Annotated in this window: 93 protein-coding genes, 3 tRNA genes, 1 other RNA gene and 1 pseudogene (1 of these 98 only partly in view); 57 read left to right on the forward strand and 41 right to left on the reverse strand. The window is 59.5% G+C overall.

Annotated features, from left to right (window positions below):
* The 5 genes from M6G53_RS06625 to M6G53_RS06645 all read left to right on the forward strand — a co-directional run.
* Positions 1–185: the final stretch of a PTS sugar transporter subunit IIA gene (locus M6G53_RS06625; RefSeq protein ID WP_253329951.1), read on the forward strand. Its footprint begins 259 nt before the window's first position; only the last 185 of its 444 coding nucleotides appear in the window; its start codon lies beyond the left edge, outside the window; the stop codon is at positions 183–185.
* A gap of 101 nt (positions 186–286) precedes the next feature.
* On the forward strand, positions 287–568 hold the full coding sequence (locus M6G53_RS06630) for a PTS sugar transporter subunit IIB (protein ID WP_025303676.1): 282 nt from the start codon (positions 287–289) through the stop codon (positions 566–568).
* Between the two features lie 23 nt (positions 569–591).
* A complete protein-coding gene (locus M6G53_RS06635; protein ID WP_253330094.1) occupies positions 592–1971 on the forward strand; it encodes a PTS ascorbate transporter subunit IIC in 1380 nt (459 codons plus the stop codon).
* 13 nt (positions 1972–1984) lie between these two features.
* Positions 1985–2836 carry a transketolase gene (locus tag M6G53_RS06640; RefSeq protein WP_253329952.1) on the forward strand — a complete coding sequence of 284 codons (852 nt, stop codon included), beginning with the start codon at positions 1985–1987 and terminating at the stop codon, positions 2834–2836.
* Positions 2829–3788, forward strand: a complete 960-nt coding sequence (locus tag M6G53_RS06645; RefSeq protein ID WP_253329954.1) for a transketolase family protein — start codon at positions 2829–2831, stop codon at positions 3786–3788. Before M6G53_RS06640 ends, M6G53_RS06645 begins: the two co-directional genes overlap by 8 nt.
* Positions 3789–3852: 64 nt before the next feature.
* On the opposite strand, the gene pta is transcribed toward M6G53_RS06645, so the two are convergent.
* On the reverse strand, positions 3853–6012 hold the full coding sequence (pta, locus tag M6G53_RS06650) for a phosphate acetyltransferase (RefSeq protein WP_253329956.1): 2160 nt from the start codon (positions 6010–6012) through the stop codon (positions 3853–3855).
* 74 nt (positions 6013–6086) lie between these two features.
* On the reverse strand, positions 6087–7289 hold the full coding sequence (gene ackA, locus M6G53_RS06655; protein WP_253329958.1) for an acetate kinase: 1203 nt from the start codon (positions 7287–7289) through the stop codon (positions 6087–6089).
* Between the two features lie 359 nt (positions 7290–7648).
* Between ackA and yfbV the strand changes: the two genes are divergently transcribed.
* The 4 genes from yfbV to M6G53_RS06675 all read left to right on the forward strand — a co-directional run bounded on the left by yfbV (position 7649) and on the right by M6G53_RS06675 (position 11345).
* Positions 7649–8104 (forward strand): terminus macrodomain insulation protein YfbV, encoded by a 456-nt coding sequence (gene yfbV, locus M6G53_RS06660; RefSeq protein ID WP_004936061.1) that lies wholly within the window; start codon positions 7649–7651, stop codon positions 8102–8104.
* 142 nt (positions 8105–8246) lie between these two features.
* The gene (locus M6G53_RS06665) at positions 8247–8741 is read left to right on the forward strand and encodes a YfbU family protein (RefSeq protein WP_016926898.1); all 495 of its coding nucleotides are present in this window, start codon (positions 8247–8249) and stop codon (positions 8739–8741) included.
* 17 nt (positions 8742–8758) lie between these two features.
* Entirely contained in the window at positions 8759–9415 is a 657-nt protein-coding gene (locus M6G53_RS06670; RefSeq protein WP_253329960.1) for a sugar phosphatase, read from the forward strand.
* Positions 9416–9494: 79 nt separating this feature from the next.
* Positions 9495–11345, forward strand: coding sequence for an SLC13 family permease (locus tag M6G53_RS06675; RefSeq protein ID WP_301286146.1), 1851 nt, complete (start codon positions 9495–9497; stop codon positions 11343–11345).
* Positions 11346–11372: 27 nt separating this feature from the next.
* Here M6G53_RS06675 and yfbR read toward each other — a convergent pair whose 3' ends face one another.
* Both yfbR and M6G53_RS06685 read right to left on the reverse strand, forming a co-directional pair.
* On the reverse strand, positions 11373–11972 hold the full coding sequence (yfbR, locus tag M6G53_RS06680; protein WP_253329964.1) for a 5'-deoxynucleotidase: 600 nt from the start codon (positions 11970–11972) through the stop codon (positions 11373–11375).
* Between the two features lie 106 nt (positions 11973–12078).
* Positions 12079–13293 (reverse strand): pyridoxal phosphate-dependent aminotransferase, encoded by a 1215-nt coding sequence (locus tag M6G53_RS06685; protein WP_253329966.1) that lies wholly within the window; start codon positions 13291–13293, stop codon positions 12079–12081.
* An 857-nt stretch (positions 13294–14150) separates the two neighbouring features.
* Between M6G53_RS06685 and lrhA the strand changes: the two genes are divergently transcribed.
* From lrhA to nuoN, 14 genes are all read left to right on the forward strand, one after another.
* Positions 14151–15095: a transcriptional regulator LrhA gene (lrhA, locus tag M6G53_RS06690; RefSeq protein ID WP_253329968.1), complete on the forward strand. Its 945-nt coding sequence runs from the start codon at positions 14151–14153 to the stop codon at positions 15093–15095.
* Positions 15096–15804: 709 nt separating this feature from the next.
* Complete coding sequence (nuoA, locus tag M6G53_RS06695) at positions 15805–16242, forward strand: NADH-quinone oxidoreductase subunit NuoA (RefSeq protein WP_253329970.1); 438 nt, start codon at positions 15805–15807, stop codon at positions 16240–16242.
* 15 nt (positions 16243–16257) lie between these two features.
* Entirely contained in the window at positions 16258–16932 is a 675-nt protein-coding gene (locus M6G53_RS06700; protein ID WP_004936039.1) for a NuoB/complex I 20 kDa subunit family protein, read from the forward strand.
* Positions 16933–17028: 96 nt separating this feature from the next.
* Positions 17029–18825: an NADH-quinone oxidoreductase subunit C/D gene (gene nuoC, locus M6G53_RS06705; RefSeq protein WP_004936036.1), complete on the forward strand. Its 1797-nt coding sequence runs from the start codon at positions 17029–17031 to the stop codon at positions 18823–18825.
* Positions 18826–18827: 2 nt separating this feature from the next.
* On the forward strand, positions 18828–19379 hold the full coding sequence (gene nuoE / locus M6G53_RS06710; RefSeq protein ID WP_141967590.1) for an NADH-quinone oxidoreductase subunit NuoE: 552 nt from the start codon (positions 18828–18830) through the stop codon (positions 19377–19379).
* Positions 19376–20722 carry an NADH-quinone oxidoreductase subunit NuoF gene (gene nuoF / locus M6G53_RS06715; RefSeq protein WP_004936030.1) on the forward strand — a complete coding sequence of 449 codons (1347 nt, stop codon included), beginning with the start codon at positions 19376–19378 and terminating at the stop codon, positions 20720–20722. Before nuoE ends, nuoF begins: the two co-directional genes overlap by 4 nt.
* Positions 20723–20798: 76 nt before the next feature.
* Positions 20799–23537 carry an NADH-quinone oxidoreductase subunit NuoG gene (gene nuoG / locus M6G53_RS06720; RefSeq protein WP_253329972.1) on the forward strand — a complete coding sequence of 913 codons (2739 nt, stop codon included), beginning with the start codon at positions 20799–20801 and terminating at the stop codon, positions 23535–23537.
* Positions 23534–24511 (forward strand): NADH-quinone oxidoreductase subunit NuoH, encoded by a 978-nt coding sequence (gene nuoH / locus M6G53_RS06725; RefSeq protein ID WP_253329974.1) that lies wholly within the window; start codon positions 23534–23536, stop codon positions 24509–24511. The genes nuoG and nuoH overlap by 4 nt, the downstream gene beginning before the upstream one ends.
* Before the next feature lie 14 nt (positions 24512–24525).
* Complete coding sequence (gene nuoI / locus M6G53_RS06730; RefSeq protein ID WP_025160170.1) at positions 24526–25068, forward strand: NADH-quinone oxidoreductase subunit NuoI; 543 nt, start codon at positions 24526–24528, stop codon at positions 25066–25068.
* Positions 25069–25081: 13 nt separating this feature from the next.
* Positions 25082–25639, forward strand: a complete 558-nt coding sequence (gene nuoJ / locus M6G53_RS06735; protein WP_253329975.1) for an NADH-quinone oxidoreductase subunit J — start codon at positions 25082–25084, stop codon at positions 25637–25639.
* Positions 25636–25938 (forward strand): NADH-quinone oxidoreductase subunit NuoK, encoded by a 303-nt coding sequence (gene nuoK / locus M6G53_RS06740; protein WP_004936014.1) that lies wholly within the window; start codon positions 25636–25638, stop codon positions 25936–25938. The genes nuoJ and nuoK overlap by 4 nt, the downstream gene beginning before the upstream one ends.
* A complete protein-coding gene (nuoL, locus tag M6G53_RS06745) occupies positions 25935–27782 on the forward strand; it encodes an NADH-quinone oxidoreductase subunit L (protein ID WP_253329976.1) in 1848 nt (615 codons plus the stop codon). The genes nuoK and nuoL overlap by 4 nt, the downstream gene beginning before the upstream one ends.
* A 95-nt stretch (positions 27783–27877) precedes the next feature.
* Positions 27878–29407, forward strand: a complete 1530-nt coding sequence (gene nuoM, locus M6G53_RS06750; protein WP_025160171.1) for an NADH-quinone oxidoreductase subunit M — start codon at positions 27878–27880, stop codon at positions 29405–29407.
* Between the two features lie 6 nt (positions 29408–29413).
* Complete coding sequence (gene nuoN / locus M6G53_RS06755) at positions 29414–30871, forward strand: NADH-quinone oxidoreductase subunit NuoN (RefSeq protein WP_033635324.1); 1458 nt, start codon at positions 29414–29416, stop codon at positions 30869–30871.
* Positions 30872–30930: 59 nt separating this feature from the next.
* Here nuoN and M6G53_RS06760 read toward each other — a convergent pair whose 3' ends face one another.
* Positions 30931–31806: a LysR family transcriptional regulator gene (locus M6G53_RS06760; protein WP_253329977.1), complete on the reverse strand. Its 876-nt coding sequence runs from the start codon at positions 31804–31806 to the stop codon at positions 30931–30933.
* A gap of 272 nt (positions 31807–32078) precedes the next feature.
* Here M6G53_RS06760 and M6G53_RS06765 point away from each other — a divergent pair, with 272 nt between their 5' ends.
* Both M6G53_RS06765 and M6G53_RS06770 read left to right on the forward strand, forming a co-directional pair.
* Entirely contained in the window at positions 32079–33314 is a 1236-nt protein-coding gene (locus tag M6G53_RS06765) for an MFS transporter (RefSeq protein ID WP_253329978.1), read from the forward strand.
* A gap of 130 nt (positions 33315–33444) precedes the next feature.
* A complete protein-coding gene (locus M6G53_RS06770) occupies positions 33445–33954 on the forward strand; it encodes a DUF1097 domain-containing protein (RefSeq protein ID WP_033635316.1) in 510 nt (169 codons plus the stop codon).
* Here the strand turns inward: M6G53_RS06770 and M6G53_RS06775 are convergent.
* Positions 33934–34917 carry a LacI family DNA-binding transcriptional regulator gene (locus tag M6G53_RS06775; RefSeq protein ID WP_253329979.1) on the reverse strand — a complete coding sequence of 328 codons (984 nt, stop codon included), beginning with the start codon at positions 34915–34917 and terminating at the stop codon, positions 33934–33936. The genes M6G53_RS06770 and M6G53_RS06775 overlap by 21 nt on opposite strands.
* A 268-nt stretch (positions 34918–35185) precedes the next feature.
* On the opposite strand from M6G53_RS06775, the gene idnO reads away from it, so the two are divergent.
* The 8 genes from idnO to menE all read left to right on the forward strand — a co-directional run bounded on the left by idnO (position 35186) and on the right by menE (position 43445).
* Positions 35186–35950 (forward strand): gluconate 5-dehydrogenase, encoded by a 765-nt coding sequence (gene idnO / locus M6G53_RS06780; RefSeq protein ID WP_253329980.1) that lies wholly within the window; start codon positions 35186–35188, stop codon positions 35948–35950.
* Positions 35951–35972: 22 nt separating this feature from the next.
* On the forward strand, positions 35973–37004 hold the full coding sequence (idnD, locus tag M6G53_RS06785; protein WP_253329981.1) for an L-idonate 5-dehydrogenase: 1032 nt from the start codon (positions 35973–35975) through the stop codon (positions 37002–37004).
* 81 nt (positions 37005–37085) lie between these two features.
* A complete protein-coding gene (gene elaB / locus M6G53_RS06790) occupies positions 37086–37397 on the forward strand; it encodes a stress response protein ElaB (protein ID WP_253329983.1) in 312 nt (103 codons plus the stop codon).
* 379 nt (positions 37398–37776) lie between these two features.
* Entirely contained in the window at positions 37777–39453 is a 1677-nt protein-coding gene (gene menD, locus M6G53_RS06795; protein ID WP_253329985.1) for a 2-succinyl-5-enolpyruvyl-6-hydroxy-3-cyclohexene-1-carboxylic-acid synthase, read from the forward strand.
* Positions 39450–40220 (forward strand): 2-succinyl-6-hydroxy-2,4-cyclohexadiene-1-carboxylate synthase, encoded by a 771-nt coding sequence (menH, locus tag M6G53_RS06800; RefSeq protein ID WP_253329993.1) that lies wholly within the window; start codon positions 39450–39452, stop codon positions 40218–40220. Before menD ends, menH begins: the two co-directional genes overlap by 4 nt.
* A gap of 11 nt (positions 40221–40231) precedes the next feature.
* Entirely contained in the window at positions 40232–41089 is an 858-nt protein-coding gene (menB, locus tag M6G53_RS06805) for a 1,4-dihydroxy-2-naphthoyl-CoA synthase (RefSeq protein ID WP_033635308.1), read from the forward strand.
* Positions 41089–42072, forward strand: a complete 984-nt coding sequence (menC, locus tag M6G53_RS06810) for an o-succinylbenzoate synthase (RefSeq protein WP_253329995.1) — start codon at positions 41089–41091, stop codon at positions 42070–42072. Before menB ends, menC begins: the two co-directional genes overlap by 1 nt.
* Positions 42060–43445, forward strand: coding sequence for an o-succinylbenzoate--CoA ligase (menE, locus tag M6G53_RS06815; RefSeq protein WP_253329997.1), 1386 nt, complete (start codon positions 42060–42062; stop codon positions 43443–43445). The genes menC and menE overlap by 13 nt, the downstream gene beginning before the upstream one ends.
* A 46-nt stretch (positions 43446–43491) precedes the next feature.
* Here menE and katA read toward each other — a convergent pair whose 3' ends face one another.
* Complete coding sequence (gene katA / locus M6G53_RS06820) at positions 43492–44928, reverse strand: catalase KatA (protein WP_060420075.1); 1437 nt, start codon at positions 44926–44928, stop codon at positions 43492–43494.
* Between the two features lie 338 nt (positions 44929–45266).
* Here katA and M6G53_RS06825 point away from each other — a divergent pair, with 338 nt between their 5' ends.
* The 3 genes from M6G53_RS06825 to M6G53_RS06835 all read left to right on the forward strand — a co-directional run bounded on the left by M6G53_RS06825 (position 45267) and on the right by M6G53_RS06835 (position 49175).
* The gene (locus M6G53_RS06825; protein ID WP_253330096.1) at positions 45267–45806 is read left to right on the forward strand and encodes a YfaZ family outer membrane protein; all 540 of its coding nucleotides are present in this window, start codon (positions 45267–45269) and stop codon (positions 45804–45806) included.
* Positions 45807–46002: 196 nt separating this feature from the next.
* Positions 46003–48171, forward strand: a complete 2169-nt coding sequence (locus M6G53_RS06830) for a TonB-dependent receptor (protein ID WP_436286517.1) — start codon at positions 46003–46005, stop codon at positions 48169–48171.
* A gap of 8 nt (positions 48172–48179) precedes the next feature.
* A complete protein-coding gene (locus M6G53_RS06835) occupies positions 48180–49175 on the forward strand; it encodes an ABC transporter substrate-binding protein (protein ID WP_253329999.1) in 996 nt (331 codons plus the stop codon).
* Between the two features lie 33 nt (positions 49176–49208).
* Here M6G53_RS06835 and tyrP read toward each other — a convergent pair whose 3' ends face one another.
* Positions 49209–50417 carry a tyrosine transporter TyrP gene (gene tyrP / locus M6G53_RS06840; RefSeq protein ID WP_253330001.1) on the reverse strand — a complete coding sequence of 403 codons (1209 nt, stop codon included), beginning with the start codon at positions 50415–50417 and terminating at the stop codon, positions 49209–49211.
* A 245-nt stretch (positions 50418–50662) separates the two neighbouring features.
* Here tyrP and M6G53_RS06845 point away from each other — a divergent pair, with 245 nt between their 5' ends.
* On the forward strand, positions 50663–51859 hold the full coding sequence (locus M6G53_RS06845; protein ID WP_253330003.1) for a nicotinamide mononucleotide deamidase-related protein YfaY: 1197 nt from the start codon (positions 50663–50665) through the stop codon (positions 51857–51859).
* 3 nt (positions 51860–51862) lie between these two features.
* Here the strand turns inward: M6G53_RS06845 and M6G53_RS06850 are convergent, their stop codons facing one another.
* A complete protein-coding gene (locus M6G53_RS06850) occupies positions 51863–53074 on the reverse strand; it encodes an FAD-dependent oxidoreductase (protein WP_253330005.1) in 1212 nt (403 codons plus the stop codon).
* Between the two features lie 119 nt (positions 53075–53193).
* On the opposite strand from M6G53_RS06850, the gene M6G53_RS06855 reads away from it, so the two are divergent.
* Entirely contained in the window at positions 53194–54015 is an 822-nt protein-coding gene (locus M6G53_RS06855; RefSeq protein WP_253330008.1) for an AraC family transcriptional regulator, read from the forward strand.
* A gap of 231 nt (positions 54016–54246) precedes the next feature.
* Positions 54247–54399 carry a Hok/Gef family protein gene (locus tag M6G53_RS25500; RefSeq protein ID WP_033635303.1) on the forward strand — a complete coding sequence of 51 codons (153 nt, stop codon included), beginning with the start codon at positions 54247–54249 and terminating at the stop codon, positions 54397–54399.
* A 59-nt stretch (positions 54400–54458) separates the two neighbouring features.
* On the opposite strand, the gene yfaE is transcribed toward M6G53_RS25500, so the two are convergent.
* The 4 genes from yfaE to ubiG all read right to left on the reverse strand — a co-directional run bounded on the left by yfaE (position 54459) and on the right by ubiG (position 59373).
* Positions 54459–54719 (reverse strand): class I ribonucleotide reductase maintenance protein YfaE, encoded by a 261-nt coding sequence (gene yfaE / locus M6G53_RS06865; protein ID WP_033653779.1) that lies wholly within the window; start codon positions 54717–54719, stop codon positions 54459–54461.
* 3 nt (positions 54720–54722) lie between these two features.
* The gene (nrdB, locus tag M6G53_RS06870) at positions 54723–55853 is read right to left on the reverse strand and encodes a class Ia ribonucleoside-diphosphate reductase subunit beta (protein ID WP_019453694.1); all 1131 of its coding nucleotides are present in this window, start codon (positions 55851–55853) and stop codon (positions 54723–54725) included.
* A 67-nt stretch (positions 55854–55920) separates the two neighbouring features.
* Entirely contained in the window at positions 55921–58209 is a 2289-nt protein-coding gene (gene nrdA / locus M6G53_RS06875; RefSeq protein ID WP_253330010.1) for a class 1a ribonucleoside-diphosphate reductase subunit alpha, read from the reverse strand.
* Between the two features lie 438 nt (positions 58210–58647).
* Positions 58648–59373: a bifunctional 2-polyprenyl-6-hydroxyphenol methylase/3-demethylubiquinol 3-O-methyltransferase UbiG gene (gene ubiG, locus M6G53_RS06880; protein WP_253330014.1), complete on the reverse strand. Its 726-nt coding sequence runs from the start codon at positions 59371–59373 to the stop codon at positions 58648–58650.
* Between the two features lie 212 nt (positions 59374–59585).
* On the opposite strand from ubiG, the gene gyrA reads away from it, so the two are divergent.
* Both gyrA and rcsC read left to right on the forward strand, forming a co-directional pair.
* Positions 59586–62228, forward strand: a complete 2643-nt coding sequence (gene gyrA, locus M6G53_RS06885) for a DNA topoisomerase (ATP-hydrolyzing) subunit A (protein WP_004935906.1) — start codon at positions 59586–59588, stop codon at positions 62226–62228.
* A 167-nt stretch (positions 62229–62395) separates the two neighbouring features.
* A complete protein-coding gene (gene rcsC, locus M6G53_RS06890) occupies positions 62396–65260 on the forward strand; it encodes a two-component system sensor histidine kinase RcsC (protein ID WP_253330015.1) in 2865 nt (954 codons plus the stop codon).
* Between the two features lie 61 nt (positions 65261–65321).
* On the opposite strand, the gene rcsB is transcribed toward rcsC, so the two are convergent.
* The 4 genes from rcsB to M6G53_RS06910 are packed head-to-tail and all read right to left on the reverse strand — an operon-like array spanning position 65322 to position 70305.
* Positions 65322–65972 carry a response regulator transcription factor RcsB gene (gene rcsB / locus M6G53_RS06895; protein ID WP_019453689.1) on the reverse strand — a complete coding sequence of 217 codons (651 nt, stop codon included), beginning with the start codon at positions 65970–65972 and terminating at the stop codon, positions 65322–65324.
* On the reverse strand, positions 65965–68667 hold the full coding sequence (gene rcsD, locus M6G53_RS06900; RefSeq protein ID WP_253330017.1) for a phosphotransferase RcsD: 2703 nt from the start codon (positions 68665–68667) through the stop codon (positions 65965–65967). Before rcsD ends, rcsB begins: the two co-directional genes overlap by 8 nt.
* Positions 68668–68688: 21 nt before the next feature.
* Positions 68689–69843 carry an MFS transporter gene (locus tag M6G53_RS06905; RefSeq protein WP_253330019.1) on the reverse strand — a complete coding sequence of 385 codons (1155 nt, stop codon included), beginning with the start codon at positions 69841–69843 and terminating at the stop codon, positions 68689–68691.
* A gap of 54 nt (positions 69844–69897) precedes the next feature.
* A complete protein-coding gene (locus M6G53_RS06910; RefSeq protein WP_253330021.1) occupies positions 69898–70305 on the reverse strand; it encodes a DUF4186 domain-containing protein in 408 nt (135 codons plus the stop codon).
* Positions 70306–70998: 693 nt separating this feature from the next.
* Here M6G53_RS06910 and ompC point away from each other — a divergent pair.
* Both ompC and M6G53_RS06920 read left to right on the forward strand, forming a co-directional pair.
* Positions 70999–72129 carry a porin OmpC gene (gene ompC / locus M6G53_RS06915; protein WP_253330024.1) on the forward strand — a complete coding sequence of 377 codons (1131 nt, stop codon included), beginning with the start codon at positions 70999–71001 and terminating at the stop codon, positions 72127–72129.
* Between the two features lie 149 nt (positions 72130–72278).
* On the forward strand, positions 72279–72695 hold the full coding sequence (locus tag M6G53_RS06920) for a VOC family protein (protein WP_253330026.1): 417 nt from the start codon (positions 72279–72281) through the stop codon (positions 72693–72695).
* On the opposite strand, the gene M6G53_RS06925 is transcribed toward M6G53_RS06920, so the two are convergent.
* Entirely contained in the window at positions 72689–73267 is a 579-nt protein-coding gene (locus M6G53_RS06925; protein WP_253330100.1) for a TetR/AcrR family transcriptional regulator, read from the reverse strand. The two genes, M6G53_RS06920 and M6G53_RS06925, sit on opposite strands and share 7 nt — an antisense overlap.
* Before the next feature lie 107 nt (positions 73268–73374).
* Between M6G53_RS06925 and M6G53_RS06930 the strand changes: the two genes are divergently transcribed.
* Positions 73375–73842, forward strand: a complete 468-nt coding sequence (locus M6G53_RS06930; RefSeq protein ID WP_253330028.1) for a nuclear transport factor 2 family protein — start codon at positions 73375–73377, stop codon at positions 73840–73842.
* Between the two features lie 6 nt (positions 73843–73848).
* Here the strand turns inward: M6G53_RS06930 and M6G53_RS06935 are convergent, their stop codons facing one another.
* Positions 73849–74751 (reverse strand): LysR family transcriptional regulator, encoded by a 903-nt coding sequence (locus tag M6G53_RS06935; RefSeq protein ID WP_253330030.1) that lies wholly within the window; start codon positions 74749–74751, stop codon positions 73849–73851.
* An 82-nt stretch (positions 74752–74833) separates the two neighbouring features.
* On the opposite strand from M6G53_RS06935, the gene blaSPR reads away from it, so the two are divergent.
* From blaSPR to M6G53_RS06955, 4 genes are all read left to right on the forward strand, one after another.
* The gene (gene blaSPR, locus M6G53_RS06940; RefSeq protein ID WP_253330032.1) at positions 74834–75733 is read left to right on the forward strand and encodes an SPR family subclass B3 metallo-beta-lactamase; all 900 of its coding nucleotides are present in this window, start codon (positions 74834–74836) and stop codon (positions 75731–75733) included.
* 102 nt (positions 75734–75835) lie between these two features.
* Positions 75836–76165 (forward strand): osmotically-inducible lipoprotein OsmE, encoded by a 330-nt coding sequence (gene osmE / locus M6G53_RS06945; RefSeq protein WP_253330034.1) that lies wholly within the window; start codon positions 75836–75838, stop codon positions 76163–76165.
* A 156-nt stretch (positions 76166–76321) separates the two neighbouring features.
* Positions 76322–76409, forward strand: a tRNA-Ser gene (locus tag M6G53_RS06950).
* Positions 76410–76415: 6 nt separating this feature from the next.
* A tRNA-Thr gene (locus M6G53_RS06955) sits at positions 76416–76491 on the forward strand.
* Positions 76492–76715: 224 nt separating this feature from the next.
* Here M6G53_RS06955 and M6G53_RS06960 read toward each other — a convergent pair.
* On the reverse strand, positions 76716–76958 hold the full coding sequence (locus M6G53_RS06960; RefSeq protein WP_047730213.1) for a DinI family protein: 243 nt from the start codon (positions 76956–76958) through the stop codon (positions 76716–76718).
* 859 nt (positions 76959–77817) lie between these two features.
* Between M6G53_RS06960 and M6G53_RS06965 the strand changes: the two genes are divergently transcribed.
* Positions 77818–78471 (forward strand): XRE family transcriptional regulator, encoded by a 654-nt coding sequence (locus tag M6G53_RS06965; protein ID WP_253330036.1) that lies wholly within the window; start codon positions 77818–77820, stop codon positions 78469–78471.
* Positions 78472–78960 carry an ATP synthase subunit B family protein gene (locus M6G53_RS06970; protein ID WP_253330038.1) on the forward strand — a complete coding sequence of 163 codons (489 nt, stop codon included), beginning with the start codon at positions 78472–78474 and terminating at the stop codon, positions 78958–78960.
* On the opposite strand, the gene M6G53_RS06975 is transcribed toward M6G53_RS06970, so the two are convergent.
* The 7 genes and pseudogenes from M6G53_RS06975 to M6G53_RS07005 form a co-directional block, all read right to left on the reverse strand.
* Positions 78953–79684: a metallophosphoesterase family protein gene (locus tag M6G53_RS06975; protein WP_253330040.1), complete on the reverse strand. Its 732-nt coding sequence runs from the start codon at positions 79682–79684 to the stop codon at positions 78953–78955. The two genes, M6G53_RS06970 and M6G53_RS06975, sit on opposite strands and share 8 nt — an antisense overlap.
* Positions 79685–79700: 16 nt before the next feature.
* A complete protein-coding gene (locus M6G53_RS06980) occupies positions 79701–80363 on the reverse strand; it encodes a VUT family protein (protein WP_253330042.1) in 663 nt (220 codons plus the stop codon).
* Between the two features lie 334 nt (positions 80364–80697).
* Positions 80698–80900: pseudogene (locus tag M6G53_RS06985) on the reverse strand (LuxR C-terminal-related transcriptional regulator); the annotation flags it as partial.
* 167 nt (positions 80901–81067) lie between these two features.
* Positions 81068–81197, reverse strand: a non-coding RNA gene (locus M6G53_RS06990) — RtT sRNA.
* A gap of 34 nt (positions 81198–81231) precedes the next feature.
* Positions 81232–81308: transfer RNA gene (locus M6G53_RS06995), tRNA-Pro, on the reverse strand.
* 78 nt (positions 81309–81386) lie between these two features.
* Positions 81387–83174, reverse strand: a complete 1788-nt coding sequence (gene yejM / locus M6G53_RS07000; protein ID WP_253330044.1) for an LPS biosynthesis-modulating metalloenzyme YejM — start codon at positions 83172–83174, stop codon at positions 81387–81389.
* Positions 83175–83183: 9 nt separating this feature from the next.
* A complete protein-coding gene (locus M6G53_RS07005; protein ID WP_004935782.1) occupies positions 83184–83411 on the reverse strand; it encodes a YejL family protein in 228 nt (75 codons plus the stop codon).
* Positions 83412–83622: 211 nt separating this feature from the next.
* Between M6G53_RS07005 and yejK the strand changes: the two genes are divergently transcribed.
* On the forward strand, positions 83623–84630 hold the full coding sequence (yejK, locus tag M6G53_RS07010) for a nucleoid-associated protein YejK (RefSeq protein WP_253330046.1): 1008 nt from the start codon (positions 83623–83625) through the stop codon (positions 84628–84630).
* Between the two features lie 84 nt (positions 84631–84714).
* Here yejK and rplY read toward each other — a convergent pair whose 3' ends face one another.
* Both rplY and radD read right to left on the reverse strand, forming a co-directional pair.
* Positions 84715–84999, reverse strand: coding sequence for a 50S ribosomal protein L25 (gene rplY, locus M6G53_RS07015; protein ID WP_019453645.1), 285 nt, complete (start codon positions 84997–84999; stop codon positions 84715–84717).
* Between the two features lie 162 nt (positions 85000–85161).
* Positions 85162–86919: a DNA repair helicase RadD gene (gene radD, locus M6G53_RS07020; RefSeq protein WP_253330048.1), complete on the reverse strand. Its 1758-nt coding sequence runs from the start codon at positions 86917–86919 to the stop codon at positions 85162–85164.
* A 318-nt stretch (positions 86920–87237) separates the two neighbouring features.
* Here radD and rsuA point away from each other — a divergent pair, with 318 nt between their 5' ends.
* The 3 genes from rsuA (at position 87238) to M6G53_RS07035 (ending at position 90129) form a co-directional block, all read left to right on the forward strand.
* Positions 87238–87951, forward strand: coding sequence for a 16S rRNA pseudouridine(516) synthase RsuA (gene rsuA / locus M6G53_RS07025; protein ID WP_253330050.1), 714 nt, complete (start codon positions 87238–87240; stop codon positions 87949–87951).
* A gap of 41 nt (positions 87952–87992) precedes the next feature.
* Positions 87993–89189 carry a Bcr/CflA family multidrug efflux MFS transporter gene (locus tag M6G53_RS07030; RefSeq protein WP_366519485.1) on the forward strand — a complete coding sequence of 399 codons (1197 nt, stop codon included), beginning with the start codon at positions 87993–87995 and terminating at the stop codon, positions 89187–89189.
* Positions 89190–89784: 595 nt separating this feature from the next.
* Positions 89785–90129 (forward strand): YejG family protein, encoded by a 345-nt coding sequence (locus M6G53_RS07035; RefSeq protein ID WP_253330051.1) that lies wholly within the window; start codon positions 89785–89787, stop codon positions 90127–90129.
* Positions 90130–90137: 8 nt separating this feature from the next.
* Here the strand turns inward: M6G53_RS07035 and yejF are convergent, their stop codons facing one another.
* From yejF to M6G53_RS07075, 8 genes are all read right to left on the reverse strand, one after another.
* Positions 90138–91748 carry a microcin C ABC transporter ATP-binding protein YejF gene (gene yejF / locus M6G53_RS07040; protein WP_253330053.1) on the reverse strand — a complete coding sequence of 537 codons (1611 nt, stop codon included), beginning with the start codon at positions 91746–91748 and terminating at the stop codon, positions 90138–90140.
* 1 nt (position 91749) lies between these two features.
* Positions 91750–92775: an ABC transporter permease gene (locus M6G53_RS07045; RefSeq protein ID WP_253330055.1), complete on the reverse strand. Its 1026-nt coding sequence runs from the start codon at positions 92773–92775 to the stop codon at positions 91750–91752.
* The gene (locus M6G53_RS07050) at positions 92772–93866 is read right to left on the reverse strand and encodes a microcin C ABC transporter permease YejB (RefSeq protein ID WP_253330057.1); all 1095 of its coding nucleotides are present in this window, start codon (positions 93864–93866) and stop codon (positions 92772–92774) included. Before M6G53_RS07050 ends, M6G53_RS07045 begins: the two co-directional genes overlap by 4 nt.
* Before the next feature lie 9 nt (positions 93867–93875).
* Positions 93876–95687 carry an extracellular solute-binding protein gene (locus M6G53_RS07055; protein WP_253330059.1) on the reverse strand — a complete coding sequence of 604 codons (1812 nt, stop codon included), beginning with the start codon at positions 95685–95687 and terminating at the stop codon, positions 93876–93878.
* A gap of 93 nt (positions 95688–95780) precedes the next feature.
* A complete protein-coding gene (locus M6G53_RS07060) occupies positions 95781–97364 on the reverse strand; it encodes a cyclic di-GMP phosphodiesterase (protein WP_253330060.1) in 1584 nt (527 codons plus the stop codon).
* A gap of 412 nt (positions 97365–97776) precedes the next feature.
* Positions 97777–98352: a bifunctional murein DD-endopeptidase/murein LD-carboxypeptidase gene (gene mepS / locus M6G53_RS07065; RefSeq protein ID WP_253330067.1), complete on the reverse strand. Its 576-nt coding sequence runs from the start codon at positions 98350–98352 to the stop codon at positions 97777–97779.
* Between the two features lie 409 nt (positions 98353–98761).
* On the reverse strand, positions 98762–99472 hold the full coding sequence (locus M6G53_RS07070; protein WP_253330077.1) for a phosphatase PAP2 family protein: 711 nt from the start codon (positions 99470–99472) through the stop codon (positions 98762–98764).
* Positions 99473–99551: 79 nt separating this feature from the next.
* Positions 99552–100526, reverse strand: a complete 975-nt coding sequence (locus tag M6G53_RS07075) for a CobW family GTP-binding protein (protein WP_253330079.1) — start codon at positions 100524–100526, stop codon at positions 99552–99554.
* Positions 100527–100844: 318 nt separating this feature from the next.
* Between M6G53_RS07075 and M6G53_RS07080 the strand changes: the two genes are divergently transcribed.
* On the forward strand, positions 100845–101153 hold the full coding sequence (locus M6G53_RS07080) for a YmdA family protein (protein ID WP_253330080.1): 309 nt from the start codon (positions 100845–100847) through the stop codon (positions 101151–101153).
* A 62-nt stretch (positions 101154–101215) separates the two neighbouring features.
* Here M6G53_RS07080 and M6G53_RS07085 read toward each other — a convergent pair whose 3' ends face one another.
* Positions 101216–102688: a mannitol dehydrogenase family protein gene (locus M6G53_RS07085; protein ID WP_253330081.1), complete on the reverse strand. Its 1473-nt coding sequence runs from the start codon at positions 102686–102688 to the stop codon at positions 101216–101218.
* A gap of 293 nt (positions 102689–102981) precedes the next feature.
* Between M6G53_RS07085 and uxuA the strand changes: the two genes are divergently transcribed.
* Complete coding sequence (uxuA, locus tag M6G53_RS07090) at positions 102982–104172, forward strand: mannonate dehydratase (RefSeq protein ID WP_253330082.1); 1191 nt, start codon at positions 102982–102984, stop codon at positions 104170–104172.
* A gap of 43 nt (positions 104173–104215) precedes the next feature.
* On the opposite strand, the gene yeiP is transcribed toward uxuA, so the two are convergent.
* Both yeiP and mtr read right to left on the reverse strand, forming a co-directional pair.
* Complete coding sequence (gene yeiP, locus M6G53_RS07095) at positions 104216–104788, reverse strand: elongation factor P-like protein YeiP (RefSeq protein WP_004935725.1); 573 nt, start codon at positions 104786–104788, stop codon at positions 104216–104218.
* Between the two features lie 126 nt (positions 104789–104914).
* Complete coding sequence (gene mtr / locus M6G53_RS07100; RefSeq protein ID WP_253330083.1) at positions 104915–106159, reverse strand: tryptophan permease; 1245 nt, start codon at positions 106157–106159, stop codon at positions 104915–104917.
* A 264-nt stretch (positions 106160–106423) separates the two neighbouring features.
* Here mtr and M6G53_RS07105 point away from each other — a divergent pair, with 264 nt between their 5' ends.
* A complete protein-coding gene (locus M6G53_RS07105) occupies positions 106424–106678 on the forward strand; it encodes a YkgJ family cysteine cluster protein (protein ID WP_253330085.1) in 255 nt (84 codons plus the stop codon).
* On the opposite strand, the gene M6G53_RS07110 is transcribed toward M6G53_RS07105, so the two are convergent.
* Positions 106675–107850 carry a sugar efflux transporter gene (locus tag M6G53_RS07110; protein ID WP_253330087.1) on the reverse strand — a complete coding sequence of 392 codons (1176 nt, stop codon included), beginning with the start codon at positions 107848–107850 and terminating at the stop codon, positions 106675–106677. The two genes, M6G53_RS07105 and M6G53_RS07110, sit on opposite strands and share 4 nt — an antisense overlap.
* Positions 107851–108110: the final 260 nt, after the last annotated feature.

Below are 108110 nucleotides of genomic sequence, written 5' to 3' on the forward strand. Positions count from 1 at the left end.
TGAATTTTCACTCCGCGGATAACGATCCGGTACAGGTGGTGGTGATGCTTTCGGCACCCGACGGCGACAGCCACATCGAATTGATTTCGCAACTGGCTGAATTATTTTCAGACCATCAGGCCATGGAGGCGTTATTTCACGCCAAAGATAAACGGCAAATCGAGGATATTATCGCCCGCTACTAACGCTTAATCACCAGGAACACTATTAACACTATTAATGCAAACAACGCCGGGAATATGACCGGCGGCGCTACCCTACACGCTAAATTCAACAGGTGGATATTATGAAAATCATGGCGATTTGCGGTTCCGGTCTCGGCAGCAGTTTTATGGTGGAAATGAACATTAAAAAGGTGCTGAAAAAGATGGGCGTGGAGGCCGAGGTCGAACACTCCGATCTGTCGTCCGCCACCCCCGGCGCCGCCGACGTGTTCGTGATGGCGAAAGACATCGCCGACAGCGCCAGCGTACCGGCCGAGCAGCTGGTGGTGATCAGCAACATCATCGACATTAATGAGCTGGAAGCCAAGCTGCGCGCTTACTTCGAAGCCCACTCAATCATCTGAATAAAACGATTGGCGAGGTGGATATGTTTATCCAGGAAACGCTTAAGTTTGTGGTGGATATATTAAAGGTGCCTTCGGTACTGGTCGGCCTTATTGCGCTGATCGGTTTGCTGGCGCAAAAAAAATCGTTTTCCGACGTGGTGAAAGGCACGGTAAAAACCATTCTCGGCTTTATCGTGTTGGGCGGCGGCGCCACGGTATTGGTCGGATCGCTCAATCCGCTGGGCGGCATGTTCGAACACGCGTTCAATATTCAGGGCATCATTCCGAATAATGAAGCCATTGTCTCCATCGCGCTGGAGAAATACGGCGCCTCCACCGCGCTGATCATGGCGTTCGGCATGGTGGCGAATATCGTGGTGGCACGTTTCACCCGGCTGAAATACATCTTCCTGACCGGCCACCACACCTTCTACATGGCCTGCATGATCGGCATCATCCTGACGGTGGCGGGCTTCGAGGGGGTGCAGCTGGTGTTTACCGGCGCGCTGACCCTGGGGCTGGTGATGGCGTTCTTCCCGGCGATCGCCCAGCGCTATATGCGCCGCATCACCGGCAATGACGATATCGCCTTCGGCCACTTCGGCACCCTGGGCTACGTGCTGTCCGGCTGGATCGGCTCGAAGGTGGGCAAAAGTTCGCGCTCGACCGAGGAGATGAACCTGCCGAAAAACCTCAGCTTCCTGCGCGACAGCTCCATTTCGATCTCGATGACCATGATCGTCATCTACCTGATCCTGGCGATCTGCGCCGGGCGGGCCTATGTGGAAAGCGAGCTCAGCGGCGGCCAGAACTACCTGGTGTATTCGATCATTCAGGCCATCACCTTCGCCGCCGGGGTGTTCATCATCCTGCAGGGCGTGCGTTTGATTCTGGCGGAAATCGTGCCGGCATTCACCGGCTTCTCGGAAAAGCTGGTGCCGAATGCGCGGCCGGCGCTGGATTGCCCGGTGGTCTATCCCTATGCCCCCAACGCGGTGCTGATCGGCTTCCTGTTCAGCTTCCTTGGCGGATTGGCCGGGCTGTTCCTGCTGGGGCAGCTGAAGATGGTGCTGATCCTGCCCGGCGTGGTGCCGCACTTCTTCACCGGCGCTACCGCCGGGGTGTTCGGCAACGCCACCGGCGGGCGGCGCGGCGCGATGCTGGGCGCTTTCGCCAACGGGTTGCTGATCACCTTCCTGCCGGTATTGCTGCTACCGGTGCTGGGGGCGCTTGGCTTTGCCAACACCACTTTCTCCGACGCCGACTTCGGCGTGGTCGGCATCCTGCTGGGCAATATGGCGCGCTTTATGTCGAAAGAGATGATCATGCTGGCGATCGTCGCCGTGTTTGCGCTGTTGGTGGCGCATAACTTCCTGGGAAAACGCAAAGGCGCGCCGGCCGCTGACCGCGTCGAGAAATAACGAGGGCAGACTGATGAACGACACAACGAGCAAGACGGAAATTGAAGAGCTGCATACCCTGGCGCGGGCGATCCGCCTGGAAACGCTGAAAGCGCTGACCGGGCTGGGTTTTGGCCACTACGGCGGCTGCATGTCGGTGGTGGAGACGCTGGCGGTGCTGTACGGCAGCGTGATGCGCCTGGATCCGGCGGATCCGGACTGGCCGGAGCGCGATGACTTTGTGCTGTCGAAAGGCCATGCCGGCCCGGCGCTGTACAGCACGCTGGCGATCAAGGGTTACTTCCCGCTGGCGGAGCTGAAGACCCTCAACCAGAACGGCACGCGTCTGCCGAGCCACCCGGACCGGCTGCGCACGCGCGGCGTGGACGCCACCACCGGTTCGCTGGGGCAGGGCGTGTCGATCGCCGCCGGCATGGCGTTATCCCATCGGCTGGCAGGGCGCCGCAATCGGGTGTTCAGCATCCTCGGTGATGGGGAACTGAACGAAGGGCAGTGCTGGGAGGCGTTCCAGTTTATCGCCCACCACAATCTGAACAACCTGACGCTGTTCATCGATTACAACAAGCAACAGCTGGACGGCGCGCTGGACGAGGTGATCCAACCCTTCGATCTGGCCGCCAAGTTCCGTGCCTTCGGCTTTGAGGTGCAGACCATCAAGGGCGACGACATCGCGGCGCTGCTGGCGGCGGTGGCGCCGGCGCGCGGCGGCGAACAGCGGCCGCTGGCGATCGTGCTCGACAGCATTAAGGGGCAGGGCGTGGCCTATCTGGAAAACCTGTCGAACTCGCACCACCTGCGCCTGACGCCGGACGTCCAGCAGGAGATCGAAAAAGCCATCGCCGAACTGGAGGCCGCCCATGTTTAACGTAGTGACGCAGTTGGAAAACGACGCCGTCGAAATGCGCAAAGTCTACGCTGGCGCGGTGCGTCGGCAGATTGAGGCGGGCGCGCCGATCATCGCGCTGGAGGCGGATCTGATGAGCTCGATGGCGATGGACGGCGTGCACAAGGATCATCCGCAGCACGTGATCAACTGCGGCATCATGGAGGCCAACGTGATCGGCGTCGCCGCCGGGCTGTCGCTCACCGGTCGGGTGCCGTTCGTGCACACCTTTACCGCCTTCGCCAGCCGCCGCTGTTTCGATCAGCTGTTCATGTCGCTGGATTACCAGCGCAACAACGTCAAGGTGATCGCCTCTGACGCCGGGGTGAGCGCCTGCCACAACGGCGGCACCCATATGTCGTTCGAGGACATGGGCATCGTGCGCGGGCTGGCGCATTCGGTGGTGCTGGAGGTGACCGACGCCACCATGTTCGCCGACATTCTGCGCCAGCTTATGGAGTTGCGCGGCTTCTACTGGGTGCGCACCATTCGCAAGCAGGCGACGCGCATCTATCAGGAGGGCTCGCGCTTTACCATCGGCAAGGGCAATCTGCTGCGCGACGGCGACGACATCACGCTGATCGCCAACGGCATCATGGTGGCGGAGGCGCTGAAGGCGGCGCAGATGCTGGCGCAGCAGGGCGTCAGCGCGGCGGTGATCGATATGTTCACCCTCAAGCCTATCGACCGTGAACTGATCAACACCTACGCGGCCAAGACCGGGCGCATCGTCACCTGTGAAAACCACAGCATTCATAACGGGCTGGGATCGGCGGTGGCGGAGGTGCTGGCGGAAGAGTGCCCGACGCCGATGCGGCGCGTGGGGGTGAAGGAGCGTTACGGCCAGGTGGGCACCCAGGCATTTTTACAGCAGGAGTACGGCCTGACCGCCGAGCATATTCTGGAGGCCGCCGGGCAGTTGTTGGCGCGTTAGAGGAAGTAAAAAGAAAAACGCCGGTCAATGACCGGCGTTTTTTTATCACCTAACCCGAAGGGTATCAGGCCTTGGCGGCGGCAGCGTCAGCCTGGGAAGACTGGATCGCCGTCAGCGCAACGGTGTAGACGATATCGTCAACCAGTGCGCCGCGCGACAGGTCGTTGACCGGCTTGCGCATGCCTTGCAGCATCGGCCCGATGGAGACCAGGTCAGCGGAACGCTGTACCGCTTTGTAGGTGGTGTTGCCGGTGTTCAGATCCGGGAAGATGAACACGGTCGCCTGGCCGGCTACCGGTGAGTTCGGCGCCTTGGACTTGGCAACGTCGGCCATGATGGCGGCGTCGTACTGCAGCGGGCCGTCGATGATCAGGTCCGGACGTTTTTCCTGCGCCAGGCGGGTTGCTTCGCGCACTTTCTCGACGTCGCTGCCCGCACCGGAGTTGCCGGTGGAGTAGGAGATCATCGCTACGCGCGGCTCAATGCCGAAGGCCGCGGCGGAATCCGCAGACTGGATCGCGATTTCAGACAGCTGCTCGGCGGTCGGATCCGGGTTGATCGCGCAGTCGCCGTAGACCAGTACCTGGTCAGGCAGCAGCATGAAGAACACGGAGGACACCAGCGAGCTGCCCGGTGCGGTTTTGATCAGCTGCAACGGCGGACGGATGGTGTTGGCGGTGGTGTGAACCGCGCCGGAGACCAGACCGTCGACTTCGCCTTGTTCCAGCATCAGGGTGCCGAGCACCACGTTGTCTTCCAGCTGCTCGCGCGCGACCACTTCGGTCATGCCCTTGCTCTTGCGCAGCTCAACCAGACGCGGCACGTAGTTTTCACGCACGGCGACCGGATCGACGATGTCGATGCCTTTGCCCAGCTCAACGCCTTGCGCTGCCGCGACGCGCTGGATCTCGTCCGGGTTGCCGAGCAGCACGCATTCCGCGATGCCGCGTTCGGCGCAGATGGCCGCCGCTTTCACGGTGCGCGGCTCGTCGCCTTCCGGCAGCACGATGCGTTTGCCGGCTTTACGCGCCAGCTCGGTCAGCTCGTAACGGAACGCCGGTGGAGACAGGCGGCGCGAACGCTCGGAGGTGGCGGTCAGCGAATCGATCCACTCGGCGTTGATGTGGCTGGCCACGTAGTTCTGCACTTTCTCGATGCGCTGGTGGTCGTCCGCCGGCACTTCGAGGTTGAAGCTCTGCAGGCTCAGCGAGGTCTGCCAGGTGTTGGTGTCGACCATAAACACCGGCAGGCCGGTCTGGAAGGCGCGTTCGCACAGCTTCTTGATCGGCTCGTCGATGGCGTAGCCGCCGGTCAGCAAAATGGCGCCGATTTCCACGCCGTTCATCGCCGCCAGGCAGGCGGAGACCAGCACGTCAGGACGGTCTGCGGAGGTCACCAGCAGAGAGCCTGGGCGGAAGTGTTCCAGCATGTGCGGGATGCTGCGCGCACAGAAGGTCACGGACTTCACGCGGCGGGTCATGATGTCGCCTTCGTTGACCACGCGGGCCTTCAGGTGGCGAGCCATGTCGATGGCGCGGGTGGCGATCAGATCGAAGCTCCACGGCACGCAGCCCAGAACCGGCAGCGGGCTGTTGGCGAACAGCTGCGCAGGATCGACGTGGGCGATGCTGGCTTTGGTGGAGTCGTCGAAGATTTCGGACAGGTCAGGACGGGTGCGGCCCTGATCGTCGACCGGTGCGTTCAGCTTGTTGATGATCACGCCGGTGATGTTTTTGTTCTTGCTGCCGCCGAAGCTGGTGCGCGCCAGTTCGATGCGCTCTTTCAGCTGAGCCGGGGAGTCGTTGCCCAGCGCCAGCACGAAGACGATCTCGGCGTTCAGGGTTTTGGCGATCTCGTAGTTCAGCGCGCTGGCGAACTGGTGCTTGCGGGTCGGCACCAGGCCTTCGATCAGCACCACTTCCGCGTCTTTGGTGTTCTCGTGGTAGCGCGCCACGATCTCTTCCATCAGCACGTCTTGCTGGTTGGAGCTCAGCAGGCCCTCAACGTAGTCCATGCGCAGCGGTTCGGCCGCCGGGATGGTGGAGTTGCTGCGGATGATGGTGGTGGTCTGGTCGAGTGCGTTGTCGCCGGTGCGCGGTTGAGCGATAGGTTTGAACACGCTCAGACGAACGCCTTTTCGCTCCATGGAGCGGATGACACCCAGGCTGACGCTGGTCAGGCCGACGCTGGTGCCGGTGGGGATCAACATAATAGTACGTGACACAGAATAGTCCTCTTCACGATTAACATGAGGCTAAAACAACACCGTCAGCCTGAGCTGACGGTGTTTTGCGAGCATTACGCGGTCAGGCGGGATGCGTCCTGCGCGATGACCAACTCTTCGTTGGTCGGGATCACCAGCGCCAGGCGGCTGCCGTCTTTGGTGATGGCGCCGGATTTGCCGAAGCGAGCGGCCATATTGCGGTCGTGGTCGATTTCGAAGCCCAGCAGGCCCAGTTTGTTCAGGGTCAGCTCACGCACCATGCCGGCGTTCTCGCCGATGCCGCCGGTGAAGATCACCGCGTCCAGACGGCCTTCCATCAGGGCGCTGTATGCACCGACGTATTTGGCCAGGCGGTGGCAGAACACGTCCATGGCGCGTTTGGCGTCGGCTTTGCTGTCGTAGTTGTCTTCAACGTAACGGCAGTCGCTGGTGACTTCGGTCAGGCCCAGCAGGCCGGATTCTTTGGTCAGCATCTTGTTGATCTGGTCAACGCTCATGCCCAGAGAATCGTGCAGGTGGAAGATGATGGCCGGATCGATGTCACCGCTGCGGGTGCCCATCACCAGGCCTTCCAGCGGGGTCAGACCCATGGAGGTGTCAACGCACTGGCCGTTGCGCACTGCGGTAACGGAACCGCCGTTGCCCAGGTGGCAGGTGATCACGTTCACTTCTTCCACCGGCTTGTTCAGCATCTTCGCGGCTTCCTGAGTCACGTAGAAGTGGCTGGTGCCGTGCGCGCCGTAGCGGCGAACGCCGTGGTCGCGGTACAGGCTGTACGGCAGGGCGTACAGGTAAGATTCTTCCGGCATGGTCTGGTGGAACGCGGTGTCGAATACGGCAACGTTCTTGTCAGCCAGGTGAGGGAAGGATTTCAGCGCTTCCGCGATGCCGATCAGGTGAGCCGGGTTGTGCAGTGGTGCAAACGGCACGGAATCTTTGATACCCTGCAGAACGTCGTCGTTGATCACGGCGGAAGCGGTAAACTTCTCGCCGCCGTGCACGATGCGGTGGCCGATAGCGGTCAGCTGCGCGGAAAGCTCTGGTTTTTGTGCCAGAATAGTATTAACAATGTAGTTCAGCGCTTCGCTGTGTGCCGCGCCGGCCCCCAGGGCAGCTTCGTGTTTGGCGCCGTCCATTTTCCACTTGATGCGAGCTTCAGGCAGGTGGAAACACTCGGCCAAACCGGAGAGGAATTCGTCGCCGTTAACGGCATCGATGATGGCGAATTTCAGAGAAGAACTGCCGCAGTTAAGAACCAGTACTAGCTTACTCGACATGGAAGTACCTACTTAAATAGTCGTGTTGTTAAAAGAAAATCGAAAACACGTGGTGAATTAATCGTCAATCAGACAACAAGCGTAGCGCATAGTGCCGATGACATTTATGATTAACATCATGTGAAGTGCACAAATCACAGGATGATGGAAAAACCGATGATTTCTCTGCGGTTTAAATAATCTTGATTTTTATAGGGCTAAAAGTTGACAAAAATTACGTCATCTTCTACCGGCCACAAGGCCGGCTTAGGATACCGATAGCCCAGCGCAAACACAAAATAAATTTAAAGCTTCAAATTTTTTAGTATTGTGTGCTGACAGCACGCTTTTAGTCTCATTACGTGAAGTTGAGGTACGCGATGACGAGCAAACCGTCCGGTTCCGTAAGCTGGTTTCAGGTCTTCCAGCGCGGGCAGCATTATATGAAAACCTGGCCGTCAGACAAACGTCTGGCACCGGTCTTTCCGGAGAACCGCGTTGCGCGTGCCACCCGTTTCGCTATCCGCTTCATGCCGCCGTTGGCGATTTTCACGCTGACCTGGCAGATCGCGCTTGGCGGCCAGCTCGGCCCGGCGATCGCCACCGCGCTGTTCGCCTGCAGCCTGCCGATGCAGGGGCTGTGGTGGCTGGGGCGCCGTTCGGTCACGCCGCTGCCGCCGACGCTGCTGCAATGGTTCCATGAGGTGCGCAACAAGCTGACGGAGGCCGGGCAGGCGGTGGCGCCGCTCGAAGGCACGCCGACCTATCAGACGTTGGCCGATTTGCTCAAGCGCGCTTTCAAGCAGCTGGACAAAACCTTCCTCGACGATCTGTAACTGAAAAAAGGCCGCGTTGTGCGGCCTTTCTCGTCTAAACGCCAATAACCCCGGTTTAAATCAAAGAACGGTCGAGTTGTGATTTCCTGCGTTCTTGCGCTGTGCGATGCTCCCGCCATCACACAGAAATGAGGAAATCCTGATGGAAATGACCAACGCCCAGCGGCTGATCCTGTCGAACCAGTACAAGATGATGACCCTGCTCGATCCGGACAACGGCGACCGCTATCGCCGGTTGCAAACCATTGTCGAACGCGGCTTCGGTTTGCAAATGCGCGAACTGGATCGCGACTTCGGCGAACTGAGCGAAGAGGTGTGCCGCACCATCATCAACGTGATGGAGATGCACCATGCGCTGCAGGTTTCCTGGGGCAACCTGAAAGAGAAGCAGGATCTGGACGAGCGCCGCCTGGCGTTTCTCGGCTTCGATGCCGCCACCGAGGCGCGCTACCTGAGCTACGTGCGTTTCCTGGTCAGCACCGAGGGGCGCTATACTCACTTCGATTCCGGCAGCCACGGTTTCAACGCCCAGACCAAAATGTGGGAAAAATACCAGCGTATGCTGGCGATCTGGCTGGCCTGCCCACGTCAGTATCACCTGAGCGCCGTTGAGATAGCGCAAATCATCAATGCTTGATTAAAAAGAGGTTTTCTGTGGAGTGTAAGGGTTTTCTGTTCGATCTTGATGGCACCCTGGTGGATTCATTGCCGGCGGTAGAGCGCGCCTGGACGCACTGGGCCGAGCGCCGCGGCGTCAACCCGCACGCGGTGCTGGACTTCATTCACGGTAAACAGGCCATTACTTCTCTGCGCCACTTTATGCCGGGCGAAAGCGAGGCGGAAATTCAGCGCGAGTTCCAGCTGCTGGAGCAGGTGGAAGCGCAGGATACCGACGGCGTTCGCGCGCTGCCGGGCGCGATTGCGCTGCTGGAGCGCCTGAACGCGCTCGGCATCCCTTGGGCGATCGTCACCTCCGGTTCGGTGCCGGTGGCCGGCGCGCGCCGCCTGGCCGGCGGTTTGCCGCAGCCGGCGGTGTTCATCACCGCCGAGCAGGTTAAACACGGTAAGCCGCAGCCCGACGCCTATCTGCTGGGCGCCGAGCGCCTGGGGCTTGCGCCGCACGAGTGCGTGGTGGTTGAAGACGCGCCGGCCGGCATTCTCTCCGGCCTGGCGGCGGGCTGCCAGGTGATTGCGGTCAACGCGCCGGCGGAGGCGCCGAAGCTGGAGCAGGTCGACCTGCGGCTGGATTCGCTGGCGCAGATCGCCGTCGATAAAACGGCGCAGGGCGCGATCGTTCGCCGGCTGGCCTGAGCGGCATTATCTTCACCCTAATTGATTAGACCCCGCTTCGGCGGGGTTTTTTTATGCTATTTTTTAGACCCTTGGACATTTGCCGGATGAGACCGTTTTGAACAGCGAATTACTGTGGGTGCTGAGTTTACTGCTGATTGCCATCGTGCTGTTTACCACCAACAAGCTGCGCATGGACGTGGTGGCGCTGTTGGTGATCATCGCCTTCGTGCTGAGCGGCACGCTCAGCCTGCAGGAGGCGACGGTCGGTTTCAGCGATCCCAACGTGATTCTGATCGCCGCGCTGTTCGTGATCGGCGAAGGGCTGGTGCGCACCGGCGTGGCCTATCAGGTGGGGGACTGGCTGGTGAAAGTGGCCGGCAGCAGCGAAACCAAAATGTTGATGCTGCTGATGGTGACGGTCGCCGGGCTGGGTGCGTTCATGAGCTCGACCGGCGTGGTGGCGATCTTTATCCCGGTAGTGCTCAGCGTGACGGCCAGAATGAAGATCGCGCCGGGGCGGCTGATGATGCCGCTCAGCTTCGCAGGGCTTATCAGCGGCATGATGACGCTGGTGGCCACGCCGCCCAACATGGTGGTCAACAGCGAGCTGGTGCGCGAAGGCATCCAGGGGTTCGGCTTCTTCAGCGTGACGCCCATTGGCCTGGCGGTGCTGGCACTGGGCGTCGGTTATATGCTGATTGCCCGGCGTTGGCTGGGCAGCGGTGACACGGGCAAAGCCGGCGATGACTGGCAGCGCCGCACCTTCCGCGATCTGATCCGCGACTACAAGCTGACCGGCCGCGCGCGGCGGCTGGCTGTCCGCAGCGCTTCGCCGCTGATCGGACGTTCGCTGGATGAACTGCACCTTCGTGCGCGCTATGGCGCCAACGTGGTGGGCATCGAGCGCTGGAAACGCTTCCGGCGGGTGATGGTCAGCGCCTCCGGCAGCACCGAGTTGCGCGAGGGGGACGTCCTGTTGATCGACATGTCGGACAGCCAGGTCGATCTGCGTGAATTCTGCGGCGAGCAGCGGCTGGAGCCGATGGTGCTGCGCGGCGACTACTTCTCTGAACAGTCGCGCAACGTCGGCATGGCGGAAGTGTCGCTGATCCCGGACTCGGCGCTGCTGGGCAAAAGCCTGCGCGAAGCGGCGTTCCGCAGCCGCTACGATCTCAACGTGGTGGGCATTCGCCGCCACGGCGAGACGCTGGGCGGCAAGCTGGTGGACGAGCCGCTGGAGCTGGGCGACATTTTGCTGGTGATCGGCGACTGGAAGGCGATCCGCCAGCTGCAGGCCAAAACCCACGACTTTATCGTGCTCAACCTGCCGGCCGAGGTGGACGAAGTGGCGCCGGCGATCACGCAGGCGCCGCACGCGCTGTTTTGCCTGGCGTTGATGGTGGCGATGATGCTGACCGACGAAATCCCTAACCCGATCGCTGCGCTGATCGCTTGCCTGCTGATGGGCAAGTTCCGCTGTATCGACATGGAGAGCGCCTACAAATCGATCCATTGGCCGAGCATCATTTTGATCGTCGGGATGATGCCGTTCGCGCAGGCGTTGCAAAAGACCGGCGGGGTGGATCTGATCGTCAGCGGGCTGATGGACGTCGCCGGCGGCGCGGGGCCGCGGGTGATGCTGCTGTGCCTGTTCGTCTTGTGCGCCAGCATCGGGCTGTTTATTTCCAATACCGCGACGGCGGTGCTGATGGCACCGATCGCCATCGCCGCCGCGCGCGAAATGGGCGTCTCGCCATACCCGTTTGCGATGATTATCGCCATCGCCGCGTCCGCCGCCTTTATGACGCCGGTCTCTTCACCGGTCAATACGCTGGTGCTGGGGCCGGGCAATTACAAATTCAGCGATTTCGTGCGTCTCGGCGTGCCGTTCACCCTGTTGGTGATGGCGGTCAGCGTGATTGTGGTGCCGTGGCTCTACGGTTTTTAACGGCGCAGCGAGGCCGCGCCGGCGGGGTTACAGCGAACTGTCGAGGCTGATTTCGTCCAGCGACAGGCTGAAGCTGGGAATGAACACCTCCATAAAGTAGTTCATTTCCGGGCTGCGGCGCTGTTCCAGGGTTTTATCCAGCCGCGCCTTGGCCAGGGTGAATTCGTTGTTGCCGGCAGACAGCTCTTCCAGGCATTTCAGGTAGGCGCACAGCGCGTCCGCCTGCTTCACCACCAGCTTTTCATCTTCGCTGTAGTAGTGCTCATCGAGAATGGTGCGAAAATCGTTGCGCAGCTCTGCCGGGATCATATCCAGCAGCTTTTGCTGGGCGATCTTTTCGATCTTCTTGTACTCGTGGGCGATCTGCGGGTTGTAGTATTTGATCGGCGTCGGCATGTCGCCGGTGATCACTTCGCTGGCGTCGTGGTACATCGCCAGCAGCGCAACGCGATCGGCGTTGAGGTTGCCGTTGAATTTGCGGTTCTTGATCACCGCCAATGCGTGGGCGACAAAGGCCACCTGCAAACTGTGTTCGGAGACGTTCTCGGTACGCACGTTGCGCATCAGCGGCCAGCGGTTGATCAGTTTCAGGCGGGACAGATGGGCGAAGAAATGGCTCTGGCTCATGGTGCTCTCTTTAACGGCAAGTGAGGGCCCCATTGTGAAGCAGTGACGGCGAATTTTGCAACCGAACTGTGAGGGAGGGCGCAGCAAGGCGCTGCGCCCCGGGCGATTACTGGTGGTAGCCTTCCAGGAAACGGCCCAGCTTGCCGACCGCCATTTCCAGTTCGTCTACGCGCGGCAGCGTGACGATACGCACGTGATCCGGGTACGGCCAGTTGAATGCGCTGCCCTGCACCAGCAGCACTTTTTCCTGCAGCAGCAGATCCAGCACCAGCTTCTGATCGTCGTAAATGTTGAAGCGCTTGGCGTCGATGCGCGGGAACATGTACAGCGCGCCCTGCGGCTTCACGCAGGAGACGCCCGGGATGTCGTTGAGCAGCTCCCAGGTGCGGTTGCGCTGTTCATACAGGCGGCCGCCGGGCTGAATGAACTCGCTGATGCTCTGGTAACCGCCCAGCGCGGTCTGAATGGCGTGCTGCATCGGCACGTTGGCGCACAGGCGCATCGAAGCCAGCATCTCCAGCCCTTCGATATAGCCTTTGGCGTGCTTCTTCGGCCCGTTCAGCACCATCCAGCCCTGGCGGAAGCCCGCCACGCGGTAGGTCTTCGACAGGCCGTTGAAGGTCACGGTCAGCAGATCCGGCGCCAGCGCGGCGATCGAATGGTGCTCGGCGTCGTCATACAGGATCTTGTCGTAGATCTCGTCGGCGAAGATGATCAGGTTGTGTTGACGGGCGATCTCGACGATCTGTTCCAGCAGCGCTTTGCTGTAAACCGCGCCGGTCGGGTTGTTCGGGTTGATGATCACGATGCCGCGGGTGCGCGGGGTGATTTTGCTGATGATGTCGTCCAAATCCGGGAACCAGCCGGCCTGCTCATCGCACAGGTAGTGTACGGCCTTGCCGCCGGACAGCGACACCGCGGCGGTCCACAGCGGGTAGTCCGGCGCCGGCACCAGCATTTCGTCGCCGCTGTTGAGCAGCGCCTGCATGGATTGGACGATCAGCTCCGAGACGCCGTTGCCAATGTAGATATCCTCAACGGTCACGTCACGCATGTTGCGCGCCTGGTAGTGCTGCATGATCGCTTTACGCGCCGAGAAGAGGCCTTTGGAATCGGAGTAGCCTTGCGCCGTGGGCAGATTGCGGATCACGTCGACCAGGATTTCGTCCGGGGCGTCGAAACCGAACGGGGCAGGGTTGCCGATGTTCAGTTTCAGAACTTTGTTGCCTTCTTCTTCAAGACGTTTAGCTTCTTTAAGCACCGGGCCGCGAATGTCATAGCAGACGTTGTCCAGTTTGCTGGATTTCTCAATGGGGGACATAAAAAGTTGAGCCTTTTGCTGGGATAGGGGCGCTCCTACCGTGGGACGCCGCAACCCGCCCAATGTACTCCTGGCGTAGTTGCTTTTGAAGGGTTTTGCACGCCTTTGGTGCAAATGCATGTCGTAACGGGGGATTTTAGTTATGATAAGCAAAGGTAAAGTTATTTTGTGGTTCATAATCTCATGAACTATAATTTTACTAGGGTTTTGTTCTGTGAAATCGCGGCTTGAGAAACGCGACGCGCTGGCGATTGTGGCCGGCGGCAGAGAACTGATAAGCCGGAAGGGAGGATGGCTTCCAATAAACTGTAAAGGAACGATAATACCGGAGTTGTCTGATGGCGGGTTGTCGGATGGCGCACCACACTAAGAAAAATGACATATTTACATTAGCTTTACTTTATATTTTAGCTTAAGCATTGTTTATGTGGTTATAAGATTATTATTTAAAGCGAAAATCTTACTGATTGAATTTATTAAATTCATCGAGAAGTAACACGAAGTGGATACCATTAATTATTTATCTTTTTTGCTCTGTAATGCGGTCAGAACGCCGGTTGATAAGGGTTATCAGTAGCACGAATGGAGTGGAAATTAGGCAGTGTGAATGAGTAAAATCCCAGGTTCGGTGAGAGTTTTCCCTTTTCACCGGTATTCAGTCCCCCGCGTTCTATAAGCACCATCGATAGATCGCATTTTAAAAAGCGATAGAGGTAACGAATCATAAGTAATTTTTTTGCCCTCCACTTATGAGTGGGGTACTGTCATAACAGGCGTCGCCCTTTTTCAACGGCGTCTGAGAAACACACCAGGGTAGTAGTTCGTAAATTAGAATTTAAAAAAGTGAAGAATACACTATGACAACTGCAAATCGTCCGATACTTAATCTCGACCTCGATCTGCTAAGAACCTTTGTTGCGGTTGCTGATTTGAATACCTTTGCAGCGGCGGCGGTCGCCGTTTGCCGTACTCAATCAGCCGTCAGCCAACAAATGCAGCGATTAGAGCAACTGGTCGGCAAAGAACTGTTTGCCCGCCATGGGCGCAACAAACTCCTGACTGAGCATGGTATTCAGCTTCTCGGTTATGCCAGAAAAATCCTGCGCTTTAACGACGAAGCCTGTACCTCTCTGATGTACAACAATATTAAAGGTGTTCTGACCATCGGCGCTTCCGACGACACCGCCGATACCATCCTGCCTTTCCTGTTGAACCGCGTAACCGCCATCTATCCGAAACTGGCCATTGATGTGCGCGTAAAGCGCAGCACGACGATGGTTGATCTGCTGGAAGAGGGCGAGATCGATCTGGCGGTGACCACGGCCGATCCGGCCGGCCATCCGCACATCGTGCTGCGCACCTCGCCGACGCTGTGGTACTGCGCCGCCGATTACCACTATCAGGTCGGCGAGCCGATCCCGCTGGTGGTGATGGACGAGCCAAGCCCGTTCCGCGCGCTGGCGATCAAACAGTTGGACGAAGCCGGTATCCCGTGGCGCATCGCCTACGTCGCCTCCACGCTGTCCGCGGTGCGGGCGGCCTGTAAGGCCGGCCTGGGCGTGACCGCGCGGCCGATCGAGATGATGAGCCCCGATCTGCGGGTGCTGGGCGCGGTGGAAGGTTTACCGCCGCTGCCGGATACCCAGTACGCGCTGTGCAAAAATGCGCAGTGCAGCAGCGAACTGGCGATGGCCATCTTCAGCGCGATGCAGGGCGGCAACGACGGCTATGGCTTCAACGGCGCGGAAGCCGGTCGCCAGGGCGACCAGGATGACGCCAGCCTGGTGGACGAAGAAGAATAACGCCATGGCGTGAAATCTGATGAAAAACCTCTGCTTCGGCGGAGGTTTTTTTTGCCCGTTTTTTAGCTAAAACCGACCATTATAAGCAGTTGAGTATGTTTTTTTTATCAGTTGGCTATTTTGTTAACTTTTAAGCATTACTGAAAAGAGAGTTTGGCCGGGTTTAAGACGCGGAGTTCGTTTTTTGAACGATAAGATTGAATGGGTTAAAGGCGTGGTAATAGTAAGGTTATTTTGTTAGCTTATAGCGGCCGTTTTTGCGGCTTAATTTGAGGAAAATGGTTAAAGGCCCACACTTTTTTTGAGGATTTATGCTGAAAACGTGCCCTGGATCAAAAAAATACCCCTAGGTAGTGAGTGGAAGAACAGGGAATTCCTGAGACAATGGTATAGTAAAACTGAAATGTGCATGTTGGTTTATATCTATCTGTTTCTACACAAAAATTAACTGACACGATTTAGCCGTCCCCTGGCGCATCAAATGTTAATCAAATGATACGTATGTAAACTAGTGTGTAGATACTTTTGTCAAAGTTGACAAAAGGTTATAGAAAGGAGTAAAAAGCCCACAGAAAAACGCTGCCTAACTCGCTGTAAAAGCAGTTTGTTTGTGTGGTTATTTATCCTTCCCTTAAATCGATGTGGCGCACTAACTGCCGGTGACAAGAGCAGCGCGATCGACGCCACTTTTGATGAGTAAGCATAGAGTATGTCAACAACCACTGAAGTTATCGCTCATCACTGGGCGTTCGCCGTATTTCTCGTCGTGGCTATCGGGCTCTGCGGCTTAATGCTGCTGGGTGCGTTCTTCTTGGGCGGGAGAGCCCGGGCGCGCGCCAAACACACCCCGTTTGAATCAGGCATCGACTCGGTCGGCACGGCGCGCATGCGCTTGTCCGCCAAGTTCTACCTGGTGGCCATGTTCTTCGTTATTTTCGACGTTGAAGCCTTATACCTGTATGCCTGGTCGGTCTCGGTTCGCGAGAGTGGCTGGGTAGGCTTTATCGAAGCCGCCATTTTCATTTTGGTGCTATTGGCCGGTCTGGTTTATCTGGTGCGCATCGGCGCGTTGGATTGGACTCCGGCGCGTTCCCAACGCCGCAGCAAACCGAGCACGATCACTAACACCAACAGTCATCCGCAGTAACAGCGAGGCATTAAGATGGACTATACGCTCACCCGCATAGACCCGAACGGTGAGAACGACCGTTATCCCCTGCAAAAACAGGAGATCGTCGCCGATCCCCTGGAACAACAGGTCCACCGTACGGTTTACATGGGTAAACTCGAACATGCGCTGCATGACATGGTGAACTGGGGGCGTAAAAACTCTATTTGGCCGTATAACTTTGGCCTTTCGTGCTGTTACGTGGAGATGGTGACGTCGTTTACCGCCGTTCACGACGTGGCGCGTTTCGGTGCGGAAGTACTGCGCGCCTCCCCGCGACAGGCTGACCTGATGGTGGTGGCCGGCACCTGTTTCACCAAGATGGCGCCGGTCATTCAACGCCTGTACGAGCAGATGCTGGAACCGAAGTGGGTGATCTCGATGGGCGCCTGCGCCAACTCCGGCGGCATGTACGACATCTATTCCGTGGTGCAGGGCGTGGACAAGTTCCTGCCGGTCGACGTGTACATTCCCGGCTGCCCGCCGCGTCCGGAAGCCTACATGCAAGCGCTGATGCTGCTGCAGGAATCCATCGGCAAAGAACGTCGCCCGCTGTCGTGGGTTGTCGGCGATCAGGGCGTTTACCGCGCCAATATGCAGTCTGAAAGAGAGCGTAAACACGGCGAGCGCATCGCGGTGACCAACCTCCGGACGCCTGACGAGATTTAAGACGTTCATTTAACGTCCATCTTAGTGCGCTATTGGTTAACACAGCGAAAAGTGAAACTTGCGGCGAATAACCCTTTAGTGTGGTGAAAAAAAATTATGACAGATTTGACGACGCACGACGCCTTGCCTGCCTGGCAGACCCGAGATCACCTTGACGACCCGGTGATCGGCGAACTGCGCAACCGTTTTGGGCCGGAAGCCTTTACTGTTCAGGCCACCCGCACCGGCATGCCCGTGGTATGGGTTAAACCTGACCAGTTACTGGAAGTAATGACGTTCCTGAGAAAACAGCCGAAGCCGTATGTCATGCTGTTCGATCTGCATGGCGTGGACGAACGTCTTCGCACCCACCGCGACGGCCTGCCCGCTGCGGATTTCTCCGTTTTCTACCACCTGATTTCCATCGAGCGCAACCGCGACATCATGCTGAAGGTGGCGCTGTCTGAAAAAGATCTGCACGTGCCGACGGCGACCAAGGTGTTTCCGAACGCCAACTGGTACGAGCGCGAAACCTGGGAAATGTTCGGCATCACCTTCGACGGCCACCCGCACCTGTCGCGCATCATGATGCCGCAGACCTGGGAAGGGCACCCGCTGCGCAAGGACTACCCGGCGCGCGCCACCGAATTCGATCCTTTCGTGCTGACCAAGCAGAAAGAAGATCTGGAGATGGAAGCGCTGACCTTCAAGCCGGAAGACTGGGGCATGAAGCGCGGCACCGAGAACGAAGACTTCATGTTCCTCAACCTCGGCCCGAACCACCCGTCCGCGCACGGTGCGTTCCGCATCATTCTGCAGCTGGACGGCGAAGAGATCGTCGACTGCGTGCCGGATATCGGCTACCACCACCGCGGCGCCGAGAAAATGGGCGAGCGTCAATCCTGGCACAGCTACATTCCGTACACTGACCGCATCGAGTACCTCGGCGGCTGCGTGAACGAAATGCCTTACGTGCTGGCGGTCGAGAAGCTGGCCGGCATCAAGGTGCCTGAGCGCGTCGACACCATCCGCGTGATGCTGTCCGAGCTGTTCCGCATCAACAGCCACCTGCTGTACATCTCCACCTTCATTCAGGACGTCGGCGCGATGACCCCGGTGTTCTTCGCCTTTACCGACCGTCAGAAAATCTACGATCTGGTGGAAGCGATCACCGGTTTCCGTATGCACCCGGCCTGGTTCCGCATCGGCGGCGTCGCGCACGATCTGCCGCGCGGCTGGGATCGCCTGCTGCGTGAATTCCTCGACTGGATGCCGAAGCGTCTGGATTCCTACGTGAAAGCGGCGCTGAAGAACAGCATCCTGAAAGGCCGCTCCATCGGCGTAGCGTCTTACAACGCCAAAGAAGCGCTGGAGTGGGGCGTGACCGGCGCCGGCCTGCGTGCCACCGGCGTCGAGTTCGACGTGCGTAAATGGCGTCCGTACTCCGGCTACGAGAACTTCGACTTCGAAGTGCCGGTCGGCGACGGCACCAGCGACTGCTACACCCGCGTGATGTTGAAGGTGGAAGAGCTGCGCCAGAGCCTGCGCATCCTCGAACAGTGCCTGAACAACATGCCGGAAGGCCCGTTCAAGGCCGATCACCCGCTGACCACGCCGCCGCCGAAAGAGCGCACCTTGCAGCACATTGAAACGCTGATCACCCACTTCCTGCAGGTTTCCTGGGGCCCGGTGATGCCAGCCAACGAATCATTCCAGATGATTGAAGCCACCAAAGGGATCAACAGCTACTACCTGACCAGCGACGGCAGCACCATGAGCTACCGCACCCGGGTACGTACGCCGAGCTTTGCGCACCTGCAACAGATCCCATCGGTCATCCGTGGCAGCCTGGTTTCCGACCTGATCGTCTATCTGGGTAGTATCGATTTTGTAATGTCAGATGTGGACCGCTAACTATGCACTCTCAAAAAGACAATCACGCAGTCAATGATGCGCTCGAGCCCATCAACGCAGCCGCTCCTCAGAGCGGCGTTGATGCATTTGTACTGAGCGCGGAAGAACGTGATGCGATCGAGCACGAAAAGCACCATTACGAGGATCCGCGCGCCGCTTCCATCGAAGCACTGAAAATTGTGCAGAAGCAGCGCGGCTGGGTTCCGGACGGTGCGATTTACGCCATCGCGGAAGTGCTGGGCATCCCCGCCAGCGACGTAGAAGGCGTGGCCACGTTCTACAGCCAGATTTTCCGTCAGCCAGTAGGACGTCACGTGATCCGTTATTGTGACAGCGTTGTTTGTCACATCACCGGTTACCAGGGCATTCAGGCCGCTATCGAGAAGAAGCTGAACATCAAGCCGGGTCAAACCACCTTTGATGGCCGCTTCACGCTGTTGCCGACCTGCTGTCTGGGCAACTGCGATAAAGGGCCGACCATGATGATTGACGAGGACACTCACAGTCAGCTGAAGCCTGAAGATATCGAGACGCTACTGGAGCAGTATCAATGACCAAGCACATTGTACGCACTCCCGAAACGCACCCGCTGACCTGGCGGCTGCGCGATGACAAGCAGCCGCTGTGGCTGGACGAATACCGCAGCAAAAACGGCTATGCCGGCGCAGAAAAGGCCCTCAAAGGCCTGGCCCCGGACGAGATCGTCAGCCTGGTGAAAGACTCCGGGCTGAAGGGCCGCGGCGGTGCGGGCTTCTCCACCGGTTTGAAGTGGAGCCTGATGCCGAAGGACGAATCCATGAACATCCGTTACCTGCTGTGTAACGCCGATGAGATGGAGCCGGGCACCTACAAAGACCGCCTGCTGATGGAGCAACTGCCGCACCTGCTGGTGGAAGGCATGCTGATCTCCGCGTTCGCGCTGAAAGCCTACCGCGGCTACATCTTCCTGCGCGGTGAGTACATCGAAGCGGCGGCGCACTTGCGTCGCGCTATCGCGGAAGCCACCGAAGCCGGCTATCTGGGCAAGAACATTCTCGGTACCGGGTTCGATTTCGAGCTGATCGTGCACACCGGCGCCGGCCGTTACATCTGCGGCGAAGAAACTGCGCTGATCAACTCGCTGGAAGGCCGCCGCGCCAACCCGCGTTCCAAGCCGCCATTCCCGGCCAGCGCCGGCGTGTGGGGCAAGCCGACCTGCGTCAACAACGTCGAAACGCTGTGCAACGTGCCGGCCATTCTGGCGAACGGCGTGGAGTGGTACACCGGCATCTCCGGCAGTGAAGACAAAGGCACCAAGCTGATGGGCTTCTCCGGCCGGGTGAAAAATCCGGGCGTCTGGGAGCTGCCGTTCGGCACCACCGCGCGCGAGATCCTGGAAGACTACGCCGGCGGCATGCGCGACGGTCTGCGCTTCAAAGCCTGGCAGCCGGGCGGTGCGGGGACCGACTTCCTGACCGCCGATCACCTCGATTTGCCGATGGAATACGGCGCGATCGGCAAAGCCGGCAGCCGTCTCGGCACCGCGCTGGCGATGGCGGTGGACCACGAGATCGGCATGGTGCCGCTGGTGCGTAACCTGGAAGAGTTCTTCGCCCGCGAGTCCTGCGGCTGGTGTACGCCATGCCGCGACGGCCTGCCGTGGAGCGTGAAGATCCTGCGTGCGTTGGAAAACGGCGAAGGGCAGCCGGGGGATATCGAAACCCTCGAACAGCTGTGCCGTTCCCTCGGCCCGGGCAAAACCTTCTGCGCCCACGCGCCAGGTGCCGTAGAGCCACTGCAAAGCGCGATTAAATATTTCCGTGAAGAGTTCGAGGCGGGCATCGCCGTGCAGCACTTCGGCAACGCCCATGCGATTGGCGGCATTCAGCCGAACAATCTGCTGAAGCAGCGCTGGTAAGCCGACTCGCCCGAACACGGCCAGAATTTTTGATTAACGCCTGCCGCAAGGCAGGCCACTTGGAAGCATGCTGACTATGGCTACGATTCATGTAGACGGCAAAGAGTATGAGGTAGACGGAGCGGACAACCTGCTGCAGGCTTGTCTTTCCCTCGGCCTTGATATTCCTTACTTTTGCTGGCATCCGGCGCTGGGAAGCGTCGGCGCTTGCCGCCAATGTGCGGTAAAGCAATACCAAAACGCGGAAGATACGCGCGGCCGTTTGGTGATGTCCTGTATGACCCCGGCATCCGACGGCACCTTCATCTCCATCGATGACGGTGAAGCGAAGCAGTTCCGTGAAAGCGTGGTCGAGTGGTTGATGACCAACCACCCGCACGATTGCCCGGTGTGTGAAGAAGGCGGTAACTGTCACCTGCAGGATATGACGGTAATGACCGGCCACAGCTTCCGCCGCTACCGCTTCACCAAGCGCACCCACAACAACCAGGAGCTGGGGCCGTTTATCTCGCACGAGATGAACCGCTGCATCGCCTGCTACCGCTGCGTGCGTTACTACAAAGACTATGCGGACGGCACCGACTTCGGCGTATACGGCGCGCACGACAACGTCTACTTCGGTCGCCCGGAAAGCGGCACGCTGGAAAGCGAGTTCTCCGGCAACCTGGTGGAAGTGTGCCCGACCGGCGTATTCACCGACAAAACGCACTCCGAACGCTACAACCGTAAATGGGACATGCAGTTCGCGCCGAGCATTTGCCAGCAGTGCAGCATCGGCTGTAACACCAGCCCGGGCGAGCGCTATGGCGAGCTGCGCCGTATCGAAAACCGTTACAACGGCAGCGTGAACCACTACTTCCTGTGCGACCGCGGCCGTTTCGGTTACGGCTACGTCAACCAGAAAGATCGTCCGCGTCAACCGCAGCAACTGCGCGGCGACGACTGGATCACCCTGAACGCCGAGCAGGCGATGCAGGGCGCGGCGGACATCCTGCGTCAGGCGAAAAAAACCATCGGCATCGGCTCCCCGCGCGCCAGCCTGGAAAGCAACTTCGCGCTGCGCGAGCTGGTCGGCGCCGAAAACTACTACACCGGTATCGCTCAGGCGGAGCAATCACGCCTGGCGCTGATGCTGAACGTGCTGAAAAACGGCGGCGTCCATACGCCGGCGCTGCGTGAGATCGAGGATTACGACGCGGTGCTGGTGCTGGGCGAAGACCTGACGCAAACCGGTGCGCGCATCGCGCTGTCCGTGCGCCAGGCCGTCAAGGGGAAAGCTCGCGCGATGGCGGCGGCGCAACGCGTGGCCGACTGGCAGATCGCGGCGGTGCAGAACATCGGTCAGCACGCCAAGTACCCGCTGTTCACCACCAACGTCGACAACACCCGTCTGGACGACATCGCCGCCTGGAACTACCGCGCGCCGGTGGATGAGCAGGCGCGCTTCGGCTTCGCCATCGCTCACGCGCTGGACAGCGCGGCGCCGGCGGTGAACGATCTGGCTGAAGGCCTGAACAAGAAAGTCGATATCATCGTGCAGGCGCTGACCGGCGCACGCAAACCGCTGATCGTGACCGGCAGCAACGCCGGCAGCGAAGCCATCATCGAAGCGGCGGCCAACATCGCCAAAGCGTTGAAGGGCCGCGGTTCCGACGTCGGCATCACCTTCGTGGCGGGCGCGGCCAACAGCATGGGCCTGGCGATGATCGGCGGCGGTTCGCTCGATCAGGCGCTGGAACAGCTGGCGAGCGGCGCAGCCGACACCGCCATCGTGATGGAAAACGATCTCTATCGCCATGCGCCGGCGGCGCAGGTGGACGCGGCGTTGGCCAAGGTCAACAACCTGATCGTCGCCGACCACCAGCGCACCGCGATCATGGACAAAGCCAACCTGATCCTCTCCTCGGCCAGCTTCGCCGAGAGCGACGGTACGCTGATCAACCAGGAAGGCCGCGCGCAGCGCTTCTTCCAGGTATACGATCCGGCTTACTACGACGACGCCAGGAAAAATCAGTTCACCGTGATGCTGGAAAGCTGGCGCTGGATGCACTCGCTGCACTCCACCTACACCAGCCGCCACGTGGACTGGACCCAGCTCGATGACGTGATCGCCGCTTGCGTTGCCGCGTTGCCGCAGCTGCAGGGCATCGTCGACGCCGCGCCGGACGCGACTTTCCGCATTCGCGGTCAGAAGCTGGCGCGTTCGCCGCACCGTTCCAGCGGCCGTACCGCCATGCGCGCCAACATCAGCGTGCATGAGCCGCGTCAGCCGCAGGATAAAGACACCATGTTCGCCTTCTCGATGGAAGGGAACAACAGCCCGCTGGCCGATCGTCAGCAGATCCCGTTCGCCTGGGCGCCAGGCTGGAACTCACCGCAGGCATGGAACAAGTTCCAGGCCGAAGTGGGCGGCAAACTGCGCCACGGCGATCCGGGCGTGCGCCTGATCGAAGCGGGGGAGGGCAGCCTCGGTTACTTCGACCGCGTGCCTGCCGCGTTCAATCCGGCCGAAGGCTGGCGTGTCGCGCCTTACTACCACCTGTTCGGCAGCGACGAAATGTCGCAGCGCTCTCACGTGATCCAGCAGCGCATGCCGGAAGCCTACGTGATGGTCAACCCGGCCGACGCGGCGACGCTTGGCGTCAACGCGGGCAGCCTGGTGGAGTTCAGCTGTGCGGGCCAGACCCTGCGTCTGCCGGTGCGTCTGAGTGAAACCCTGACCCAGGGCCAGGTTGGTTTGCCGCTCGGCTTGCCAGGGATCCCGCCGATCTTGGTGGGTGCTAAGGTAGACAATCTGCGGGAGGCGGCACGATGAGCTGGTTTACCCCTGAGGTGATCGACATTCTGATCGCCATTCTTAAAGCGGTCGTGATCCTGTTGGTGGTCGTGGCGTGCGGGGCATTCATGAGCTTCGGCGAACGCCGCCTGCTCGGCCTGTTCCAGAACCGCTACGGACCGAACCGCGTAGGCTGGGGCGGCTCGCTGCAGCTGGTCGCCGACATGATCAAAATGTTCTTCAAGGAAGACTGGGTACCGAGATTCTCCGACCGGGTGATCTTCACCCTGGCGCCGATGATCGCCTTTACTTCCCTGTTGCTGGCATTTGCCATCGTTCCGGTCAGCCCGACCTGGGCGGTGTCCGATCTCAACATCGGTATTTTGTTCTTCCTGATGATGGCCGGCCTGGCGGTGTATGCCGTGCTGTTCGCCGGCTGGTCGAGCAACAACAAATACTCGCTGTTGGGCGCGATGCGTGCCTCCGCGCAAACCCTGAGCTACGAAGTGTTCATCGGCCTGTCGCTGATGGGCGTGGTGATGCAGGCCGGTTCGTTCAACATGCAGACCATCGTTGAATCCCAGGCGCACGTTTGGAACGTCATTCCGCAGTTCTTCGGCTTCGTGACCTTCGCGATCGCCGGCGTGGCGGTGTGCCACCGTCACCCGTTTGACCAGCCGGAAGCCGAGCAGGAACTGGCCGACGGTTACCACATCGAATATTCCGGCATGAAGTTCGGTCTGTTCTTCGTGGGGGAATACATCGGTATCGTCACCGTGTCCGCCCTGATTGTGACGTTGTTCTTCGGCGGCTGGCAGGGTCCGTTCCTGCCGCCATTCATCTGGTTCGCGTTGAAAACGGCCTTCTTCATGATGATGTTCATCCTGATCCGCGCTGCGCTGCCGCGCCCGCGTTATGACCAGGTGATGTCCTTCGGCTGGAAAGTGTGCCTGCCGCTGACGCTGCTGAACCTGCTGGCAACCGCCGCGGTCATTTTGTACAACGCTCAATAAGGGGTGAATAAACCATGACATTGAAAGAGTTAGTGGTTGGTTTCGGCACCCAGGTGCGCAGCATTTGGATGATTGGCATGCATGCCTTCGCCAAGCGCGAAACCCAGATGTATCCGGAAGAACCGGTTTACCTGCCGCCGCGCTACCGTGGCCGCATCGTGCTGACGCGCGATCCGGACGGCGAAGAGCGCTGCGTCGCCTGTAACCTGTGTGCGGTTGCCTGCCCGGTCGGCTGTATCTCGCTGCAAAAAGCGGAGCAGAAAGACGGCCGTTGGTATCCGGAGTTCTTCCGCATCAACTTCTCGCGCTGCATCTTCTGCGGCCTGTGCGAAGAGGCTTGCCCGACCACCGCTATCCAGCTGACGCCGGATTTCGAACTGGGCGAGTACAAACGTCAGGATCTGGTGTACGAAAAAGAAGATCTGTTGATCTCGGGGCCGGGTAAATATCCGGAATATAACTTCTACCGGATGGCCGGTATGGCGATTGACGGCAAAGCTAAGGGCGAAGCCGAAAACGAAGCCAAACCGATCGACGTCAAAGGTCTGTTGCCCTAAGGAGCCAGCAAGCATGGAAATTGCATTTTATCTGGCAGGTTTGATTGCGGTGGCCGCGACGATTCGCGTGATCACCCATACCAACCCTGTGCATGCGCTGCTGTATCTGATCGTCTCGTTATTGGCGATCTCGGCAGTCTTCTTCTCTCTCGGCGCCTACTTTGCCGCCGCGCTGGAGATCATCGTTTACGCGGGCGCCATCATGGTGCTGTTCGTGTTCGTGGTGATGATGCTGAACCTCGGCAACGTGCAGCAGCAAGAGCGCGACTGGATGAAGCCGACGGTGTGGATCGGGCCTGGCCTGATGTCGCTGGCGTTACTGGTGGTGCTGATTATCGCGATCCGCAGCGTATCCGATCAGGGTATCAGCGGCGAGATGGTCGATGCGAAGGCGGTGGGCATCAGCCTGTTTGGGCCTTACGTATTGGCGGTTGAGCTGGCTTCAATGCTGCTGTTGGCGGGGCTGGTTGTCGCCTTCCATATCGGCCGCGAGCACAAGCCTGGCGAAGTGCTGAGCAACGCGCCGGTGGGTGGCGAAATGGCGAGAAGAAAATCGGAGGAGCAAGCATGATCCCTCTTCAACACGGCCTGATCCTGGCGGCTATCCTGTTTGTGCTCGGGCTGACCGGGCTGCTGGTACGCCGCAACCTGCTGTTTATGCTGATCAGCCTGGAAGTGATGATCAACGCTGCGGCGTTGGCGTTTATCGTGGCGGGAAGCTACTGGGGCCAGGCGGACGGGCAGGTGATGTACATCCTGGCGATCAGCCTGGCGGCAGCCGAGGCCAGTATCGGCCTGGCGCTGCTGCTGCAGCTCTACCGTCGTCGTCATACCCTGAATATTGATACTGTCAGTGAGATGCGCGGATGAACCTATTATATTTAACAATTCTGCTACCGCTGATCGGGTTCCTGCTGTTGGCATTTTCCCGCGGTCGTTGGTCTGAGAACACGGCGGCCACCGTCGGCGTGGGCTCTATCGGCCTGGCTGCGCTGGTCACGGTGTATGTGGCGATGGATTTCTTCGCCCAGAAAGCCGCCGGCGTGCAGTTGTTCGAGCAAAGCCTGTGGACCTGGATGGCCGTCGGCAACTTCAATATCGGCGTGACCCTGGTGCTGGACGGCCTGTCGCTGACCATGCTGTCGGTGGTCACCGGCGTCGGCTTCTTCATCCACATGTTCGCCTCCTGGTACATGCGCGGTGAAGAGGGCTATTCGCGCTTCTTCGCTTACACCAACCTGTTTATCGCCAGTATGGTGGTCTTGGTGCTGGCGGACAACCTGCTGCTGATGTATCTGGGTTGGGAAGGCGTGGGCCTGTGCAGCTACCTGTTGATCGGCTTCTACTACAAAGATCCGGCCAACGGCGCGGCGGCGATGAAAGCCTTCATCGTGACCCGCGTGGGCGACGTGTTCCTGGCGTTCGCGCTGTTCATCCTCTACAACGAGCTGGGCACGCTGAATATCCGTGAGCTGATGATCCTGGCGCCGCAGAAATTGGCGGTGGGCGATACGGCCATCACCTGGGCGACCCTGATGCTGCTGGGCGGCGCGGTCGGTAAATCGGCGCAGCTGCCGTTGCAAACCTGGTTGGCGGACGCGATGGCGGGCCCAACCCCGGTTTCCGCACTGATCCACGCGGCGACCATGGTGACCGCGGGCGTCTATCTGATCGCCCGTACGCACGGCCTGTTCCTGATGGCGCCGGAAGTGCTGCACCTGGTGGGCATCGTCGGTGCGGTCACTCTGCTGCTGGCCGGCTTCGCCGCGCTGGTGCAGACCGACATCAAGCGCGTGCTCGCTTACTCCACCATGAGCCAGATCGGTTACATGTTCCTGGCGCTGGGCGTGCAGGCATGGGACGCGGCGATCTTCCACCTGATGACTCACGCGTTCTTCAAGGCGCTGCTGTTCCTGTCGTCCGGTTCGGTGATCCTGGCCTGCCACCACGAGCAAAACATCTTCAAGATGGGCGGCCTGCGCAAGAGCATCCCGCTGGTGTACGTCTGCTTCCTGGTGGGTGGCGCGGCGCTGTCTGCGTTGCCGCTGGTCACGGCCGGCTTCTTCAGTAAGGATGAGATCCTGGCGGGCGCGATGGCCAACGGCCACATCAACCTGATGGTGGCCGGTCTGGTCGGTGCGTTCATGACCTCGCTGTACACCTTCCGTATGATTTTCATCGTGTTCCACGGCGAAGAGAAAATCAAAGCGCATGCCGGTAAAGGCATCACTCACCACCTGCCGCTGCTGGTTCTGCTGGTGCTGTCCACCTTCGTCGGCGCGATGATCGTGCCGCCGTTGCAGGGCGTGCTGCCGGATACGACCGAGCTGGCGCACGGCAGCGTGCTGACGCTTGAAATCACCTCCGGCGTGGTGGCTATCGTCGGCATTCTGCTGGCGGCCGCGCTGTGGCTGGGCAAACGCAGCCTGGTCAACAGCATCGCCAACAGCGCGCCGGGGCGTTTCTTCTCGACCTGGTGGTTCCATGCCTGGGGCTTCGACTGGCTGTATGACAACGTGTTCGTCAAGCCGTACCTGGGCATTGCGAAGCTGCTGCAGCGCGATCCGCTGAACTCGCTGATGAACCTGCCGGCCGTCTTCTCCCGCTGGGGGAACCGCGGTCTGACGGTGAGCGAGAACGGTCAGGTGCGTTGGTATATCGCGTCAATGGGTGTGGGTGCAGTGGTCGTATTGGCTCTGTTGATTTTGGTTTAATTGAATAATTTAAACAGACGCATTTTTCGGGCGTAGCGCCGGGCAGGCGCTACGGACAAAGTTTGAAATTATTCGTATAAGGGACACAAAACGCCATGCTATTACCTTGGCTAATTCTTATCCCCTTTATCGGCGGTCTGCTGTGCTGGCAGCTTGAGCGCTTCGGTACTAAGGTGCCGCGCTGGATAGCGCTGATCGCAATGGGGCTGACGTTGGCGCTCTCTCTGCAGCTGTGGATGCAGGGCGGCTATACCTTGACCACGCCGAAAGGCATTCCGCAATGGCAGAGCGAATTCCTGCTGCCGTGGATCCCGCGCTTCGGCATCTCCATCCACCTGGCGCTGGACGGCCTGTCGCTGCTGATGGTGGTGTTGACCGGTCTGCTGGGCGTGCTGGCGATCCTCTGTTCCTGGCGTGAAATCCAGAAGTATCAGGGCTTCTTCCACCTCAACCTGCTGTGGATCCTGGGCGGCGTTATCGGCGTGTTCCTCGCCATCGACATGTTCCTGTTCTTCTTCTTCTGGGAAATGATGTTGGTGCCGATGTACTTCCTGATCGCGCTGTGGGGCCACAAGGCGTCGGACGGTAAAACCCGCATCACCGCGGCCACCAAGTTCTTCATCTACACCCAGGCCAGCGGTCTGGTGATGCTGATTGCGATCCTGGGCCTGGTGTTCGTGCACTACAACGCGACCGGCGTGTGGACCTTCGATTACGAAGACCTGTTGCAAACGCCGATGTCCCACAACGTGCAATATGTGTTGATGCTGGGCTTCTTCATCGCCTTTGCGGTGAAAATGCCGGTGGTGCCGCTGCACGGCTGGTTGCCGGACGCGCACAGCCAGGCGCCGACCGCCGGTTCCGTCGACCTGGCGGGCATCTTGCTGAAAACGGCGGCCTACGGCCTGCTGCGTTTCAGCCTGCCGCTGTTCCCTGAGGCTTCGCACGAGTTCGCGCCAATCGCCATGTGGCTGGGCGTGGTCGGTATCTTCTACGGCGCCTGGATGGCGTTCGCGCAGACCGACATCAAGCGTCTGATCGCCTACACCTCGGTTTCGCACATGGGCTTCGTGCTGATCGCCATCTACACCGGCAGCCAGCTGGCTTACCAGGGCGCGGTGATCCAGATGATCGCGCACGGTCTGTCCGCCGCCGGTATGTTTATCATCTGTGGCCAGCTGTATGAGCGTCTGCATACCCGCGACATGCGTCAGATGGGCGGCCTGTGGGGGCGGATCAAGTTCATCCCTGCGCTGTCGCTGTTCTTCGCCGTGGCTACGCTGGGGATGCCGGGTACCGGTAACTTCGTCGGCGAATTCATGATTCTGTTCGGCAGCTACCAGGTGGTGCCGGTGATCACCGTGATCTCCACCTTCGGGCTGGTGTTCGCTTCGGTTTACTCGCTGATCATGATGCAGCGCGCTTATTACGGTGCGCCTAAATCCGACCAGCCGCTGCAGGGCATGACCGCGCGCGAGCTGTTCATCATTCTGCTGCTGGTGGTGTTGCTGGTGCTGCTGGGGGTTTACCCGCAGCCGATTCTGGATACTTCCAACGCGGCGATGAGCAACGTGCAACACTGGTTTGGTTCGTCAGTTTCAGCAATTTCAACAACAAGGCCGTAATTCGCCATGACAATAACTCCTCAACAACTGATCGCACTGCTGCCGCTGTTGATCGTCGGATTGACGGTGGTGGTTGTGATGCTAGGCATTGCGTGGCGACGCGACCACTTTATCAACGCCACCCTGACCGTGATCGGTCTCAACCTGGCGCTGCTTTCGCTGTACTTTGTCGGCCAGGCAGGCCCAATGGACGTCACCCCGCTGCTGCGGGTTGACGGTTACTCGATGTTCTACACCGGGCTGGTGCTGCTGGCGAGTCTGGCGACCTGCACCTTCGCCTATCCGTGGCTGGTCGGCTATCCGGATAACCGCGAAGAGTTCTACCTGCTGGTGCTGATCGCCGCCATGGGCGGCATCCTGCTGGCGAGCGCCAACCATCTGGCTTCGCTGTTCATCGGTATCGAGCTGATCTCGCTGCCGCTGTTCGGCCTGGTGGGCTACGCCTACCGCCAGAAGCGCCCGCTGGAAGCCGCCATCAAGTACATGCTGCTGTCCGCCGCCGCGTCGTCGTTCCTGCTGTTCGGCATGGCGCTGCTGTATGCCGAATCCGGCGATCTGTCGCTGGCCGGCCTCGGCAAGAGCCTGCAGGAAAACATGATGCACCAGCCGCTGATCCTGGCCGGTATGGGCATGATGATCGTCGGCCTGGGCTTCAAGCTGTCGCTGGTGCCGTTCCAACTGTGGACGCCGGACGTGTATCAGGGCGCGCCTGCGCCGGTCTCGACCTTCCTGGCAACCGCCAGCAAGATCGCGATCTTCGCGGTCGTGATGCGTCTGTTCCTGTATGCCCCGGCCGCCGACAACGAAGCGCTGCGCATGGTGCTGTCGATCATCGCGTTCTGCTCTATCTTGTTCGGTAACCTGATGGCCATCAGCCAGACCAACATCAAGCGTCTGCTGGGCTACTCGTCGATCGCTCACCTGGGCTACCTGCTGGTGGCGCTGATTGCGGTGCAAACCCATCAGCTGTCGCTGGAAACCGCCGGCGTTTACCTGGCCGGTTACCTGTTCAGCAGCCTGGGTGCCTTCGGCGTGGTCAGCCTGATGTCCAGCCCGTACCGCGGCCCGGATGCGGATTCGCTGTTCTCTTACCGTGGTCTGTTCTGGCACAAGCCAATCTTGTCCGCGGTGATGACGGTGATGATGCTGTCGCTGGCCGGTATCCCGATGACGCTGGGCTTTATCGGTAAGTTCTTCGTGATCGCGATGGGCGTCAGCGCGCACCTGTGGTGGCTGACCGGTGCAGTTGTGGTCGGCAGCGCCATCGGCCTGTACTACTACCTGCGCGTGACCGTCAGCCTGTTCCTCAGCGCGCCGGAATCGCTGCAGCGCGATACCCCGAACAACTGGGCGTTGACCGCCGGTGGCGTCGTGGTGCTGATCTCCGCCGCGTTGGTGCTGCTGTTGGGTGTCTATCCGCAGCCGCTGATTTCGCTGGTGCAGATGGCGCAGCCGACGTTCTGATAACGCTTCAGACGGTAAAAAGGTCGCTTAGGCGACCTTTTTTTATGGGGAAACGGCACTCAGCCGTAATGGGCGCTAAACGAGGTTTCCAGCGCCTGCACCACCGCGCGCACGCGGGCGGCGCGTTGCAAATCGGGATGCAGCACCAGCCAGATATCCACCCAGTCTTTGTTCTCCGGGAACAGACGCACCAGCTCCGGGTCTTTGTCCGCCAAAAAAGCGGAAAGCAGGCCGATGCCCAGCCCGCTGCGGGTGGCGGAACGCAGCAGCAGCTGCGAATTGCATTGCAGCACCACGTTGGGCTCGTGCAGGGCCTCGCCGCAGAAATTGTTCCAGTGGCGCGGCACCAGCTCGCGCGGGAACATCAGCAGATCGTGGCCGCGCAGCTGCTCGCCCTTGACCGGCATGCCACGCCGCGCCAGATAGTGCTGGGTGGCATACAGGCCCATTTCGATGGTGGCTAAGCGTTTGATGATCAGCTTATCGTCATCGGGACGGGCGCCGCGGATCGCCAGATCTGCGCCGTGGTAAGAAATATCGGCGATGTTGACCGCCGTCAGCAGCGTGACGGTGATGGCCGGATAGCGTTCCCGCAGATCTTGCAGTGCCGGCATCACGAAGGCTTCGGCCAGGGTGTCGGTGGTGGCGATGCGCACGTTGCCGCACAGGCTTTCGTCACCGCTGGCGGCTTTACGGTTGATCGCCTGCACCGCATTTTCCATCTTCATCACGTCCGCCAGCATTTCCTCCCCCAGCGGGCTGAGGGCGAAGGATTTCGGCGTGCGGATAAACAGCTTGGAGCCGAGCGCATCTTCGAAAGCGGAGAGCCGTCGACCGACGGTCGCCTGATCGACATGCAGCTGGCTGGCGGCTTTGCGTAGCGTGCCGCAGCGCGCAACGGCCAAAAAGAAGCGCGCGTCGTCCCAATTCATCATGCCGGTTCCTCTCTGCGGGGTTGTCGGCTCTGCGGGGCGCAGGCCAGGCGAACGATAACGCTTTCTATCATAAAGCGTTGTTCAGCCTACGGGGAGAGAAAGACGGTGATTGGCCTGCACATCGGCGGTTATTTCTCCGGTGATGCAAGAATGCATCAGGGTGATTCATTCTTGACGGTACTTCGCCCGTCGCCGTAACGCTATGATAAGCGCCGTTTCCGGATAGACCGGGCGATGGCAGGCCGCCGCCTGCCTATTTTGGGAGTTGAAGCATGTCAGAAAATACCGTCATCCAGGACGTTGCGCCGAAACATGCACCGGCGTCGCGCATGGCTATTCTCTTGTTCCTGGCGCTGGCGTTGATGTCGGCATTGCTGAACAGCAGCGCGCCGACGCCGCTGTATCCATTGTACCAGCAGCAGCTTGCGCTGAGTTCCGTCAGCCTGACCGTCGTTTACGGCGCCTACGCCGCCGGCGTGCTGATCGCTTTGTTCGGCGTCGGCAATCTGGCCGGCAAAGTGAAGGATTTGCGCAGCATGATCGTGCCGGCATTGCTGGTGGTGTTGAGCGGTGCGCTGCTGTTCGCGCGGGCTGATACCTTTGCCATGATGCTCATGGCTCGACTGTTAGCCGGGGTGGGCACCGGGGCATTGACCGGTGCGGCAAACATCGCGTTGGTGCGTTTTGGGCCGCGGGACGGCGGTAAAAACGCCGCGCTGATCGCCACGTTGTCCTTTACCACAGGATTGGCGCTGGGCCCGATCTTCAGCGGCATCGCTTTGCAGACCGGTTTTCATCCCACGACGCTGCCGTTCGTTTTCATCATGGTCATTGCCGCCGTGGCTGCGTTGGGCGTGATGTTCTCGTGGCCGCGTGGCGTGGTTACGGCGCCGACCCATGCTGCGCCGGCTGCGACAGAAAAAAGCTCGCTGCTCGATGGCCTGCGCGCCACCGGCGGTAAATTCTATGTCTGTGCCGGGGCGCTGTTTATCTGTTGGGCCCTGGCCGCCAGCATTTTGGCTATCGGCCCCAGCGTGGCGGAAACGCTGTTAGGCCTGCACGCTCGAGGCGTCTTTGGCTATGCGATTGCGGTTTATCTGTTGATCGCCGGTATCAGCCAGATCCTGAGCCGCCGCCTTAACGCCCGCCATTCGCTGTTGTTCGGTTGCCTGGCGCAGGTGCTGGCGGCGGTGGTATTCGCCGTGGCGATCCAGTGGCATTCACTGTGGCTGGCGGCTGCGGGGCTGGTGGTGGCCGGCTATGCTTACGGCGCCATTTTCGTTGGCAGCGCGACCCTGGTAAACCTGATTTCGCCGCCGGCCAGCCATGCACGTTTGCTTTCGCTGTTTTACGTTATCGCTTATATCGCCAACTGGGTGCCTATCGTGCTGGGGATCGTGGTCGACCGTGTCGATCTACAGCAGGCAACCCATCTGCTGTTCCTGAGCAGCACCACGGTATGCCTGTTGTTGGCATGGATGACGGTACGTGCTGGGTTCCCACGTTAATAGTTTTGTGATTGAGGTCTCTTTTATTTAATTAATTATTCTTTAATTGCATTTATATTGTGATTTTAATCACATGAAATGACCGGCTTTCGGGTAAACTGCGCGCTTTCTTTTTGCCGCGGGTCACTTTATGAACGTTCTTTTCGCCATTGCCGTTACTACCGGGATCCTCTCCGGCGTGTGGGGCTGGGTTGCCGTCAGCCTGGGGCTGATCGGTTGGGCCGGTTTTCTCGGCTGCACGGCGTATTTCGCCTGCCCGCAGGGTGGGTTGAAAGGGCTGGTGATCGGCGCGTTGACCTGCTGCAGCGGCGTCTTCTGGGCAATGGCGATCATCCACGGCAGCGAACTGGCGCCGCAGTGGAATCTCTTGGGGTATCTGCTGACCGGCGTCGTGGCATTCCTGATGTGCATTCAGGCCAAACAGCAGTGGCTGGGGTTTGTGCCCGGCACCTTTATCGGCGCCTGCGCGACCTTCGCCGGCGGCGGCGACTGGCCGCTGGTGACGCTCTCTTTGCTGGTGGGCCTGCTGTTCGGCTATGCGATGAAAAACAGCGGTTTGTGGTGGGCGGCGCGCAGCGAAAAAGCCCGCGCTACGCCGCCGATGGGCTCGAATGCCGGCTCAAACGGTGCCGCCGAGTGAGAGGCGGTAATGCAGATCGTGGCGCTCGGCGCAAGGTTCGCCCGCGATCCGCAACAGCAGCATTTCGGCGGCGGTTTTCCCCATGTCAAAGCGCGGCGTGATCACGCTGGCGATGCTCGGCGTGGTCGCCTGGCCAATATCCAGGCCGTGAAACCCCGATAACGCCACCTCCTGCGGCACGCGCACGCCAAGACGCAGGCAGGCCTGCAACACGCCCACCGCCAGATCGTCGTTGGTGCACAGGATACCGTCGAGCTGCGGGTAGCGTTCGCGCGCCATCGCCAGCATGTCGGCACCGATCGAAACCGAAGAGACCCGATGCGGCACGATCTGACGCGGCGTTTGCCCCTGGGCCGCCATGGCGCGGCAGTACCCCCGATAGCGTTTATTGTCGCGGGCGTCCGACATGGCGCCAAAGTAAACGATATGCCGTTTGCCGCTGGCGAGCAGCGCTTCGGTCATGTCATACCCCGCCTGTTCATTATCGAACCCCACCGCAATCCGCCCCGGCGGCGCGTCGAGATCCATCACCTGCGCGAGGGGAATTTTGGCGGCGCCGAGGTAGGTCTCTGCGCGCAAGGTATGCGCAGAATCGGTGAGGATCAGCCCGGCAATCGGGTAGCTCAACAGCTGTGCGATCTGCTCTTCTTCCCGTTGCGGGCTGTAATCGTAGTTCATCACCAGCGTTTGGTAACCCCGCGCCTGGGTAACGGATTCGATGCCGGCCAGCAGATCGGCGAAGATCTGGTTGTTGAAGGAGGGGACCAGCACGCCGAGACGCGGTTTTCTGCCGGCCTGTGCGGCATCGGCGCCGGTGACGTTCAGCTCCCGCATGACCTGCGCAATGCGTTCGGCGGTGTCGGCCGCCACTTTTTCCGGCGTGCGCAGGAAACGGCTGACGGTCATTTTGGTCACGCCGGCCAATTGTGCGATGTCCTGTAGCGTAACGCGGGGGTGTTTCATTCGGTGGCCTTCACGGGCGGCGCGGCAAGGGCGGATAGCGGTATGTTAACAAATCGATTTGGCGATAACAATGAATGCACCTCTATTGAAAATGGCCATTTTTCAATTGGATAGCTGATTTTTACCCGCGTGCTGCCTGCGTGAGATCACGTTAAGGGTAACAGGGTTTCGTAACATGATTTTCAGTGATTTCCATCACGTTTTTACCGGTAACAATCGGCTGAGATAGAGGCCTGTCCGATTGGAGGCCTGATGGCCGGGAATCACCATGAACAATCTATTTTCACTGGATCAAAAAATCGTCTTGATCACCGGCGCCTCGCGCGGCATCGGTTTTCTGCTGGCGCGCGGCCTGGCGCAGCAAGGCGCACATATTCTGGTCAACGCCACCACCGAAGAACATGCCCGGCACGCCGCCGATCGCCTGCGCGAAGAGGGCCTGCGTGCCGATGCGGCGGCGTTCGACGTCACCGATTCCCAGGCGGTGCAGGCCGCCATCGACCGTATTGAAGCGGATATCGGCGCGATAGACGTCTTGATCAACAACGCCGGTATCCAGCGCCGCCACCCGTTCACCGAGTTTCCGGAGCAAGACTGGGACGACATCATCGCCGTCAACCAGAAGGCGGTCTTCATCGTGTCGCAAACCGTGGCGCGTTACATGGTGCCGCGCCGGCGCGGCAAGATAGTCAACATCGGCTCGATGCAAAGCGAGCTGGGGCGGGACACCATCACCCCCTATGCGGCGTCCAAAGGGGCGGTGAAAATGCTGACGCGCGGCATGTGCGTGGAGCTGGCACGCTACAACATTCAGGTCAACGGCATTGCCCCCGGCTACTTCAAAACCGAGATGACGCAGGCGCTGGCCGACGATCCGGCCTTCACCGCCTGGCTGACCCAACGCACGCCCGCCGCGCGCTGGGGCGATCCGCAGGAGCTGATCGGCGCGGCGGTGTTCCTGGCCGCCGACGCCTCCGCCTTCGTCAACGGGCAGCTGCTGTTTGTCGATGGCGGCATGTCGGCGGCGGTGTAATCTTTTTTCGTGGAGTCTTGAGATGAAAATGCAAACCCAGTCCTGCGTGGTCAACGGCAAACGAGACGTGGCGGTGATCGCGCAGGAGGTGGATTACCAGGGGCAGGGAACGCTGGTGAAAATCAGCCGCGGCGGCATCTGCGGCTCGGATCTGCATTACTTCCAGGAAGGCAAGGTTGGCAATTTTCAGGTGCGTCAGCCGATGGTGCTGGGCCATGAGGTGATCGGCGAGGTGGTCGCCAGCGATTCACCGCGGCTGCCGGTCGGGCAGAAGGTGGCGCTCAATCCCAGCAAACCCTGTGGGCAGTGCAAATACTGTCTGGCGCAGCAAAGCAATCAATGCGTCGAGATGCGTTTTTTCGGCAGCGCGATGTATTTTCCGCACGTTGACGGGGCTTTTACCCAATACAAAGTGGTGGATAGCGCGCAGTGTGTCCCTTACGGCGCCGATCGCGACGACCGGGTGATGGTGTTCGCCGAGCCGCTGGCGGTGGCGATCCACGCGGCGAAACAGCCCGGCGACGTGGCGGGGAAAAAGGTCTTCGTGTCCGGCGTCGGCCCGATCGGCTGTCTGCTGGTGGCGGCGCTGAAAGCGCTGGGCGCCGCCGAGATTGTCTGTGCCGATCTCAGCCCGCGCTGCCTGGTAATCGCCAGGCAAATGGGGGCCGATCGGTGCCTGCATGCCGCGGACGACGATGTCAGCGATTATCAGCAGGACAAGGGGTATTTCGACGTCGCCTTCGAAGTGGCGGGGCACCCGCAGTCGCTGCAGCGCTGCCTGGAGATCACCCGCGCCAAAGGCACCGTGGTGCAGGTGGGCATGGGCGGCAGCTTCCCCGATTTCCCGCTGATGGTGTTGATCGCCAAGGAGTTGAACCTGCTCGGATCGTTCCGTTTCGTGGCGGAGTTTGCGCTGGCGGTGGCGTGGCTGGCCGACGGCGTGGTCGATCCGCTGCCGTTGCTGTCGGCGGAGTTTGCCAGCGGGCAGCTGGCGCAGGCGCTGGAGTTTGCCGGCGATAAGCGCCAGGCGGCCAAGGTGCAATTGGTGTTTTAGGGGAAAAGTCCGATAGCAGCAGGCGGCGATCCTTGTCTATAGTGTAGGAACGCTTAATTTTTCAACCACGGAGATCTCACGATGGCAAGATATACGGATGCTGAGCAAACTACGCTGGATGACGATCTGAGAATGCTGACCGAGACGCTGGAAGAAGTGCTGCAATACACCGGCGATCGCGCGGATCAGGCTTACGTCGACATCAAGTCGCACGCCGAGCAGGCGCTGAGTGAGGTCAGGGCGCGTTGGGCAAACACCGGCGAATCCTACTACGCGCGCGCCAAAGAAGCGGTGCACCGCACCGACGACTACGTGCGGGATAAACCCTGGCACAGCGTGGGCATCGGCGCCACCGTCGGGCTGGTGCTGGGGCTGCTGTTGGCCCGCAAATAAATCACACATCGGGGCGGCGCAGGCCGCCTCGTGTTTTTCCACAGACTGTGTCCTTCATCCCGCTGTTTCCCCCCTGGCTTCCCTTTATCCCGCCTATACTTCCCGCTAGCCGTCGTCGAAGCGCCTCTATTTCCCTTGTTTTTGTATGGACGGATTGAGCCGGCGCCGCCGCAAGTGTAAAGTATTTGTGTTTTTATTGTTTGTTTTTTGTTCTAAATCAAATAATTATCTGGTGTAAACACCCAGGGATATACGGCGTTCTTGCGCTGGCGCAAAAGCCGTGAAAATAACACCTCATATAATACAGAGCGTAACTACAGGCGCGGCGTCCGTCGGCTGCGCCGGAGACGATCTCTGCTAACTGACTTGTGAGCGAACTATGTCGACAAGTGTTTTTAATCGCCGGTGGGCGGCTGTGCTGCTCGAGGCGCTGGCCCGCCATGGGGTGCGGCATGTTTGTATCGCTCCGGGATCGCGCTCCACGCCGCTGACGCTGGCCGCTGCGGCTAACCGATCGTTTATCTGTCATACCCATTTTGATGAGCGCGGGCTCGGCCATCTGGCGCTCGGGCTGGCGAAGGCGGCGCGTGAGCCGGTGGCGGTGATCGTCACGTCCGGCACCGCGGCGGCGAACCTTTATCCCGCCTTGATCGAAGCCGGCCTGACCGGTGAACGGCTGGTGTTTCTCACCGCCGATCGGCCGCCCGAACTGATCGACTGCGGCGCCAATCAGGCGATCCGTCAAAACGGCCTCTACAGTAGCCACCCAACGCTGGCGATCGATCTGCCGCGCCCAACGCCGGATATTCCTGCCGCGTGGCTGGCCTCCAGCGTAGACAGCGCGATGGCGCGCCTGCAGCACGGCGCTTTGCATATCAACTGCCCGTTCGCCGAGCCGCTGTACGGCGGCGACGAACGTCACTATGCCGATTGGTCCGCCGCGCTGGGCGACTGGTGGCAGAGCGATCGTCCGTGGCTGCAGGAAAGCGGGACGCATGCTGCGCCATTGCCGCAGCCGGACTGGTTCTTCTGGCGGCAGAAACGCGGCGTGGTGCTGGCCGGGCGCATGGGCGCGCAAGAGGGCGCTCAGGTGGCCGAATGGGCCGCAACGCTGGGCTGGCCGCTGATCGGCGACGTACTGTCGCAGACCGGGCAACCGCTGCCCTGCGCCGATTTGTGGCTCGCTCATCCGCAGGCGCAGCGCGTACTGCAAGATGCGCAGCTGGTGGTGCAGTTCGGCGGCAGCCTGACCGGCAAACGCCTGCTGCAGTGGCAGGCGCAGTGCCGGCCGGAAGAGTATTGGGTCATCGACGAGCTGCCGGGGCGGCTCGATCCGGCCCAGCACCGGGGGCGGCGCCTGCGCGCCGGCGTGGCGCAGTGGTTGGCGCAGCACCCGGCGCAGCCGCGCGCGCCGTGGGCCGCCGGGCTGGCCGCGCTGGCGGATAAGGCGTTAACGGCGGCGTCCACGCATCTGCACGATAACTTTGGCGAAGCGCAGCTGGCGCACCGCCTGCCGGAGCTGCTGCCGGAGAACGGCCAGCTGTTTCTCGGCAACAGTCTGGTGGTGCGGCTCATTGACGCGCTAACGCCATTGCCCGTCGCCTACCCGGTATTCAGCAACCGCGGCGCCAGCGGCATCGACGGCCTGATCTCCACCGCCGCCGGCGTGCAACGTGCCACCGCCAGGCCGACGTTGGCGGTGGTGGGCGATCTTTCCGCACTGTATGACCTCAATGCGCTGGCGCTGCTGCGCCAGAGCTTGGCGCCGACGGTGCTGATCGTCGTCAACAACAACGGCGGCCAAATTTTCTCGCTGCTGCCGACGCCGGAAGCGGATCGTCAGCGTTTTTACTGCATGCCGCAGAACGTCGAGTTCAGCCACGCGGCGGCGATGTTCCAGCTGGGTTACGCGCGGCCGGAGAACTGGAGCCAGCTGCAACAGGCGGTTGAACAAGGCTGGCGGCGCGGCGGCGCCACGCTGATCGAACTGCAGGTGCCGCCGAGCGCGGGGGCCGAAAGCCTGCAATACCTGGTGCAACAGATGGCGGTGCAATGATGCTGGCGACGCGAGTTTTGCAACAGGGCGAAGCGGGCCGCCCGTGGCTGGTGTGGCTGCATGGCCTGCTCGGCAACAACAATGAATGGCGGGTGATCGCCGCACGCTGCCCGGAATGGCCGTCGTTGGCCATCGATCTGCCCGGCCACGGCGATTCCGTGGCGGTGAGCTGCCGCGGCTTCGACGACATCAGCGCGCAGATCGCCGCCACGCTGCAACTGCGCAATATCGAACGCTATTGGCTGGTGGGCTACTCGCTCGGCGGGCGCATCGCCATGTATCACGCCTGCCACGGCCGCCATGCCGGCCTGCAGGGGGTGATCGTCGAGGGCGGCAACCCGGGGCTGGCGGACGAAGAACAGCGCCGCCGGCGCTGCGAACAGGATGCGTTCTGGGCGGCGCGCTTCCGCCGGGAGCCGATCGCCGAGGTTCTGGCGGACTGGTATCAGCAGCCGGTATTCCAGGAGCTCAGCCACGTGCACCGCCAGGCGCTGATCGCCGCGCGCTCGGTCAACAGCGGCCCGGCGATCGCCGACATGCTCGAAGCCACGTCGCTCGGGCGGCAGCCCTATCTGGCGCCGCAGCTGCGCCAACTGAGCGTGCCGCTGCAGGTGCTGTGCGGTGAGAACGACCCCAAATTTCAACGGCTGGCGCGCGACGCCGGGTTGCCGTTGCGCATCGTGCCGCAGGCCGGCCACAACGCGCATCTGGCCAATCCGCAGGATTTCGTCGCCGAGCTGCAGACCTTTCTCGTTAACCCTGGTTAAAGGAACCGAACATGCTTTATCCGAATGAAGAACAGCTGTATGCCGCCATCGCCTGGCAGGATTGCACCGGCGATTTCGAAGACATTCTGTATCACAAGTCCGCCGACGGCATCGCCAAAATCACCATTAACCGGCCGCAGGTGCGCAATGCGTTTCGCCCGCAAACGGTTAAAGAGATGATCGACGCGCTGGCCAATGCCCGTTACGACGACGGCATCGGCGTCATTATTCTGACCGGCGCCGGCGATAAGGCCTTCTGCTCCGGTGGCGATCAGAAAGTGCGCGGCGACTACGGCGGCTATCGCGACGACAGCGGCGTGCATCACCTCAACGTGCTGGACTTCCAGCGCCAGATCCGCACCTGCCCGAAACCGGTGGTGGCGATGGTGGCCGGTTATTCGATCGGCGGCGGCCACGTGCTGCACATGATGTGCGATCTGACCATCGCGGCGGATAACGCCATCTTCGGCCAGACCGGCCCGAAAGTGGGCTCGTTCGACGGCGGCTGGGGCGCGTCTTACATGGCGCGCATCGTCGGCCAGAAGAAGGCGCGCGAAATCTGGTTCCTGTGCCGCCAGTACGATGCCGCTGCCGCGTTGGACATGGGCCTGGTCAATACCGTGGTGCCGCTGGCCGATCTGGAAAAAGAGACGGTGCGCTGGTGCCGAGAAATGCTGCAGAACAGCCCGATGGCGCTGCGCTGCCTGAAGGCGGCGTTGAACGCCGACTGCGACGGCCAGGCCGGTTTGCAGGAGCTGGCGGGCAACGCCACCATGCTGTTCTACATGACCGACGAAGGGCAGGAAGGGCGCAACGCGTTCAACGAGAAGCGTCAGCCGGACTTCAGCAAATTCAAGCGTAACCCGTAATGAGCGGGGTGAACCGCAGCGCGGCGCTTTACCGTTACCGCCTGCCGATGGAGGCGGGCGTGGTGCTGCGCAATCAGCGGTTGAAAACGCGTGACGGATGGGTGGTGCAGCTGCGTCAGGGCGAGCGTGAAGGCTGGGGCGAGATCGCGCCGCTGCCGGAATTCAGCCGGGAAACGTTGGCGCAGGCCGAACAGGCCGCGTTGAACTGGCTGCAGGCCTGGTTGGCGGGCAACGAACCGGATGACAGCACGCTGCCCTCGGTGGCCTTTGGGCTCAGCTGCGCGCAGGCCGAGCTGGCGCAGCGTTTGCCGACGCAGGCGGATTTTCGCAAGGCGCCGCTGTGCACCGGCGATCCGGACGAGCTGTTCGAGATATTGAGCGCCTTGCCGGGCGAGAAAGTCGCGAAAGTGAAGGTGGGGCTGTATGAGGCGGTGCGCGACGGCATGATCGTCAACGTGCTGCTGGAGGCGCTGCCGGATCTGCGGCTGCGGCTGGATGCCAACCGCAGCTGGACCCGCGCCAAAGCCGACGGCTTTGCCAAATACGTCAACCCGGCGTGGCGCGATCGCATCGCCTTTTTGGAAGAGCCCTGCAAAACCCGTGACGAATCGCGCGATTTCGCCCGGGCGACCGGCATTGCCATCGCCTGGGATGAGAGCGTGCGTGAGGCGGACTTTGTGGTGCAGGCCGAGCCGGGCGTGGCGGCCATCGTGATCAAGCCGACGCTGGTCGGCAGCCTGGCGCGCTGCCAGGCGCTGGTGGCGCAGGCGCACGCGGCGGGCTTGACGGCGGTGATCAGTTCCAGCATCGAGTCCAGCCTGGGGTTGACCCAGCTGGCGCGCATCGCCCGCTGGCTGACGCCGGACACCGTGCCGGGGCTGGATACGCTGGGGTTGATGCAGGCGCAGGTGCTGCGGCCGTGGCCGGGCAGCGCATTGCCGCTGCTGGATATTTCGGCGCTGGAGTGCTTATGGCGCCGTTGAGCGATTGGCCGTGGCGACACTGGGCGCGCCTTCAGCCGCAGGCGACGGCCCTGCTGCTCGGCGAACGGCCGCTGAGCTGGCTGGCGTTGCAAGGCCAGGTGGATGAGCTGGCGGCGGATTTTCAGCACCAGGGCGTGGAGCCGGGCTGCGGCGTGGCGCTGTGTGGTAAAAACAGCTATCCGCTGCTGTTGGCCTATCTGGCACTGCTGCAATGCGGCGCGCGCCTGCTGCCGCTCAACCCCGCCTTGCCGACGCCGCTGCTGGCGCAGCTGTTGCCCGAATTGGACATCACTTTTGCCTTCGGCCCGGATCCGTTGCCGGCGCTGCCGGCAGAGGTGATTCGATTGACGCCGCCCTCGACCGAGCCGCGCTGGCCGAACCTGCCGGCGTGGGATGCGCAGCGTCTGGCGACGCTGACGCTGACCTCGGGCTCCAGCGGCCTGCCGAAGGCGGCGGCGCACAGCTACGCCAACCATCTGGCCAGCGCCGCCGGGGTGTTGCGGCTGATGGATTTTCAGCGCGAGGATTGCTGGCTGCTGTCATTGCCGCTGTATCACGTCTCCGGCCAGGGCATCGTCTGGCGCTGGCTGGCGGCAGGCGCGCAGCTGGCGGTGCGCGAAATGCATCCGCTGGCCGAGGCATTGGCAGGTTGCACCCACGCCTCGCTGGTGCCGACGCAGCTCTGGCGACTGCTGGCGCAACCGCTGATGGGCATGACGCTGAAAGCGGTGCTGCTCGGCGGCGCAATGATCCCGGTGGCGCTGACCGAACGGGCGGAGGCGGCGGGGATCCGCTGCTGGTGCGGCTACGGGCTGACCGAACTGGCCTCCACGGTCTGCGCCAAACGCGCCGATGCGCGGCCGGGCGTTGGCCTGCCGCTCGGCGGCCGCGAGGTAAAACTGGTGGACGAAGAGGTCTGGATCCGCGCCGACAGCCTGGCGCTCGGCTACTGGCGTCATGGCCATCTGCAGCCGCTGGCCGATGAACAGGGCTGGTTTGCGACCCGCGATCGCGGCGCGATGGCCGAGGGGGAGCTACGCATTCTCGGCCGGCTGGACAACCTGTTTTTCAGCGGCGGTGAAGGGGTGCAACCGGAGGATATCGAACGCGTGCTGGCGGCGCACCCGCAGATCACGCAGGCGTTTGTGGTGCCGGTGGCGGACGCCGAGTTCGGCCAGCGGCCGGTGGCGGTAATCGATGGCGATCCGTCGCTGTCGCTGGCGGCGTTACTTGCCTGGTCGCAGGACAAACTGGCCAATTTCCAACGCCCGGCGGCGTTGCTCCCGCTGCCTGACGAGCTGAAGAACGGCGGCATCAAGATTTCGCGCCGCCAGTTGCAGCAGTGGGTGGCGCAGCGTCTCTCTCAGGCATAAAAAAGCCGCCCGCAAGGGCGGCTGAGTGGATGACGGCAGAGGGGGGTTATTTCAGCCCCAACGCCTTGGCGACGCCGGCGCCGTAGTCCGGGTGCACCTTGGTGAACAGCTCGACCTGACGGCGCTGGATGTGTTCCGGCACCTGCGACAGTTCGCCGGCGATGCGGGTGAACATGCGCTGGTGCTCTTCGGCGCTCAGCAGGTTGAACAGCGCGCGCGGCTGGCTGTAGTAATCGTCGTCTTCACGATGATTCCAGTGGTCGGCCGCACCCTCAATGCTCAGCGGCGGCTCGCTGAAGTCCGGCTGCTCCTGGAACAGGCCGAAGCTGTTCGGTTCGTAGGTGGCGCCGTTGCCGCTGTTGCCGTCCACGCGCATCGCGCCGTCGCGATGGTAGTTGTGGAACGGGCATTTGGCGCCGTTCACCGGGATCTGGTGGTGGTTGACGCCCAGGCGGTAGCGGTGCGCATCGCCATAGGAGAACAGACGGCCCTGCAGCATTTTATCCGGCGAGAAACTGATGCCCGGCACCACGTTGGCGGGGTTCATCGCCACCTGCTCGACCTCTGAGAAGTAGTTGTCGGGGTTGCGGTTCAGCTCGAAATAGCCGACGTCGATCAGCGGATAGTCGCCGTGCGGCCACACCTTGGTCAGATCGAACGGGTTATATGGCGTCTGTGAGGCTTCGTGTTCCGGCATGATCTGAATTTGCAGCTTCCAGCGCGGGAAGTCGCCGCGTTTGATCGCGTCGAACAGATCGCGCTGTGAGCTTTCGCGATCCTTGGCGATGATCGCTTCCGCTTCTTCATCCATCAGGTTTTCAATGCCTTGCTCGCAGCGGAAATGGAATTTCACCCAGAAACGTTCGTTGGCGGCATTGATAAAGCTGAAGGTGTGGCTGCCGAAACCGTGCATGTGACGGTAAGACTTCGGAATGCCGCGATCGCTGAAGTCGATGGTCAACTGGTGCAGCGATTCCGGCAGGTGGGAGAAGAAGTCCCATTTGTAGACCGGGTTGCGCAGGTTGGTATGCGGATCGCGTTTCACCACGTGGTTGAGATCGGGGAATTTCAGCGGATCGCGCAGGTAGAACACCGGCGTATCGTTACCCACCAGATCCCAGTTGCCTTCTTCGGTATAGAACTTCATGGCGAAGCCGCGAATGTCGCGCTCGGCGTCGGCGGCGCCGCGTTCACCGGCGACGGTGGAGAAGCGGATGAACATGTCGGTCTGCTTGCCGACCTCAGAGAAGATCTTGGCGCGCGTATAACGGGTGATGTCGTGGGTAACGGTAAAGGTGCCGTAGGCGCCGGAACCCTTGGCGTGCATGCGGCGCTCGGGGATAACTTCACGGTCGAAGTGGGCCAGTTTTTCCAGGAACCACACGTCCTGCAACAGCATCGGGCCGCGTTTGCCTGCGGTGATCACGTTATTGTTATCGACAACCGGGGCGCCGGCTGCGGTGGTCAGTCCTTTCTTGCTCATCACTTGCTCCTTATCGTAGTGCAGTTAAGTAAAGACTCGGGCGGTTTAAGCGTTTATCAGCATAGTCCTTTGGCGGGGCTTCTTCCCCTGACCTTGGTCAAAGCCACTACTAGTTGTAGCCCTATTGCCGGGCGGCGGCAAATAGGCCTCGGTTATCGTTGGCATCGCCTTGACGAATATAGAATCTTGTTTGCAAATATTTACATTTATTTGATTATTGAAGAATTTTTTCGCTTTTATCCCTTAAATACTCATTGCGCTTTGGTATAGACTCGTGACGTGATTATTATGCGTTGATTCGATCATTCGGAACGGATGACAAACCAGAGGGAAAGATGATGAAAAAGACTTGGGTCGCGTGCGCGGCAGGATTGCTGTTTGTGACCGGCGCGGCGAACGCCATCAGCGTGTCGGGCGAAGCCGGGGAACACTACACCAACCTGGGCGTGGGCATGAGCACCGGCTCTTCCGGCCTGGGCCTGACCGGCAACTGGGTGCGCAGCGACCACGACGGCAACGTCGGCAGCCTTGGGTTGAATTTCGGCGTGCCGCTGGGGCCGTTGACGGCGACGGTGGGCGCCAAAGCGCTGTACCTCAGCCCGAAAGACGGGAAGAGCGGCGGGGCGGTGGCGCTGGGCGGCGGCCTGGAGTGGGAAATTAACCGCTACTTCAGCCTGCACGGCGAAGGCTACTTTGCCCCTGAATCCTTCACCAGCGGCGTGAAGGCCTATAACGAAGCCAGCGGCGGCCTGCGCTGGAAGTTCCGCCCGCTGAGCGTGGACGTGGGCTACCGTTACATGCAAATGGAAGGCAAAGACGGGCGTCGCGACAATACTCTGGCCGATGGCCCTTACGTCGGCGTTGGCCTGAGCTTCTAAGGCTGCGGCCCATCGCGTTCTTCGAATCCCTCGGTCATTGGCCGGGGGATTTTTATTTGTGCCATCAACGGGAAGTTCATCCGGGATCGTAACGGTAAAGATTAAATAATTTAAAGACTCGACGATCGGCATCGCCATATGCGAGTACATGCCGTAAAATGCGTAATATAAATAATTATATAACGATATGGACATCATGGCTTACCGAAATCCACTGGCGGCGTTGATGCCGCTGTTTGTCTCACTCTTTCCTTATACCGCTGCGGCGCAGGCCGATCGTGACGAGGTGTTGACCGTCACCGGCAGCGCGTTATCCCCCGCGACGGAAAGCGCATCCGGCGCCGGTTTTAAAACGCTGGATATTGAACTCGGGCCGCTGGGCACCAGGGCGTGGATTGATACGCCTTATTCTTCCACCACCGTGACCCAACCGATGATTAAAAATCAGCAGGTGAAAAGCGTCGCCGAATTGCTGAAATATTCCCCGAGCACGCAGATGCAGGCTCGCGGCGGCATGGACGTTGGGCGGCCGCAAAGCCGCGGCATGCAGGGCAGCGTGGTGGCGAACAGCCGCCTGGACGGGCTGAACATCGTCTCCACCACCGCATTCCCGGTGGAAATGCTGGCACGGCTGGACGTCCTCAACAGCCTGACCGGCGCCCTGTACGGCCCGGCGAGCCCGGCCGGGCAGTTCAATTTTGTGGCCAAACGCCCGACGCCGCAAACGCTCCGCGAGGTGACGCTCGGGTATCAGAGCCGCAGCGCATTCAGCGGCCACGTCGATCTCGGCGGCCATCTCGACGACGACAATACGTTTGGTTATCGCATCAATGCCCTCAACGAAGAGGGCGAAGGCAGCGTTGACGACAGCACGTTGCGCCGTCGGCTGTTGGCCATGGCGTTCGACTGGAATATCAAACCGGGCACGCAGCTGCAGCTGGACGCCAGCCATTACGAGTTCCTGCAAAAGGGCTATCCCGGCGGCTTCAGCTATGGGCCGAATGTTCCGTTGCCCTCCGCCCCTAATCCGCAGAATAAACACCTGGCGCTTGAGACGGCGGGCAACGATCTGAGCACCGACACCCTCAGCACGCGTCTGATTCATTACTTCAATGACGATTGGTCGGTGACGGGCGGCGTAGGATGGCAGCAAGCGGATCGCGCCATGCGATCGGTATCCAGCACGATTCTGAACGGCGATGGCGATATCAAACGCTCGATGAGCGACTCCAGCGCCTCGGGGCGATTCCGGGTGTTGAGCAATACGCTGGCGCTGAACGGCCATGTCGATACCGGTTCGGTGGGGCATGAGTTGGCGCTCGCCACGACGGGCTATCTCTGGTCTATCTACAGCGGCAAAGGGGCCAGCCGGCGTTACGATTTAGGCATCAGCAATATCTACCACCCGTCTGCGATGCGCGAGCCGGATGACGGAAAAATGCCGAAGAACGGCGCGCGCTATAAAGCCAGTGAGAACAGCCAGCAGAGCATAACGTTTGGCGATACGCTGACATTCAATCCACAGTGGTCGGCGATGCTCTATTTAAGCCAAAGCTGGCTGCAAACGCGGAATTACAGCGCTGACGGCAAGAAAATCGAAGAAGACAATCAGCAGGGGTTGAGCCCGAACGCGGCGTTGATGTACAAAATCACCCCGACGCTGATGGCCTATGTCAGCTATGCCGATTCTCTGGAACAGGGGGGGACGGCGCCGCTCGGCGAAGGCGTGAAGAACGAAGGGCAGACGCTTAAACCCTATCGCAGCCAACAGTATGAGATTGGCCTGAAAGCCGATGTGGGAGAGATGGCCCTGGGGGTAGCGCTGTTTCGCCTGAAACGGCCGTTCGCTTATGTCGACTCTGCAGACAGGATCTACAAGGAACAGGGCGAACAGGTGAACCATGGCCTGGAGCTGACGGCCGCCGGCCGCGTGGATGAAGGGCTGAGCCTTTATGGCGGCGTCACGTTGCTCGATCCGCGGCTGAAAGAGACGGTTTCCGACAGCACACGCGATAAACGCGTGGTCGGCGTGCCGAAGGTGCAGGCCAATATGCTGGTGGAATACAGCTTGCCGTCGATGCCGCAATGGGTATACAGCGCCAATGTGCACTATACCGGCAGGCGCGCGGCGAACGATACCAACAGCGCCTGGGCCAATGGTTACACCTCGCTGGATCTGGGCACGCGCTATGCCACCCGCATTCAGTCGGTGCCGGCGACCTTCCGTTTGGCCGTCAATAACGTCACCAATGAGCGCTACTGGGCGTCCCTTTTCCCTTCGGGCACGGATGGCAACGGCGGTTCGTCCAGCGCCTTCCTCGGCGGCGGCCGTGAAGTGCGCGCCTCCGTCACGTTTGACTTCTGAGAGGCGCTATGAGAGTCGTACGGTTTCCTGTACTGGCGCTGTTGGTTGGCGCTTTGTTGAGCGACGGGCTGCTGGCTGCGGCGCCCGCGAACGAAACGCGCATTGCCTCGCCGTGGCCCGCGCAAAACGCCGTCATTGCGATGTTGGGCTATGGCGACAGCATCGTCGGTACGTCGAACGTCGCGAAACAGATCCCGTTGTTCCGCCAAAGTCTGCCACATATCGATACCGTGCCTGTGGTGAGCGTGAACAGCGGGCAGGAGCTGAATCCGGAGCAGATCATTGCGCTCGGCACCCGGTTGCTGTTCGTGCCTGACGGTATGAAAGTGCCGCAGCCGGATGTGCTTGAACGGGCTGGGGTGCGCGTATTGGCGTTTAAAGCCAATTCGATGGCGGCTCTGCGCGCGCGGGTGCTGAAAACCGGCGCCGCGCTGGGGCCGGATGCGCAGGAAAAAGCGCAGGCGTACGATCGCTATTTTTCTCGCAATGTGGCGCGCGTCGCCGAGCGGCTGAAAGATTTGCCGCCTGCGCAGCGCGTCCGCGTTTATCACAGCATGGGCAGCCCGCTGTTCACCTCCGGGCGGCCTTCGCTTAACCAGGATTGGATGGATCTGGCCGGCGCCGTCAACGTGGCGGAAACGTGGTTTGGCCGGAAAAAAGAGGGGGCGGGTGAGGTGGCGCTGGAGCAAATTGTAGCCGCCAATCCGCAGGTGATAGTGGCGATGAACAGGCGCGATGCCGAAGAGATACGCACCTCCGCGCAATGGCGGGGCATCGATGCCGTTTTGCGGCATCGGGTGGTGGTCAATCCCAAGGGGATGTTCTGGTGGTGCCGCGAGACCAGCGAAGAGGCGCTGCAGTTTTTATGGTTGGCGAAGACGCTCTATCCAGCGCGTTTTGCCGACATTGACCTGCGCGAAGAGACGAGAAGTTTTTATCGGGACTTTTTCGGCCTGGCGCTCACTGCGGCGCAGATTGACGCTATTCTTAATCCCCCCGCTTGAGCGGACTCGGGGCCGTTTCGGCCCCCGAATACGTTACCCTACCGCCGGCAGCATGCCGCTGGCGATGCCCAGTTGAATGGCGATCACCGTCACCCCGCAGACAAACACCAGCGCCAGCGCAGGCGTACCGCCCCAGACGCGATACTGCGCCTGATGTTTTTGCCGCGTTTTCCACACCAGCAGCGAAGGCAACAGCAGCGCCAGCACCGACAGGGCGATGGCGGCGAATCCCAGCGCCAGCACGAAGCCGCGCGGATAGAACAGCGCGAAGGCCAGCGGCGGCAGGAAGGTGATGGCGCCGGTTTGCAGGCGGCCGCGCACGTTGTCTTGCCGCTTGAACAGGTCAGCCAGGAAATCGAACAGCCCAAGCGCCACGCCGAGGAACGAGGTCGCCAGCGCCAGATCGGCGAACAGGTGCACCGCCAGTTCGACGTGCGGCGAAGCCACCGCGTCTCGCACCGCCTGCAACAGGCCGTTCAGCCCGGCCTGCTGCGCCAGAATGCCGACGAAGGTGTCGGAGCTGATGCTGCCCAGCGTCGCCAGTTGCCAGAAGATATAGGCCAACAGCGGGATCGCGCTGCCGATGATAAACACCCAGCGCAGTTTGCGAATGTTGCCGCCCATGTAGTTGACGATGCTCGGCACGCTGCCGTGGAAGCCGAAGGAGGTGAAGATCACCGGAATCGCCGACAGCGCCAGGCCTTGCTCCAGCGGCAGCGTCATCAGGTTGGTCTGGTGGATATTCGGCAACATCAGGCCGAGCATTACCACCAGAAACACCACTTTGGCGCTGAACAGGATGCGGTTGAACAAATCGACCGAGTGGGTGCCGATGCATACCACGCCGCCGGCCACCAGGGTGAACAGCAGGACGCCGAGCGACACCGGGAAGTCTTGCGACGTCCATTGACTGATGCTGGTGGCGAGCAGTTCGCCGGCACCGCTGATGTAGGCGGCGGTCAGAGCGTACATCAGGAACATCATGCTGAAGCTGGTCAGCCATTGGCCGCCGCCGCCGAGATAACGTTTGGCGAGGGTACCCAGGCCGGTATCCGCTTGCTCGTGCTGGTAAACCTCCACCAGCAACAGCGCGGTGTAACACATCAACAGCCACAGCCCGACCAGTAAGGCCAGCGTGACGCCGAAGCCGACGCCGGCCGCCGCCAGCGGCATCGCCAGCATCCCGGCTCCAATGGTGGTGCCCGCCACGATAAAAACACTGCCAAGAGTGCGATTCTTCACGTTTTTTCTCTACCAGCCGAAAGATTTTGAAAATTATAGGTAACGATTTATGAGGATGGCAGGATAGTGGAAGCCCTAATTTGTGTCAAACCGACGTTACGCGATGTGTACAATAATGTTTACATTGCGCCGGCCGGCATGGCGCATGAGGAACGGGCCGATGGCTGAAATTATCCGCAGGCGGCTAGTGAAAAGTTATTTACGGGCTTCTATAGTGGAATGACCAAAAAATGTGGGAGAGATCAATGTTAAGGGTGGAGATGCTCAGCACCGGCGATGAGGTGCTGCACGGGCAAATTATTGATACCAACGCCGCCTGGCTGGCGGACTACCTGTTCCAGCAGGGGGTGCCGATGAGCGGGCGTGAAACGGTCGGGGACAGCCTCTCTGCGTTGATCGAGATCCTGCAGGAACGAAGCCATATCGCCGATGTGCTGATCGTCAACGGCGGCCTGGGGCCGACCAGCGACGATCTCAGCGCGCTGGCCGCCGCCAAAGCCTGTGGCGTAGAGCTGGTCGAACGGGCCGACTGGCTGGCGCGCATGGAAGCCTATTTTGCCGAGCGCGGGCGGCCGATGGCCCCTTCCAACCGCAAGCAGGCGCAGATCCCAGCCAACGCAGAAATGCTGGATAACCCGGTGGGTACCGCCTGTGGGTTCGCACTGCAGCTGAACCGATGCCAGATGTTCTTCACCCCCGGCGTGCCGTCGGAATTCAAAGTGATGGTTGAACAACAGATCGTGCCGCGTCTGCGCCAGCGTTTCACCTTGCCGTCGCCGCCGTTGTGCCTGCGCCTGACCACCTTCGGCACCTCCGAGAGCGATCTGGCCGCCGAGCTGGATGGCATGCCGCTGCCGCCGGAGGTGGTGCTGGGTTACCGTTCATCCAGCCCGATCATCGAGCTGAAGCTGACCGGGCCGGAAAGCCGGCGTGCGGAGATGGAGCAGGCCTGGCGGCGCGTGCGCGAGGTGGCGGGGGACAACTGCATCTTTGAAGGCACCGCCGGTTTGCCGGCGACGCTGACGCAGCGCCTGAATCAGCAAGGGCTGAAGCTGGCGTTGAGCGAGCAGTTCAGCGGCGGGTTGATCAATCTGCAGCTGCAGAGCGAAGGCGCGCCACTGGCGGGGGGAGAACTGCTGCCGGCGCACTGTATCGAAACGCTGGAAACGACGCTGGCGCGCGCCCGCTCGCTGGCGGAGTTGACCGGCGCACCGCTGGCGTTGGCGGTCAGCGCCATGCGCGACGAGCAGGTGAGCATTGCGCTGCACACGCCGCGCGGCGGCATTGGCCAAACCGTGCGTTATCGCGCGTCGCGCCACGGGCTGCGGCTGCGTCAGGAGTCGGTGGCGATGCTGGCGCTGGATATGCTGCGCCGCTGGCTGAATGGAGGCCAGGCGTGTGGCAAAAACGCCTGGCTGGAGGTGGTGGATATTATCGAATGACGGTTATTGGCGCTGAGCTGCCTCATCGGTTTCACTGCTTTGCAGCAACCGTTCGGACGCCAGGCGTGAAAGACGTATCGCCTCTGTTCCCCGCGCTTGCAGCTCTGCGCCATAGGCCCTGAGCGCCTGCGCGGCGCTGCCGGCCTGCGCCAGATGCGTCGCCAGGCTGGCGGCGTCAGCCAGTGCGGTATTGGCACCAAGCCCTCCCGCCGGACTCATGGCGTGCACGGCATCGCCGAGAAAGGCGATGCGCTCGCTGTGCCACACCGGCATCTCCACCGTGACCTGCACCGCCCGCACGCTGAGCGACAGCGGATCCGTCTGCGCCAACAAATCTCGCAGTGCAGGAGCCCACCCCTGCGAGAAATGCCGCACGCGCGCCTGCAGCGCGGCAACGTCTTCCATCCGCGCCGGCCCGCCGAGCCGTTCAGCCGAGCCGATGCAGGCCCAATAGAGGTAGTCGTCGACCGGTGTGAGTCGGCAATCCGGCGCGTAGTCGGCCGCCAGCTGCACCATGGGCGCCTGAAAGCGCATCGGTTCAACCACCAGCGATAGGCCGTCGGCGAAGACGACCGACACGCCGCGCAGCAGTTCGGGAGCCAATTGGGCCAGGGTGGCCGCATCGAGCGGCGTTTTGCCGTACAGGGTGACCGCGCCGCGATCTGCGGGCCCTGCCTCGGGCAGGCAGCGTCGCCGCACCAGCGAGTTGACACCGTCGGCGGCGACCAGCACATCGACCCGCGCTTGCTCGCCGTTGGCGAACTGCAGTTCCACGCCCTGCGGCGTTTGTGCAAATTCACGCAGGGTATAGCCGAAGCGCACCCGGTCTTGCAGACCCGCGAGCAGGATTTCGCGCAGCGTTTGCCGATGAACGCCGAGATCGCCGCTCGGCTCCCGCGCTTGCCGCTGGCTGGAGGGCAGCCAGTGCTCGGGGCGCCGGGCTTTGAGTGGAGCAAGCTGCGGATCCCACAGATTGCTCTCACCGCTGTTTTGCGCGCTGCCGGCGCAGAGCAACCGGTAATGCGCCGGCGGCAGGCAGGCGGCTAACGCCTGCTGCCCCGTCGGATCGATACGCAGCCGGTAGCCCTGATCGCGCGCCTGCGGCGTGGTGTCGCGTTCAAACACCGTGGCGTGGATGCCGAAGCGGCGCAGCCCCTGAGCCAGACACAGCCCGCCGGGCCCGGCGCCGATAATGCCAATGTTGAGTGTTGCCATTATGTTCCCTCTTGGGTCGGAGGCCACAAACGGTAGCGGCCGGAAGCATTTCATTATGTCGGCGCAGGAAAAGGTTGATATAACGGTATCTGGACTAAAAATAGTGATAAGTGGCCAAGATGAACGATGACTTTCACTCCGCCGACGCGGATTGCAGCGAATGGCGGGCGGGCCCCTGGCTGATCGCCCTTGGCGGCCGCGATACGGCAGGCCGGGAGTATCGGTTGGGCACGCGCGAATACGACTGGCATCAGCATGTGCGCGGGCAGCTGTTGTGCGTCGAAAGCGGGGTGCTGCATGTGCGGACGGCGCAGGGCGATTGGGTACTGCCGCCGCAGCGGGCGGGCTGGATCCCGCCGGCGACGGAACATCGGGTGCAGGTCTGCGGCGCGCTGAGCGGTTGGAGCTTGCTGCTGGCGCCGGCGGCCTGTGCCGGTCTGGCGAATAAACCCTGCGTTATCGGTATCAGCGCCGTGCTGCAGGCGCTGGCTCAGCGGGCGCAAGCCTGGGACAAGCGCAGTGCGCTCACCCCGGAGCAGGATCGCATGGCGCAGGTGATGCGGGATGAGATACGTTTGGCGCCGACGGAGCCGCTGCATTTGCCGATGTCGTCCCATCCGCGCCTGGCCGGTGTTCTGCAGGCCTTGCTGGCGCAGCCGGGGAGCGAACGTTCACTCGAGGCCTGGGCTGAATGGGGCGCGATGTCGCCACGCACGCTGCGGCGGCTGATGATCGGTGAAACGGGGCTGAGCTTTGCCCAATGGCGTCAGCAGGCCCGGTTGTCATATGCCTTGGCGAAGCTGGCCGAAGGTGAAACGGTGCTGCAGATCGCGGAAACGCTGGGGTATGCCTCGCCGAGCAATTTCATTGCCATGTTTCGCAAAGCCTTTGGCGATTCTCCGGCGCGTTATTTTTCCGCATCGGCAGGAAAGGGGCGCTAAGCGAAATACTTTGAGGATAGTTATATATCCCTGATTAATCATAATCTTATAGGGGATATTCGCGGCGAGGGAATGCTGTTACTCTTTTGGCGGGTGCTTGAGACTGTTCGTCTTGGGCATTGTGTGACAAGGCGGATAGATGAAAGCCCCAGACTGACTCTCAATCAGAATGGGGCTGCACATACCGCCTAGACACCGGTATGGTAGCCCCTTCACAGCAAGGAGGCAAGCATGCGCTTAAAGCATGTGTTTCACTCGCTAACCGTTGTATGTATTACGGTTTTGTTATTTATCTGGATGATAAGAGACTCGCTGTGCGAGCTGAAGATCTACCAGGAAAATATCACTATCCTGATCAGGTTGGCGTGTGAGGTGAAGCGGTAATCATAGGGCGGGGGCAACCCCGCCTTCTGGTCTCCAGGCGCGGTTTCCGGCACCCGACTTTACATTTCCAGCTCGATATCCGTCAGCGGCATACAGCAGCAGGGCAGGATCTCGCCGGCGTTGATAAACGCCAGCGGCTGTTGGCGGTAGGCCACTTCGCCTTTCACCAGCTTTAGGCGGCAGGCGCCGCAATAGCCGGAGCGGCATTGGTATTCCACCTGCACGTCGTGCAGTTCCAGCACGTCGAGCAGGCAGTTTTCACTGTTGGGGCAGGAGAGCTGCGTGCCGGCGGCGCGCAGCGTTACGATTGGCGTCGCCATCGCTTACAGTTCGAAGTCGCTCAGGTCGTCGGCGTTGATCTCCGAGTCGATCTGGCCAACCAGGTAGGAGCTCACTTCCACTTCCTGCGGCGCTACCTGTACGTTGTCGGACACCAACCAGGCGTTGATCCACGGGATCGGGTTGGAGCGGGTTTCGAACGGCAGACCGAGGCCGACCGCCTGCATGCGGATATTGGTGATGTATTCCACATACTGGCACAGGATGTCTTTGTTCAGGCCGATCATCGAGCCGTCGCGGAACAGGTATTCCGCCCACTCTTTTTCCTGCTGGGCAGCCAGCACGAACAGATCGTAGCACTGCTGTTGGCATTCCTCGGCGATCTCCGCCATTTCCGGATCGTCGGCGCCGGAACGCATCAGGTTCAGCATGTGCTGGGTGCCGGTCAGGTGCAGCGCTTCGTCGCGGGCGATCAGCTTGATGATTTTGGCGTTGCCTTCCATCAGTTCGCGCTCGGCGAACGCGAAGGAGCAGGCAAAGCTGACGTAGAAGCGGATCGCTTCCAGCGCGTTCACGCTCATCAGGCACAGGTACAGCTGCTTCTTCAGCGCGCGCAGATTGACGGTGACGGTTTTACCGTTCACCTGGTGGGTGCCTTCACCCAGCAGGTGATAGTAGCTGGTCATCTCGATCAGATCGTCGTAGTAACCGGAGATGTCTTTCGCGCGTTTCTTGATCTCTTCGTTGGTGACGATGTCGTCGAACACCAGCGCCGGATCGTTGACGATGTTGCGGATGATGTGAGTGTAGGAACGGGAGTGGATGGTCTCGGAGAACGACCAGGTTTCCACCCAGGTTTCCAGCTCAGGGATCGAGATCAGCGGCAGCAGCGCGACGTTCGGGCTGCGGCCCTGGATGGAATCCAGCAGCGTCTGATACTTCAGGTTGCTGATGAAGATGTGCTTCTCGTGCTCCGGCAGCGCCTGGTAATCGATGCGATCGCGGGAGACGTCAACTTCTTCCGGGCGCCAGAAGAAGGAGAGCTGTTTTTCGATCAGCTTTTCGAAGATTTCATGCTTTTGCTGGTCGAAACGCGCAACGTTTACCGACTGGCCGAAGAACATCGGCTCTTGCAGCTGGTCGTTTTTGGTCTGAGAAAAAGTGGTGTAAGCCATAAGCCTGAATCCATCGTAACGTGGCTAAATGAAGGGGCCGGAAAATTCCGGCCCGCTAGGTCAAACCTTAGATCTTGCAGGCGCCGCTTTCGCAGTCGTCATCGCCGGCCTTGGCAGGCTGCAAATCTTCCTGGGCGTCTTCCGCACCGTCGCGGGTATTTTGGTAGTACAGCGTTTTCACGCCGAACTTGTAGGTGGTGAGCAGGTCTTTCAACAGCTGCTTCATCGGCACCTTGCCGCCCGGGAAACGGGTCGGATCGTAGTTGGTGTTGGCCGAGATCGACTGGTCGATGAATTTCTGCATCAGCCCTACCAGCTGCAGATAGCCGTCGTTGCTCGGCATTTCCCACAGCAGCTCGTAGTTGTCTTTCAGACGCTCATACTCCGGCACCACCTGGCGCAGGATGCCGTCTTTCGACGCCTTGATGCTGATGTGGCCGCGCGGCGGCTCGATGCCGTTGGTGGCGTTGGAAATCTGCGAGGAGGTTTCCGACGGCATCAGGGCGGACAGCGTCGAGTTGCGCAGGCCGGTTTCCTGGATGTCTTTACGCAGGGTTTCCCAGTCGTAGTGCAGCGGCTCGTTGCAGACCGCATCCAGGTCTTTCTTGTAGGTGTCGATCGGCAGGATGCCCTGCGAATAGGTGGTTTCTTTGAACCACGGGCAAGCGCCTTGCTCCTGAGCCAGACGGTTGGAGGCTTTCAGCAGGTAGTACTGAATGGCTTCGAACGTTTTGTGGGTCAGGTTGTTGGCGCTGCCGTCGGAGTAGCGCACGCCATTCTTGGCCAGGTAATAGGCGAAGTTGATGACGCCGATACCCAGGGTACGGCGGCCCATCGCGCCACGGTGTGCGGCCTTGATCGGATAATCCTGATAATCCAGCAGGGCGTCGAGTGAACGCACCGCCAGGGTCGCCAGCTCTTCCAGATCGTCCAGGCTGTCGATCGCACCCAGGTTGAAGGCGGACAGGGTGCACAGCGCGATCTCGCCGTTTTCGTCGTTGACGTCTTCCAGCGGCTTGGTCGGCAGGGCAATTTCCAGACACAGGTTGGACTGACGTACCGGTGCGATCTGCGGATCGAACGGGCTGTGGGTGTTGCAGTGGTCGACGTTCTGGATGTAGATACGGCCGGTAGAGGCGCGCTCTTGCATCATCAGCGAGAACAGCTCAACCGCTTTCACGCGCTTCTGGCGAATGCTGTCGTCTTTCTCGTACAGCGTGTACAGGCGCTCGAATTCGTCCTGATCGGCGAAGAACGCGTCATACAGCCCCGGCACGTCGGACGGGCTGAACAGGGTGATGTCTTCGCCCTTGATCAGACGCTGGTACATCAGGCGGTTCAGCTGCACGCCGTAGTCCATGTGACGCACGCGGTTGCCTTCAACGCCGCGGTTGTTTTTCAACACCAGCAGGCTTTCCACTTCCAGGTGCCACATCGGGTAGAACAGCGTTGCCGCGCCACCGCGCACGCCGCCCTGCGAGCAGGATTTGACGGCGGTCTGGAAGTGTTTGTAGAACGGGATACAGCCGGTATGGAAGGCTTCACCGCCGCGGATCGGGCTGCCCAGCGCGCGGATGCGGCCGGCGTTGATACCGATGCCGGCGCGCTGCGAAACGTATTTCACAATGGCGCTGGAGGTGGCGTTGATGGAGTCCAGGCTGTCGCCGCACTCGATCAGCACGCAGGAGCTGAACTGGCGGGTTGGGGTGCGCACGCCGGACATGATCGGCGTAGGCAGCGAAATCTTGAAGGTGGAAATCGCGTCGTAGAAACGTTTGACGTAGTCCAGACGGGTTTCACGCGGGTAGTTGGAGAACAGGCAAGCGGACACCAGCATGTACAGGAACTGGGCGCTTTCGTAGATCTCGCCGCTGACGCGGTTCTGCACCAGGTACTTGCCTTCCAGCTGCTTGACGGCGGCATAAGAGAAGTTCATGTCGCGCCAGTGATCGATAAAGGAGTCCATCTGCTCGAACTCTTCAGCGCTGTAGTCTTCCAGCAGATGCTTATCGTATTTGCCCATCTCGACCATGCGGATCACGTGAGCGTGCAGCTTCGGCGGCTCGAACTGGCCATAAGCCTTTTTACGCAGGTGGAAGATCGCCAGGCGAGCGGCCAGGTACTGGTAGTCCGGGGCATCGCGGGAGATCAGATCGGCTGCGGCTTTGATGATGGTTTCGTGAATGTCGGCGGTTTTGATGCCGTCATAAAACTGAATGTGTGAACGCAACTCTACTTGAGAAACCGAGACGTTGTGTAATCCCTCTGCGGCCCAATCGATGACCCGGTGGATTTTGTCGAGGTTGATGCGCTCTTTACGGCCATCGCGTTTAGTTACAAGCAGACTTTGGTTCATGTGGTGTTTTACCTGTCCGTATGGTGCCCCTAAGCAGAAGTGTAGTCGCTCTGCTCAGTATGTAAACACTATATATAGGGGTTGTATGTCGGTGAGGTAACAAGATAGTGAGAAAAAAAGGCGTTTGCAAGTGAACAAAACCGGCCTAATTTGTGGATAACTTGGGGGTGAAATCTAACTTGCCGTGCGAAGCGCGCGCCGTGACTGGCGCGACAAGCTTGTCAATAAGCGCGATCAGATTTTACTGAAAAACTGAAAATACCGATCGTTTGCCGCTTTATTAAACGTTAGAAAAAAACGGCATATTGATCTGATTTAATATTCTAAAAAACTGTTTACAACGGCTATTTTGATCGAAGTCGCGGAAATTAGGTATTTTTCCGAATGCGCCGCGGGCGCCGCCCCCCGGTAATGCAGGGCCGGCGCGGTTTACAGCGTTTAGCCTTCGTGCTGGGTGTGCACCATGTAGTTCACGTCAACGTTGCGTCCAAGCTTGAAATGATCGGTGATCGGGTTGTAATGCAGGCCGATCATGTGCTTTTCGCGCAGCGGCGTGCCGTCGACCCAGCCGATCAGTTCGGAAGGGCGAATAAACTTCTTATGATCGTGGGTGCCCTGAGGCACCATCTTCAGCACGTACTCGGCGCCGATCACCGCCATCAGCCAGGCTTTGGTGTTGCGGTTGATGGTGGAGAAGAACACGTGGCCGCCCGGTTTCACCAGCTGGGCGCAGGCGCGCACCACCGAGGCGGGATCGGGCACGTGCTCCAGCATCTCCATGCAGGTGACCACGTCGTAGCGTTGCGGGTTGGCTTGAGCGTGGTTTTCCACCGTTTCCTGCACGTAAGTGACGTTCATGCCGCTTTCCAACGCGTGCAGCCGCGCGACCTGCAGCGGTTCCGCGCCCATGTCCAGGCCGGTGACCTTGGCACCTTCGCGCGCCATGCTTTCCGCCAGAATGCCGCCGCCGCAGCCCACGTCGAGCACCTGCTTGTCAAAAATGCCGCCGGCGCGTTGCATGATGTAGTTCAGGCGCAGCGGGTTGATGCGGTGCAGCGGTTTGAACTCGCCTTCAAGATCCCACCAGCGGGAGGCGACGGCCTCGAACTTGGCGATTTCCTGGTGGTCAACGTTTTGCACTCGGCTGGATGATTCTGCGTTCATGGGCTTGTCTGGCTCCTTGTTCTCGTTGCGCGGATTATACATGTTCCGGCGCGGCATCGTCTGTGCCGATGCGTTTTTAGCGCACTTATCTGCACAATTTCCGTGAAACAGCGGCGGTTATTTTCCCGTAAAGCGTGCTTTGTGATATAGTTTTACACCTTTGCCACTATGGCAGCGGGCAGATGAATCATTAGTAGAGGGATAGCAGCTCCATGAGCGACCTTGCCAGAGAAATCACACCGGTAAACATCGAAGACGAGTTGAAAAACTCGTATCTGGACTATGCGATGTCCGTTATTGTCGGACGTGCGCTGCCAGATGTTCGTGATGGACTGAAGCCGGTTCACCGCCGCGTTCTGTACGCGATGAGCGTACTGGGTAACGACTGGAATAAACCATACAAGAAATCGGCCCGTGTCGTCGGGGACGTGATCGGTAAATATCACCCGCACGGTGACAGCGCGGTTTACGACACTATCGTGCGTATGGCTCAGCCGTTTTCACTGCGCTACATGCTGGTGGACGGCCAGGGTAACTTCGGCTCCGTCGACGGCGACTCCGCCGCGGCGATGCGTTATACCGAAGTGCGCATGTCCAAGATTGCTCACGAACTGTTGGCGGACCTGGAAAAAGAAACCGTCGACTTCGTGCCTAACTATGATGGCACCGAGCAGATCCCGGCCGTCATGCCGACCAAGATCCCGAACCTGCTGGTCAACGGCTCGTCGGGCATCGCCGTGGGCATGGCCACCAATATTCCACCGCACAACCTGGCTGAAGTCGTCAACGGCTGCCTGGCCTATATCGACGATGAAAACATCAGCATCGAAGGGCTGATGGAACACATCCCGGGGCCGGACTTCCCGACGGCGGCGATCATCAACGGCCGCCGCGGCATCGAAGAGGCCTACCGCACCGGGCGCGGCAAAGTCTACCTGCGTGCGCGCGCGGAAGTGGAAGCCGACGCCAAGACCGGCCGCGAAACCATCATCGTTCACGAGATCCCGTATCAGGTGAACAAGGCGCGTCTGATCGAGAAGATCGCCGAGCTGGTAAAAGAAAAGCGCGTGGAAGGCATCAGCGCGCTGCGCGACGAGTCCGATAAAGACGGCATGCGCATCGTGATCGAAGTCAAACGCGACGCGGTCGGCGAAGTGGTGCTGAACAACCTGTATGCGTTGACGCAGCTGCAGGTCACCTTCGGCATCAACATGGTCGCGCTGCATCAGGGCCAGCCCAAGCTGCTGAACCTGAAGGACATCCTCGAAGCCTTCGTGCGTCACCGCCGCGAAGTGGTCACCCGCCGCACCATCTTCGAACTGCGCAAGGCCCGCGACCGCGCCCATATCCTGGAAGCGCTGGCCATCGCGTTGGCCAACATCGATCCGATCATCGAGCTGATTCGCCGTGCGCCGACCCCGGCGGAAGCCAAAGTTGCGCTGGTGGCGCAGCCGTGGGATCTGGGCAACGTCAGCGCCATGCTGGAGCGTGCCGGTGACGACGCCGCCCGCCCTGAATGGCTGGAGCCGGAGTTCGGCATCCGCGACGGCAAATACTACCTGACCGAGCAGCAGGCTCAGGCGATTCTGGATCTGCGCCTGCAGAAACTGACCGGCCTGGAGCACGAGAAGCTGCTGGACGAATATAAAGAGCTGCTCAACTTTATCGCCGAGCTGATCTTTATTCTGGAAAGCCCAGAGCGCCTGATGGAAGTGATCCGCGAAGAGCTGGTGGCGGTCAAAGAGCTGTACAACGACGGCCGCCGCACCGAGATCACCGCCAATACTTCCGACATCAACATCGAAGACCTGATCAACCAGGAAGACGTGGTGGTGACCCTGTCGCACCAGGGCTACGTGAAGTATCAGCCGCTGTCCGACTATGAAGCTCAACGCCGCGGCGGCAAAGGCAAGTCTGCGGCGCGTATTAAAGAAGAAGACTTTATCGATCGCCTGCTGGTGGCCAACACCCACGATACGATCCTGTGTTTCTCCAGCCGTGGCCGCCTGTATTGGATGAAGGTATACCAACTGCCTGAAGCCAGCCGTGGCGCGCGTGGTCGCCCGATCGTCAACCTGCTGCCGCTGGAAGCCGATGAGCGTATCACCGCGATTCTGCCGGTGCGCGAGTATGAAGAAGGGCGCCACGTGTTCATGGCGACCGCCAGCGGTACCGTGAAGAAAACTGCGCTGACCGAGTTTAGCCGTCCGCGCAGCGCCGGCATCATCGCCGTCAACCTCAACGAGGGCGACGAGCTGATCGGTGTCGATCTGACCGACGGCAGCAACGAAGTGATGCTGTTCTCCGCCAACGGTAAAGTGGTGCGCTTCCCGGAAACGCAGGTGCGTTCGATGGGCCGTACCGCGACCGGCGTGCGCGGCATCAACCTCGGCGAAGGCGACAGCGTGATCTCCCTGATCGTGCCGCGCGGCGAAGGCGACATCCTGACCGTCACGCAAAACGGCTTCGGTAAACGTACCGCCGTGACCGAGTATCCGACCAAGTCACGCGCCACCCAGGGGGTTATCTCCATCAAGGTGAGCGAGCGTAACGGCCAGGTAGTCGGCGCCGTACAGGTGGAAACCAGCGACCAGATCATGATGATCACCGATGCCGGCACGCTGGTGCGTACCCGCGTTTCGGAAGTCAGCGTGGTCGGCCGTAACACCCAGGGTGTGACGCTGATCCGTACGGCGGAAGACGAGAACGTCGTCGGGCTGCAGCGCGTGGCCGAGCCGGTGGAAGACGAAGAGCTGGACAGCCTGGAACCGGGCGCGGAAGCGGTGGAAGAAGACACCACGCCGCTGGACGATGGCGACGACGCGGCTGAGCCGATGGACGACGACAACGTTTAAAGCACGGTGAGGGCGTCGGCATGCCGACACCGTAATGCACCGAGACAAAAGGGCCTGGCAGCGATGCTAGGCCCTTTTTCAGTTCTATGGTTTAATTGGCGCACCGAGCCGCCGGCTGCCGCGCCGGCGACCCCGTGCGCCGCCACTGACTTTCGTATGGTATCCGATTGAAATATTTAGCCTCTTTTCGAACTACGCTGAAAGTATCCCGCTATCTGTTTCGGGTACTGGCGATTTTGCTGTGGTCGTTGGGGGCGCTGCTCACCACCTTTTATATTCTGAATATCCTGCATCAGAAAGAGTCGGAAATCCGAGACGAGTACAACCTCAATTTCGATCAGGCGCAGGGTTACATCCGCCATTCCGCCGACATCATCCGCGACATCAAATATATGGCGGAGAACCGCCTCAACGGTTCGGTCAGCAGCCTGGATATGTTCAGCGGGGTGTTTCCCGGCAAGGGCAGCCCGCCGCAATTCTTTCCGCTGTACCCGGAGTCCAACTGCGCGTTGAGCACCACTTACCGCAGTTCGCTCGATTCGCTGAGCGGCCTGATCCAGTATTGGAAAGAGAACTTCGTGGCGGCCTACGATCTCAACCGGGTGTTCTTCATCGGCGGCGACAGCCTGTGCATGGCGGAATTCGGCGGCGGCACCACGGCTGCCAATCGGGAAAGCGTGCTGAAGTCGCTGCATGAACGCATTCTGAAATACCGTAACGCCAAAAGCCTGGACAAAGACAACAACCTGTATTGGATCAGCCCCAGCGCGCAGCGGCCGGATGTCGGTTACCTGTATGTGCTGACGCCGATTTATATCGGCAGCAAGCTGGAGGCGCTGTTGGGCATCGAGCAAACCGTTCGGCTGGAGGATTTCGTCACCGCCGGCAATCTGCCGATCGGCGTCACGCTGCTGGATGAAAACAACGAGCCGGTGCTGCGCCTGGCGGACGGCGAGCGTTATGCCGCCTCGCTCAACAGCTACCCCGCAGAGCACGCTTATTTCGGCTATGTCGACAATTACCGCGACCTGATCATGAAGAAAGTGCTGCCGCCTTCTTCACTGAGCATCGTTTATGCGCTGCCGGTGAAAAGCGTGGTGGAGCGCTTCAAAATGCTGATCCTCAACGCGCTGTTGCTGAACCTGCTGTCGGCCATCGTGCTGTTCACGCTGGCGTGGCTGTTTGAGCGCAAAATGTTCCTGCCGGCGGAGGACAACGCCTTTCGCCTGGAAGAGCACGAACAGTTCAACCGCAAGATTGTCGCCTCGGCGCCGGTGGGCATCTGTATTCTGCGTATCAGCGACGGCACCAACATCCTGAGTAACGAACTGGCGCATAACTATATCAACCTGTTGACCCACGAAGATCGCGATCGGATTACGCGCATCATTTGCGAACAGCAGGCGAATTTCGTCGATGTGATGACCAGCAACAACAACAACCTGCAGATCAGCTTTGTTCACTCGCGCTACCGTAACGAAGAGGTGGCGATCTGCGTGCTGGTGGACGTCAGCGCGCGCGTGAAGATGGAAGAGTCGCTGCAGGAGATGGCGGCGGCGGCGGAGCAGGCCAGCCAGTCCAAATCGATGTTCCTGGCCACCGTCAGCCATGAGCTGCGCACGCCGCTGTACGGCATTATCGGCAACCTCGATCTGCTGCAAACCAAGGCGTTGCCGCAGGGGGTGGATCGGCTGGTCAACGCGATGAACAACTCTTCCGGCCTGCTGCTGAAAATCATCAGCGACATTCTCGATTTCTCCAAGATCGAGTCCGAGCAGCTGAAGATCGAACCGCGCGAGTTCTCCTGCCTGGAGGTGATCACCCATATCGCCGGCAACTATTTGCCGCTGGTGGTGAAGAAACGTCTGGGGCTGTACTGCTTTATTGAACAAAACGTGCCGGAGCGCATCTTCGGCGATCCGGTGCGGCTGCAGCAGGTGCTGTCCAACCTGGTGAACAACGCCATCAAGTTCACCGATACCGGCTGTATCGTGCTGCAGGTCTGCACCCGCGGCAACTACCTGGAATTCAGCGTGCGCGATACCGGCGTCGGCATTCCGGAGAAGGAGATCTCGCGCCTGTTCGATCCGTTTTTCCAGGTCGGCACCGGCGTGCAGCGCCATTTCCAGGGAACCGGGCTGGGGTTGGCGATCTGCGAAAAGTTGATCAACCTGATGGACGGCGATATCGCCGTCGAGTCCGAACCGGGGTTGGGCAGCTTGTTCAGCATCCGCATTCCGCTATTTAACGCTCAGTTCCCGATCCCGCAGGCCAGCGATACCTGGCAGGGGCGCCGGCTATGGCTGGATATCCGCAATCAGCGGCTGGAAAGTTATCTGATGGCGATTCTGGGCGGCTACGGCGCCGATATCCAGCGCTATAACCGGCAGGAGACCGCCGCCGGAGAGGTGATGCTCAGCGACTATCCGCTGAGGCTGGACACGCCGTTGCTGGCTCAGATCCAGTTCTCCACCGAGCATATCGGCCCGTCGCTGGAAACCCGGCCGGGTTATTGGATGCACAGCACTTCCACGCCGCGTGAAACGTTGACCTTGCTGAACCGGCTGTTCGGCGTCGGCAGCAGTGGCGCGCCAGAGGCGCTGGTGCAGCTGCCGGTGTCCGCCAAGGCCAGCGCGGTGGACAACGGCGATATTCATCTGCTGGTGGTTGACGATCATCCGATTAATCGTCGCCTGCTGTCCGATCAGCTGGGGTCACTGGGGTATCAGGTGGTGACCGCCAACGACGGCGTCGACGCGCTCGGCGTGCTGAAACAGCACCGCGTCGATATTGTGCTGACCGACGTCAATATGCCGAACATGGACGGCTATCGTCTGACGCAGGAGCTGCGGCAGATGCAGTTCAGCGCGCCGGTGATCGGCGTGACGGCGAACGCGCTGGCGGAAGAGAAGCAGCGCTGCCTCGAGGCGGGTATGGATAATTGCCTGTCGAAACCGGTCACGCTGGAGACGCTGGAGCAGACGTTGGCTTACTACAGCCAACAGGTGCGCTACAGCCGCCGCGAGGCCTGAAAAGCAAACAGGCACGGCGAATGCCGTGCCTGTTTGACGTTAGCCTGCCGTGAAGCGGGATTTACTCTTTGTCCAGCGGCGTCATGCTGACGGAGGAGAGGTAGTTGAGCAGGGCGATGTCGTTTTCGACGCCCAGCTTCATCATCGCCGATTTCTTCTGGCTGCTGATGGTTTTGATGCTGCGGTTGAGTTTCTTGGCGATTTCGGTCACCAGGAAACCTTCAGCGAACAGGCGCAGCACTTCGCTCTCTTTCGGCGACAGGCGTTTGTCGCCATAGCCGCTGGCGCTGATTTTCTCCAGCAGTTTGGAGACGCTTTCCGGCGTGAACTTCTTGCCCTTCTGCAGGGCGGCCAGCGCCTTCGGCAGATCGGTCGGCGCGCCCTGTTTCAGCACGATGCCTTCGATATCCAGATCCAATACCGCGCTCAGGATCGCCGGGTTGTTGTTCATGGTCAGCACGATGATCGACAACTGTGGATAGTGGCGCTTGATGTACTTAATCAGCGTGATGCCGTCGCCATACTTGTCGCCCGGCATCGAAAGGTCGGTGATCAGCACGTTGGCGTCCAGCTTGGACAGATTGTTGATCAGTGCGGTTGAGTCTTCGAACTCCCCAACGACATTCACCCATTCAATTTGCTCAAGTGACTTCCGGATGCCAAACAGTACGATAGGATGGTCATCAGCAATAATTACATTCAGGTTATTCATGTTGTTGGCTACCTTGCTTCAGCAGTCTGCTGACGAAAAAATCAATCTGACTGATGTTATTCTCGATCTCGGGCGCATCACCTTCTGCGATGCGCTGTTCTAACGATTCGCACAGTTGCTTGCCGGGAAGCAGATTTAACATGGCAAACACACCTTTCAGGCGGTGTGCGGTTTGCGACAGCGCATTGAAATCACTGCTGCCCGCCTCAGTATACAGTTTTTTGACATCGTCGGGTACTGTATCGACAAACAGCCCATAGTAATCACTTGATTTCAATTGTTTTTCATAGAGTTGGATATCTTCTGAGCTCAGTGAAAGCGGGCTTTCTTCCTGCTCCAGCGCGGCCATTTGCTGTTCGATCAGCATCAGCACGGCGTCGATTAATGCGCCGTTCAGGTTATAGTTCACTCGAATGTAGCGTTTATCCAGCGCTTGCCAGCCCGGCTCGTCGCTCGCCAGCAGCAGGGTGTAATCGTCCGCGCGCTGCGGGTTATCGGTGAGCAGCACGTCATAATCGCGGTTGACCGCGCGATCTTCGGCGACAAGACAGTCGGCGCCGTAGGCCTGCAGCAGACGGGTCACGATGCCGCGCACTTCATCCGACGTCACGTCCAGCAGGGCGGTGACGCCGTCGAGCAGCTTTTCCTGCTCCTGCGGCTCTCTTTTCTCCATCTCCATGGCGACGCGGATGGTATAGCGGGTGCCGATATCCACCTTGCTGCGAATGTCCAACTGGCCGTTAAGCTTCTTGCACAGCTGGTTGCACAGGAAGAAGGTGAGCCCGGAACCGTGGTTGAAGCGGTCTACCAGCGTCTGGCTGAGGAACGGATAGTTGAGGTTGCTGATCTCCTCGTTGGAGATGCCGGAGCCGGTGTCGTTGATTTGGAAAATCAGGCGATCCGGGTGCTCGGGCTCATGGTCGACAACCAGGGAAATCTTGCCGCAGGCGGTGGTGATAATGGCGTAATGCACCAGCAGCGAGATCACTTTGCGCAGCGCGTTGGCGTCGCCGATATAATTCTGCTCGACGTCCAGTTGGAAATGCTTGAACAGCGCCAATCCCTTTTGGTTGAGCGCCGGCAGGGTCTCCAGCAGCAGCTCGTCGATCATCGCCGCCGGGTTGAACGGCTCGCGCGTAGGCTGCCAGTCCTGGGTTTCCAGCCGGGTCAGCAGGGTGATGTTATCGATCAACCCCAGCACCGCCGCCGACGCCGCCGTCAGCTGGCCCAGCAGCGCCTGCTGTTGCTCCTCATCCGGCCGGCTGTACAGACGATCGACCAGATCGTGCATCTGGCGCACCGGCTGATTCAGCTCGATGCCCAGGTTGTGCAGCATCAGCTTGCGTGCCTGAACGTTCTTGTCGTATTCGCGCCGCGCCTGCTGCAGCCGTTTGTTCACCATCACCTCTTTATCCTGATCGTGCATCAGGAACAGGTAGGTGTCCGGCGACAGCTGGCTGCGGAAAATGCGGATTTCATACACCTCGTTGTTGACCGTCGCCTGGATCACCCCGTGGTGCTGTTCGGCCATATGGGCGATTTTTTGCAGGCTGAGGTGCGGCAGCAGGTGTTCGGCGATTTTGTTGCTGGCGATCACTGTATTGCTGGCGAAGCTGTAGACCAACAGGCCGGAAGGGAGGCTGGAGACGATCTCCTGATTCAGCGCGCGCTCGGCTTCCAGCTCCACCGCCATGTTTTCGCTCGGGCGAATGTACTGGCGGCGAATAAAATAGATGCTCAGCATCGACAGGGCCAGCAGCAGCAGGTTGACCGCGATCAGCCAGAGGTTGTTGCGCAGCAAATCGATGGCCAGATTGATGGCCGAAACGCGATACACCACCTTGAGCGGCGCATTGGGCAATGCGGCGCTGAACTCTACCCAGCCGCCGCTCATCGATGCATGGGTGCCGAGAGCGGTTTCCGCCGGGATCGCGCTGTCGTCGAGATTGACATCGTCCGGCAGCAGCAGGAAGTTGGCGCGGGCCAGGTTGGCCGGGATGATGTCGTTGATCGGTAAATCGAAGGCGATCACCGTCGCCAGGTGCCCAGGCTGATTAAAGGTCGTGCGAATCGAGAACGAATAGGCGTTCTGGAAGCGCTGCTTGCGCAGATCGGAAAAGCTCTCGCGCTCGTCGAGCATGTTGGCCTGTTGCAGCATCTCGGCGCGGCGTTCGTCCGCCGAGGTGGTCAGGTAACTTTCCCGAAAGCGCGAAGCCAGCTCTTTGAGCGGCTGGGTGGTGATCAGGCTGAGGCTGTTGTCCTGACCGTTGAGGTAATACATGGCGTAGTTCTCGGTCTTGGCGCCCCAGCGGGTGTCCAGATAGTCCGAGATGTTGGCGATCATCGCCAGGGTGTTCTCGTCGTGGCTGCCGAAGATCACCGCGTCGGTTTTCTTATGCGGCTTCTCGACATAATAGACGTCGGGGCGCAGGCGGGTTTCCTGCAAACCGGGATCGACATTCTGCGCCGGCGCATTGCCGAATTTGTCATAGACCTGGTAGGTCATATAGCGGTAGGTATCGATACGCTTTTGCAGCGAGCCGGCGATGCTGTTCAGCGTGTATTTCTTTTCCGCCAGCCAGGCGTTGGTGTAGTTGTAACCATACAGACCGATGCCGATCGTCAGCAGCACGATAAACAGCAGGAAGCAGCGGGTGATATTGCTGGAGCTAATGGTCAGTTGTTTATTTCGCATAGTGGCGGCGCATTCCTGAAATCAGCGAGTGACGGCCTTGGCGCTGGCGGTTACCGCCAACAGCAGGGCGGCTACACAGGCGAAGGCCACCGTCAGGCTGGAAAACTGAGCGATAAAGCCGATCAGCGCCGGGCCGGCCAGAATGCCGGCATAGCCGACGGTGGTGACGGAGGCGATGGCCAGATTGGCCGGCATGTCGCGCTGGTTACCTGCGGCGCTGAACAGGATCGGCACGACGTTCGAGGCGCCCAGGCCGACCAGCATGAAACCGACCAGCGACACGGTGGCGTGATTGAAGGCGATGGCCAGACTCAGGCCGAGAGCGGCGCACAGGCTGCCCAGCAGCAGCACCCGGTAGCGGCCCAACGAATTCACCACCCGATCGCCATTGAGCCGGCCGAGCGTCATGGTGATGGAAAATAGCGCATAGCCCAGACCGGCCTGGCTATGCTCGACGCCGCGCAACGTGGTGAGGAACAGCGCGCTCCAGTCGAGCATCGATCCTTCCGCCAGAAACATGATAAAGCACAGAATGCCGATAAACATCACCCAGCCACGCGGCAAGACGAACATCGGCCCGCCGTCGTCGGCGCCGCTCTCTCGCAGCAGATGGCGGCTGGCGAGCGCCAGCAGCGCGATCACCGCCAGCACGGTGAGCAGGGTGGATTGCAGCGGCGTCAGCCCCAGCCACAACAGCGCGCTGACGCCGCCGGCACCGGCAATGCCGCCGATGCTGAAGAAGCCGTGAAAACCGGACATCATCGCCTTGCCGCTGGCGCGCTCGACGATCACCGCCTGAACGTTCATCGCCACGTCGATCATGCCGATCGCCGCACCAAACAGCAGCAGCGCCACGGCCATGCCGCCGAGGGAGTCCATCAGCGCCAGCAGCGGCAGATCGATGCACAACCCGAGCCCCGCCATCAGGATCACCGCGCGGCAGCCCAGCTTACCGGTCAGGAAACCGGTCAGCGGCATCGCCAGCATGGAGCCGGCGCCGATACAGAGCAGCAACAGGCCGAGCGAGCCGTCATCAATGCCGATGCGCGCTTTGGCGAAAGGGACCAGCGGTGCCCAGGCGGCCATGCCGAGGCCGGCGACGAAGAAGGCCAGACGGGTGGCGATCTGTTGAGGAACGCCGGGCGTTTGCTGTTCATTGCACAAGGTGGCTGTCATGTAAGCGTCAGGATCTTGGGTCAAAAGAGTGGCGAAAGTTACCGACAGTTTTTATCACAATCCGCGATCCGGGTCGAAAAGATTCGCGCCTTGTTCATTCCGGGCGCCGGCTCTGCGTACCAGCCACAGGGCGATCGCCTGGACAATATAATCCTTTTGTTGCTCGTTCAGCGCGACGCCTTGCGGCATACCGTGCCACTTTTCCAGGCAGCTGCGGCAGCAGGTGGCGGTGGCGTGCTGGGCGACGAATACCGGATGGCCGCGCATCGGCGTTTGCTTACCGTCGTTTTTGGGGTGGGCGGCGGCCAGCCGGCGGTCGATAAAATCGCGGGCATGGCTGAGGATCAGCGGCAAGCCTTTGTCGTCGAGATAAGCCTGGTCCTTGGCATTTAAACGGAAGCGGGCGCGGAAAGGGGAGCTTTGCAGCCGCTGCCACAGCGCGTCGGGATGAAAGGGCATCATGGTGTTACTCGATGAGGGGGCGTTTTTTCAGGCTACCAGAATTGAAACTCTGCGGCTAATTTTGCCTGCGGCGCGAAATAATGGGTGGGATGCAGCACGAAATGAAAAGAAAATTCAATTTGTAGACTAAAATAAGGAAATAGATTAGCAATTAGTGCGGAAGTAAATTAGTGAAACTATATCATGAGGTTATTTATTTGCTTGCTATTTGTGCGAGTTGGAATTGTGAGGGGAGTATGGAGAAAAATAAAAAACCGGCCAGAAGCCGGTTAAAGGGATGCAGAAATTATCTTCCGATAATGAAGGTAATAATGAAAATAATGATGATAGCGAGGTGATTATAACGGCTGGAAGCGGACGGCGTTTTGGCACAATGTGCTTATTGCCCGGCTCCATTGTATGGTTGGCTTTTTTTTCTTAAGGATATGTATAACTGCATGATTTTTTATCAATTAATCTATTCTTTGTCTTTAAGTGCTTTATTTTGTTTGTCGGTAATGTTTTGTGAAAGTTCGCACGCATTTACATTTTGAAACCTTTCTTAATTACACTGAAACACTATCGGATACTTGGTATCATTTTCTTTCTGGATTAATATAATCCTTGTTACCAGAATGGTAATGCACAGTCGTGCTAATAATGCTCGAAAAGGGCAGTGGCCGTAGCTCGACATAATTAACGAGGATAATAACGATGAAACTTCGAGTACTCTCTCTGATGGTACCCGCACTGCTGGTTGCAGGCACAGCAGGCGCGGCGGAAATCTACAACAAAGACGGTAATAAACTGGATTTGTACGGTAAAGTCGACGGTCTTCACTATTTCTCCAGCAATGATGGCGCGGACGGCGATCAGTCTTATATGCGTTTTGGCCTGCGCGGCGAAACGCAAATCAGCGATCAGCTGACCGGTTACGGCCAGTGGGAATATCAGGCAAACCTGAACCACGCTGAAAACGAGGACAACAAGAACTTCACCCGTTACGGCTTCGCCGGTCTGAAATTCGGCGACTACGGCTCGTTTGACTACGGCCGTAACACCGGCGTGTTGTACGACGTCGCGGCGTATACCGACTTGCAGCCTGAGTTCGATGGCTCGACCTACGGCGCCGACCAGTTCATGTTCCAGCGTTCCAGCGGCCTGGCAACCTACCGCAACAACGGCTTCTTCGGTTTGGTTGACGGCCTGAACTTCGCCCTGCAGTACCAGGGTAAGAACGGCAGCCCGGAAGAGACCAACAATGGCCGCGACGTTCTGGGTCAGAACGGTGAAGGCTACGGCATGTCGCTGAGCTATGACATGGGTTACGGCATCAGTGCCGCCGGTGCCTTCTTCAACTCTCGCCGTACCAGCGAACAAAACGGCGGCGGTGGCTACCAGAACATCATGGGCCGCGGCGACAAGGCAGAAGGCTACTCCGGCGGTCTGAAATATGATGCCAACAATACCTACCTGGCCGTGATGTTCACCCAGTCCTACAACGCGGCGCGCTTCGGTAGTTCTACCAGCGATGCTTTCGGTTATGCCAACAAGGCGCAGAGCTTCGAAGCCTACGCGCACTATCAGTTCGACTTCGGTCTGCGTCCGTTCGTAGGCTATAACCAGACCAAAGGTAAAGACCTGGGCCTGGCCGGCAACGGTAAAGACTACGGTGATGAGGATCTGGTCAAATTCGTCGACCTGGGTGCGACCTACTTCTTCAACAAAAACATGTCCACCTACGTTGACTACAAAATCAACCTGCTGGACAACAACGACTTCACCCAGGCTGCCGGTATCAACACCGACAACGTGGTTGCCGTGGGCCTGGTTTACCAGTTCTAAGCACCTCAGTGTGAACGTCATCGCGCGGCCTTCGGGCCGCGTTTTTTTTGCCTGTAAAGCACGGATTGATCCGCTGCCGGCACGGGAAGCGCTTCGGATCTCCCCCGCTCGGCCTACGCTGTCAGTACAGCAAACAGAGCGGAGGCGATATGGAACTCAAGATCGACAAGGTGATCGAAACGGTGCTGTACGTCCGTGATATTGAACGTGCGGACGCCTTTTATCGAGAGGTGCTGCAACTGCCGGCGATGGTCGCCAACGAACGCTTTCGTGCCTATAACGTCGGCGATCGAAGCGTATTACTTTTGTTTATCGAGGGCGACTCGCTGCGCGGGGCACACTATCCGACCGGGTTTATTCCCGCGCACGACGGGGCGGGGCCGGCGCATATCGGGCTGGCGGTAGCGAAAGACCAACTGCCGCATTGGGAACGGCATCTGATGGCCAACGGTGTGGAGATAGAGGGGCGGATGCGCTGGGAACACGGCGGGGAGAGCATTTATCTTCGCGATCCCGACGGCCACCTGTTGGAACTGGTGACGCCGGGCATCTGGGCCAATTACTGATCGAATCCACCTTGCGCCAGCATTTCCAGGGTGGCATTCAGCACCTGCAGCGCGGCCTGCGGTTGCCGCTCTATCTGCACTCTGACGATGGCGCCGTCGATCAGCATCGCCAACATCGCTGCGTGCTGTTCCCGCCGTGGCCCGGCGGGCAGGTGACGCGCCATCTCATCCGCCATCTGCCGCTTATGCCGGCCGGCGATGGGCAGGCTTTCCGGCAGCAGGTCGGCAAGTTCCACCGCCGTATTGATAAAAGCGCAGCCGCGAAAGCGCGGATCGTCGAACCATTCCGCCAGACAGGGCGCCAGCGCCGGCAGCAACCCGCCGGCCTGCGCCACATGGCGAGCCAGCGCTGTACTGAACCAGGTTAGCCACTGCTGATGGCGGTAGGCCAAAAACGCCGTAATCAAATCGTTCTTGCTGGGAAAATGGCGGTAGAAGGTCACCTTGGTCACGCCCGATTCTTTGATGATGCGATCGATGCCGGTGGCGCGGATCCCTTCCTGATAAAACAGATCGTGCGCCGCCAGCAGGATGCGCTGGCGGGCGGGTAAGGCGTTGACATCGGCGGTCATCATTTTCTCCCGGGTTATTTTCGAGTGATTGTAGACAACTCTGTCTACCTGCGCTAGCGTAATAACGTAGACAGAGTTGTCTACATACTTTCACTCAGGAGATGAACATGAGCAGTAAACCCCCATTGCCGCCTTTTACCCGCGAATCCGCCATCGAGAAAGTGCGGCTGGCGGAGGATGCCTGGAACAGCCGCGATCCCGAGCGCGTATCCCAGGTGTATTCCCTCGATACCCACTGGCGTAACCGCGCTGAGTTTGTCGACGGCCGCGCGGCAGTGGTCGGTTTTCTGCAGCGCAAATGGGCGAAAGAGTTGGAGTATCGGCTGATTAAGGAACTGTGGGCGTTTGACGGCGCGCGCATCGCGGTGCGTTTCGCCTATGAATGGCGCGACGATTCCGGCAACTGGTATCGCAGCTTCGGCAACGAAAACTGGGAGTTCAATCAGGAGGGGCTGATGATCAACCGGCATGCCTGCATCAATGACATGCCGATCCGTGAACTGGATCGGCGTTTTCATTGGCCGCTGGGGCGCCGGCCAGACGATGTTCCGGCGCTAAGCGATTTCGGTTTTTGATTCTGGTTATCGGTAGTGGTGACGCAGCCCGGCGTGGATGGCGGAAATCAGCCGTTTTCGCCACTCTGGCTCGCCTTTTCGGTACTGAGAAAATAGGTGACCGATTGCCAGATTGTCGCCGATCGGCAAGGCCTTCAGGCCCTGTTTGTCAGGCTGGGCGGCAAACCACGGCTGAGGCACGACCGCCAATAACGGCGCGTGGCGTAGCACCGGCGGCAGCTGCGCGTAATCGGCGCAGCTCAGGGCGATGCGGCGTTGCAATCCCTGACGCTCGAGCTGGCGATCCAGCTCGTTTTCCGCTTGCGGCCATGGATGGCAATAATAGTGCGGGTAATCAGCCAGTTCGCTGAAGGCCAGCTCGCGCTTATCCTGCAGCGCGTGGTCCAGCGGCGGGCCATACAGCGCGATAAGGCGCGTACGGCCAATCGATTCATAATGCAGTGCGCTGGTGCGTTGTTGATGATCGCCCACCGCCAGCACCAGATCGACGCTACCTTCCAGCAGTTCATCGCGCCAGGCGCGCCGCTCAAAGTTCTGGCAATGAATATCGGCCTGGCTGGCGGCGCCTTTTTCCGCCAGCAGCGGCAGCAGAATCGGGTGCAGAGCGGGGGGGGCCACCAGCGTGAAACGGCGCGGCGCCTCGGGTTGCTGGCCGAACATTTCGCTGTCCAGCGATGAAAACAGCGGCGTCAGCTTGTCTTTCAGCGACAGCGCGAACAGGGTCGGCACCTGGCGATGCCCCTCCCGGCGAAACAGCGGCTCATCCAGCACTTCCCGCAGGCGGGCCAGCGCATGGCTGACGGCGGAGGTGCTGATGCCCAGCCGATCGGCGGTTTTACGGCTGGAGCCCGTCACCATCAGCAGGTACAGCACTTTCAGCAGGTTCATGTCCATTTGTAGAATATTCATCAACGCTCCATTTTTTAATTGAACACCGCTCAATATCACGCCGAGTATACTGCAGCCCGGTTTCCCCTGACAGAAGAGAATAATGAAAAAAAGCATGCGTTATCTGATGGCTATGGCCTTTTCCCTGAGTTTCTCCGCCCAGGCGCAGTTAGATCCGGCGCAGCCGTTATCCAGCGCGCCGCCCTACTCGCTGTTTGAGGAGTGGGCCCAGCCGATGGCACCGTTCCAGATCTTTCCGCAGGTGTATTACGTCGGCATGAGCAACCTGTCATCGGTCTTGCTGAGCACGCCGCAGGGGCTGATCCTGATCGATGCGGGGCTGGATGCCAGCGCGCCGCTCATCAAAGCGAATATCGAGCGGCTGGGGTTCAGCATCAAGGAGTTGAAATTCATTCTGAACAGCCATGCGCGGCTTGACCAGGCCGGCGGCATTGCGCGATTGAAGCGCTGGAGCGGCGCCAGGGTGGTCGCCAGCGCGGCCAATGCGAGGCAGCTGGCGCTGGGCGGGCGGCAGGACTTCGCGCTGGGGGATGCGCTCAGTTTCCCTGCGGTGCGAACGGATATCGTGGTGGGTGAGGGCGACAGCGTTACTCTGGGCGGCCTGACGCTGACCGCCATGCTGACGCCGGGTCACTTACCGGGCGCGACATCATGGTTGACCACGTTGCGGCATAACGGCAAGCCTTATCGCTTCATCTATGCCGACAGCCTGGCTACGCCGGATTATTACCTGGTCAACAACAAGAATTATCCGCAGCTGGTGGAAGATATTCGCGGCAGTTTCGCCCGTCTGGCGCAGGTACAGGCGGATATCTTTATCGCCAACAAAGGGACGCGTTTTGATCTGGCCGGGAAATGGCGGCGTTTGCAGGCCGTCGATACGCAGGCGTTTATCGATCCTGCGGGGCTGCAGCGTTACGTGCGGGAGTCACAGCAGGGGTTTGAAGCGCAACTGAAGCGGCAGCGGCATGCCAAAGAATGACCGGCGCGCGAAAAACGCACCGATCAACAAAGCGGCATTTGTAGAAAAGCCTTTCCGCTTCTAGACTTGGGGAACAATAAACGCACTCCAAGAGGACAAGCTATGACGAAGAAGTTGGTTTTGGCCGTCGGCACTGCGGTGGTATTTTCCATTCTTGCCGGCTGCACCGCTTATGACCGCGCAACCAGTTATGTCAATGAGCCGGTGGTCAGCGATGTCAAAGTAGGGATGACCAAACAGCAGGTGCGGGCTATCGCCGGACCGCCGTCGACCTCCGCCACCTTGGTTCATGCGCAGGGCACCTGCGACACCTATGCCGTGGCGCCGCGCGACGGCAAGGTGCAGACGTACTTTGTCAGCTACAACGATACGGGCCACGTCATGAACAAGGGCTATCAAACCTGTTCAGACTACGATTCGCAGCCTAAGTAATCGCGTTTTGGCCGAATAAGGAAGCCTCGCTTGCGCGGGGCTTTGCATTTTTTAAGCGTTTACGGCCTGAAGTTTAGGCAACTGCATCGCCAATGCCATTTTTTGCATGAAAACGATAGACATTTCATAACGGTATCGCTAATATCAGCGCCCATTGGAAGGATGGCCGAGTGGTTTAAGGCAACGGTCTTGAAAACCGTCGAGTGTAACAGCTCCCAGAGTTCGAATCTCTGTCCTTCCGCCAAATTCAGCCGGCTTAGCTCAGTAGGTAGAGCAACTGACTTGTAATCAGTAGGTCACCAGTTCGATTCCGGTAGCCGGCACCATGACAGAGGCCCCAGCAGTGATGCTGGGGCTTTTTGTTATGAGCTGTGCGCTGGAAAAGAAAATGCCGCAGGATCAAATTGTGTCGGCATTAACCTAACCGATAGCCGGGGCTACATCAGCCACATGGAGCTTGGAACCTGCGGCATTCATCACTGATGATAGGGGCAAGTGGTTTATTCTGGCAGGAATATAGCCGGCGGGTGAGCCGGCTATCAGATTGGGTTCAAATATCCGTGACCAGCCACTGATCCGCTTCTTCGAACATCTCTTCCAACATTCGGTTAAGCTTCTCACGATCGCTTTTGCTGGCGTCGGAATTCAGGCCGTTGGCCTGCATCGGCTTCACGCGCACTTCCGCCTCCGGAAACAGCGCATGCACGCGTTTTTCCAGCTCGTTGCGGATAATCTCGGCGGCGTTGGGTAGCCCAGCGACGTTGCGTTTGTCGTACACCAATTCTACAAACATGACTCACCTGTAAATACTGATTTAATGTACAGTATTCTGGCCTGAGGAAGCCGGGTTGGCAAGAGGGGGGCGCAATTTTCCATGATACGTTTTGCTTGCGCAGCGGAGCCTGCCGCTGAATCATTCTTTACCACCTGGCCGGTGGCCTGCATTTTGCCCGCTCACTTCGCGCGTGAATCTTCCAAGGGCGTGACTATCCCTGCCGCGGGTATTTTTCTCCCGTACAACTTAGTACGTAAGGCGGTGGCGCCGGGCTGGGTGCTTCCTGGTGTTGGAGGCCCGACGCCACCTTTCTGGTCGCCGCTCTTGGCATAATATCGATCAACGCAGGTATTCGCCGGAACTCAGCGCTGCGGGCGCTGACGCAGCTTCTTCGCGTTCTGACAGAGAAAAAATCCCGGGTGTTGGGCAATAGTCGCTCTACGAGCGCTGAATAAAGCATTCAACTCATTTTGTTTAGAATTATTGAATCGGGATAGCGTTTGCTCTCCTGGTTGAGCTTCTGTGCGTTAAATTGCTGCGGGGTTAATGATTCGCATTTTGGGTTTCTCCCGCGTCAGCGATGGCGCGAATGTGATGAAGATGTCCCGCGTGTTGTAAAGCGCCTCTGATGTTTGATGAACGGGCATACGAGTTAGCCTGAGCAGATAGCGTTTTTATAAGTAATTTAAATCATTTCAATGGTAACCAGTAACGTTCGTCGGGCGCGGTGCTTTACAATAAAATCATTTTATTACAATGGCTTTTTTGTCTTCTCCTTATGCCAAACGCCCCGTGCCATTGTCATAACCACCCTGAAAGTGGTTTAATGCTTCCGATTAACTTTAATGACGCTAAAGTATAGGTTTAAAACATTATAATGCAACCAAACAACATTAAAATATCAGAAGAAAATGGTATGTCATTGAAAATGATAGGTGAAAACCTCACTTACCTTATGCGCATGCACGGGATTGACGCCGGTCGGTTGAGCAGCGAAACAGGGATAGGCATTGCCACGATCAATAATCTGAGAAAAGGCGTAGGGAATCCCACGATCGCCACGCTTGCATCCATTGGTGAATTTTTCAGCGTAAAAGTAGGGGAGTTGACTGACAAGGATTTAAGCGTCACGGGAGAGGGCAATCACAATGTGAGATCGCTCCCGCTCATTAGCTACAGCGATGTAGAGCGTTTTCTGGCCAACGCGATAAAAACGGCTGATACCTATACGACAGAAGTTGATGACATGACGGACGATTCGCTGTTTGTGGTCGAGATAACGAATAATTCACTGTCGCCTGAATTAGACCGTGGAACGTATTGTGTGATCTCCCTCAAGGAGCCATTTTGCGATGGCGATATCGTCCTGGTTAAGCTGAAAAATTACCCAATATGCTTAAGACGAGTTTTTGTTTCTGACGACGACTTGTTGTTTACAAACATCTCATTAGATTCAGACAGCAGCGTGAAGTCCTATAGCGATTATGCGATCGTCGGTGTTTTATTGAAAACGATAAAGAGGCTGAAATAAATGGATTTATTTAAAATAATGAGAAAGTTAAGAAAGATATACTCTCCCAGTTACCTGTACACGTTAGATCGTAGTGTGATCCGAACGGCGGAGGGATATTGGCTTTTCAAAGAGTTTGGCACCCATACTTTCGTGAAAAAAAACTGGGGGCAACTTGTTGAGGGCGACTTTCTAAGGCACGTTAACCCGAAAGACATTGCTTTCATTGCCGAAACCGAGTCTAGAATAAAAATCGCCTCGGCCAAACTGTCGATTCATGAAGAGAAACGGAACTGTATGTGGACGTTGAAAAACGACGTTGACTCGATATCAATATCAGGGGCGGATTTTCTAAGGGATCGCGATCTTGTCGACAAAACCGAGTCTTTGGATGCGACAAAAATCGCCTTTTATGCCGGCGTAAAGGAAGGCAGAGCACTCTCTGCCTCATTGAAAAATGCCAAGAAAAGCGACAGGTCTAAAAAAACAATACTGACTCTGATTAAATAAACCAGGGTTCGACGTGAATATGCTCATCGAAGGTAATCACGCTGAAAGCCGTGTTGTCTATGCTGCTGACATCGCTTGTGCCGTTTTTCCATTGCGAACAAATCGCCGGGGAAACAGAGATTAAAGTTTCCCCCAGCTTTCTTTGGAATAACGTATGCGCATGGCCTGAACCGATAAACTTAACGTTTAATCGTTGGCAGAGGCTCAAAAACTCCTCGGCATTGCTTAACATACAGCTATCAACAATGGGGGTGCCTACAGGAATAGGGTGATGGTGCAAGAAGACAGCGATCTTTTTATTGCCACTCGAGACTATGGCCTTTTCAAGCGTTTCGAGCGAATGCGTCGAGACCCTGCCGAAATCTTCATTATCAACCACCGAGTCGATGCTGAGCATGCGCCATTCGTCATCTTCAAACGAATTTATATCGTAGCTGCCACCCTGTTTGCGAGCCGCATCGTCCAGGTTCTTTTTGTTGTCGTGGTTGCCTGGGAACAAATAGAAAGGTAATGAAGCGCGGTTCATTATCTTAAAGAAGCGCTCATAAGAGGGGATATCGCCATCATGAGAGATATCACCCGTCACAATGATTAAGTCGGCATTGATGTTATCGGCATTGGCGTTAATGAAGTCGATGGCCCTGTCGAAATTAGCAAGATGCTTCGAAGCCAGCGCGCTTTCATTAGGCATAATATGTATATCACTAATCTGAATTACTTTCATGCTATACCCTGTTATATTATTTAAATGGATTGTATGAGGTGCCCCAATCATAGTGATCGGTGTTTTCTATCTTCTTCACCCACTCGACCAAGGCGATAGCGAGCGGCAGCAATACGATGGAGACGACAACTTTATAAGACCAGGTTGTGCTTATGATGTTAACCAGTTCCATGAAGGTATATTTTCCTGAAAGACTGATCGGATAGGCTGTCAGCAACAGGGCGGCCTGTGTAGACATGGAGCCAACAATATATCGGATAAAGAAGTATTTGCCGGAGAAGATAATCTTCATCTTTGAAATAATAAAGCCATTGACGAAGTAAGCGACCGGAACGGACACCCAAGTGCCGATCATGACTCGCCAGAATTCGTGGTACAAAGAATAATAGTGTGTGGCGATATCGTTGTTTTCTGGCTGAATAATAGCTGAGAGATTAAGTATTATGACATATAAACTTTGGCAGAAGACCATAATCCATATTGCTCTCACCGACAATTTATAGCCGTAAACCTCAGTCAGCAATGTCGATATCAAGAAACACAGGGAGAAGACAATGCCGCTGGCCGTTATTTTAAAGCCATAGATATCAAAGACCTTATAAACCAACGTGTCGCAGGTGATCATAATGGTCACCGTCAGGCCAACAAAAAGGCCATAGAGCTTGAGATTTCCTTGCATTTTTATTCCTTATTTAGTCGGTGTTATATTCGTTATCCATACTTATTTAAAGCGTAAACCAGGCGGCCAGATAGTGGCGTAATGATGCACGAGCCATGTCGTATGGCGATCATTTCTCTTCAACCAAGACGACGCCTCTCCTTTCCCTCACCGGGTTCCTGAAGGCGAAAGCGCTACGCTGGGTTTGCTGAAGAATGCTGATGGCCCGTTTGTTGGGAAAAGGTGACTTTACCGTAATCCATTAATATTGCTAATGAATATATTACCTGGTTCGCGCTGTGTCAATCAGGGAAAGAGGAATACGGGACGTTAGCTTGATGAGGGCTTTAAGCGTTCACTCCCGGGGCGTGGGCGGCAGAGCCTGCAGTTGAATCACCAGTTCGGCGAGGCCGGCGGCCTGCATTTTTCCATGACTTTCGCCCGGTGAACCTCCACGGTGCGCAGCGCGATATTCAGCCGCTCCGCCATTTCCCGATTCATCATGTCTCGCACCACCAGCTGCGCGATGTCGCGTTCTTTCGGCGTGAGCGTGCGGTAGCGCCGACCCGTTCAGTTCTCCGGCGGTGCAACCGGTGAATCCGGCCGCGCTGAACCCGGCGGACGTGATGCCCGGTGCGGCGGTGCGCCAGGGCGGCGCTCGTCAAACTTTCCGCGTAAACGGCAGACGAAAAAAAACCTGCTGTAACAGCAGGTTTTCTTGAATTTGGTCGGCATGAGAGGATTATGCGCATCTTCGATGCTTGCCCTGCGGGCCGTTGCTAAAGCAACGTGGTCTCACTGCGTTCGGCTCAAACCTCCTTCGGAGATTCTCATCCTCTCAGTGTGCAGACGAAAAAAAACCTGCTGTAACAGCAGGTTTTCTTGAATTTGGTCGGCATGAGAGGATTCGAACCTCCGACCCCCGACACCCCATGACGGTGCGCTACCAGGCTGCGCTACATGCCGACGCTATGAAAAATCATACTACCGATTCCCGATGTTAATGCAAGCGTCTCGCCACTTGATTGCTTTAGTTTTAAGCAGTTAGTTGGCGATAAAGCGTTTTACATCGGTCAGCACCTGTAACAGCAGAGCAAGCTGCGGTTTCTCGTCTTTTATTTCATCGCCGTTCTGATCGTAAACGCGATAGTTGCCGCTGTTGTCCAACATCAGCGTCTGCGTCGGCGTGGTGATCACCAGCTGGTTGTTGTCACCGGTGGCGATCCAGTTGTTGCGGCGCTGGGCGGTGAACAGGTCTTCGCCCTGCGAATAGTCTTTCGGCGCGGTCTTCACGTGCAGCAGCCGTTGCATCAAGGTGCGCATCACGTCGTTATGGCCGGTCAGCTTGTTGATGGTCTGCGCCGGGGTGCCCGGCCAGTGGATCACCAATGGCACCTGCAGCTGCGCCTGGTTGAAGCCGGTACCGGCGCCCCATTGGCCTTTGCCGCTGTCGTTGAACTCGACGCCGTGCTCGGCGGTGATCACCACCACGGTTTTATCCAGCAGGCCGCGCTGTTTCAGGGTATCCAGCACCTGGGCTATCTGGGCGTCCACGTCTTGCGCGCCGGTACGATAGCGCCGGATAAAGTCGGCCGGCGCCGGGGTTTGGGCACCTTCGGCCGGCTCGGCGCCGCTGAAGTTGATATAGGAGAACCACGGCTCTTTGTCGCCCTGATCCGTCAGCCAACGCCGCCATTGCTGCGTGGTTTGCGCGTCGCTTTGCGGCGCCGGCGTCGGCGTCGGCAACGAGAAGTCGGTCAACAGGGCCTGCCGGTACAGGCTGGCGTTGAAGCCGTCGGAGGAGAACAGCCCCAGCTGGTAGCCTTGATCGCCGAGCGCGTTGATCAGCGCCGACGGCTTGCGGCCGGCGAGCACGCTGTCCAGATAGGTCGGGGAAATGCCGTAGAACAGACCGAACAGCCCGGTATCGGCATGGTTGCCCGAGCTATAGTGATCGCTGAAACGCACGTTTTCCTGAGCGAAGCGCGTCAGCGCCGGCATGTCCTGCGCCACGTCTTTGGCACGAATGCCGTCTACCACGATCATCAGCAGGTTATAGCCGCTGCCTTTATCGCCGTAGCTGAGATCGCTGAGCGGATATTCCACCGCCACCGCTTCCGGATTGCCCTGTTGCACCAGGCGGCGCTCATACTCTTGCTGATCGAGCAGGCCGTGTTTTTCGAGGAACTTGCGCGCGGTCATCGGGTACGAGAGCGGCAGGTTGGCCCGCTGCATGGTGATCGGGCGATAGAAGTTGGCGTCGGCCCAGATATAAATCAGGTGCGAAGCGAAGAAGGCGCTGATAAACAGCGCCGCCAGCGGTTTGCCGAAACGGCGGCGGTTCAGGCTGCGCAGCTTCTGCCAGCTCCAGGTGCCAAACAGCATTTCCACCAGGAAGATCACCGGCACGCAGATAAACATCAGCTGCCAGTCGCGCGAAAGCTCGCTTTGGTCCGGGTTGACCACCAGATCCCACACCACCGGATTGAGGTGCAGGTGGAAATGGGAGAACACTTCGCTGTCGACCAGCAACAGCGTGAGCCCGGCGGTGGCCAGCGCGGCGGAAATAAATCGCAGCAGCCGCTGCGACATCACCACGAAGGTGAGCGGGAAGATCACCAGCAAATAGCCGGCGAACACGATAAAGCTGAAATGCCCCAGCAGGCTGACCAGGGCATAGACCCGGCCCAGCAGGGAAGCGGGCCAGTCGGTGACAAACAGGTAGCGGCTGCCCAACCCAAGGGCGAGCAGAATGTTGAATAAGGCGAACCAGTGCCCCCAGCTGATCATCTGGGAGACTTTTTCACGATAACGCTGACGGTTTGTCACCATAAGTCAATATTAATGCGCTTTATCTTCACGGACAGAAGCCTGCAGGGCTTCCGCGAACGATCTCGCCAGGGTTTTCCGCTGCGCGGGGGCAACGCTGGTGTTGATCAAATTAGTGACCATGTTGCCCAGCACCATCAGGGAAAGATCGGTGGGGGTATGGTGTTTTTCCAGAACATTGACCAGCTCTGAGAGCAGTTGTTCAACGTGTTCGTCACTGTAACGGGATGATTGTGGCATAAAATTGCGCTTAGTAATCTGCAAAGTGCCCTATCTTACCGTATAGGACAGTGATTTTCCGCTCTTTTATCACTTCCTGTCATTTGGGAAATTGTGCGCCCGCGCTGGGGCGGCCCCTCGCTGCGCCTTTCCGGTTTGCCGCGGTTTTTGGGTATTGCAGGGCGGGGCCTTCAGTGTTTGAATACGCGCCTAAAGAACAGGAGGATTTACCATGAGTCTGGATATCGACCAGATCGCTCTGCACCAGTTGGTGAAACGCGACGAGCAAACGCTGGACGTGGTGCTGCGCGATTCCCTGCTTCCTGCCAACGCGGCGGTGGAAGAAATGATGGCGGAGCTGCATCGCGTTTACAGCGCCAAGAGCAAGGCCTTAGGCCTGTTCAACGAAGGCAGCGAACTGGCGGAAGCGCTGCGCACCTGCCGCAAGGACGATAAAGACTTTCTGGCCTTCAGCCGTGCGGCGACCGGCCGCCTGCGCGATGAACTGGCGAAGTACCCGTTCGCCGAAGGCGGCGTGGTGCTGTTCGGCCAATACCGCTATCTGGCGGTGGAGTACCTGCTGATCGCGGTACTGAACAGCCGTAACAGCATGCGTGTCAACGAAGAGCTGGATATCAACACTACGCACTATCTGGACATCAACAACGCCGATATCGTCGCGCGCATCGATCTGACCGAATGGGAAACCAACCCGGAGTCCACCCGCTATCTGACCTTCCTGCGCGGGCGCGTGGGCCGCAAGGTCGCCGACTTCTTCATGGATTTCCTGGCGGCGTCCGAAGGGTTGAACACCAAGGCGCAAAACCGCGGGCTGCTGCAGGCGGTAGACGATTACTGCGCCGATGCGCAGCTGGACAAGAACGAGCGCCAGTCGGTGCGCCAGCAGGTGTACAGCTACTGCAATGAACAGCTGCAGGCGGGTGAAGAGATTGAACTGCAGGCGCTGTCGCAGGAGCTGTCGCCGGTCGGCGAGAAAGACTTCATGCAGTTCTCCAGCGAGCAAGGATATGAGCTGGAAGAGAGCTTCCCGGCGGATCGCGGCACGCTGCGCCAGCTGACCAAATTTGCCGGCAGCGGCGGTGGCATCAGCCTGAACTTCGACGCCATGCTGCTTGGCGAGCGCATTTTCTGGGATGCGGCCACCGACACGCTGACCATCAGAGGCACGCCGCCGAACCTGCGCGATCAGCTGCAGCGCCGGACCGGCAGCGGCAAGTAGGCTTGCCGAATCGCAGACAATAAAAAACGCCGCAATTGCGGCGTTTTTTACTTCGGCGTCCCGAAAGGTTCGAAAACGTAGCGATTAAACGCGAACGAAGTCGATGTGAGCCAGTTTTGGCTTGAACGGGTGACGCTGTACAGCCTGAACCTTAACTTTGGTTTCTTTACCGTCGATAACCAGAGTTACTGCTTCGCTGTAGAATTCTGGTTTAGCTTCCATGTTCTTCACAGAATCATGGTCCAATTCGATGGAAACTGCAGCTTCTTTGCCACCGTAAACGATAGCTGGGAATTTGTTTGCTGCACGCAGGCGGCGGCTCGCACCTTTACCCTGGTCTTTACGTACTTCTACATTGATAGTGAACATTGTTTTTTCTCTTAAAAGAAAATTTACCCTGCTACAGGCGACCCAAGTAGCAAGTTCGGAAACCCGCTTTAACGCTGGGCAGGCCCAGGTAAAGCGCGCGGCATTTTAACGGAAAGCCGCCCACAGGGCAACGAAAACCTGCCCAGATTGGGGACAGTTCGCTCAGGCCAATTGATTGGCGCGGCGGAAACGGCCTTGATAATCGAACACTTTCTCGCGCACCTGCCAAAACTGCCCGCGTTTGCGCGCCACCACAAAATCCGGATGGCGCAGCGCCTGCTGTTGCGCCAGCACGTCGGCGGCGCTGTGCCAGGCGAACGGCACGCCCGGCGCGCGCTGATGCGGGCGCAGGAACAGCATCTCGAAGGCTTTGCGCTGCGCCGGCGTCTGCAGGCGGAAACGCTCGCTGGTGCTGGTGCCGTCCTCGTCGTAATAGGTGGCCTTCAGCCATTCACCCTTGTCGTCGCGGCCGCTCTGCAGCTCCATGCCGCCGCAGCGCAGCACCAGCGCATCTTTCAGCTTCAGCGCCGCCTTCAGCATGTCGTCGGGATCGACCAGCACTTCCTGGCACTGATGGCAGCGGCGCGCGGCGATGTCGTTCTCCGCGCCGCAGTGCGGGCAGCTCTTGAACCGGAAGCGGTAATCACACTGTTCGCGATGGCCATCGTCGTCCTCCAGCCAGCCCTGACAGCGGCGGCCGTAGTGCTCGATGATGTCGCCGTTTTCGGTGCATTTGCCCCAGAACAGGTTGGCGAAGCCGCAGGCCGGGCAGAACACCTGCACCGGTTGGCTGTCGCCGTGCGGCTTGCTGACGCCGACCTCCGGCGTAAACAGGTCGTGTGGGTTGCCGGCGTAGTCGAGGATCAGACAATCCTCCTTGCCGGGCGCCAACCGCAGCCCACGGCCGACGATCTGCTGATACAGGCTGACGGACTCGGTCGGGCGCAGGATAGCGATCAGATCGACGTGCGGCGCGTCGAAGCCGGTGGTCAATACCGCGACGTTGACCAGATAGCGCAACTGCTGCTGTTTGAACGCGTCGATCAGCGCATCGCGCTCGGCGGGCGGCGTTTCGGCGCTGACCAGCGCGGCCTCGCCGTTCGGCAGCAGGCCGTGGATCTCGCGGGCGTGCTCGACGGTAGCGGCGAAGATCATCACCCCCTTGCGGTCTTCGGCGTACTCCACGATCTGGCTGATGATGTGCGGCGTGACGCGGTTTTGCCGCTTCAGCTCGCGGTTCAGATCCGCTTCGCTGAACAGGCCGTTGCTTCTGGCTTCCAGCCGGCTGAAGTCATATTGCACGATCGGCATGTCCAGCCGCTCCGGCGGCACCAGGAAGCCGTGTTTAATCATGTAGCGCAGCGGCAGCTCGTAGATGCAGTCGCGAAACAGGCTGGCGCCGTCGCCGCGGGTGAAACCGTGGTAGTGATACTGGTAAATCCAGCCCTTGCCCAGCCGATAGGGGGTGGCGGTCAGCCCCAGCAACCGTAGCTGCGGGTTGGTTTTTTGCAAATGTTGGATGATTTGCTGGTACTGGCTGTCGTCGTCGTCGCTGATGCGGTGGCATTCATCGACGATCAGCAGCGAAAAGGCGCCGTCGAACAGCGGCAGGTTGCGCGCCACCGATTGCACGCTGCCGAACACCACCTTACCGGCGCTCTCTTTCTGCTGCAGGCCGGCGGCGAAGATGTCCGCCTCCAGACCGTAGGCGCAGTATTTGGCGTGGTTTTGCGCCACCAGTTCCTTGACGTGCGCCAACACCAGCACCCGCCCGCGGGCGCGCTTCGCCAGCTCGGCGATCACCAGGCTTTTGCCGGCGCCGGTCGGCAGCACGATCAGCGCCGGCTCGGGATGCCGCCGGAAATGATTGATGGTGGCTTCGACCGCTTCCAGTTGGTAGGGGCGTAGGGTAAAGGCCATAAATGAACGCCGTGGGTTGGGATGGGCCGCCGGGAAGCGGTTTTGTCACCGCTGTTTCCACAGAAACCGTGACATTCTACTCCCCGGACAGCCGAAAAATTTCTGTTATTATGCCTTCTGAGCGCGCGCGGTGCGAGGAGCGTGAAAATTACCCCTGTCGGGCAACGCGTTGTACCGCTATACTCGTGTGACAGCAATCGCTGTTCCCCCACGCGATTTCCCCCCTGAACCTGCTATTTGCACCTGGTGCAACGGCGGGCGTCATATTTTGGCAATACGATCAATGCGATCATAACAACGACAGGCAAAGCAGATCCCATGCGATTGGACAAGTTTTTATCTCAGCAGTTAGGCATCAGCCGCGCGCTGGTCGCGCGTGAACTTCGGGCTAAACGCGTCACCGTGGACGGTGAGGTAGTGAAGAGCGGGGCAATCAAACTGACCCCGGAGCAAGAAGTGGCGTTCGACGGCAATCCGCTGCAGCAGCAGAACGGCCCGCGCTATTTCATGCTCAACAAACCGCAGGGCTACGTCTGCTCCACCGACGATCCCGATCATCCGACGGTGCTGTATTTTCTCGATGAGCCGGTCGCCTACAAGCTGCACGCCGCCGGGCGGCTGGATATCGACACCACCGGGCTGGTGTTGATGACCGACGACGGCCAGTGGTCGCACCGCGTCACGTCGCCGCGCCACCACTGCGAGAAAACCTATCTGGTGACGTTGGAGCACCCGTTGGCGGAAGACACCGCGCAGCGTTTCGCCGCAGGGGTGCAACTGCACAACGAGAAAGACCTGACTCGGCCGGCGACGCTGGAGCAGGTTGACGAGCACGTGGTGCGCCTGACCCTCAGCGAAGGGCGCTACCACCAGGTGAAGCGGATGTTCGCGGCCGTCGGCAACCGGGTGATCGAGTTGCACCGCGAGCGCATCGGCGCCATCGTGCTGGATGACGATCTGGCGCCGGGCGAATACCGCCCGCTGACCGAAGAAGAGATCGCCAGCGTGGGTGCGCCGCACCTGCAGGACTGATAACCGATCATTGATTGCGGCCGTTTAAGGAGTCGTGGAACGTGCAACAGAACCGAACCTCTCATCTCGGTTTGATTTTCATTCTGGGCCTGCTGTCCATGCTGATGCCGCTGGCCATCGACATGTATCTGCCGAGTATGCCGGTGATCGCCGCTCAGTTCGGCGTCGAGTCCGGCAGCGTGCAGATGACGCTCAGCGCCTATATGCTCGGCTTTGCCTTCGGGCAGCTGTTCTATGGGCCGATGTCGGACAGTATCGGCCGCAAGCCGGTGATCCTGTGGGGAACGCTGATCTTCGCCATCGCCGGCTGCGCCTGCGCCATGGCGCAGTCGATCGATCAGCTGATCGGGCTGCGCTTCTTGCACGGCCTGGCGGCCGCCGCCGCCAGCGTGGTAATCAACGCCCTGATGCGCGATATGTTCACCAAGGACGAGTTCTCGCGCATGATGTCGTTCGTCATTCTGGTGATGACCATCGCGCCGCTGCTGGCGCCGATAATCGGTGGTGCGCTGTTGCTGTGGTTCAGCTGGCACGCCATCTTCTGGACCATGGGCGCCGCGGCGCTGATCGGTTCACTGCTGGTGGCCCTGTTCATCAAGGAGACGCTGCCGAAAGAGCGGCGACAGCGGTTCCACCTGCGCACCACGCTGGGCAACTTCGGTTCGCTGTTCCGCCACAAGCGGGTGCTGAGCTACATGCTGGCCAGCGCCTTCTCGTTCGCCGGCATGTTCTCGTTCCTCAGCGCCGGGCCGTTCGTCTACATCGAATTGAACCACGTTTCGCCGCAGTACTTCGGCTACTACTTTGCGCTGAACATCGTCTTCCTGTTCCTGACGACGTTGCTCAACAGCCGCAACGTGCGGCGGGTCGGCGCGGTCAAGATGTTCAAGCTGGGGTTGCTGGTGCAGCTGGGGATGGGGCTGTGGCTGCTGACGGTGAGCGCCGTCGGGCTGGGCTTCTGGGCGCTGGTGCTCGGCGTTGCGGTTTATCTCGGCTGCATCGCGATGATCTCCTCCAACGCCATGGCGGTGATCCTGGATGATTTCCCGCATATGGCGGGCACCGCTTCCTCTCTGGCCGGCACGCTGCGTTTCAGCATCGGCGCGCTGGTGGGGGCGGTGCTGTCGATGGCGCCGGGCAAAAGCGCCTGGCCCATGGTCACCTCGATGGCGCTGTGCAGCATCGTGGCGGTGCTGTTCTATCTGTACGCCAGCCGGCCGCGCGATCGCGCGGCCTGATGTTCTCCCGATGCGGGGCGTATTGCCCCGCATCGTCACGGTGTTACCGCCCTGCCATTTCACGGTGCAACCGGCAATGGAAAATTTGTTGCTAAATATACGCGTGCTAATCAATAGGGCGTTTTCCCGCCTGTGTGCTTTTTGTTAAAAAATCCCGCCGCCGCGCCGCCCGATATCCCTCGGTAAGCGCGGCGTTCTGCCGGCTGGCCGGCGCGGGGAGTTTGCCTTAGGGTTGATGTAAATCAAGGTATTAACGGGGGAGGAGGCGCTAACGTGGCGGGTGAAATGTTTCTTCAATGTAAAAATATGGCGACGAAAAAGTAGTCGCATTGCAAGAAAAAAGAGTTGAGATCGCTGCGGGAAAGGGTTACATATAACGCAAAAATGCGAGCTGAGTCGCAAAATGCCGTGAAATAACACCGCACGGCACGCCAAAAAATGGCACGGCATCGGCAAGCACGGGGTCTGGTTAATGGCTTGCGGCAAAATTTACATTTAAATAACATTTGTGCGCGGCAGAGTCGGGAGTCAACGGCTATAACTTAGTAACCCTGTCAGGTAAAAGTGTTTCACCTTTTCAAACTAGGGATTTCATGTGGAGAGTATCCAACTTTCGGTAGTGCATCGCTTGCCGCAAAGTTATCGTTGGCTATCCGGTTTCACCGGCGTGAAGGTAGAACCGATTCCGTTTAACGGAATAGCCGAAGATAACAACCTGATCGGGCTGAAGTTACTCAGCCATGAAGGGGCCGAGGCCTGGCAGGTGATGCAACAGCTCAATCTGTCGCTGCAGGAGATTCAGGTCGATTGCGCGATCGTCGAATGGGAAGGGGAACCTTGCCTGTTCGTGCAGCGCAGCGACGAGAGCGCGACCATGTGCCGCCTGAAAAACGTCGGCGCCGCGATCGCCGAACCGCTCAGCGCACAATACCCCTTCTGAATTCGCCGCTAATCCGCCAACTGCAGCAGTTGACGGGTATAGTCGGCGGCGGGCGCCGCGAAAATCGCCCGGCACTCTCCCTGTTCAACCACTTCCCCCTGGCGCAACACGATGACCTGGTGGCATAGCGAGCGCACCACCTGCAGGTCGTGGCTGATGAACAGATAAGCCAGCCGATGGCGTTGCTGCAGCGATTTCAGCAGCGTCAGGATCTGCGCCTGCACCGATTTATCCAGCGAAGAAGTCGGCTCGTCGAGGATCAGCAGCTGTGGCTGCAGGATCAGCGCGCGCGCGATGGCGATGCGCTGGCGCTGGCCGCCGGAAAACTCGGTGGGATAGCGGTGGCGCAGCTGCGGATCCAGGCCGACTTCCTGCAATACGTCAATCACGCGCTGTTCCCGCTGCTCTGCGCTAAGCCGCTGGTGCACTTCCAGCCCTTCGGCGATGATTTGCTGCACGTTCAGGCGCGGGTTCAGGGCGGAGTAGGGATCCTGGAAGACGATTTGCATCCGGCTGCGGTAGGGCAGCATCTGCTTCATCGTGAGCGGGTGCAGCGGTTCGCCGTCGAACCAGATGGCGCCCTGTGAGGCCAACAGGCGCAGCAGCGCCAGCCCGGTGGTGCTTTTACCCGAGCCTGATTCCCCCACCAGCCCCACGCTTTCCCCGGCTCGCAGCTCGAAACTCAATGATTTCAAGGCATAGTGATAATCCACCGTGCGGCGCAGCAGGCCGCGGCGGATGGGGAAGCGCACCTGCAGATTTTCCACCTTGAGCAGCGGCCGCTCGTCGCCACGGCGCCCGTTGGCCGCGGCAGGCAGCGGCAGCGGTTCACCGACGTCCTCGGCGGCCAGCAGCTGCTGCGTGTAAGGATGCTGCGGCCGGCTGAACAGCTGCGCACGGCCGTTTTGCTCCACGCAGCGCCCCTGACGCATTACCGCTACGTTGTCCGCCAGGCGGCGCACGATATTCAGGTTATGGGTGATGAACAACAGCCCCATGCCCATCTCCTGCTTTAGCTCTTGCAGCAGCGTCAGGATCTGCGCCTGGATAGTGACGTCGAGCGCGGTGGTAGGCTCGTCGGCGATCAGCAGTTTCGGGCGAGTCAGCACCGCCATGGCGATCATCACCCGCTGGCGTTCGCCGCCGGACAGCTGATGCGGGTAATCCTGCAGCCGGCTTTTGGCCTGGCGGATACCGACGCGCTCCAGGCACTCGACGATCTCTGCGCGCGCGGCTTCACGCCGCAGGCCGCGGTGCAGCATCAGCACTTCCGCGAGCTGTTTTTCGATGGTGTGCAGCGGGTTGAGCGACACCATCGGTTCCTGAAAGATCATCGCGATCTGATTGCCGCGCACCTTGCGCAGCGCCGCTTCCGGCGCATGTAACAACGAGTCGCCGTTGAACAGGATATCGCCGGCAGGGTAAACCACCGGCGGCGCGGGCAGCAGGCGCAGTATCGACAGGGCGGTGACGCTTTTGCCGGAGCCGGATTCCCCCACCAGCGCCAGCGTTTCCGCCGGCGCGATTTGCAGCGAGAGTTCGTTGACCACCGGCGTGACGCTGTCGCCCTGGCGGAAGGCGATGCTGAGATCCTGAATAGCGAGCAAAGGAGTGGTCATATCAATGCGCCTTGCTGGGGTCAAAGGCGTCGCGCACCGCTTCGCCGATAAAGATTAATAACGACAGCAGCACCGCCAAGACCAGGAAGGCGGTGATGCCGAGCCACGGCGCCTGCAGATTGTTTTTGCCTTGCAGCAGCAGTTCGCCGAGCGACGGCGAGCCTATCGGCAGGCCGAAACCGAGGAAATCGAGCGACGTCAGGGTGGTGATCGAGCCGCAGAGGATAAACGGCAGGAAGGTCAGCGTCGCCACCATGGCGTTGGGCAGCATATGGCGGGACATGATGGCGCGATCCGGCACGCCCATGGCGCGCGCGGCGCGAATGTAGTCAAAATTGCGGGTGCGCAGAAACTCGGCGCGCACCACGCCCACCAGGCTCATCCAGCCGAACAGGATGGTGATGCCGAGCAGCCACCAGAAATTGGGCTGGACGATGCTCGACAGCAGAATGATCAGAAACAGCGTCGGCATGCCCGACCACACTTCGATAAAGCGCTGCCCCCACAGATCGAAACGCCCGCCGTAATACCCCTGGGTCGCGCCGACGCACACGCCGATCAGGCTGGAAAACAGCGTCAACGCCAGGCCGAACAGCATCGAAATGCGAAAACCGTACAGCACACGAGCGAGCACGTCGCCGCCGTTGCTGTCGGTGCCCAGCAGGTTGTGACGCGAAGGCGGCGAGGGGAAGGGCACCTCGGTGGCGAAATTGATGGTGTCGTAGCTGAAGCGGATCGGTGCCCAGATCGCCCAGCCGTGCCGTTCAATCTGCCGCTGCACGAACGGATCCTGATAGTCGGCTTCGGTGTTCAGCTCGCCGCCGAAGGCGGTTTCGCTGTAGCTAATCATAAACGGCAGGTACAGCCGGCCTTCATAGCGCACCATTAGCGGTTTGTCGTTGGCGATCAGATCGGCGGCCAGGCTCAGGGTGAACAGCACCAAAAAGATCCACAACGACCAGTAGCCGCGGCGGTTGCGGCGAAAACGCGCCCAGCGCGCCTGGTTGATCGGGCTAAGGCGGCTCATTGGCGGGCCTCGAAGTCAATGCGCGGATCGACCAGGGTGTAGGTGATATCGCTGAGGATATTCAACAGCAGGCCGATCAGGGTGAAGATATACAGCGTGCCGAACATCACCGGGTAGTCGCGCTGCAGCGTGGCGTCGTAGCCCAGCAGCCCCAGGCCGTTGAGCGAGAACATCACCTCAATCAGCAGCGAGCCGGTGAAGAACATGCTGATAAAGGTGGCCGGAAAACCGGCGATCACCAGCAGCATGGCGTTGCGGAACACGTGGCGATAGAGGATCTTTTTTTCGTCCAGCCCCTTGGCGCGGGCGGTGGTGACGTACTGCTTGCGGATCTCGTCGAGGAACGAGTTCTTGGTCAGCATGGTCAGGGTGGCGAAGCCGCCGATCACCGTCGCCAGCACCGGCAGGGTGATGTGCCACAGGTAGTCGGCGATCTTCGCCGGCCACGAGAGGGTGTCGAAGTTGCTGGACACCAGGCCGCGCAGCGGGAACCAGTCGAGGTAGCTGCCGCCGGCGAACAGTACGATCATCAGGATGGCGAACAGGAAAGCCGGAATGGCGTAGCCGATGATGATCAGCGTGCTGCTCCAGGTATCGAACGCGCTGCCGTTGTGGACGGCCTTGCGGATGCCGAGCGGGATCGACACCAGGTAGATGATCAGCGTGCTCCAAAGGCCCAGCGTGATGGAGACCGGCAGACTCTGGCCAATCAGCTGCATCACCGAAGCGCCGCGAAACAGGCTGTCGCCGAAGTCGAAGCGCATATAGTTCCACAGCATGGTGAAGTAGCGCTCGTGCAGCGGTTTGTCGAAGCCGTAACGTTGGGTGATCTCGGCGATCACCTCCGGATCCAGGCCGCGCGAACCGCGGTACTGCCCTTCGGTGGCGGCGGGAACGCCGGCGCGAACATGGCCCAGGCCTTCGCCCACGCCGCCGCTGCCAAAACCGCTGCCGTGCCCCAGCTCAATGGCGGCGATGGCCTGATCGACCGGGCCGCCGGGCGCAATTTGCACGATAAAAAAGTTGATGGTGATGATCGCCCACAGCGTGGGGATCACCAGTAACAGTCTGCGTATCAGATAGGCCGCCATTCCGACTCCTTATTGCCGTTGAGCCGGTAAACGCGCCGCCTTGTTGACGTCGTACCACCAGTTATCGAAGCCGATCGCATAGGCCGGGCGGATCGGCGGCGTGGAGAATTTGTCCCAATAGGCGTAGCGATCGTGGTTGGAGTACCACATCGGCAGCATGTAGTGGTTCCAGGTCAGCACCCGGTCCAGCGCGCGGCCGAGTGGCAACAGGGCTTTTTCGTCGCCCTGATGGGCGGCGATTTGCCTGACCAGGCTATCGACCGCCGGATCTTTGACGCCGGGGGTGTTGTAGCTGGAGTTGACGTACTCCGAATCCCAAATGATCTGCAGGTTGGCGGTGGGGAACGGCATCGCCATGTAAACCGTCGGCATCATATCGAAATCGCGTTCGCGCAGGCGACGGGTGTACTGCGAGGCGTCAACTTCGCGAATTTGCATCTCGATGCCCAGCCGCTGCAGGTTGTGGCGGAACGGCAATACGTACTGGAAGTTGCTGCCGCTCAGCAGCATCAGCTCGAAGGTGAACGGCTGGCCGGTTTTGGCGTTGACCAGCTTTTGATTTTTGACCACCCACCCGGCTTCTTTCAGCAATTGGGTCGCCTTCAGCAGGTTTTGTCGATCGCTGCCGCTGCCGTCGGAGGAGGGCGGTTGATAGATGCGGGTGAACACCTGCGGTGGCACCTGGCCTTTGAGCGGCGCCAGCAAGGCCAGTTCGGCGGCGTCCGGGTAGCTGCGGGCGGCATAGGCGGTATTTTGGAAATAGCTGTCGGCGCGCTGATAGGCGTTGTAATACAGCGCCTTGTTCATCCAGTTAAAGTCGAAAGCCAGGCCGATCGCTTCCCGCACGCGCGGATCGGCAAACAGCGGTTTTTGGATGTTGAACGCCAGCCAACGGGTATTCTGCGCCGCCTGGTTGGTCTCGTCCTGCTTGATGATGTAGTTGCGCGCGAAGTTGCCGCCCTGATATTGGGTGGCCCAGCTCTTGGGCGACGGCTCGACGCGGAAATCGTAGGCGCCGGCCTTGAAGGCTTCCAGCGCCACTTTATCGTCCAGATAATAATCGTAGCGGATGCTGTCGAAGTTGTAGCGGCCGCGGTTCACCGGCAGGTTGGCGGCCCAGTAGTCGCGCACGCGCTGGTAGGTGATGTACTGGCCGAGGCGGTAATCGCCGATTTTATACGGGCCGCTGGCGAGCGGCGGCGTGTTGAGTGGTTCATTGAGCTTATGCGCTTGCCAAAAAGCAGCCGGGAGGATCGGCAGACTGCCGAAGAGTGACAGCATCGCCTCTTTGTTCGGCTGCGGGAACTCCATGCGCACCGTCAAACGCGAGATGGCCTTGACCGTGACGCCTTTATAATAAGAGCGAAACTGCGGCACGCCCTCGGTCATGAATTTGTTGAAAGTGAAGGCCACGTCGGCGGCGGTGATCGGGGTGCCGTCCTGGAAGCGAGCGCGGGCGTTGATATCCACTTCGACCCACCGCAGATCGCTGGGATAACGGGCCGATTCGGCAATCAGCGGATAAAAGCTGCCGGGTTCGTCGTCGGATGTCGCGAACAGGGTATCGTAAAGTTGGTCGGTACGCTCGCCGGGCACACCGCGGGTGGCGAAGCGGTTGAAGTTGTCGTAGGTGCCGATGGCCGCCAGCCGCACGTCGCCGCCCTTGGGTGCCGCCGGGTTGACGTAGTCGAAATGGCTGAAGTCGGTGGCGTATTTCGGTTCACCGAGAAGGGCGAAAGCGTAGCTTTCGTTGAGGGCTTCGGCCTGTGAGCCGAAGCTCAGTGCCGAGAGCACCAGAGCAGCGAAAATGCGCACGGACATCAGACGGTAAGCTCCTGCTGTGGAATAAGGTACAACCTGCGCCCAGCATACCATTCTTCGGGCGGGCGCAGGGTAAAGATGCTTAAAGATTGGCTATTTTTTTTCCTGATAATCAAAGACCTGATGAATATTGCAGTAAGCGACGAACTTGTCGATGCTCAGCGGCTTGCTGAAGTAGTAACCCTGCATGAAATTGACGCCGTGTTCTTGCAGGAACTGCATCTGCTCGGCGGTCTCCACGCCTTCGGCCACCGTTAGCATTTTCAGCTTTTTCGCCAGCGAAATCACCGCATCCAGCACCGGCGCGGTGACCGTGTCCTGGCCGATGGTGTTGACGAAACCACGGTCGATCTTGAGGTAATCCATGGTGAAACGCTCAAGATAGATCAAAGCGCTGTGGCCGGTGCCGAAATCGTCCACTGCGATCTCGATGCCCTGTTTATGCAGCCAGTCGAACTCTGCCAGCGCGCTCTCTTCTTCTACCATGCCGCGTTCGGTGATCTCGAACACCAGCGTAAAGTAATCGCCCGGCAGCTGTGCCAACAGTTCGTACACGTCCTGGTGGAACGACGGTGCGCTGAGGTGGGCGGGGGAGATGTTGAGGCCGACTTTGCCTCCCTGCGGCAGCGCTTTGGCAAGCTGCGGCGCATCTTCGGCGATCAGTTTGAACAGATGGCGGGTGAGCGGCACGATCAGCCCGTTGCTCTCGGCGTAGGGGATAAAGACATCGGGCGGGATGCGCCCCTCGATCGGGTGCTGCCAGCGGATCAGCGCTTCCAGCCCGCCGATGCTGTTGCTGTCGGTGTGGAATACCGGCTGGTATTCGATAAAGAACTCGTTGCGCTTGATGCCGCGCAGCAGCGCGCGTTCCGGGCTTTGCCGCAGCAGCAGCATGTAATAACAGAGTACGCCGATCATCAATGACAGCACCAGGCTGCCCAGCAGCGTCAGGCGAATGTCGTTGGGCGTCAGCTTCTCGTTGTAGAACATGATGGTCAGCGGCAGATTGGGCAGCGTCAGCTTATCCGCCTTGCCTTTCGGCAGCTGATTGACCGGCATCAGATTCGGGCTGAAGGTGGACAGCGCGCGGTTGCCCATTACGATGGCGATGCCCGGCGCCTGTTCGTCATGCGAGGTGAACAACAGGTACGGCATCAAATTGATGTCCAGCGTGGCGAGAATGCCGGTGGCCTGTTCGCTCGGGTGTCGCAGCCAAACCGCGACCGCCGGCTTGTCCGGCACGATCGGCGTGCCCTGCTGCAGCTTCAGGTCCAGGGGCAGATTCACGTCGATGTCCTGATAGAGATTTTGCATCGGTAACATCATGTCGCCGGTGGCGGAGGAACAGTAGGCGTAGCCGTCTTTCACCAGCAGGAAGGTGCGCACGCCGCTGGTAAAGGCCGCCTGGTAGGTAATGTCCGACTGGCTGGAGAGGCACGGTTTGTCCAGCAGCGGCATCATTTGCTGCATCACGGCCGTCAGGTGCGAGATATAACCCAGCGTGAACTTTTGCGTACGCGCTTCGACTTTATGTTGATATTGCGTGCGCTGGTGGTTGATCAAAGAAAGCGTGATGGCGGTGAATAGCGTAAAAAATACCAAAGCGGCGACGCCGCTTTTAGCCAGGCTGCGTTGTCGGTGCGACACGCTGCGCGCGAAAGCCCGTTTCAAGCCCATAACCGAGTCCTCTGCCACCGGGTGTCAGGGGTGTCGCGCAGCCACTCAATGCATTGTGCCAACGGCTTTTTTTTCATTTTGCCTTTTTATCCTGTACTCAACCGGCGGCGCTGTTTAAACGCGAAGCGGCGCCGACAGAAATATATTGCGCATGTTTTAAGCGGTAACGTTTTAAATAATACCGGAGCCGTTGCCGTCATCTGACGATAATAGGCGAGTTTTTCCTCTTCGGCGCGCTTTCCTGCCAACAGTTTATCAAAATAATAGCGGGCGGCGACGTTGAACGGGGAAAGGGATGATAATGCCGGGTGAGTCCCGGTTATTCATCTGTGTTCGACAGCCAAAAAAAACGCCGCCCGTAGGCGGCGCTTATCGCTCGTTTGGTCTTCAGGAACTTCAGGGCAGTGCGCCGTCAGCCGTTGGTCAGCACCCGGCGCGCTTCTCGATAACGCTTGTCCCAGTAGTTATCGGTCAGCTTGGAAATCATGACACCATTGCTGGTGGAGGCGTGAACGAATTGATCGTTGCCCAAATAGATGCCGACATGGCGCCCGGTAGAACCGGCGCGGAACAGCACCAAATCGCCGGCGCGCAGCTTGGTGCGCTGGATTTTCTTGCCGAGATCTTCCTGTTCGTAGGTTGAGCGCGGTAAATCCATGCCGAACTGTTCGCGGAAGGTGCGCTGGACAAACGCCGAGCAATCGATGCCGCGCTTGGTGTCACCGCCTAAACGGTAACGAACCCCTTTCCAGTCCGCGTACTGATCCATAATCTTTGACTTGACGTCAACGTTGCGGACCATCGCTTCGAATTCATCCTGAGAGGCTTGCAGTAAAAGACCGTCTTTGTCATTAACTGCACGCATCTCAGTTTGTGCGTTACTCAAGTTCGAAGTGTGAGTCGAGCTGCACGCTGAGAGCATAACCGCAGCGGCAATTGCAGGGATTACCCGCAAAACATATCTCAGAAACGGTTGAGATTTGACCATTGTTGTTGTTTTCCCTTGAAGTCCTTAACGACAAAAGTCGCTACCTGAAAAATGCCAAACGGAACGAGCCTAATCCGCACCTGTTGCATCGACAATCAGTTACCGTTGAAAACGTGCAGGAACGCACATTTTTATCGGATTCCATACTGATTCGACTTAAACCAGGCACAAACGCATCTGAGATTACCGGAACAAATAGGGGATTGCGAGTCTTTTTCCCGTCTTTTTTATATGAATTTGTGATGTAACATAATGTAAATCTTCATATAAAAAGCGCCAATTGTCCGATGTATGAATCTGGCGTGAAATCAGGTTGCAAAAGCGTTAACGGACGGCGGAGAAATTTCGCGTGCGGCGAGGGGGCGTGGCCGGGAGGCGGGCGCCTCCCGGCATGAGTCATAGATGTAGATTATGGTTGGCCGGGGCGGTGCTTGCCGGGCAACAGGCGATTCAACCGATCGACAATCCAGTCGCTGCAAGGCGTCATCAACACCCAGCTGGCGCCAACCAGCACCACGGACAGCGAGCCGACGGCGATATCGGTAAACCAGTGGGCGCCAATCATCACGCGCGGCAATGAGAAGACCAGCGTAATCAGCAGGGCGACGGCGAAGGCGCCGCGGCCGAAATAGCGCAGCATAAAGCAGGAAAAAATAATCAGCATCATGCCGTGGTCGCCGGGGAAGCTGTCGCCGGAGGCGTCCTTGGTGGGGATGCCGGTCAACTCGCTGACGCGATTGATATTGTCAAAGGTCAGGGTGGGGCTCGGATGTTTTACCGGCAGCAGGTGGCCAAGCTGATTCAGCACCACGGCGGTCAGTAGCATCACCACGCCGGTGATCACCAGACGACGGCGGCCGGCGGCGTCCTGTTTCAGGTAGAAGTACAAATACAGCAGGCCCATGGCCAGCAGCGAAATCACGTCGAACGCGCGGTTATTGGTGATGGCAACCAGATGCAAAAAGGCCGGGTCGGTGGCCAGATGGTGGTTAAAGAAGAAGAAAATCGCCGAGTCCAGGGTAAACCAGCCGCCGTGATTGGCCGGCAGGAACCAGGACAGAAACAGCGCAACGCCCAGTAAGTTGAAGATGAGAATGAGGGGTAAATTGCGGCGTGTCATGACATAACCTGTTGGAAAAATGAAAACGAAACAAAACCCGGCTGCCCTGTGGCAATCGAGGGGAGCAACGGTACGGGGTTTAACTTAAACGAATCTTAAACAAGGCGGATTGCAGGGCGTTCCAGTCGGCATTTTCGCTGTGGATCAGTTCAACCCGGCTGTCGAGCGGTGTGGTCGGGCGGGTTTCGATGTTGAGATCTTGCCCCTGACGATTGATCAGCAACGTACCTTCGGGAATGCGCACCACGCCTTTGGCGCGTTCGACCGGCGCCAGTCGCACCCACTCCATAAAGCCGACGGTGTCGAACCGGGTGGCGCCGTCAAAAATCCAGCCGCAGCTGGTAAAGCCTTGCCCTTCGTTCAGCGCTCGCCGCCAGCGGGCGTGCTCCGGCAGCCGCAGCGCCGCCAGCCCCTGCGTTTTCGCCTGACCATGATGATGCTGCGCGTCCGGTAATTCTGTACGATTCGTGCGAGGAAGTGACAGCAGCGCGACATCCGCCTCGCCTTGCGTGATGGCGTAGCAGGAGCGCTGCAGCGGATCCTGCGCCCGCCAGGTTTCCAGCGCCCGCCAGTCTTCCGGCTGATAGGTATCGCTTTTGCTGGCCAAAATAATATCGGCCGCGGCCAGCTGATCGCGGAAATTTTCGTTGTCGCGATAGCGGGGCTGGCTGAGCTGGCGGGCATCCAGCAGGCACAGCGTGGCTTGCAGATCGATCCAGCCGGCGTAGCTCTCCTGGGTCAGCAGCGACAGGATTTGTTTCGGATGCCCGAGCCCGGTCGGTTCGATCAGCAGCCGATCCGGTTTGGCCTGTTGCAACAGCATATTCAGCCCCACCTGCATTGGCAGGCCGTTGACGCAGCACATGCAGCCGCCGGGGATCTCTTTGAGCACCGCGCCGCTGTCCGCCAGCAGCGCGCCGTCGATGCCGATCTCGCCGAATTCATTGACCAAGACCGCCCAGCGTTCATCTTCGGGTTTATGAGCCAGCAAATGGCGGATAGTGGTGGTTTTACCGCTGCCGAGGAAGCCGGTAATCAGATTGGTTTTGGTCATTAATAATTCCAGGTGAAAAAATTAACTTGCTTAATAAATGAGTTACGCTGCCGGCTTGGTGAAGCCGCTGCGATTTAATTTGTGCTCTATCTCGCAAATTTTGCACGTCACCCTGCGCTTTTCAACCGGCAAAGTCCACTTTTCAGAACAAGAAAATTCTTAGATAAAACCCTGTATTAGATAAGGTTAACTTTTGTTAGTAGCTTGTTTTTAAATTGTTAATGACGCGATTAACGATCAAATCCTGTCCCTTTCCTTGCGATTATTCCTAACAAGATCCTCTATGGTTAAATTGGCTTAACTAGAAATGAGGTTGCCATGAATATCTTTCGGTTATTTTTGATCGTAGGAATGTTGTTTTCATGGACGGCAGTGAGTCAAGCAGGAGTGGCCGGCGGGGTAGTTCGCTTCGTCGGTTCTATCGTTGAAAGCCCTTGCACGGTTAATATTGCAGATTCCAAGGCGAATACGCAATGTTACCGTAACGGCCAGCGTTATCAGGCCCAGCAAGCGTTGTCAGGTTTTGATGCTACACGCAAAGAACTTCCGCTAAATCTAGGTACAACCGAAATGAAGTGGGTAGACCAACAGAAAAAACTCGCTGTTATGACGGTCGTTTATCGTTAAGTCGTTCCGCCATGCCGGCGTAACGTTACGCCGGCATGGTTATTCTCATCCCAGCAGGCTCCTTACCGCGTCACCCATTCCTTCACCGTTTCACGCGCACCGCGATCGCGCAGTGACAAATAGGCTTGCGCCACCGCCTCAGTAAATGCCGTATGGGCCGCCAGCGCTTCGCCGAACACCGATTTCAGCGCCAGCAGCGCCGTCACGCGCCGCCGATCGTCCGTTGTGGCGGCGATCGTCTGTTGCAGCACGTCTGCCAGCGGATCGCGAATGTCGATTGGCTGACCGGCGTCATCGACGCCGCCGACGTAACGCATCCAGCCCGCCACGCCCAGCGCCAGCCCGCTGTAGTCGCCGCCGTGTCGCAGATGCCAGCGCGCCGCGTCCAGCAGACGCTGCGGCAGCTTCTGCGAGCCGTCCATGGCGATCTGCCAGGTGAGGTGTTGCAGCGCCGGATTGCTGAAGCGCGCGATAAGCTGCGCGGCGTAGTCGGCCAGATCTATGCCGGTGACGCTCAGGGTCGGGGCCTGTTCGCGCAGCATCAGCCGCTGCGCCGCGCGGCGGTAGTGCTCATCCGCCATGCACTCGTTGATATAGCGATAGCCGCCCAGGTAACCGAGGTAAGCCAGGAACGAGTGGCTGCCGTTCAGCATGCGCAGCTTCATGTGCTCAAACGGCAGCACATCGCTGACCAACTGGACGCCGGCCTGCTCCCACGCCGGGCGTCCGGCGGTAAAGTTGTCTTCCACCACCCATTGGATGAAGGGCTCGCAGGCGATGGCGCATTCGTCGCGCACGCCGCCCAGCGCGGCGGCGATCTCATCCAGCGTGGCCGGCGTGGCCGCCGGCACGATGCGATCCACCATGGTACAGGGGAAGGTGGCGGCGGTAGCGATCCAGTCGGCGAGCGCCGGATCCCGCGCCTGCGCCAAATCGAGCACCGCCCGGCGCAGCACGTGGCCGTTCTCCGGAATATTGTCGCAGGAGAGCAGGGAGAAGGCGGGCAGGCCGCGTTCGCGCCGCAGCCGCAGCGCCTCCACCAAAATGCCGGGCACGGTCTGCGGCTGATGCGGCCACGCCAGATCGGCGACGATCCCCGGATGCTGCCGATCCAGCCGCCCGCTGCCGGGCTCGATGCAGTAGCCTTTTTCGGTGATGGTCATCGAAACGATCGCCACCTGCGGCTCGGCCAGTTTCTCCAGCACCGCGGCGATGCCTTCCAGCTTGCGATGCAGGCTCTCATGCACCGCACCGACCACGATGGCCTGATGGCCGTCCGCGCCTTTCTCCAGCACGCTGTACAGATGATCCTGTTGCCGCAGCGCCTCAAACAGCGGCACGCCGCCGGAAAGACTGATTTCGCAAATGCCCCAGTCGCCGCCGTGGGCGTTCAGCACCCGATCGGTCAGCAGCGCCTGATGCGCGCGGTGGAACGCGCCGAAGCCAAGGTGTGCGATGCGGCTGCGCAGGGCCCGGCGGTCATAGTTCGGTTGCCGGACGGCGCCCGGCAGCAGAGTGTTGGCGATCGTTTTCATCTCATCTCCAAAGCGTGTAAGACAGCTGGCGGGCCACTTGCGCCAAGTTAGCAGACCAGTTTTCTGCCGCATAGGCAGGGTGGCGCCGGCGATAAAAAACTGCGGTCAGTGTAAGGATGTCGGCCGGCTAAGGGAATTGGTCAGTCCAAAATAAGCCAGAATCGTGAAGTGGATCAACCAATGAGCGGTTCACTTTTGACAGCGCAGGGCGAAAGAGTAAGTTAAAGATAACTGACATCTAAATTAAACTGGTATAACAGCATTGCGATGCGAGACAGGCATAAGGACAAAACATGGAACAAACATGGCGTTGGTATGGCCCGAACGATCCGGTCTCTTTGGACGATGTGCGTCAGGCCGGGGCGACCGGGGTGGTGACGGCGCTGCATCATATCGCGAACGGCGACGTCTGGCCGATCGACGAAATCCGCGCGCGGCAGGCGCTGTTGGCGGAAAAGGGGCTGGTGTGGTCGGTGGTGGAGAGCGTGCCGGTACATGAGGAGATCAAAACCCACAGCGGCGACTGGCGGCGGTACATCGCCAATTACCAGCAGTCGCTGCGCAACCTGGCGGCCTGCGGCATCGACACCGTCTGCTACAACTTCATGCCGATCCTCGACTGGACGCGCACCGATCTGGCCTATCCGCTGCCGGACGGTTCCAAAGCGCTGCGTTTCGATCAGATAGCCTTCGCCGCGTTCGAGCTGCATATCCTGCAGCGCGCCGGCGCCGAGGCGGACTATACGCCGCAGGAACGCAACCAGGCGGCGGCCCGCTTCGCCGCCATGAGCGAGGAAGAGAAACACCGGCTGACCGGCAACATCATCGCCGGGCTGCCGGGGGCGGAAGAGGGCTATACGCTGGCGCAGTTCCGCCGCCGATTGGCGGAATACGACGGCATCGACAAGGCGCGGCTGCGCGAGAACATGGCGGTCTTTCTGCGCGCCATCGTGCCGGTAGCGGAAGAGGCCGGCATCCGGCTGGCGGTACACCCGGACGATCCGCCGCGGCCGATCCTCGGCCTGCCGCGCATCGTCTCCACGATTGAAGACATGCAGTGGCTGAAGGAAACCGTCGACAGCATTCATAACGGTTTCACCCTGTGCACCGGTTCATACGGCGTGCGCGCCGACAACGATCTGGTGCGGATGATTGAAACCTTCGGCGATCGCATTCACTTTACCCACCTGCGCGCCACCTGCCGCGAGGAGAATCCGAAAAGCTTCCACGAAGCTGCTCATTTGCAGGGCGATGTGGACATGGTGGCGGTGATCGAAGCGATCCTGACCGAAGAGCTGCGTCGGCAGCGGGCGGGCGATAGGCGGCCGATCCCGATGCGCCCCGATCATGGGCACCAGATGCTGGACGATTTGAAAAAGAAAACCAATCCGGGCTATTCGGCCATCGGGCGGTTGAAAGGGCTGGCGGAGCTGCGCGGCGTCGAGCTGGCGCTCAAGCGGCGTTTTTTCCCGGAATTGCCGTAGCGGAAAAGGAAACGGGGCCGAGAATCGGCCCCGCTGGTGTCGACTAGTCGGCGCGGCTCATGTAGCGGCGTTCGGCGATATGAATGCGGATCTTGTCGCCGGCGCTGAGGTATTCCGGTACGTGGATCACCAGACCGGTCGCCATGGTGGCCGGTTTGTTGCGGGCGCTGGCGGAAGCGCCTTTGATGCCCGGTGCGGTCTCGACGATTTCCATATCCACGGTCTGCGGCAGCTCCAGCGCCAGCACCTGGCCATCCAGCGTCAGCACCTGCATGCCCGGCAGGCCGCCTTCAGGAATGAACAGCAGCTCGTCTTCGATCTGGTCTTTCTTGAAGATGTACGGGGTGTAGTCTTCGTCATCCATGAACACGTATTCTTCGCCGTCGATATAGGAGAAGTTCACCTTGCGGCGCGACAGGGAAATGGTGTCCAGGATATCGTCACCCTTGAAGCGTTCTTCCACTTTCAGGCCGGTGCGCACGTCGGAGAAGCGCATTTTGTACAGGGTGCTGGCGCCGCGGGCGCTCGGGCTCTGCACGTCGATATCTTTTACCAGCAGCAGCTTGCCGTTGTAGCTGATCGCCATGCCGCGCTTAATTTCGTTAGCTCTTGCCATTTCAATTCATCCGCAATGAAGAGTATTAGAGAAGTTGCGACAAGGTACTCGCGCCGCCGATTTCAGGCAATAGCCCGGCGTAAAAACAGTGTGGGAAAGGGAGAGCAGAGGCTCTCCCTTCGGGGATTAGTGGAAGACCGGCAGCAGACCGAACAGCGACAGAATATGCGCGGCGGCGTTGATCAAGCCGAACAGGATGACGAACAGGATCACGCCGTTGCCGCCCGGTGCGCGGTAACCCGCCTGCGGATAGCGGCGGCGGCTGGCGCGCGCCATCAGCGCCGGCACGATCACTGCCCAAATGGTGGCCGCCAACCCGGCGAAACCGATGGCGTACAGGAAACCGTTCGGGAACAGCAGCGCGGCCAGGGTCGGCGGCACAAAGGTCACCAGCGCGGTCTTGCTGCGTCCGACGGCGTCGTCCCTGAACTTGCAGAAGTCCGCCAGGTAATCGAACAGGCCCAGCGACACGCCGAGGAACGAGCTGGCCAGCGCCATATAGGAGAAGGCGTTCAGCAGTTGACTGACGGTCTGGCTGCTGGAGACGTTGCCCATTTGCTTGAGCAGGCTGCCGATATTGCCGCCCTCGGCGATCACCTGCTTAAAGGCGTCGCGCGCGATATTGCCCTGAATCACATACTGCCACAGGATGTAGATAGCCAATGCCAGCAGGGTGCCATACACCAGGCTGCGCACCACGGAGCCGCTGTCCTTGTGGTAGTACTTCACCAGCCCGGGAATGTTGCCGTGGTAGCCGAACGAGGTCAGCAGGTAAGGCAGCGCCGCCAGCGCGTAAGGCAGATAGCTGGCCTGGTCATCGCCGGTGTTGAACAGCACCGCGGGCTGCACGTGGGTGAACATGTCGCCTACCGACATCACGAAGGTGATCACCATACCGCCGATCAGAATGGTGCTCAGGCGATCGACCGCACGGGTGGAGAGCCAGACGATAAACGCCACGACCAGCGCGAACACCAGGCCGGCGCTGGTCTGGCCGACGCCGACGATGCCCTCCAGCGTGTGGGCGATGATCGAGCCGCCGGCGGAGATATAGGCGTAGGTCAGGATGTACAGCACGAACGCCACCGACAGGCCGTTCACGGCGTTCCAGCCCTTGCCCAGCAGATCCTTGACCATGGTATTGAAGCTGGCGCCGCTCGGGTAATGCAGCGTAGCTTCGAGGATCATCAGGCCGGAAAGCAACATGCAGGCCCAGGTATATACCAGCAGCGCGACGGAGCCGCTGAACCAGACACCGGAAGTGACGATCGGAATGGAAAACATGCCGGCGCCAACGGCGGTTCCGGCAATGATCATCGCGCCGCCGAGGACGGAAGGGCGGGCCAGCTTCTGGATGGTGTCCGTAGACATGCGTGCTCCTGATGGAAGAAGTTCTTTTGTACTAGCTTAATGGTACATGGGCGTATGGCGCATGTAAAGCGGTGGAGTTGCACGTTTCACGCGTTTTTTTCTTTAAATCAAGGTTTGCTGGGCATTTATTGGCCACCGGGTGCAGCCGATCGGCGCAGGGGGATGAGTGTAAATATCGCACGGGCGCTGGGATTCTGCTGGCGGCAGCGGCGCGCGGCTGCTATTGTCGCGCTTCTTTTCCCCAGCCCACCAGGAGTAGCGCTGATGGACTGTCGCAGCGACTGCGGCGCCTGCTGTATCGCGCCGTCAATATCCAGCCCGATCCCCGGCATGCCGAACGGCAAGCCCGCCAATACCCGCTGCATTCATCTGGATGAACAGCTGCGCTGCGGCCTGTTTCATTCGCCGCTGCGGCCGAAGGTGTGCGGCAGCCTGCAGCCGAGCCGCGACATGTGCCAGGATCATCGCGATCAGGCGCTGATTTACCTCGCCAGGCTGGAAGCGGACACTGCACCTTAAGCGTCTTTCAACCGCCACAGGCACAGCGTGGCCCCCAGCGTCATCGCCAGCGCGGCGTAAAACACCGCATGGTAGTTCCAGATTTCCGCCACCGCGCCGGCGATCGAGCCGGCGATGATCCAGCCCACCCGCGTGGTGTTGGTGAACAGCGTGGTGGCCGCGCCGGCCTGGCCGGGCATCAAATCCTGAAAGTAGAGCATGCCAATCCCCGCCAGCACGCCGATAAACGCCGCGTTCAGCAGCTGCAGGGCGATGAGCTGCCAGCTGCCGGTGAGAAACAGCAGGCCGCAGTAGAACAGCACGCCGGCGACCACCGCCACGCGCATCAGGCGGCGTTTGCCGCAGCGCTTCGCCGCCAGGCCGGCGAGCAGCATGACCGGGATTTCCAGCCCGGCGGCGGCGCCCATCAATATCCCGGCCAGCCGCTCCGGTAGCCGCAGCTCGTGCACCACGTACAGCGGCATGTTGATCAGGTACATGCTGTTGGCGGTCCACATCAGGGTGCAGGCGACGAACAGCAGCAGCGAATCGCGGCGGTGCTGACGCGGTGCGGCCAGGGGCGCGTTTGTCGCCGCGGTTTTCGGCATCGAAGGCAGCCGTTTCCATACCAGCAGCCCGCACAGCACAAAGGCCGCCGCGCCCGCCAGATACATGGCCTTAAAGCCGAAGCCCAGCGCCAGCGCGAAGGCGATCGGCGGGCCAATGACCCAGGCGAGGGAGACCTGGGCGCGCATGATGGAGGTGAACATCACCGCCTCGCGGCCGGTACGGTCGGCGTGCTCACGCGCCAGCGCAAACATCTGCGGGTTGGCGGTGGAGCCGAAGCTGGTGAGCACCACGCCGACGATCAGCAGCAGGTAATAGTCGCGGTTCCAGGCGAACAGCGTGAACCCCAGCGCACCCAGCATGCAGCAGAGGAAAATAAGTGACTTGCGGTCGCCTTGTTTATCCGAACGGCCGGCGAGAAACTGGCTGACCAGAATGCCGATCACCGCGCTGCCGGTAAAGAACAGCCCGACCAGCGCCGGGCGTACTTTGACCTCGGTTTCCAGAAACAGGCTCAGCGTCGGGGTTTGCAGGGCGCCGGCGATGCCGGTAAGAAACGCCACCGCCAAAAAGGCCAGCGAAGTAAGATCGGGCGCGCGTCGCGTTACTGCGGATGAAGTCGGCATGGTGGTTGATAATTCGTCGAAAAAGGAAGGTCGCGCGCATCATACGCCCGTTGAAATGAAACGCAAACCGCGCCCTTGCGGCGAAGGGTAAACGGATATGTCGCGCGGCGACGAGAAAAAAGGGGCGCGTCGCGCTGTCTCTTCTACACAAATCCCCAGGTCAGTTGTCTGGGGATTTTTTTGAATCTTTTCACCTGTTCCCGATCTGATATGAAAATTATCGGCGGGAGATAGCTATGTTTTTATCCAATACTGCACAA

This window comes from Serratia nevei, assembly GCF_024160145.1.
Classification (GTDB): Bacteria; Pseudomonadota; Gammaproteobacteria; order Enterobacterales; family Enterobacteriaceae; genus Serratia; species Serratia nevei_A.

Excerpts from the sequence above, each read along its gene's own strand:
- M6G53_RS06630 (WP_025303676.1), top strand. The coding sequence starts at position 287 with ATGAAAATCATGGCGATTTGCGGTTCCGGTCTCGGCAGCAGTTTTATG.
- M6G53_RS06635 (WP_253330094.1), top strand. The coding sequence starts at position 592 with ATGTTTATCCAGGAAACGCTTAAGTTTGTGGTGGATATATTAAAGGTG.
- M6G53_RS06640 (WP_253329952.1), top strand. The coding sequence starts at position 1,985 with ATGAACGACACAACGAGCAAGACGGAAATTGAAGAGCTGCATACCCTG.
- M6G53_RS06645 (WP_253329954.1), top strand. The coding sequence starts at position 2,829 with ATGTTTAACGTAGTGACGCAGTTGGAAAACGACGCCGTCGAAATGCGC.
- ackA (WP_253329958.1), bottom strand. The coding sequence starts at position 7,289 with ATGTCGAGTAAGCTAGTACTGGTTCTTAACTGCGGCAGTTCTTCTCTG.
- yfbV (WP_004936061.1), top strand. The coding sequence starts at position 7,649 with ATGACGAGCAAACCGTCCGGTTCCGTAAGCTGGTTTCAGGTCTTCCAG.
- M6G53_RS06665 (WP_016926898.1), top strand. The coding sequence starts at position 8,247 with ATGGAAATGACCAACGCCCAGCGGCTGATCCTGTCGAACCAGTACAAG.
- yfbR (WP_253329964.1), bottom strand. The coding sequence starts at position 11,972 with ATGAGCCAGAGCCATTTCTTCGCCCATCTGTCCCGCCTGAAACTGATC.
- M6G53_RS06685 (WP_253329966.1), bottom strand. The coding sequence starts at position 13,293 with ATGTCCCCCATTGAGAAATCCAGCAAACTGGACAACGTCTGCTATGAC.
- lrhA (WP_253329968.1), top strand. The coding sequence starts at position 14,151 with ATGACAACTGCAAATCGTCCGATACTTAATCTCGACCTCGATCTGCTA.
- nuoA (WP_253329970.1), top strand. The coding sequence starts at position 15,805 with ATGTCAACAACCACTGAAGTTATCGCTCATCACTGGGCGTTCGCCGTA.
- M6G53_RS06700 (WP_004936039.1), top strand. The coding sequence starts at position 16,258 with ATGGACTATACGCTCACCCGCATAGACCCGAACGGTGAGAACGACCGT.
- nuoC (WP_004936036.1), top strand. The coding sequence starts at position 17,029 with ATGACAGATTTGACGACGCACGACGCCTTGCCTGCCTGGCAGACCCGA.
- nuoE (WP_141967590.1), top strand. The coding sequence starts at position 18,828 with ATGCACTCTCAAAAAGACAATCACGCAGTCAATGATGCGCTCGAGCCC.
- nuoF (WP_004936030.1), top strand. The coding sequence starts at position 19,376 with ATGACCAAGCACATTGTACGCACTCCCGAAACGCACCCGCTGACCTGG.
- nuoG (WP_253329972.1), top strand. The coding sequence starts at position 20,799 with ATGGCTACGATTCATGTAGACGGCAAAGAGTATGAGGTAGACGGAGCG.
- nuoH (WP_253329974.1), top strand. The coding sequence starts at position 23,534 with ATGAGCTGGTTTACCCCTGAGGTGATCGACATTCTGATCGCCATTCTT.
- nuoI (WP_025160170.1), top strand. The coding sequence starts at position 24,526 with ATGACATTGAAAGAGTTAGTGGTTGGTTTCGGCACCCAGGTGCGCAGC.
- nuoJ (WP_253329975.1), top strand. The coding sequence starts at position 25,082 with ATGGAAATTGCATTTTATCTGGCAGGTTTGATTGCGGTGGCCGCGACG.
- nuoK (WP_004936014.1), top strand. The coding sequence starts at position 25,636 with ATGATCCCTCTTCAACACGGCCTGATCCTGGCGGCTATCCTGTTTGTG.
- nuoL (WP_253329976.1), top strand. The coding sequence starts at position 25,935 with ATGAACCTATTATATTTAACAATTCTGCTACCGCTGATCGGGTTCCTG.
- nuoM (WP_025160171.1), top strand. The coding sequence starts at position 27,878 with ATGCTATTACCTTGGCTAATTCTTATCCCCTTTATCGGCGGTCTGCTG.
- nuoN (WP_033635324.1), top strand. The coding sequence starts at position 29,414 with ATGACAATAACTCCTCAACAACTGATCGCACTGCTGCCGCTGTTGATC.
- M6G53_RS06760 (WP_253329977.1), bottom strand. The coding sequence starts at position 31,806 with ATGATGAATTGGGACGACGCGCGCTTCTTTTTGGCCGTTGCGCGCTGC.
- M6G53_RS06765 (WP_253329978.1), top strand. The coding sequence starts at position 32,079 with ATGTCAGAAAATACCGTCATCCAGGACGTTGCGCCGAAACATGCACCG.
- M6G53_RS06770 (WP_033635316.1), top strand. The coding sequence starts at position 33,445 with ATGAACGTTCTTTTCGCCATTGCCGTTACTACCGGGATCCTCTCCGGC.
- M6G53_RS06775 (WP_253329979.1), bottom strand. The coding sequence starts at position 34,917 with ATGAAACACCCCCGCGTTACGCTACAGGACATCGCACAATTGGCCGGC.
- idnO (WP_253329980.1), top strand. The coding sequence starts at position 35,186 with ATGAACAATCTATTTTCACTGGATCAAAAAATCGTCTTGATCACCGGC.
- idnD (WP_253329981.1), top strand. The coding sequence starts at position 35,973 with ATGAAAATGCAAACCCAGTCCTGCGTGGTCAACGGCAAACGAGACGTG.
- elaB (WP_253329983.1), top strand. The coding sequence starts at position 37,086 with ATGGCAAGATATACGGATGCTGAGCAAACTACGCTGGATGACGATCTG.
- menD (WP_253329985.1), top strand. The coding sequence starts at position 37,777 with ATGTCGACAAGTGTTTTTAATCGCCGGTGGGCGGCTGTGCTGCTCGAG.
- menH (WP_253329993.1), top strand. The coding sequence starts at position 39,450 with ATGATGCTGGCGACGCGAGTTTTGCAACAGGGCGAAGCGGGCCGCCCG.
- menB (WP_033635308.1), top strand. The coding sequence starts at position 40,232 with ATGCTTTATCCGAATGAAGAACAGCTGTATGCCGCCATCGCCTGGCAG.
- menC (WP_253329995.1), top strand. The coding sequence starts at position 41,089 with ATGAGCGGGGTGAACCGCAGCGCGGCGCTTTACCGTTACCGCCTGCCG.
- menE (WP_253329997.1), top strand. The coding sequence starts at position 42,060 with ATGGCGCCGTTGAGCGATTGGCCGTGGCGACACTGGGCGCGCCTTCAG.
- katA (WP_060420075.1), bottom strand. The coding sequence starts at position 44,928 with ATGAGCAAGAAAGGACTGACCACCGCAGCCGGCGCCCCGGTTGTCGAT.
- M6G53_RS06825 (WP_253330096.1), top strand. The coding sequence starts at position 45,267 with ATGAAAAAGACTTGGGTCGCGTGCGCGGCAGGATTGCTGTTTGTGACC.
- M6G53_RS06830 (WP_436286517.1), top strand. The coding sequence starts at position 46,003 with ATGGCTTACCGAAATCCACTGGCGGCGTTGATGCCGCTGTTTGTCTCA.
- M6G53_RS06835 (WP_253329999.1), top strand. The coding sequence starts at position 48,180 with ATGAGAGTCGTACGGTTTCCTGTACTGGCGCTGTTGGTTGGCGCTTTG.
- M6G53_RS06845 (WP_253330003.1), top strand. The coding sequence starts at position 50,663 with ATGTTAAGGGTGGAGATGCTCAGCACCGGCGATGAGGTGCTGCACGGG.
- M6G53_RS06850 (WP_253330005.1), bottom strand. The coding sequence starts at position 53,074 with ATGGCAACACTCAACATTGGCATTATCGGCGCCGGGCCCGGCGGGCTG.
- M6G53_RS06855 (WP_253330008.1), top strand. The coding sequence starts at position 53,194 with ATGAACGATGACTTTCACTCCGCCGACGCGGATTGCAGCGAATGGCGG.
- M6G53_RS25500 (WP_033635303.1), top strand. The coding sequence starts at position 54,247 with ATGCGCTTAAAGCATGTGTTTCACTCGCTAACCGTTGTATGTATTACG.
- yfaE (WP_033653779.1), bottom strand. The coding sequence starts at position 54,719 with ATGGCGACGCCAATCGTAACGCTGCGCGCCGCCGGCACGCAGCTCTCC.
- nrdB (WP_019453694.1), bottom strand. The coding sequence starts at position 55,853 with ATGGCTTACACCACTTTTTCTCAGACCAAAAACGACCAGCTGCAAGAG.
- nrdA (WP_253330010.1), bottom strand. The coding sequence starts at position 58,209 with ATGAACCAAAGTCTGCTTGTAACTAAACGCGATGGCCGTAAAGAGCGC.
- ubiG (WP_253330014.1), bottom strand. The coding sequence starts at position 59,373 with ATGAACGCAGAATCATCCAGCCGAGTGCAAAACGTTGACCACCAGGAA.
- gyrA (WP_004935906.1), top strand. The coding sequence starts at position 59,586 with ATGAGCGACCTTGCCAGAGAAATCACACCGGTAAACATCGAAGACGAG.
- rcsB (WP_019453689.1), bottom strand. The coding sequence starts at position 65,972 with ATGAATAACCTGAATGTAATTATTGCTGATGACCATCCTATCGTACTG.
- rcsD (WP_253330017.1), bottom strand. The coding sequence starts at position 68,667 with ATGCGAAATAAACAACTGACCATTAGCTCCAGCAATATCACCCGCTGC.
- M6G53_RS06905 (WP_253330019.1), bottom strand. The coding sequence starts at position 69,843 with ATGACAGCCACCTTGTGCAATGAACAGCAAACGCCCGGCGTTCCTCAA.
- M6G53_RS06910 (WP_253330021.1), bottom strand. The coding sequence starts at position 70,305 with ATGATGCCCTTTCATCCCGACGCGCTGTGGCAGCGGCTGCAAAGCTCC.
- ompC (WP_253330024.1), top strand. The coding sequence starts at position 70,999 with ATGAAACTTCGAGTACTCTCTCTGATGGTACCCGCACTGCTGGTTGCA.
- M6G53_RS06920 (WP_253330026.1), top strand. The coding sequence starts at position 72,279 with ATGGAACTCAAGATCGACAAGGTGATCGAAACGGTGCTGTACGTCCGT.
- M6G53_RS06925 (WP_253330100.1), bottom strand. The coding sequence starts at position 73,267 with ATGACCGCCGATGTCAACGCCTTACCCGCCCGCCAGCGCATCCTGCTG.
- M6G53_RS06930 (WP_253330028.1), top strand. The coding sequence starts at position 73,375 with ATGAGCAGTAAACCCCCATTGCCGCCTTTTACCCGCGAATCCGCCATC.
- M6G53_RS06935 (WP_253330030.1), bottom strand. The coding sequence starts at position 74,751 with ATGAATATTCTACAAATGGACATGAACCTGCTGAAAGTGCTGTACCTG.
- blaSPR (WP_253330032.1), top strand. The coding sequence starts at position 74,834 with ATGAAAAAAAGCATGCGTTATCTGATGGCTATGGCCTTTTCCCTGAGT.
- osmE (WP_253330034.1), top strand. The coding sequence starts at position 75,836 with ATGACGAAGAAGTTGGTTTTGGCCGTCGGCACTGCGGTGGTATTTTCC.
- M6G53_RS06960 (WP_047730213.1), bottom strand. The coding sequence starts at position 76,958 with ATGTTTGTAGAATTGGTGTACGACAAACGCAACGTCGCTGGGCTACCC.
- M6G53_RS06965 (WP_253330036.1), top strand. The coding sequence starts at position 77,818 with ATGCAACCAAACAACATTAAAATATCAGAAGAAAATGGTATGTCATTG.
- M6G53_RS06970 (WP_253330038.1), top strand. The coding sequence starts at position 78,472 with ATGGATTTATTTAAAATAATGAGAAAGTTAAGAAAGATATACTCTCCC.
- M6G53_RS06975 (WP_253330040.1), bottom strand. The coding sequence starts at position 79,684 with ATGAAAGTAATTCAGATTAGTGATATACATATTATGCCTAATGAAAGC.
- M6G53_RS06980 (WP_253330042.1), bottom strand. The coding sequence starts at position 80,363 with ATGCAAGGAAATCTCAAGCTCTATGGCCTTTTTGTTGGCCTGACGGTG.
- yejM (WP_253330044.1), bottom strand. The coding sequence starts at position 83,174 with ATGGTGACAAACCGTCAGCGTTATCGTGAAAAAGTCTCCCAGATGATC.
- M6G53_RS07005 (WP_004935782.1), bottom strand. The coding sequence starts at position 83,411 with ATGCCACAATCATCCCGTTACAGTGACGAACACGTTGAACAACTGCTC.
- yejK (WP_253330046.1), top strand. The coding sequence starts at position 83,623 with ATGAGTCTGGATATCGACCAGATCGCTCTGCACCAGTTGGTGAAACGC.
- rplY (WP_019453645.1), bottom strand. The coding sequence starts at position 84,999 with ATGTTCACTATCAATGTAGAAGTACGTAAAGACCAGGGTAAAGGTGCG.
- radD (WP_253330048.1), bottom strand. The coding sequence starts at position 86,919 with ATGGCCTTTACCCTACGCCCCTACCAACTGGAAGCGGTCGAAGCCACC.
- rsuA (WP_253330050.1), top strand. The coding sequence starts at position 87,238 with ATGCGATTGGACAAGTTTTTATCTCAGCAGTTAGGCATCAGCCGCGCG.
- yejF (WP_253330053.1), bottom strand. The coding sequence starts at position 91,748 with ATGACCACTCCTTTGCTCGCTATTCAGGATCTCAGCATCGCCTTCCGC.
- M6G53_RS07045 (WP_253330055.1), bottom strand. The coding sequence starts at position 92,775 with ATGAGCCGCCTTAGCCCGATCAACCAGGCGCGCTGGGCGCGTTTTCGC.
- M6G53_RS07050 (WP_253330057.1), bottom strand. The coding sequence starts at position 93,866 with ATGGCGGCCTATCTGATACGCAGACTGTTACTGGTGATCCCCACGCTG.
- M6G53_RS07055 (WP_253330059.1), bottom strand. The coding sequence starts at position 95,687 with ATGTCCGTGCGCATTTTCGCTGCTCTGGTGCTCTCGGCACTGAGCTTC.
- M6G53_RS07060 (WP_253330060.1), bottom strand. The coding sequence starts at position 97,364 with ATGGGCTTGAAACGGGCTTTCGCGCGCAGCGTGTCGCACCGACAACGC.
- mepS (WP_253330067.1), bottom strand. The coding sequence starts at position 98,352 with ATGGTCAAATCTCAACCGTTTCTGAGATATGTTTTGCGGGTAATCCCT.
- M6G53_RS07070 (WP_253330077.1), bottom strand. The coding sequence starts at position 99,472 with ATGACACGCCGCAATTTACCCCTCATTCTCATCTTCAACTTACTGGGC.
- M6G53_RS07075 (WP_253330079.1), bottom strand. The coding sequence starts at position 100,526 with ATGACCAAAACCAATCTGATTACCGGCTTCCTCGGCAGCGGTAAAACC.
- M6G53_RS07080 (WP_253330080.1), top strand. The coding sequence starts at position 100,845 with ATGAATATCTTTCGGTTATTTTTGATCGTAGGAATGTTGTTTTCATGG.
- M6G53_RS07085 (WP_253330081.1), bottom strand. The coding sequence starts at position 102,688 with ATGAAAACGATCGCCAACACTCTGCTGCCGGGCGCCGTCCGGCAACCG.
- uxuA (WP_253330082.1), top strand. The coding sequence starts at position 102,982 with ATGGAACAAACATGGCGTTGGTATGGCCCGAACGATCCGGTCTCTTTG.
- yeiP (WP_004935725.1), bottom strand. The coding sequence starts at position 104,788 with ATGGCAAGAGCTAACGAAATTAAGCGCGGCATGGCGATCAGCTACAAC.
- mtr (WP_253330083.1), bottom strand. The coding sequence starts at position 106,159 with ATGTCTACGGACACCATCCAGAAGCTGGCCCGCCCTTCCGTCCTCGGC.
- M6G53_RS07105 (WP_253330085.1), top strand. The coding sequence starts at position 106,424 with ATGGACTGTCGCAGCGACTGCGGCGCCTGCTGTATCGCGCCGTCAATA.
- M6G53_RS07110 (WP_253330087.1), bottom strand. The coding sequence starts at position 107,850 with ATGCCGACTTCATCCGCAGTAACGCGACGCGCGCCCGATCTTACTTCG.